This window comes from Mesorhizobium onobrychidis (assembly GCF_024707545.1).
Classification (GTDB): Bacteria; Pseudomonadota; Alphaproteobacteria; order Rhizobiales; family Rhizobiaceae; genus Mesorhizobium; species Mesorhizobium onobrychidis.
Map to the genome: position 1 here is coordinate 1835033 of NZ_CP062229.1, position 112403 is coordinate 1947435.

The 112403-nt window shown below is 62.3% G+C and carries 109 protein-coding genes (2 of these 109 running past the window's edge); 51 read left to right on the forward strand and 58 right to left on the reverse strand.

What is annotated here, in order from left to right; all coding sequences use genetic code 11:
* The 5 genes from IHQ72_RS09035 to IHQ72_RS09055 all read right to left on the reverse strand — a co-directional run.
* Positions 1 to 238, reverse strand: the 5' portion of a protein-coding gene (locus IHQ72_RS09035; RefSeq protein ID WP_258122102.1) for an ABC transporter ATP-binding protein. 566 nt of this gene lie to the left of the window's left edge; only the first 238 of its 804 coding nucleotides appear in the window; the start codon lies at positions 236 to 238; its stop codon lies off the left edge, out of view.
* The gene (locus IHQ72_RS09040) at positions 235 to 1089 is read right to left on the reverse strand and encodes an ABC transporter ATP-binding protein (protein WP_258122103.1); all 855 of its coding nucleotides are present in this window, start codon (positions 1087 to 1089) and stop codon (positions 235 to 237) included. Before IHQ72_RS09040 ends, IHQ72_RS09035 begins: the two co-directional genes overlap by 4 nt.
* Positions 1086 to 1916, reverse strand: a complete 831-nt coding sequence (locus IHQ72_RS09045) for an ABC transporter permease (protein WP_258122104.1) — start codon at positions 1914 to 1916, stop codon at positions 1086 to 1088. The genes IHQ72_RS09040 and IHQ72_RS09045 overlap by 4 nt, the downstream gene beginning before the upstream one ends.
* Positions 1913 to 2899, reverse strand: a complete 987-nt coding sequence (locus IHQ72_RS09050; RefSeq protein ID WP_258122105.1) for an ABC transporter permease — start codon at positions 2897 to 2899, stop codon at positions 1913 to 1915. Before IHQ72_RS09050 ends, IHQ72_RS09045 begins: the two co-directional genes overlap by 4 nt.
* A gap of 275 nt (positions 2900 to 3174) precedes the next feature.
* A complete protein-coding gene (locus IHQ72_RS09055; protein ID WP_258122106.1) occupies positions 3175 to 4785 on the reverse strand; it encodes an ABC transporter substrate-binding protein in 1611 nt (536 codons plus the stop codon).
* 270 nt (positions 4786 to 5055) lie between these two features.
* Between IHQ72_RS09055 and IHQ72_RS09060 the strand changes: the two genes are divergently transcribed.
* Positions 5056 to 6246: a M24 family metallopeptidase gene (locus IHQ72_RS09060; protein ID WP_258122107.1), complete on the forward strand. Its 1191-nt coding sequence runs from the start codon at positions 5056 to 5058 to the stop codon at positions 6244 to 6246.
* Between the two features lie 101 nt (positions 6247 to 6347).
* On the opposite strand, the gene IHQ72_RS09065 is transcribed toward IHQ72_RS09060, so the two are convergent.
* The 3 genes from IHQ72_RS09065 to IHQ72_RS09075 are packed head-to-tail and all read right to left on the reverse strand — an operon-like array spanning position 6348 to position 8843.
* Complete coding sequence (locus IHQ72_RS09065; protein WP_258122108.1) at positions 6348 to 6767, reverse strand: cupin domain-containing protein; 420 nt, start codon at positions 6765 to 6767, stop codon at positions 6348 to 6350.
* A 4-nt stretch (positions 6768 to 6771) separates the two neighbouring features.
* Complete coding sequence (locus tag IHQ72_RS09070; RefSeq protein WP_258122109.1) at positions 6772 to 7635, reverse strand: phosphoenolpyruvate hydrolase family protein; 864 nt, start codon at positions 7633 to 7635, stop codon at positions 6772 to 6774.
* Between the two features lie 11 nt (positions 7636 to 7646).
* Positions 7647 to 8843 carry a Tm-1-like ATP-binding domain-containing protein gene (locus tag IHQ72_RS09075; RefSeq protein ID WP_258122110.1) on the reverse strand — a complete coding sequence of 399 codons (1197 nt, stop codon included), beginning with the start codon at positions 8841 to 8843 and terminating at the stop codon, positions 7647 to 7649.
* 113 nt (positions 8844 to 8956) lie between these two features.
* On the opposite strand from IHQ72_RS09075, the gene IHQ72_RS09080 reads away from it, so the two are divergent.
* The 7 genes from IHQ72_RS09080 to IHQ72_RS09110 all read left to right on the forward strand — a co-directional run bounded on the left by IHQ72_RS09080 (position 8957) and on the right by IHQ72_RS09110 (position 15652).
* The gene (locus IHQ72_RS09080) at positions 8957 to 9640 is read left to right on the forward strand and encodes a TetR/AcrR family transcriptional regulator (RefSeq protein WP_258122111.1); all 684 of its coding nucleotides are present in this window, start codon (positions 8957 to 8959) and stop codon (positions 9638 to 9640) included.
* Positions 9641 to 9998: 358 nt separating this feature from the next.
* Positions 9999 to 11315, forward strand: coding sequence for an extracellular solute-binding protein (locus IHQ72_RS09085; RefSeq protein ID WP_258122112.1), 1317 nt, complete (start codon positions 9999 to 10001; stop codon positions 11313 to 11315).
* A gap of 73 nt (positions 11316 to 11388) precedes the next feature.
* Positions 11389 to 12294 carry a carbohydrate ABC transporter permease gene (locus IHQ72_RS09090; protein WP_029348308.1) on the forward strand — a complete coding sequence of 302 codons (906 nt, stop codon included), beginning with the start codon at positions 11389 to 11391 and terminating at the stop codon, positions 12292 to 12294.
* 1 nt (position 12295) lies between these two features.
* On the forward strand, positions 12296 to 13255 hold the full coding sequence (locus IHQ72_RS09095; RefSeq protein WP_095493279.1) for a carbohydrate ABC transporter permease: 960 nt from the start codon (positions 12296 to 12298) through the stop codon (positions 13253 to 13255).
* Positions 13252 to 13461: a hypothetical protein gene (locus IHQ72_RS09100; RefSeq protein ID WP_258122113.1), complete on the forward strand. Its 210-nt coding sequence runs from the start codon at positions 13252 to 13254 to the stop codon at positions 13459 to 13461. The genes IHQ72_RS09095 and IHQ72_RS09100 overlap by 4 nt, the downstream gene beginning before the upstream one ends.
* Entirely contained in the window at positions 13458 to 14567 is a 1110-nt protein-coding gene (locus IHQ72_RS09105; protein WP_258122114.1) for an ABC transporter ATP-binding protein, read from the forward strand. Before IHQ72_RS09100 ends, IHQ72_RS09105 begins: the two co-directional genes overlap by 4 nt.
* Entirely contained in the window at positions 14567 to 15652 is a 1086-nt protein-coding gene (locus tag IHQ72_RS09110; RefSeq protein ID WP_258122115.1) for an ABC transporter ATP-binding protein, read from the forward strand. Before IHQ72_RS09105 ends, IHQ72_RS09110 begins: the two co-directional genes overlap by 1 nt.
* Before the next feature lie 53 nt (positions 15653 to 15705).
* Here IHQ72_RS09110 and IHQ72_RS09115 read toward each other — a convergent pair whose 3' ends face one another.
* Entirely contained in the window at positions 15706 to 16677 is a 972-nt protein-coding gene (locus tag IHQ72_RS09115) for an AraC family transcriptional regulator (protein WP_258122116.1), read from the reverse strand.
* Positions 16678 to 16769: 92 nt separating this feature from the next.
* On the opposite strand from IHQ72_RS09115, the gene IHQ72_RS09120 reads away from it, so the two are divergent.
* Entirely contained in the window at positions 16770 to 17984 is a 1215-nt protein-coding gene (locus IHQ72_RS09120) for an MFS transporter (protein ID WP_258122118.1), read from the forward strand.
* Positions 17985 to 17991: 7 nt separating this feature from the next.
* Here the strand turns inward: IHQ72_RS09120 and IHQ72_RS09125 are convergent, their stop codons facing one another.
* The gene (locus IHQ72_RS09125; protein WP_258122119.1) at positions 17992 to 18339 is read right to left on the reverse strand and encodes a GFA family protein; all 348 of its coding nucleotides are present in this window, start codon (positions 18337 to 18339) and stop codon (positions 17992 to 17994) included.
* Between the two features lie 118 nt (positions 18340 to 18457).
* On the opposite strand from IHQ72_RS09125, the gene IHQ72_RS09130 reads away from it, so the two are divergent.
* Positions 18458 to 19753, forward strand: a complete 1296-nt coding sequence (locus IHQ72_RS09130; protein ID WP_258122120.1) for an amidase — start codon at positions 18458 to 18460, stop codon at positions 19751 to 19753.
* A 5-nt stretch (positions 19754 to 19758) separates the two neighbouring features.
* Here IHQ72_RS09130 and IHQ72_RS09135 read toward each other — a convergent pair whose 3' ends face one another.
* Genes IHQ72_RS09135 through IHQ72_RS09150 form a run of 4 tightly spaced genes read right to left on the reverse strand, consistent with a single transcriptional unit; the run spans position 19759 to position 23573 of the window.
* A complete protein-coding gene (locus tag IHQ72_RS09135) occupies positions 19759 to 20739 on the reverse strand; it encodes an NAD(P)-dependent oxidoreductase (protein ID WP_258122121.1) in 981 nt (326 codons plus the stop codon).
* 1 nt (position 20740) lies between these two features.
* Positions 20741 to 21457 (reverse strand): FadR/GntR family transcriptional regulator, encoded by a 717-nt coding sequence (locus IHQ72_RS09140; RefSeq protein ID WP_258122122.1) that lies wholly within the window; start codon positions 21455 to 21457, stop codon positions 20741 to 20743.
* Positions 21458 to 21459: 2 nt separating this feature from the next.
* A complete protein-coding gene (locus tag IHQ72_RS09145) occupies positions 21460 to 22629 on the reverse strand; it encodes a mandelate racemase/muconate lactonizing enzyme family protein (protein ID WP_258122123.1) in 1170 nt (389 codons plus the stop codon).
* 56 nt (positions 22630 to 22685) lie between these two features.
* Entirely contained in the window at positions 22686 to 23573 is an 888-nt protein-coding gene (locus IHQ72_RS09150; protein WP_258122124.1) for a sugar phosphate isomerase/epimerase family protein, read from the reverse strand.
* A gap of 365 nt (positions 23574 to 23938) precedes the next feature.
* Here IHQ72_RS09150 and IHQ72_RS09155 point away from each other — a divergent pair, with 365 nt between their 5' ends.
* From IHQ72_RS09155 to IHQ72_RS09165, 3 genes are all read left to right on the forward strand, one after another.
* Positions 23939 to 24994 (forward strand): sugar phosphate isomerase/epimerase family protein, encoded by a 1056-nt coding sequence (locus tag IHQ72_RS09155; RefSeq protein ID WP_258122125.1) that lies wholly within the window; start codon positions 23939 to 23941, stop codon positions 24992 to 24994.
* A 151-nt stretch (positions 24995 to 25145) separates the two neighbouring features.
* Positions 25146 to 26333, forward strand: a complete 1188-nt coding sequence (locus tag IHQ72_RS09160) for a Gfo/Idh/MocA family protein (protein ID WP_258122126.1) — start codon at positions 25146 to 25148, stop codon at positions 26331 to 26333.
* Positions 26334 to 26366: 33 nt separating this feature from the next.
* Entirely contained in the window at positions 26367 to 27254 is an 888-nt protein-coding gene (locus IHQ72_RS09165) for a sugar phosphate isomerase/epimerase family protein (protein ID WP_258122127.1), read from the forward strand.
* Here the strand turns inward: IHQ72_RS09165 and phnE (IHQ72_RS09170) are convergent.
* The 11 genes from phnE (IHQ72_RS09170) to phnG all read right to left on the reverse strand — a co-directional run bounded on the left by phnE (IHQ72_RS09170) (position 27242) and on the right by phnG (position 37496).
* Positions 27242 to 28792, reverse strand: a complete 1551-nt coding sequence (gene phnE / locus IHQ72_RS09170; RefSeq protein ID WP_258122128.1) for a phosphonate ABC transporter, permease protein PhnE — start codon at positions 28790 to 28792, stop codon at positions 27242 to 27244. The two genes, IHQ72_RS09165 and phnE (IHQ72_RS09170), sit on opposite strands and share 13 nt — an antisense overlap.
* A gap of 4 nt (positions 28793 to 28796) precedes the next feature.
* Entirely contained in the window at positions 28797 to 29771 is a 975-nt protein-coding gene (gene phnE, locus IHQ72_RS09175; protein ID WP_258122129.1) for a phosphonate ABC transporter, permease protein PhnE, read from the reverse strand.
* Between the two features lie 74 nt (positions 29772 to 29845).
* On the reverse strand, positions 29846 to 30754 hold the full coding sequence (phnD, locus tag IHQ72_RS09180; RefSeq protein WP_258122130.1) for a phosphonate ABC transporter substrate-binding protein: 909 nt from the start codon (positions 30752 to 30754) through the stop codon (positions 29846 to 29848).
* A 146-nt stretch (positions 30755 to 30900) separates the two neighbouring features.
* Complete coding sequence (phnC, locus tag IHQ72_RS09185; RefSeq protein WP_258122131.1) at positions 30901 to 31758, reverse strand: phosphonate ABC transporter ATP-binding protein; 858 nt, start codon at positions 31756 to 31758, stop codon at positions 30901 to 30903.
* Positions 31759 to 32062: 304 nt separating this feature from the next.
* Positions 32063 to 32680: a DapH/DapD/GlmU-related protein gene (locus tag IHQ72_RS09190; protein WP_258122132.1), complete on the reverse strand. Its 618-nt coding sequence runs from the start codon at positions 32678 to 32680 to the stop codon at positions 32063 to 32065.
* Positions 32677 to 33384 (reverse strand): phosphonate C-P lyase system protein PhnL, encoded by a 708-nt coding sequence (phnL, locus tag IHQ72_RS09195; RefSeq protein WP_258122133.1) that lies wholly within the window; start codon positions 33382 to 33384, stop codon positions 32677 to 32679. Before phnL ends, IHQ72_RS09190 begins: the two co-directional genes overlap by 4 nt.
* Before the next feature lie 2 nt (positions 33385 to 33386).
* The gene (gene phnK / locus IHQ72_RS09200) at positions 33387 to 34163 is read right to left on the reverse strand and encodes a phosphonate C-P lyase system protein PhnK (protein WP_258122134.1); all 777 of its coding nucleotides are present in this window, start codon (positions 34161 to 34163) and stop codon (positions 33387 to 33389) included.
* On the reverse strand, positions 34160 to 35041 hold the full coding sequence (locus IHQ72_RS09205) for an alpha-D-ribose 1-methylphosphonate 5-phosphate C-P-lyase PhnJ (RefSeq protein ID WP_258122135.1): 882 nt from the start codon (positions 35039 to 35041) through the stop codon (positions 34160 to 34162). The genes phnK and IHQ72_RS09205 overlap by 4 nt, the downstream gene beginning before the upstream one ends.
* A gap of 268 nt (positions 35042 to 35309) precedes the next feature.
* Positions 35310 to 36422, reverse strand: a complete 1113-nt coding sequence (locus tag IHQ72_RS09210; protein ID WP_258122136.1) for a carbon-phosphorus lyase complex subunit — start codon at positions 36420 to 36422, stop codon at positions 35310 to 35312.
* 1 nt (position 36423) lies between these two features.
* Positions 36424 to 37035: a phosphonate C-P lyase system protein PhnH gene (gene phnH / locus IHQ72_RS09215; protein ID WP_258122137.1), complete on the reverse strand. Its 612-nt coding sequence runs from the start codon at positions 37033 to 37035 to the stop codon at positions 36424 to 36426.
* Positions 37035 to 37496, reverse strand: coding sequence for a phosphonate C-P lyase system protein PhnG (gene phnG / locus IHQ72_RS09220; RefSeq protein ID WP_258123785.1), 462 nt, complete (start codon positions 37494 to 37496; stop codon positions 37035 to 37037). The genes phnH and phnG overlap by 1 nt, the downstream gene beginning before the upstream one ends.
* A 123-nt stretch (positions 37497 to 37619) precedes the next feature.
* Between phnG and phnF the strand changes: the two genes are divergently transcribed.
* The gene (gene phnF / locus IHQ72_RS09225) at positions 37620 to 38369 is read left to right on the forward strand and encodes a phosphonate metabolism transcriptional regulator PhnF (protein WP_258122138.1); all 750 of its coding nucleotides are present in this window, start codon (positions 37620 to 37622) and stop codon (positions 38367 to 38369) included.
* A gap of 242 nt (positions 38370 to 38611) precedes the next feature.
* Here the strand turns inward: phnF and IHQ72_RS09230 are convergent, their stop codons facing one another.
* The 6 genes from IHQ72_RS09230 to IHQ72_RS09255 form a co-directional block, all read right to left on the reverse strand.
* Positions 38612 to 39628 carry a zinc-binding alcohol dehydrogenase family protein gene (locus tag IHQ72_RS09230; RefSeq protein WP_258122139.1) on the reverse strand — a complete coding sequence of 339 codons (1017 nt, stop codon included), beginning with the start codon at positions 39626 to 39628 and terminating at the stop codon, positions 38612 to 38614.
* A 70-nt stretch (positions 39629 to 39698) separates the two neighbouring features.
* On the reverse strand, positions 39699 to 40664 hold the full coding sequence (locus IHQ72_RS09235) for an ABC transporter permease (protein ID WP_258122140.1): 966 nt from the start codon (positions 40662 to 40664) through the stop codon (positions 39699 to 39701).
* Positions 40661 to 42214 carry a sugar ABC transporter ATP-binding protein gene (locus IHQ72_RS09240; protein WP_258122141.1) on the reverse strand — a complete coding sequence of 518 codons (1554 nt, stop codon included), beginning with the start codon at positions 42212 to 42214 and terminating at the stop codon, positions 40661 to 40663. The genes IHQ72_RS09235 and IHQ72_RS09240 overlap by 4 nt, the downstream gene beginning before the upstream one ends.
* A gap of 175 nt (positions 42215 to 42389) precedes the next feature.
* The gene (locus tag IHQ72_RS09245) at positions 42390 to 43385 is read right to left on the reverse strand and encodes an ABC transporter substrate-binding protein (protein ID WP_258122142.1); all 996 of its coding nucleotides are present in this window, start codon (positions 43383 to 43385) and stop codon (positions 42390 to 42392) included.
* Between the two features lie 354 nt (positions 43386 to 43739).
* Positions 43740 to 44738 carry an aldo/keto reductase gene (locus tag IHQ72_RS09250; RefSeq protein WP_258122143.1) on the reverse strand — a complete coding sequence of 333 codons (999 nt, stop codon included), beginning with the start codon at positions 44736 to 44738 and terminating at the stop codon, positions 43740 to 43742.
* Between the two features lie 59 nt (positions 44739 to 44797).
* Positions 44798 to 46303 (reverse strand): UxaA family hydrolase, encoded by a 1506-nt coding sequence (locus IHQ72_RS09255; RefSeq protein WP_258122144.1) that lies wholly within the window; start codon positions 46301 to 46303, stop codon positions 44798 to 44800.
* 272 nt (positions 46304 to 46575) lie between these two features.
* Between IHQ72_RS09255 and IHQ72_RS09260 the strand changes: the two genes are divergently transcribed.
* The 6 genes from IHQ72_RS09260 (at position 46576) to gnd (ending at position 52433) form a co-directional block, all read left to right on the forward strand.
* On the forward strand, positions 46576 to 47478 hold the full coding sequence (locus IHQ72_RS09260; protein ID WP_258122145.1) for a GntR family transcriptional regulator: 903 nt from the start codon (positions 46576 to 46578) through the stop codon (positions 47476 to 47478).
* A 119-nt stretch (positions 47479 to 47597) separates the two neighbouring features.
* The gene (locus IHQ72_RS09265) at positions 47598 to 47951 is read left to right on the forward strand and encodes a DUF2946 family protein (protein WP_258122146.1); all 354 of its coding nucleotides are present in this window, start codon (positions 47598 to 47600) and stop codon (positions 47949 to 47951) included.
* A gap of 104 nt (positions 47952 to 48055) precedes the next feature.
* On the forward strand, positions 48056 to 48595 hold the full coding sequence (locus tag IHQ72_RS09270) for a copper chaperone PCu(A)C (RefSeq protein ID WP_258122147.1): 540 nt from the start codon (positions 48056 to 48058) through the stop codon (positions 48593 to 48595).
* 57 nt (positions 48596 to 48652) lie between these two features.
* Complete coding sequence (locus tag IHQ72_RS09275) at positions 48653 to 49171, forward strand: YcnI family copper-binding membrane protein (protein ID WP_258122148.1); 519 nt, start codon at positions 48653 to 48655, stop codon at positions 49169 to 49171.
* A gap of 56 nt (positions 49172 to 49227) precedes the next feature.
* Positions 49228 to 50853 carry a copper resistance CopC/CopD family protein gene (locus IHQ72_RS09280; protein WP_258122149.1) on the forward strand — a complete coding sequence of 542 codons (1626 nt, stop codon included), beginning with the start codon at positions 49228 to 49230 and terminating at the stop codon, positions 50851 to 50853.
* 152 nt (positions 50854 to 51005) lie between these two features.
* Positions 51006 to 52433: an NADP-dependent phosphogluconate dehydrogenase gene (gene gnd, locus IHQ72_RS09285; RefSeq protein WP_258122150.1), complete on the forward strand. Its 1428-nt coding sequence runs from the start codon at positions 51006 to 51008 to the stop codon at positions 52431 to 52433.
* A gap of 152 nt (positions 52434 to 52585) precedes the next feature.
* Here the strand turns inward: gnd and IHQ72_RS09290 are convergent, their stop codons facing one another.
* From IHQ72_RS09290 to IHQ72_RS09310, 5 genes are all read right to left on the reverse strand, one after another.
* Positions 52586 to 54961, reverse strand: a complete 2376-nt coding sequence (locus tag IHQ72_RS09290) for a hypothetical protein (RefSeq protein ID WP_258122151.1) — start codon at positions 54959 to 54961, stop codon at positions 52586 to 52588.
* Between the two features lie 82 nt (positions 54962 to 55043).
* Complete coding sequence (locus IHQ72_RS09295) at positions 55044 to 55877, reverse strand: M23 family metallopeptidase (protein ID WP_258122152.1); 834 nt, start codon at positions 55875 to 55877, stop codon at positions 55044 to 55046.
* Positions 55874 to 56536 (reverse strand): hypothetical protein, encoded by a 663-nt coding sequence (locus IHQ72_RS09300; RefSeq protein ID WP_258122153.1) that lies wholly within the window; start codon positions 56534 to 56536, stop codon positions 55874 to 55876. The genes IHQ72_RS09295 and IHQ72_RS09300 overlap by 4 nt, the downstream gene beginning before the upstream one ends.
* Before the next feature lie 62 nt (positions 56537 to 56598).
* Positions 56599 to 59058, reverse strand: a complete 2460-nt coding sequence (locus IHQ72_RS09305) for an adenylate/guanylate cyclase domain-containing protein (protein ID WP_258122154.1) — start codon at positions 59056 to 59058, stop codon at positions 56599 to 56601.
* A 535-nt stretch (positions 59059 to 59593) separates the two neighbouring features.
* The gene (locus IHQ72_RS09310; RefSeq protein ID WP_258122155.1) at positions 59594 to 60643 is read right to left on the reverse strand and encodes a LacI family transcriptional regulator; all 1050 of its coding nucleotides are present in this window, start codon (positions 60641 to 60643) and stop codon (positions 59594 to 59596) included.
* Positions 60644 to 61053: 410 nt separating this feature from the next.
* On the opposite strand from IHQ72_RS09310, the gene IHQ72_RS09315 reads away from it, so the two are divergent.
* The 8 genes from IHQ72_RS09315 to IHQ72_RS09350 all read left to right on the forward strand — a co-directional run bounded on the left by IHQ72_RS09315 (position 61054) and on the right by IHQ72_RS09350 (position 69214).
* Positions 61054 to 62292, forward strand: a complete 1239-nt coding sequence (locus IHQ72_RS09315) for an ABC transporter substrate-binding protein (protein WP_258122156.1) — start codon at positions 61054 to 61056, stop codon at positions 62290 to 62292.
* A gap of 102 nt (positions 62293 to 62394) precedes the next feature.
* Positions 62395 to 63288: a carbohydrate ABC transporter permease gene (locus tag IHQ72_RS09320; protein WP_258122157.1), complete on the forward strand. Its 894-nt coding sequence runs from the start codon at positions 62395 to 62397 to the stop codon at positions 63286 to 63288.
* Entirely contained in the window at positions 63281 to 64216 is a 936-nt protein-coding gene (locus IHQ72_RS09325; protein WP_258122158.1) for a carbohydrate ABC transporter permease, read from the forward strand. The genes IHQ72_RS09320 and IHQ72_RS09325 overlap by 8 nt, the downstream gene beginning before the upstream one ends.
* 2 nt (positions 64217 to 64218) lie before the next feature.
* Positions 64219 to 65316 (forward strand): ABC transporter ATP-binding protein, encoded by a 1098-nt coding sequence (locus IHQ72_RS09330; RefSeq protein WP_258123786.1) that lies wholly within the window; start codon positions 64219 to 64221, stop codon positions 65314 to 65316.
* Positions 65317 to 65370: 54 nt separating this feature from the next.
* Positions 65371 to 66171, forward strand: a complete 801-nt coding sequence (locus tag IHQ72_RS09335) for a sugar phosphate isomerase/epimerase family protein (protein WP_258122159.1) — start codon at positions 65371 to 65373, stop codon at positions 66169 to 66171.
* A gap of 12 nt (positions 66172 to 66183) precedes the next feature.
* Entirely contained in the window at positions 66184 to 67347 is a 1164-nt protein-coding gene (locus tag IHQ72_RS09340) for a Gfo/Idh/MocA family protein (RefSeq protein ID WP_258122160.1), read from the forward strand.
* Positions 67348 to 67497: 150 nt separating this feature from the next.
* Positions 67498 to 68544 carry an L-glyceraldehyde 3-phosphate reductase gene (gene mgrA / locus IHQ72_RS09345; protein WP_258122161.1) on the forward strand — a complete coding sequence of 349 codons (1047 nt, stop codon included), beginning with the start codon at positions 67498 to 67500 and terminating at the stop codon, positions 68542 to 68544.
* A 265-nt stretch (positions 68545 to 68809) separates the two neighbouring features.
* Complete coding sequence (locus IHQ72_RS09350; RefSeq protein WP_023797411.1) at positions 68810 to 69214, forward strand: Fur family transcriptional regulator; 405 nt, start codon at positions 68810 to 68812, stop codon at positions 69212 to 69214.
* Positions 69215 to 69370: 156 nt separating this feature from the next.
* Here IHQ72_RS09350 and polA read toward each other — a convergent pair whose 3' ends face one another.
* Positions 69371 to 72337, reverse strand: a complete 2967-nt coding sequence (gene polA, locus IHQ72_RS09355; RefSeq protein ID WP_258122163.1) for a DNA polymerase I — start codon at positions 72335 to 72337, stop codon at positions 69371 to 69373.
* Between the two features lie 405 nt (positions 72338 to 72742).
* On the opposite strand from polA, the gene IHQ72_RS09360 reads away from it, so the two are divergent.
* From IHQ72_RS09360 to IHQ72_RS09395, 8 genes are all read left to right on the forward strand, one after another.
* Positions 72743 to 74128: a M20/M25/M40 family metallo-hydrolase gene (locus tag IHQ72_RS09360; RefSeq protein ID WP_258122164.1), complete on the forward strand. Its 1386-nt coding sequence runs from the start codon at positions 72743 to 72745 to the stop codon at positions 74126 to 74128.
* Between the two features lie 93 nt (positions 74129 to 74221).
* A complete protein-coding gene (locus IHQ72_RS09365) occupies positions 74222 to 74842 on the forward strand; it encodes a ribonuclease D (RefSeq protein WP_258122165.1) in 621 nt (206 codons plus the stop codon).
* A gap of 50 nt (positions 74843 to 74892) precedes the next feature.
* Positions 74893 to 75141, forward strand: a complete 249-nt coding sequence (locus tag IHQ72_RS09370) for a hypothetical protein (RefSeq protein WP_095496888.1) — start codon at positions 74893 to 74895, stop codon at positions 75139 to 75141.
* A gap of 106 nt (positions 75142 to 75247) precedes the next feature.
* A complete protein-coding gene (locus IHQ72_RS09375) occupies positions 75248 to 75502 on the forward strand; it encodes a GlsB/YeaQ/YmgE family stress response membrane protein (protein ID WP_095496887.1) in 255 nt (84 codons plus the stop codon).
* 26 nt (positions 75503 to 75528) lie between these two features.
* Positions 75529 to 75675, forward strand: coding sequence for a hypothetical protein (locus IHQ72_RS09380; RefSeq protein ID WP_123151715.1), 147 nt, complete (start codon positions 75529 to 75531; stop codon positions 75673 to 75675).
* Between the two features lie 207 nt (positions 75676 to 75882).
* Positions 75883 to 76272, forward strand: a complete 390-nt coding sequence (locus IHQ72_RS09385) for a hypothetical protein (RefSeq protein WP_258122166.1) — start codon at positions 75883 to 75885, stop codon at positions 76270 to 76272.
* A gap of 451 nt (positions 76273 to 76723) precedes the next feature.
* Positions 76724 to 78979, forward strand: a complete 2256-nt coding sequence (locus tag IHQ72_RS09390) for a transglycosylase domain-containing protein (protein WP_258122167.1) — start codon at positions 76724 to 76726, stop codon at positions 78977 to 78979.
* Positions 78980 to 79086: 107 nt separating this feature from the next.
* Positions 79087 to 79839 carry an SDR family NAD(P)-dependent oxidoreductase gene (locus IHQ72_RS09395; RefSeq protein WP_027153080.1) on the forward strand — a complete coding sequence of 251 codons (753 nt, stop codon included), beginning with the start codon at positions 79087 to 79089 and terminating at the stop codon, positions 79837 to 79839.
* 21 nt (positions 79840 to 79860) lie between these two features.
* Here IHQ72_RS09395 and IHQ72_RS09400 read toward each other — a convergent pair whose 3' ends face one another.
* On the reverse strand, positions 79861 to 81651 hold the full coding sequence (locus tag IHQ72_RS09400) for a cation:proton antiporter domain-containing protein (RefSeq protein WP_258122168.1): 1791 nt from the start codon (positions 81649 to 81651) through the stop codon (positions 79861 to 79863).
* A 178-nt stretch (positions 81652 to 81829) separates the two neighbouring features.
* Positions 81830 to 82279 carry a baeRF12 domain-containing protein gene (locus tag IHQ72_RS09405; RefSeq protein WP_258122169.1) on the reverse strand — a complete coding sequence of 150 codons (450 nt, stop codon included), beginning with the start codon at positions 82277 to 82279 and terminating at the stop codon, positions 81830 to 81832.
* A 392-nt stretch (positions 82280 to 82671) separates the two neighbouring features.
* Here IHQ72_RS09405 and cysG point away from each other — a divergent pair, with 392 nt between their 5' ends.
* From cysG to IHQ72_RS09435, 6 genes are all read left to right on the forward strand, one after another.
* A complete protein-coding gene (gene cysG, locus IHQ72_RS09410; RefSeq protein WP_258122170.1) occupies positions 82672 to 84123 on the forward strand; it encodes a siroheme synthase CysG in 1452 nt (483 codons plus the stop codon).
* Positions 84120 to 84425, forward strand: coding sequence for a DUF2849 domain-containing protein (locus IHQ72_RS09415; RefSeq protein ID WP_258122171.1), 306 nt, complete (start codon positions 84120 to 84122; stop codon positions 84423 to 84425). Before cysG ends, IHQ72_RS09415 begins: the two co-directional genes overlap by 4 nt.
* A gap of 46 nt (positions 84426 to 84471) precedes the next feature.
* Positions 84472 to 86142 (forward strand): nitrite/sulfite reductase, encoded by a 1671-nt coding sequence (locus IHQ72_RS09420; protein ID WP_258122172.1) that lies wholly within the window; start codon positions 84472 to 84474, stop codon positions 86140 to 86142.
* Positions 86117 to 86881 (forward strand): phosphoadenylyl-sulfate reductase, encoded by a 765-nt coding sequence (locus IHQ72_RS09425; protein ID WP_095496871.1) that lies wholly within the window; start codon positions 86117 to 86119, stop codon positions 86879 to 86881. Before IHQ72_RS09420 ends, IHQ72_RS09425 begins: the two co-directional genes overlap by 26 nt.
* A 28-nt stretch (positions 86882 to 86909) precedes the next feature.
* Positions 86910 to 87446, forward strand: coding sequence for a DUF934 domain-containing protein (locus tag IHQ72_RS09430; RefSeq protein ID WP_258122173.1), 537 nt, complete (start codon positions 86910 to 86912; stop codon positions 87444 to 87446).
* Positions 87447 to 87583: 137 nt separating this feature from the next.
* Positions 87584 to 88204, forward strand: a complete 621-nt coding sequence (locus tag IHQ72_RS09435; RefSeq protein ID WP_023797428.1) for a DJ-1/PfpI family protein — start codon at positions 87584 to 87586, stop codon at positions 88202 to 88204.
* A gap of 44 nt (positions 88205 to 88248) precedes the next feature.
* Here the strand turns inward: IHQ72_RS09435 and IHQ72_RS09440 are convergent, their stop codons facing one another.
* Both IHQ72_RS09440 and IHQ72_RS09445 read right to left on the reverse strand, forming a co-directional pair.
* Entirely contained in the window at positions 88249 to 89271 is a 1023-nt protein-coding gene (locus IHQ72_RS09440; protein WP_258122174.1) for a fatty acid desaturase, read from the reverse strand.
* A gap of 134 nt (positions 89272 to 89405) precedes the next feature.
* The gene (locus IHQ72_RS09445; RefSeq protein WP_258122175.1) at positions 89406 to 89642 is read right to left on the reverse strand and encodes a hypothetical protein; all 237 of its coding nucleotides are present in this window, start codon (positions 89640 to 89642) and stop codon (positions 89406 to 89408) included.
* Positions 89643 to 89881: 239 nt separating this feature from the next.
* Here IHQ72_RS09445 and grpE point away from each other — a divergent pair, with 239 nt between their 5' ends.
* Positions 89882 to 90517, forward strand: coding sequence for a nucleotide exchange factor GrpE (gene grpE, locus IHQ72_RS09450; protein ID WP_258122176.1), 636 nt, complete (start codon positions 89882 to 89884; stop codon positions 90515 to 90517).
* 133 nt (positions 90518 to 90650) lie between these two features.
* Here grpE and IHQ72_RS09455 read toward each other — a convergent pair whose 3' ends face one another.
* Both IHQ72_RS09455 and IHQ72_RS09460 read right to left on the reverse strand, forming a co-directional pair.
* Positions 90651 to 91430, reverse strand: a complete 780-nt coding sequence (locus tag IHQ72_RS09455; protein WP_258122178.1) for a cupin domain-containing protein — start codon at positions 91428 to 91430, stop codon at positions 90651 to 90653.
* Between the two features lie 52 nt (positions 91431 to 91482).
* Complete coding sequence (locus IHQ72_RS09460) at positions 91483 to 92073, reverse strand: TetR/AcrR family transcriptional regulator (RefSeq protein WP_258122180.1); 591 nt, start codon at positions 92071 to 92073, stop codon at positions 91483 to 91485.
* Between the two features lie 135 nt (positions 92074 to 92208).
* Between IHQ72_RS09460 and IHQ72_RS09465 the strand changes: the two genes are divergently transcribed.
* Positions 92209 to 92841 carry a trimeric intracellular cation channel family protein gene (locus IHQ72_RS09465; RefSeq protein ID WP_095520339.1) on the forward strand — a complete coding sequence of 211 codons (633 nt, stop codon included), beginning with the start codon at positions 92209 to 92211 and terminating at the stop codon, positions 92839 to 92841.
* A gap of 86 nt (positions 92842 to 92927) precedes the next feature.
* Here IHQ72_RS09465 and olsB read toward each other — a convergent pair whose 3' ends face one another.
* The 11 genes from olsB to sppA form a co-directional block, all read right to left on the reverse strand.
* A complete protein-coding gene (gene olsB / locus IHQ72_RS09470) occupies positions 92928 to 93803 on the reverse strand; it encodes a l-ornithine N(alpha)-acyltransferase (protein WP_258123787.1) in 876 nt (291 codons plus the stop codon).
* Between the two features lie 176 nt (positions 93804 to 93979).
* Positions 93980 to 96268 (reverse strand): hybrid sensor histidine kinase/response regulator, encoded by a 2289-nt coding sequence (locus IHQ72_RS09475; protein ID WP_258122184.1) that lies wholly within the window; start codon positions 96266 to 96268, stop codon positions 93980 to 93982.
* A gap of 111 nt (positions 96269 to 96379) precedes the next feature.
* Positions 96380 to 97369, reverse strand: a complete 990-nt coding sequence (gene acuI / locus IHQ72_RS09480; protein ID WP_258122185.1) for an acrylyl-CoA reductase (NADPH) — start codon at positions 97367 to 97369, stop codon at positions 96380 to 96382.
* A gap of 52 nt (positions 97370 to 97421) precedes the next feature.
* Positions 97422 to 97922: a signal peptidase II gene (gene lspA, locus IHQ72_RS09485; RefSeq protein ID WP_258122186.1), complete on the reverse strand. Its 501-nt coding sequence runs from the start codon at positions 97920 to 97922 to the stop codon at positions 97422 to 97424.
* Between the two features lie 8 nt (positions 97923 to 97930).
* Positions 97931 to 98788 (reverse strand): TrmH family RNA methyltransferase, encoded by an 858-nt coding sequence (locus tag IHQ72_RS09490; RefSeq protein ID WP_258122187.1) that lies wholly within the window; start codon positions 98786 to 98788, stop codon positions 97931 to 97933.
* A complete protein-coding gene (locus tag IHQ72_RS09495) occupies positions 98789 to 99835 on the reverse strand; it encodes an RsmD family RNA methyltransferase (RefSeq protein ID WP_258122188.1) in 1047 nt (348 codons plus the stop codon).
* Positions 99836 to 99924: 89 nt separating this feature from the next.
* Complete coding sequence (locus IHQ72_RS09500; protein ID WP_258122189.1) at positions 99925 to 100410, reverse strand: DUF1772 domain-containing protein; 486 nt, start codon at positions 100408 to 100410, stop codon at positions 99925 to 99927.
* Between the two features lie 102 nt (positions 100411 to 100512).
* Positions 100513 to 101493 carry a bifunctional Delta(1)-pyrroline-2-carboxylate/Delta(1)-piperideine-2-carboxylate reductase gene (gene lhpI, locus IHQ72_RS09505; protein WP_258122191.1) on the reverse strand — a complete coding sequence of 327 codons (981 nt, stop codon included), beginning with the start codon at positions 101491 to 101493 and terminating at the stop codon, positions 100513 to 100515.
* Positions 101494 to 101586: 93 nt separating this feature from the next.
* Positions 101587 to 101919 (reverse strand): DUF1049 domain-containing protein, encoded by a 333-nt coding sequence (locus tag IHQ72_RS09510; protein ID WP_258122192.1) that lies wholly within the window; start codon positions 101917 to 101919, stop codon positions 101587 to 101589.
* A gap of 76 nt (positions 101920 to 101995) precedes the next feature.
* Positions 101996 to 102280 (reverse strand): integration host factor subunit beta, encoded by a 285-nt coding sequence (locus tag IHQ72_RS09515; RefSeq protein WP_006200394.1) that lies wholly within the window; start codon positions 102278 to 102280, stop codon positions 101996 to 101998.
* Between the two features lie 70 nt (positions 102281 to 102350).
* Positions 102351 to 103304, reverse strand: coding sequence for a signal peptide peptidase SppA (sppA, locus tag IHQ72_RS09520; RefSeq protein ID WP_258122193.1), 954 nt, complete (start codon positions 103302 to 103304; stop codon positions 102351 to 102353).
* 320 nt (positions 103305 to 103624) lie between these two features.
* On the opposite strand from sppA, the gene lptC reads away from it, so the two are divergent.
* The 6 genes from lptC (at position 103625) to ptsN (ending at position 108871) form a co-directional block, all read left to right on the forward strand.
* Positions 103625 to 104338, forward strand: coding sequence for an LPS export ABC transporter periplasmic protein LptC (gene lptC, locus IHQ72_RS09525; RefSeq protein WP_258122194.1), 714 nt, complete (start codon positions 103625 to 103627; stop codon positions 104336 to 104338).
* A complete protein-coding gene (locus tag IHQ72_RS09530) occupies positions 104325 to 104936 on the forward strand; it encodes an LptA/OstA family protein (protein ID WP_258122195.1) in 612 nt (203 codons plus the stop codon). Before lptC ends, IHQ72_RS09530 begins: the two co-directional genes overlap by 14 nt.
* Positions 104936 to 105754: an LPS export ABC transporter ATP-binding protein gene (gene lptB / locus IHQ72_RS09535; RefSeq protein ID WP_258122197.1), complete on the forward strand. Its 819-nt coding sequence runs from the start codon at positions 104936 to 104938 to the stop codon at positions 105752 to 105754. The genes IHQ72_RS09530 and lptB overlap by 1 nt, the downstream gene beginning before the upstream one ends.
* A gap of 190 nt (positions 105755 to 105944) precedes the next feature.
* The gene (gene rpoN, locus IHQ72_RS09540; protein WP_258122199.1) at positions 105945 to 107471 is read left to right on the forward strand and encodes an RNA polymerase factor sigma-54; all 1527 of its coding nucleotides are present in this window, start codon (positions 105945 to 105947) and stop codon (positions 107469 to 107471) included.
* A gap of 267 nt (positions 107472 to 107738) precedes the next feature.
* Positions 107739 to 108323 carry a ribosome hibernation-promoting factor, HPF/YfiA family gene (hpf, locus tag IHQ72_RS09545; protein WP_258122201.1) on the forward strand — a complete coding sequence of 195 codons (585 nt, stop codon included), beginning with the start codon at positions 107739 to 107741 and terminating at the stop codon, positions 108321 to 108323.
* 83 nt (positions 108324 to 108406) lie between these two features.
* Entirely contained in the window at positions 108407 to 108871 is a 465-nt protein-coding gene (gene ptsN / locus IHQ72_RS09550; protein ID WP_258122202.1) for a PTS IIA-like nitrogen regulatory protein PtsN, read from the forward strand.
* 77 nt (positions 108872 to 108948) lie between these two features.
* Here the strand turns inward: ptsN and IHQ72_RS09555 are convergent, their stop codons facing one another.
* Together IHQ72_RS09555 and IHQ72_RS09560 are read right to left on the reverse strand one after the other, a co-directional pair.
* The gene (locus IHQ72_RS09555; protein WP_258122204.1) at positions 108949 to 109206 is read right to left on the reverse strand and encodes a BQ00720 family protein; all 258 of its coding nucleotides are present in this window, start codon (positions 109204 to 109206) and stop codon (positions 108949 to 108951) included.
* A gap of 63 nt (positions 109207 to 109269) precedes the next feature.
* Positions 109270 to 109695, reverse strand: a complete 426-nt coding sequence (locus IHQ72_RS09560; protein WP_258122205.1) for an Hsp20 family protein — start codon at positions 109693 to 109695, stop codon at positions 109270 to 109272.
* 143 nt (positions 109696 to 109838) lie between these two features.
* Between IHQ72_RS09560 and IHQ72_RS09565 the strand changes: the two genes are divergently transcribed.
* Positions 109839 to 110780 carry a nucleoside hydrolase gene (locus IHQ72_RS09565; RefSeq protein WP_258122206.1) on the forward strand — a complete coding sequence of 314 codons (942 nt, stop codon included), beginning with the start codon at positions 109839 to 109841 and terminating at the stop codon, positions 110778 to 110780.
* Positions 110781 to 110944: 164 nt separating this feature from the next.
* Here IHQ72_RS09565 and IHQ72_RS09570 read toward each other — a convergent pair whose 3' ends face one another.
* Together IHQ72_RS09570 and IHQ72_RS09575 are read right to left on the reverse strand one after the other, a co-directional pair.
* Complete coding sequence (locus IHQ72_RS09570) at positions 110945 to 111559, reverse strand: LysE family translocator (protein ID WP_258122207.1); 615 nt, start codon at positions 111557 to 111559, stop codon at positions 110945 to 110947.
* 110 nt (positions 111560 to 111669) lie between these two features.
* Positions 111670 to 112403, reverse strand: the 3' portion of a protein-coding gene (locus IHQ72_RS09575; RefSeq protein WP_258122209.1) for an amidase. Its footprint extends 715 nt past the window's final position; 734 of the gene's 1449 nt are visible here — the last part of the coding sequence; its start codon lies beyond the right edge, outside the window; its stop codon occupies positions 111670 to 111672.

Here is a 112403-nt window from a genome sequence, read left to right on the forward strand (position 1 = left end):
CGGCGCCGTTCAGGGACAGGAAATCGCCGCCTTCGAAGTCGATACGGCCGGCGTCCGGTTCGACCAGCCGCAGCACCAGTCGCGCGATCGTCGACTTGCCGCTGCCGGAAGGCCCGGCCAGCGCCAGCGTCTCGCCGGGCTCGATGTGAAAGGAGACATTATCGACGGCGGCGAGGGTCTTGCCGCCGGGACGATATCGTTTGGTCAGGCCGGAAACGGCCAGCAATGGACTGCTCACCGCGATGCTCCTGCCTGCTGCAGCAGCGGTTCGGCGTCGAGGCCGAGATGAGCGTCGAGCAGCGCTCTTGTGTAGGCGTGGCGCGGGGTAGCGACGATCTGCGCCGTCGCGCCGAATTCGACCAACTCGCCGTGCCGGAATACGGCGATGCGCTCGGCCAGCTCGGCGGCCAGCGCGATGTCATGGCTGACGAACAGCAGCGTCATGCCGTCCTCGGCTACCAATTGCCGGATCAGCGCGACGATCTCGGCCTGCACGATGGTGTCCAGAGCGCTGGTCGCCTCGTCGGCGATCAGCAGCTTCGGACCGGCCGCGATCGCTGCGGCGATCGCCACGCGCTGTTTTTGGCCACCGGAAAGCTGGTGCGGGTAGGCGTGCAAAGCGGCGTCCGGGTCGGGCAGGCGGACGCGTTCAAGCAGAGTTTTTGCCTTGGCATAGGATTGCGACCAAGTAAGGCCGAGATGCGTGTGCGCGACTTCCGCGACCTGCTCGCCGACCGCCATTACCGGATCGAGGCTGGCCGAGGGGTCCTGGAAGACGAAGCCGATGTCGCGGCCACCGAGTGGACTGTGGCTGGGTTTGGCGGCGGATTTTAGAGGCCTGTGTTCTGTGGCACCCGAAGATGGCGGCGACTGCAAAAACCAATCGATACGGCCGTCAATCCTGGCGGAAGCCGGCAGCAGCCCGGCAACGGCCAGCGCCAGCGTGCTCTTGCCCGAACCGCTCTCGCCGATGACGGCGAAGCATTCGCCGGTGGCGATATCGAGGCTGAGCTGTTTCAGCGCCGCCACCTCGCTGCCGTCGCGGCGGTAGGTCACCGTCAAATCGTGGATCGAAAGCAGCGCCGTCACGACAGGCTCCTTCTCACCGCCGTCGTCTCGACGACGCCTTCGCCGGCGAGGTAGACGCCGAGCACTGTCAGCACGAGTGCTACGCCTGGAATGATCGACAGGAAGGGCGCGGTGCGCAGCACGGCGCGACCTTCGGCGATCATGCCGCCCCAGGTCACGCGGTTGGGGTCGCCGAGGCCGAGAAACGAAAGTGCCGCCTCGGTGAGGATTGCCGCGGCGACGATCACCGACGACAATGCCAGCACCGGCGGCAATGCGTTGGGCAGTACTTCGCGAAAGGCGATCTCCAGCGGAGGCATGCCGATGACGCGGGCGCCGGCAACAAAATCGCGCTCGCGGATCGACAGCACTTCAGCGCGGGCAACACGCGCCGGCCCCGTCCAGGCGCCGAGCGCGATCGCCGTGACGACGACGCCGAGCGATGGCCCGACGACGCTGACGAAGGCCAGCGCCAACAGGAAGCTCGGCACGGTCTGGAAGGCGTCGGTGATGCGCATCAGCACCTCGTCGACGAGGCCGACGGCAAAGCCCGCCAGCGTGCCGACTATTGCGCCGACGGCAAGGGCTGCGGCTGCCGCCGCCAGCCCGACCGCCAAGGAGGTACGGGCGCCGTGGAGAAGCTCGGCCAGCACGTCACGGCCGAGCCGGTCGGTGCCGAGCGGCAGCGACCAGTCCTGAAATGGCGGCAGCAGCGCCGGCCCGGCAATAGCCTGCGGATCGCCGGGAAAGAATAGCGACGCCGATAGCGCCATGGCGAACAGCGCTACCAGAATGATCGCGCCGGCGATCGCTTCCGGCGTGCGAAGAAAGCGGCGAAGCGGGCTCACGCGCTGGTCTCGCTGGCGCCGACGCGCGGATCGAGGAAAGCGTAGGCGATATCGACGAGAAGGTTGATGATGATAACCAGAACGGCGCTGACGAGAATGATGCCGAGCAGCAGCGGCGTGTCGCGCGCCGCCACCGCCTCCTGCGCCAGCCGGCCAAGGCCGGGCACCGAAAAGACGCTTTCGATGACGACGCTGCCGCCGAGCATCTGCGCCGATTGCAGGCCGAGCATGGTGACCAACGGCAACAGCGCGTTGCGGGCGACGTGGGCGAGCACGATGCGGCGGCGGGAAAGCCCCTTGGCGCGGGCGGCGAGCACAAAATCCTGCCGCCAGACCTCGGCCATGCCGGCGCGCATCATGCGCAGATAGAGTGCCAGATAGATGAAGCCGAGTGCGGACACCGGCAGGATGAGATGGCGGGCGATATCGGCCGCGCGCTCGAGGCCGGTCTTGCCCGACGCGATGCTCTCGATGCCGCCGATCGGAAACCAGCGCAGGTCGACCGCAAAGATGATGATCAGCACCAACGCGAGCCAGAAGCCCGGTACCGCATAGAGCGCCAGCGAACCGATCGACAGGAAGCGGTCGCGAAAACTGCCGGGCCTGGCGCCGGCATAGATGCCGAGTGCCGAGCCGAGCCCGAAGGAGAGCGCGGTGGCGCTGCCCATCAACAGCAACGTGTTGGGCAGGCGTTCGAGGATGACGTCGCGGATCGGCCCCGAGAAGGTGACCGACTGGCCGAGGTCGAGATGCAGCAGCGCCCAGAGGTAGTTCGCCAGCCGCGTCAACGCCGACTGGTCGAGGCCCCAACGATGGCGCAGCAATTCGATCATGCCGGCGTCGCCGCCGGTCGAGACGATATAGGCGTCGACCGCGTCGCCGGGGGCGGCTTCCAGCAAAAGGAAAGTGCCGATCACGACAATCAGCAGCACGAAGACGCTGCCGACGAGGCGACGGCGAAGGAGGATGAGGGCGCGATTCATGGCGCAGGTTGCTTGTTGCTGTGGCCATAGAGAGATGCGCTGCGCCTAGGCACCCCCCTCTGTCCTGCCGGACATCTCCCCCTCAAGGGGGGAGATTGGCCGTCACATGCCGTGGTGCCAATCGCAAACATTGCTGAGGGAAATGCCGGCGCCAAGGCAAGCCAATCTCCCCCCTTGAGGGGGAGATGTCCGGCAGGACAGAGGGGGGTATCGTCGAGCACGGACATTACCAACTTCACCTATTGGCGAAGGTCAATCGCTATTCACCCACGGCTTCACCCCTCAAGCCAAGTGTCCGCCCAGTTCGACACCGCCCAGCGCGGGTTGTTGGCGACATTCCCCACCGTGTCTCTGATAACGCTGATGAAGCTCCATTCGGCGATATTGATCAGCGGCAGGTCGGCCGCGACCTTTTTCTGAAACTCCTTGTAAAGTTCCGTCCGCGCGGCGGGGTCGAGCGTCTCGGACGCCTTGGCGATGAGGGCATCGAGTTCATCGTTCTTGTAGCCACCCTGGTTGGAGAAAGGCACGCCGTCGGGAATGCCGCTCTGCACCAGGATGGTGGTCGAAATCGCCGGATCGCCGCGGAACACCGGCGGCCCGACCGCAAGGTCGAAGGCGTGGTCGGTGTAGACCGCCTTGATATGCGCGGCCGAATCGTTGTTGACCAGCTGGGCGTCGATACCGATGGCGGCCAGCGCTTGGCGCAGATAGTCGCCGAACTGCTTGGTTTCGTTGAAGTAGGGCGCCGGCAGCAGCTTCAGCGAAAAGCGCTTGCCGTCGTCTCCCTTGCTGTAGCCGGCTTCGTCGAGCAAGGCGTTGGCCTTGGCCACGTCGAAGGCGTAGGTCGGCACATCGGCCGTATAGAATTGCGGATCGTTCTTCGGCACCGGGCCGGTGGCTGTCGCGGCGTAGCCGAGGAACACCGTCTTGACGACGAAATCCTTGTCGATGGCGTGGGCGATCGCCTGGCGCACCTTCAGGTCGGCCAGCTCCTTGCGGCGATGGTTGATCTCGACGACGAGCTGATAGGTCAGCCCCTCATAGCCCTTGGTGATCACCTTGAGGCCAGGCGCCTTGGAGATGCGGTCGAGATCGGCCAGCGGCACCGCGGAAAACGCGGCGAGCTGGATCTCTTCGGCCTCGAGCGCGCTTGCCGCCGAAGTGCGGTCGGGCAGCACCTGGTAGATGATCTCGTCGAGGTAAGGTTGGTCCTTACCCCAATAGTCCCCATTCTTCTCCAGCCGGTAATATTCGCCTGACTTGTGTTCGGCGAATTTGAACGGGCCGGTGCCGATCGGTGCGTTGTTGGCTGGGTTCTCTTCGATCTTTCCTGTCTCGTAGATGTGCTTCGGCATCACGCTGCTCAGCGCCGGCAAGGCGTTGCGGATCAGCTGGAACGGTGTCGGCTTGGCGAATTTGAAAACCGCCGTCAGTTCGTCCGGCGTGTCGACCGCCTCCAGTTCCTTGAAGACGGTGCGGCCGAGATTCTGCAGCGGCTTCCAGATTTGCAGCGCCGAGAATGCGACGTCGGCGGAGGTGAAGGGTTTGCCGTCATGCCATTTGACGCCCTCGCGCAATTTGAACGTCACCGACAGGCCATCGGCGGCGCCCTCCCAGCCTATCGCCAGGCGCGGGTCGAGCCCGTCCTTGCCGTCGAAGGACGCCTCGGCCAGCGTTTCCACGATCTTGCTCGAAATGAAGAACACGCCGTTGGAAGCGACGATCGCCGGGTTGAGGTTGCGCGGCTCGGAATCGGCGGCGACGACCAGCCGCCCGCCTTTCTTCGGTGTCTGTGCCCAGCCGATCGTTGGCAGCGCCGTCGAAGCCAGAAGCAAAGCCGACCCGGCAAGCACGGTGCGTCTGGAAATCGTGACATTTGACATGATCGAACTCCGTCCCTCTCAGCCACCCGGGCCAATACCCTCGGACGCCGGACGGCATCCTTGCAAGGGTGATTATGAGCCTTGCCGAGGGTTTCGCCAGAGACGGATTTGGCGCATCCTCATGTGGCTTTGAAAATTTCGTCCGCTGGACCAGTTACAGGGAAGCGGTTCAATCCGACCTTATCTGGTAGGACCAGACTTATCTAGTAGAACCAGACTGGGCACCGCCGGCGATCCGACCGGCCGGCCAGGGAATTCAGGGAGAGAAAGATGAACGTCGCCCCCGGTAAGAATGCCGTCAGCACCATCCCGTTCGACCACGCCAGGGTCGATCGGCTGATGGAGGAGGCCGGTATCGATGTGCTGCTCGCCACCTCCAAGCACAACACGCAATATCTGCTTGGCGGCTACAAGTTCATCTTCTTCGCCGCCATGGATGCGATCGGCCACAGCCGCTATTTGCCTGTTGTAGTTTACGAGAAGGGTGGGCCTGAGCATGCCGCCTATATCGGCAACCGCATGGAGGGCGCCGAGCACCAGAACAACCCGTTCTGGACGCCGACCTTGCACGCCGCCTGCTGGGGCACGCTCGACGCCGCCAATCTCGCGGTTGAGCACCTGACCAAAATCGGCAAGGGCAACGCCCGCATCGGCATCGAGCCGGCTTTCCTGCCGTCGGATGCCTACACGCTGATCCGCAAGGCGCTGCCGGACGCCAAGCTGATCGACGCGACTGATATGCTGGAGCGGATGCGAGCGATCAAGACGGATGCGGAACTGGAGAAGCTGCGCATCGCTTCCGAACTGATCACCGATTCCATGCTGGCGACCGTTCGCTGGGCGCGTGAAGGCACGACCAAGACCGAGATCATCGAGCAACTCAGGCGCGAGGAGACCAATCGCGGCGCGCATTTCGAATATTGCCTGCTGACGCTCGGCGCCAGCCACAACCGCGCCGCCTCGCCGCAGGCATGGAAGAAGGGCGAGGTGATGTCGATCGATTCCGGCGGCAATTATCACGGCTATATCGGCGACCTCTGTCGCATGGGCATTCTGGGCGAGCCGGATGCCGAACTCGAGGATCTATTGGCCGAAGTCGAGGCGGTGCAGCAGGCGGCCTTTTCCAAGGTACGCGCCGGCACGCTGGGTGGTGACATGATTTCCTACGCGGAAGGCGTGCTGAAGAAATCCAAGGTCGCGCCCTATACCGATTTCTTTGCCCACGGCATGGGGCTGATCACACATGAAGCGCCGTTCCTGATGACCAACCATCCGGTGACCTATGAAGGCACCTATGCCGAAAAGCCGCTGGAGAAAAACATGGTGCTCTCGGTCGAGACGACGATGCTTCACCCGACGCGCGGCTTCATCAAGCTGGAGGACACGGTGGCGGTCACCGAGACCGGTTACGCTATGTTCGGCGATCGGGGCAGGGGCTGGAACAGGGGCGGGGTGGCCTAAAGCGCGTCGCGTTTGAATGGATTCAATGCGACGCGATTTAAATTCTTGTCTTTATGCATGTCGTTATCGCAAAACCGCTGCGCACTTTTGCGCGACATGCATTAGCTGCCGCCCGGCGGCAGCAGCCTGAAATCCGGCAGGTCGCGCAGCGCCAGTTCCGGCCCGGCCGGCGAATAGACGACGAAGAGCTGCATGGGCGCATCGCCGGTGTTCAGCGTCGAATGGAAGCGGCTTTCCGGCACATAGATGGTGCAGCCGGGCCCGACCTTTGCAACGACCGGATTGCCGTCCTCGTCTTCGACCATCTGCTCGCCATTGCCTGATATGACGAAGATGATCTCTTCCGCACCCGGATGATTATGCCGCGTGTGGCCCTTGCCGGAGGGCAGGTCGACGACGCCGCCGGAAAAACGCGTTGCGCCGTTCACTTCGGGTGCCACCGTCAGCGACAGCCTGCCCCAGTCGAAGCCGAAGGCGCTGACATCCTTCGGATAGACAAACACCTTGCTTTTGTCGGTCATCGTCTCATCCCTTCTTTTTCTTCGCAGTCGTTTTGGCACCAAGCGTCACGGCCTTGAAATCGGCGGTCTGCCTGGCGATCGCCGCTTCCGCCGGCAGCCGCTCCATCGAACTGGCGCCGTAGAAACCGTGCAGGCCCTTGCAGCGTTCGAGGATGTACTGGGCATCGTCCGGCATCGAGATCGGGCCGCCATGGCAAAGCAAAATGATATCCTTGCGCACGATACGCGCCGCTTCAGCGATGGCGTCGATCTCCTTGACGCAGTCGTCCAGTGACTTGGCCGACGTCGCGCCGATCGAGCCGCCGGTGGTCACCCCCATATGGGCGACGACGATGTCGGCGCCGGCCTTGGTCATGGCGCGCGCCTCATCGGGGCTGAACACATAGGGCGTAGTCAGGAGGTCGAGCTCGTGTGCCGCGGCGATCATGTCGACTTCGAGCCCGAAGCCCATGCCGGTTTCTTCAAAACTCTGCCGCATCTGGCCGTCGAACAGGCCGATCGTCGGAAAGTTCTGCACGCCGGAAAAGCCCATCGTTTTCAGCTCGGCCAGCAGCAGCGGCATGATGACGAAGGGATCGGTGCCGTTGACGCCGGCCAGCACCGGCGTCTTCTTCACCACCGGCAGCACCTCATAGGCCATTTCCTTGACGATCTCGTTGGCGTTGCCATAGGCGAGCAGGCCGGCGGCCGAGCCGCGCCCGGCCATGCGGTAGCGGCCGGAATTGTAGATGATGATCAGGTCGATCCCGCCGGCCTCCTCGGCCTTGGCCGAAAGGCCGGTGCCGGCACCACCGCCGACGATCGGCACGCCGCCGGCAATCATCTTGCGGAACTTTTCCAGAACCTTCTTGCGTGGTATCGCGGCCATGGCTTCGTCTCTCACTTTCTGGTGATGTCGAGGAAAGCCGCAACCGCAGCCTTGGCGAATTCGGGGTCGTTGATGTGCAGTGGCAGGCGCGTCACTCGGCGCGTGTTATCCGGCATGATCGTACGTTCGATAGCCTCGAAGAGTGCTGCATCGGCTTCAGGGTCGAAGAAGGCGCCGCCTTCGATGTCGAGCGCCGAGACGCCCTTTTCGGGAATGAGAAACCGGACCGGTCCCTCGCAAAGGCTCAGTCTTGCACCGATCCATTCGCCGATCTTGCGGCTTTCGTCAGGGGTCGTGCGCATCAGCGTCACATTCGGATTGTGCTCGTAAAACAGCCGCCCGCTATAGCGTTGTGGAACGGTCGGTGGCGCCCAGAAATTCACCATATCGAGCGCGCCGACCGAGCCGACATAGGGCAGTTTCGTGCGGGCGATCGCGCCGAAGCGGTCTTCGGTCGCCGGCAGAACGCCGCCAAACAGGAGGTCGCAGACTTCTGTTGTCGTGATGTCGATGACGCCGGACAGCAAGCCGCTGTCGGCCAGCTTCTCCATGCTGCGGCCGCCGGTCCCGGTGGCGTGGAAGACTATGCAGTCATAGGTCGAACGAAGCTGCTCGGCGATGGAAGTCACGCATGGCGTTGTGACGCCGAACATGGTGAGGCCGATCGACGGTCTGCCGTCGGGTGGCGGCGGCGGTTTTGCAGCCATGCCTGCTATCGCCTGGGCGGCATTGTGCAGCACGACACGAGACAGCCGGTTCAGGCCGGCCATATCGGTCACCGACGGCATCATGACGATGTCGGAGACATCGACGTAAGGTGCGGTGTCGCCCGAGGCGAGCGTCGAGACCATGATCTTGGGCAGGCCGAGCGGCAGCGCGCGCATGCCTGATGTGATGATCGAAGTGCCGCCACCACCGCCGATGCCGATCACACCTGAAATATCGGTGCGCGATTGGACAAACCGGGTGAAGGCGATGGCCATTGCCGCCACCGCGGTGCCGCGATCGTCGCTGCCCAGCACGGCACTGCTGCCATCGGGATGATGGCCGGCGACCTCTTCGGCCGAGACATCGACCGGCACGGTCGCGTTGCGCGTTCCAACATCGACGCGGGCGACAGCAGCACCGGTGGCGGCGACCGCATCGGCAAGAAAGGCGAGTTCTTCACCCTTGGTGTCGGCGGTGCCCACCACATAGACGCGCTTCATTGCGTTTCCCCGGTTCTTGGCGCGCTCGGCGTCGCCGCCTGCCGCTCTTTGCCCGGCCGTTCGGCAGATCGAAAGGCCATTGCAATTTTTTGAGACGTGCGTATCATATTGACATGAATGTCTCACGTCAACCAGCGGCAGTGCCTGACGACGCCGGTTCTGGAGCAGCGCGCGGACCGCGCGCGCGCACAAGGCGGCTGATGCTGGAGACGGCAACAAGGCTGATGCAGGCGGGCGCCACGCCTTCGGTCAGCGAGGTCGCCGAAGCGGCGGAAGTCTCCCGCGCCACCGCCTATCGGTATTTTCCAAGCCAGGCGGCGCTGGTGCAGGCGGTGGTCGACGAAGGGCTGGGGCCGATCCTCACCTGGAAATCAGCCTCGGCCGATCCCGAGCGCCGCGTCGCCGAACTGTTCGACACGGCCATGCCACGCATCGAGGCCTTCGAGGCGACCTTCAAGGCGGCGCTGAAGCTGTCGCTCGACCAGTGGGCGCGACGGCAGGCCGGCACGCTGGGCGGCGAGCCGGCCTTTACGCGCGGCCATCGCGTCGATCTGCTCAAGGACGCGATCGCACCGCTCAAGAGCCGGCTGCCGCCACGCGAATTCAAGCGCCTGGCACAGGCCCTGTCGTTGACCTTCGGCGTCGAAGTGCTCATCGTACTGAAGGATATATGGGGGCTGGACAGCCGCAAGATGATGTCGGTAGCGCAATGGGCAGCCGGCGCCCTGGTACGGGCTGCAGTGATGGAATCGATGACCAGAGGAGATAGAAGCGCGCCGGCGACAGCTACGGAATAGCATCGATCTGGTTCGACCAGATGGGCATGTCGGCTACCGACAATGGTCGACGTGCCGTAGCGCGAAGAAGGCCTTGGCGTATCAAGGAGTAGGAAAATTTAAGAAAAACAGACAGATGTTGCTGGAATCTGCTTGTCTGAGGGCCTGCCATCGTCCAAGAAAGAGCTTGACGTGCGTCCGAAATTGGTAATACCAGATCAGGACAATATAGCAGGTTAAAAGTGAGGGCTGCGATCCATTTTCCGGCTGGGCGAGGAGGCTCAAAAACCGGAACGGCGCCATCACGAGGAACTACCAGGGCCGGCCTCGCCGCCGGCTCGCATGATACGGTAGAATGCGCACAAGGGAGGAAATCATCATGCGCAAGACAATGACCAGCATGCTTGCTGGTATCGGCTTAGTGCTCGCCTGCGGAACGTCCGTCTACGCGCAGGATAAGGAACTCACCATATTCTGGGCTGAATGGGATCCGGCGAACTATTTGCAGGAACTCGTCAACCTTTACGAGGCCGAGAGCGGCGTGAAGGTCACGGTCGAGACGACGCCGTGGGGGGATTTCCAGACCAAGGCGTTCACCGAATTCAACGCCAAGGGCAGCGCCTACGACATGGTGGTCGGCGATTCCCAGTGGATCGGCGCCGCCTCCGAGGCCGGTCACTATGTCGACCTCACCGACTTCTTCAACAAGCACAATCTGAAGGAAGTGATGGCGCCGGCGACGGTGAAATACTACGCCGAATATCCATCCAACTCCGGCAAATACTGGTCGATTCCGGCCGAGGGCGACGCGGTCGGCTGGTCCTATCGCAAGGACTGGTTCGAAGATCCGAAGGAGATGGAGGCCTTCAAAGCCAAGTACGGCTACGATCTCGGCGTGCCGAAGGACTGGAAGCAGCTGCGCGACATCGCCGAATTCTTCCACCGTCCCGACGAGAAGCGCTACGGCGTCGCCATCTATACCGATAACTCCTACGACGCTCTGGTGATGGGCGTCGAGAACGCCATCTTCTCCTTCGGCGGCGAACTTGGCGACTATGCCACTTACAAGGTCGACGGGATCGTCAACTCCGAGCAGAACGTCAAGGCGCTCGAGGCCTACAAGGAACTCTATTCCTTCACCCCTCCTGGTTGGGCCAAGAGCTTCTTCATCGAGGACAACCAGGCGATCACCGAGAACCTGGCGGCGATGAGCATGAACTACTTCGCTTTCTTCCCGGCGCTCATCAACGAAGCCTCCAACCCGAATGCCAAGGTCACCGGCTTCTTCGCCAACCCTCCTGGACCGAGCGGCGACCAGTTCGCCGCGCTCGGGGGCCAGGGCATCTCCGTCGTCTCCTATTCCCAGAATCAGGAAGAGGCGATGAAGTTCCTGGAATGGTTCATCAAGGACGAGACGCAGAAGAAATGGGCGGAACTCGGCGGTTACACGGCAAGCGCCAAAGTGCTTGAGTCGCCTGAATTCCAGAACGCCACGCCATACAACAAGGCCTTCTACGAAACCATGTTCAAGGTGAAGGACTTCTGGGCGACGCCGGAATATGCCGAGCTGCTCATCCAGATGAACCAACGCGTCTATCCGTACATCACCGGCAATCAAGGCACGGCCAAGGAAGTGCTCGATTCGCTCGCCGCGGATTGGAACGCAACGTTCAAGAAATACAACCGCGTGAAGTAAACGGCATTAACTCTCGGAGGGGGCGGGAGCCCGCCCCTTCCGTTTTCTTTTCCGGACAAGGAAGGAACGGGCCTTGGCCACTGCAGTCATGACCACCCTGGATCCCAACTCGCGCTCCGCCGCCCGCGGCATGAGCGACCTCACGATCCGCAATCTCTTCATCATTCCGACGATCGTTTTCCTGATCGTCTTCAACATCTTTCCACTGATCTATTCGCTCGGCTATTCGTTCACCGACTTCCGCGCGTCGAGCCCCGCGGCGGCCAATTTCGTCGGACTGCAGAATTACCGCGAGCTGCTCAACGACCCGTTCATCTGGTCGAATTTCGCCATCACCGCCAAATATGTCATCGTCTCCGTAGTCGGCCAGGTCATCGTCGGCTTCGGCGTGGCGTTGCTGCTCAACCGCGATATCCCGTTGAAGGGCCTGCTGACGACACTGCTGCTGTTGCCAATGATGCTGTCGATGGCCGTCGTCGGCCTGTTCTGGAAACTGCTCTACGATCCGTCCTTCGGCATCATCAACTATACGCTCGGCCTTGGCTCCTTCGAGTGGCTGTCCAACCCCGACATGGCGCTCTACGCGGTTGCCATCACCGACATCTGGATGTGGTCGCCCTTCGTGATGCTGCTGTCGCTTGCCGGCCTGTCGGCGGTGCCGAAGCACCTCTACGAAGCAGCCGCGATCGACCGCGCCGGCTCGTTCTATACCTTCTTTCGCATTACGCTGCCCCTGGTCGCGCCGATCCTGATGATCGCGATCATCTTTCGCACCATGGAGGCGTTCAAGACCTTCGATCTCGCCTACATCCTGACCAGCCAGCCAACCACCGAGGTGATCTCGATCCGGCTCTACAAGATGGCGTTCCAGGAATGGCAGACCGGGCGCTCCTGCGCGCTAGCTTACATCGTGCTGATCATGATCCTGGCGATCACCAACATCTACGTCAAATACCTGAACAAGGTGAAGGAGCGCTAGAATGGCCGCTGTCACCACCTCTGCCGAGCGTTCGCTCAACAAGCTCGCCATCGTCGGCGTGCTGATCGTCACGATGATCTTCCTGGCGCCGATCTACTGGATAGCCTCGACGGCGTTCAAGCCGCGCAATCTCGCCACCACCATCCCGCCGACGGTGGTCTTCCAGCCGGAGATATCGCCCTTCGTAAAGCTGTTCACCAAGCGGTCGCAGTTGCGCACTGCGCCGACGCCGGAACAATACGCCGCCGCCCCGTGGTGGGAGCGGCTGGTGTTTGACGGCGGCGAGAAGGTGGTGCGCTCGGGCAGGGGCGAGGTGCAGTGGTCCGGTTATCCGAGCCGCTTCATGAACTCGCTGATCGTCGCCATCACCTCGACGATCCTCGCGGTCGGCATGGGCACCTTCACGGCTTACGGGTTCTCGCGCTTCAAGATAAAGGGGGAACAGGACCTGCTCTTCTTCATCCTGTCGACGCGCATGCTGCCGCCGGTGGTGGTGGCGATCCCGATGTTCCTGATGTACCGGGTCGTCGGCCTCAACGACACGCATTGGGGCCTGATCATTCTCTACACCGCCTTCAACCTCAGCTTCTCTGTATGGCTGATGAAGGGGTTCATGGACGAAATTCCGAAGGAGTACGAGGAGGCGGCGCTCGTCGACGGCTACACGCGCATGGAAGCCTTCTTCAAGATCGTGCTGCCTGAGGCCGCCACCGGCATCGCCGCCACCGCGGTGTTCTGCTTCATCACCGCATGGAACGAATATGCCTTCGCGCTGATCATGACCAACCGACGCGCCCAGACGGCGCCACCGTTCATTCCAAGCCAGGTCGGTTCCGGGTTGCCCGACTGGACGGTCATCGCGGCCGGCACCTTCCTGTTCCTGCTGCCTGTCGCCATCTTCACCTTCCTGTTGCGCAACCACCTCCTGCGCGGCATGTCCTTCGGAGCGATCCGTAAATGATCCGCCATGCTACAATCCAGCGCACGGCCGAGATCGTGATGGTGTGCGGCATCATCGCGCTCTGCCAGCCGTGGAGTCTCTTCCTGCACCGCTACGGCCTGACGATCATCATCGTCGGGCTGCTGACGTTCATGATCACCGGCTGGGTCGGTCCAAGGCAGAAGCCGCAGGCGACCGGCACGCCGGAAAAAGAAGGTCACGCATGACCCAGATCGAGCTTCGTGGCATCCAGAAATTCTTTGGCGCCGTTCAGGTCATCAAGGACCTCAATCTCAAGATCGACGACAACGAGTTCATCGTGCTGCTCGGCCAGTCGGGCTGCGGCAAGACGACGACGCTTCGCGCCATCGCCGGGCTGGAGACGATCGACGGCGGCGATGTGCTCATCGACGGCAAGCCGGTCCAGCATCTCAAGGCTGCCGACCGCGACATCGCCATGGTCTTCCAATCGTTCTCGCTCTATCCGCATATGAGCGTCTACGAGAACATCGCTTTTCCGTTGCGCGCCATGCGCAAGAGCAAGGCGGAGATCGACGGCGAGGTGCGCTCGGTCGCCAAAGTGCTGCAGATCACCGACCTGCTCGGCAAGAAGCCGTCGGCGCTGTCGGGCGGCGACATGCAGCGCGTGGCGATCGGCCGGGCGCTGGTGCGGCGGCCGAAGGCGATGCTGATGGACGAGCCGATCGGCGCGCTCGACGCCAAGCTGCGCGAGGAGATGCGCGCGGAGATCAAGCGGCTGCACATCAAGCAGGGCTCGACCACCATCTACGTCACCCACGACCAGATCGAGGCGATGAGCCTTGCTGACCGCATCGTCATCATGCATGAGGGCGTTCTGCAACAGGTAGGCAGCCCATCGGAAGTGTATACGCACCCGGCCAATTTGTTCGTCGCGCAATTCGTTGGCTCGCCTGTGATGAACGTCGCCAACGCGGCGGTGACGATGAACGGCTCCGGCGCCAGGGTCACCCTCGACGGGGCCGCGGAAGGGTTCCTTTTCCCGGCCGAACTGGTCGGCCAACTCGACGCTGCGAACGTCGGGCAGGACCGCCTTGCGCTCGGCATCCGCCCCGAAGGCGTGATGGTCTCGCGCGAGCCGGCGGATGGTTATCTGCCGGTCGAGGCGCACATCATCGAACCGCTTGGCTCCTACGATATCGTCGACCTCAAGGTCGGGGCACAGATGTTGCGCGCCCGGACCCGTTCCGGTTTCGTCGGCAAGCCGGGGGTTCAGGTCTTCGCCAAGCTCGACCCGGCGCAGGCGCATTTCTTCGACACGGCAAGCGGCAATTCGCTGGGGGTGAGACTCTGATGGCCCATATCCAGCTCAAGAATATCTCGAAGACATTCGGCAATCACACCGCATTGACCGGGCTCAATCTCGACATTGCCGACGGCGAGTTCTTCGTGCTGCTCGGTGAGACCGGCGCCGGCAAGACGACGACGCTGCGCATGATCGCCGGCCTGGAAAAGCCGGACGAGGGTCAGATATTCATCGACGGCGCTGATGTCGCTGACTGGGGTGCGGCCGAGCGCGACGTGGCACTGGTTCTGCAGCAATACTCGCTTTATCCGCGCTACACGGTGCGCGAAAACCTCGAATTTCCGCTGAAGCCAAAAATCCGCCGCATCGAGCCCGACGAGATCAAGACGCGCGTCGATCGCGTTGCCAGGACCTTGCGTATCGAGCATCTGCTCGACCGCAAGACGGATCGCCTCTCTGGCGGCGAGATGCAGCGCGTCTCGATTGGTCGCGCCATCGTGCGTAAGCCGCGCGTATTCCTGATGGATGAGCCCCTCTCCGCACTCGATGCCAAGCTGCGCGAGGCGCTGCGCACCGAACTGAAGAACATCCAAATGAACCTTAGTCAGACCTTCCTGTTCGTCACGCACGATCAGATCGAGGCGATGTCGATGGGCGACAAGGTTGGCGTGCTCAACCATGGCCGCATCGTCCAGACCGGCACGCCGTATGAGATCTATAACAATCCGCGCGACACCTACGTGGCGAGCTTCGTCGGCTCGCCGCCGATGAACCTCATCGACGGCAAACTCGTCAACGGTCGCGCGGTGATGGCACCGCTGAATTTCGAACTGCCTTTTGCGGGGGGGGCCAAGACGAGCGCTGCGACCGACGGTCGCCCGCTCGTCTTCGGTATTCGTCCAGAGGATGTCTATCTCGAGAGCGGAGCGCCGGTGGAAGCGCGCGTCCACGATGTCGAGAACCATGGCGTCGAGAAGATCCTTACACTGCGGGTCGGCGACGCCATGCTGCGGGCCACGGTGCCGGCCAGAACCGATGTCGAAATCGAGCAGCCGGTGCGCTTTGCCTGGGATCCGGACAAGGTGGTGCTGTTCGACAAGGCTAGCGGAATAAGCCTCCGTCACGCGGGCTAAAGCGCGTCTATTCGGCGGGGAGATGCTAAGCGGCTTGAAGCCTCTGGCCAGGCTTAGCCGGCTTGACGGGTCTCAGCCTGTTCCTCGGCCCGGAAATGGCTGGGGGCCGATCCGATGACGCGCTTGAACGCCCGACTGAACGACGCGTCGGATTCATAACCGAGGCGAGCGGCGACGACGGAAATCTTCAGCCGGTCGCGGACCAGCCATTGCCGTGCCTGGTGCATTCTCACCTGGGTGACATATCTCGCCGGCGTTTCGCCGACGATCGTCGCGAAGCGTTCCGCGAAGCCTGATCGCGAGGCGCCCATCATCCTGGCCAGCGTTTCCACCGTCCAGTCGCGGTCCGGTTCGAGATGGATCGCGGCCAGCACGCGCCCAATCTCCCGATCCCTCACTGCCGCAATCCAGCCGGACGCGTCGCCGCAGCCGCGCTCGACCCATGACCGGATGACGGTGGCGGCCAGCACATCGGCAAGCCGTGCCAGAATGCCGCCGGAGCCGACGCGCTCCATCGTCACTTCGCGCGCCATGGCCTCCAGCAGATGCGGGATGCCCGGTTCATAGGCTTCCAGTTCGTGCGCGCGCATCACGTCCGGCATCATGCCGAGCAATGGGTGCAAGCCGTCGAGATTGAAATACATGCTGCCGAAAAACAGCAGCGTCCCCGGCCGGCAACCTTCGTTGGACATGCAGTAAACGCCCTTGCAGACCTCGGCGACCTCGTAGCCCTGGATCGGCGAAGCTTCAGTGCCCGGCTCGCTCGCCAGGACGTGTGCCGCACCGCGCGGCAGCAGCACCGCGTCGCCCGCCTTGAGCTCCACCCATTCGCCGGACGGCTGCAGCAGCCAGCATCCCTTGCGGCCGATGAAATGAAACCGCGCCGCCGTCTGGGCCGGAAACTGGAGGCCCCAGGGCTCCTGCATTTCACAGCGGCCGTATTCGACGCCGTCGAGCCTTAACCCGCGCAATATGTCTGTCAGCGGATCGCCGGTGATCGGAACTTTGGACGAATGGTCAAGCATGATGGTGTTTCTAGCATGGAAACTCCAGATAGTCACTCCCTATGTTGCACTGCAGCCAGATGCTGCGCTGCAACCAGATCGGAGATCCCATCATGACTGAACCCGCGACAGGCGTCATGGACGCCGTTCTCGATCCCGCGGAAACCGACGAACGAGCCGAACCTGCGTGGGGGGCGGTCGTATCCCTCGCGCTCGGTGTCTTTGGGCTGGTGACCGCAGAATTCCTGCCTGCCAGCCTGCTGACGCCGCTGGCGCAGGACCTCGGTGTGACGGAAGGCACTGCCGGCCAAGCGGTGACGGCGACGGCCGTCGTCGGCGCGATAGCCGCCCCGACCATGGCCATCGTCACCAGACGGCTGGACCGCAGGCTGGTGATGTGGGCGCTGACGGTGCTGCTGATCCTGTCGAACCTGCTAGCAGCGTTTGCGTCCTCGCTTCCCGTTCTTCTGATCGCCCGCATCATGCTCGGGATCAGCCTCGGCGGCTTCTGGTCGATGTCGGCGGCCATGGCGATGCGGCTTGTCCCGATGCGGCTGATGCCGCGCGCCATGTCGATCATTCTCACCGGCGTTTCGGTGGCGACGGTCTGTGCGGCCCCGGTCGGTGCCTATGTCGGCGACATCTGGGGATGGCGAACGGCCTTCATGATCGCAGCGATTGTCGGCGCCCTGGCGCTGCTCGTGCAGATCGCCACCCTTCCGAAGCTGCCGCCGGCGGGCGTGGCAAGCTTTCGGACCTTGCTGGAGGTAATAAAGCGGCCGATGATCAGGGTTGCGCTTCTGGTGGTCCTGCTGGTCGCCTCGGGACACTTTGCCGGCTTCACCTATGTCCGCCCGTTTCTTGAGAAGGTGCCCGCGCTGGACATCGAGACGATCTCGCTTGTGCTGCTCGCCTACGGCATCGGTGGCTTCTTCGGCAATTTTGCCGGCGGGTTCATGGCCGAACGCAGCCTCAAGACCGCCGTCGGCCTGGCGCCTCTGCTGATTGCTGTGGCAGCTGCCTTGCTGCTTACTCTCGGAGCCTCGCCAGTCGTTGCGGCGATAGCGGTTGCCGCCTGGGGCTTTGCCTTCGGCGCGGTGCCGGTCGGGCTGCAAACCTGGCTGGTGCGAGCCGCTCCCGACCAGGCAGAAAGTGCCGGCGGACTGATGGTCGCCACGTTCCAGGTGGCCATCGCGCTGGGCGCCGTTTTCGGCGGCCTGCTGGTCGACAATGCCGGCGTTGCCAGCGCTTTCGCCTATTGCGGGATCGCAACGTTGCTGGCGGCCTTGGCGGCGTTCTTGCTTGGCCCGAGGACAGCCGAGCGTTGAGTGTCCGTCAAACCGCACGGCCGTCGAAGTCGAAAATCGGCACAGCGTCCAGATCGAGATCGTCAATGCAATGGACATTGACGTAGGCGCTTCGTTCGATCCCTTCGCTGACGTCCTCGGCGAAGGGATGGATGCCGCAGGTCCGGCAGAACCGGTGGGCGATGAGATGGTTGCCGAAGGTGTATTTGCCAAGATCGTCGCCCCAGGCAAGCAGCCGCAATGTCTCGTGCGGCACGGCCCATAGCAGCGCGCCCTTGCGTGGGCAGATCGAGCAATTGCATCGCACGGCTGCGGCAAGATCGCCTTCGACCTCGAAGGCGATCTTGCCGCAGTGGCAGTTGCCTTTGTAGAGCATCAGGTCTCCTCCCGTTCGACAGGGGTGCAAATGTGCTTTTGCCGGGTTATGTCTCTGCAGGCCACGCACCAGCTGTTGCCTGTAAGACGCTGCAAGCGTCCGGAGTCCGACACCGAAAATGCAATCAGCCCGCGACCGCCTTGAAGCCGTCCTTTCGCGTCTCGCCGCCCGCGTGGGCGACGAAAGCGTATTCGTAAAACTCTATCCGGAAGCCGCACGAGCAGCGGCCGACGCCGCCGATACCAGGCGCAGAGCCGGCGTGACGCTTGGACCGCTCGATGGAGCGATCATATCGATCAAGGATCTGTTCGACGTCGCCGGCGAGCCGACCACAGCCGGTTCGTTGTTGCTCAGCACCGCGGCGCCGGCGCAGCGGGATGCCGTCATCGTGCAACGGTTGCGGCAGGCGGGCGCCGTCATCTTCGGCAAGACCAATATGACCGAATTCGCCTTCACCGCGATCGGCGTCAACCCGCATTACGGCACGCCCGGCAATGCGACCGACGCCAGCCGGATTGCGGGCGGCTCATCCTCCGGCGCCGGTGTTTCCATTGCCGAAGGCACCAGCGAGATCTCGATCGGTTCCGACACCGGCGGTTCGGTGCGCATTCCGGCATCGCTGAATGGTGTCGTCGGCTTCAAGCCGACGGCGCGGCGGGTGCCGCGCGGTGGCGTTTTCCCGCTGTCGGCCACGCTGGATTCCATTGGCCCGCTCGCGCGCACCGTCGCCGAATGTGCCGCCGCCGACGCGGTGATAGCGGGCGAGGAGCCTGTGGCTCTGGTTCCGCTTTCGCTTGCCGGACTGCGCATCGGGGTTCCGCGCGGCGTGCTCTTCGAGGATACGGAAGAAGAGGTCGCGGCGGCGTTCGACCGATGTGTTCGCAAGCTAGAGCTCGCGGGTGCACGCCTCGCTGATCTGTCCATCGATGACCTCCTTGCCGATTTGCGCGCGGTAACCAGGCGGGCTTCGATCGCGGCAATGGAGGGTGCCGAGGTCCATGCAGATTGGCTCGCGACAAGTGCGACGACGCCAGTCGATCCGCGGGTGAGCGAGCCGTTGTCGCGCGCCGCCGCCGTTCCGGCCACGGCCTATATAAGGGCAATCCGCCGCCGCACGGCGCTTGTCGCCGCCATGGACGAGCGGCTGGCGTCGATCGATGTGCTGGCCCTGCCGACCACGCCGGTCACGGCGCCGACCATCGTGTCGATGAGCAGCGACGAAGCTCTATGTGAGCGTACGGAAGGCCTTCTGCTGCGCAACACGCAGGTCGCCAACCAGTTCGACCTCTGCGCGATCTCGCTGCCGATGCCGGCAACGACGCGCCCGGCCGGGCTGATGCTGGTGGCGCGCCACGGCGACGACCACCGTCTCTTGCGTATCGCCGCGGAAGTCGAGGCACTGCTTGGCCGTTGAGGTGCTCAGACGTCGGCCGGAAACCGCCGCCGGTAGTGCTCGACCACCTCGGGATTGCGCAGATTGACCGGCAATTTGTTGGCCAGCACCAGCAAGGCTTCATCAGCCGAACCGACGCCCATGCGCATCATCGACTGCTCGGTGATGCCGGCCATGTGCGGCGTGACGATGACATTGTCGAAGCCGAAATAGGGGTGACTGGGCGGCAGCGGCTGCGTCGCAAAGACATCGAGCGCGGCGCCGCCGATACGGTCCTTTTGCAGGGCTTCGATCAGCGCATCGTCGTCGATCACCGGCCCGCGCGAAATATTGATCAGCACCGCATGCGGCTTCATTCGACCGATGCGCTCGCGGTTGATCAGGCCGCGCGTCTCCGGTGTCAGCGGGCAGCACAGAACGATGATGTCGCTCTGCTCGACCAGTGCGTCGATCGACAGGAAGCCGACCCTGTCCAGCGCCGGCCTCATGCTGCGCGTCGTCGCCACCACGTTCAGGTCGAAACCATGCGCCGCGATATGGCCGACTGCCTGTCCGATGGCGCCGAAGCCGATAATGCCGATCGTCTTGCCGGCGAGCTCGCTGGCGAGAATGGTGTGGTCGCGACCGGCCAGCCAGCCCTTCGCCCGCAAGTCGCGGTCTACTACGCGGAAACGCCGAAGCAGGGCCAGGGCTGCAAACATCACGTATTCGGCGACCGACCGTGCATTGACCGCCGGCACGTTCGCGACCAGGACGCCGGCTGCAGTGGCCGCTTCCATGGGGACCATGTCGAGCCCGGCGCCGTGGCGGATTGCGGCCCGGAGCTTCGCAGCACCTTCGAAAAGCGCCGACGGCAGCGGGGCGCGAACGATGATGATGTCGGCGTTCCTCGCCTCAGTCGCCAGCGTGTCCGCATCGAGGGCGGAGGCGACGACGAGTTCACCGGCCCCAGTCAGCATGGCGGAGGCGCGCGGGTGAAGCGTGTGTGTCGTCAGGATTTTAGCCATGTCAGACCTGTTCGAGCGCTGGACTGTGAGGTTCTGCCCCACCACCCTCGATCAGGCCTTTCCAGTAGCTTTCCGCGCCTTGCAGATGGGCGCTCATCAGCGCCTGCGCGAGGTTGCCGTCGCGGCGCAATAGCGCCTCGTAGATCTGGATGTGCTCGGCATGCGAGCGCACGCTGCGTTCGGGATCGTTGAAATAGATCGGCAGCCGTTGTTCGCCCATCATGTAATAGACGCTGCATATGTTGTGAAAAACGCTGTTCTTGGTCGCCCGCACGATCTCAAGGTGAAATTCGCGGTCCTCCTTGGCGAGGCCCTCGCCTGCCGCAATGCGCTCTTCCGAAGCCTTCAGGATTTCGCGCAGCCGCTCGAAATTTTCTTCAGTAGCGCGCGAACAGGCAAGCTCGGCGGCCTTGATCTCATGGATCTTGCGCAACTCGACCGTCTCGTAGATCTGGATCGGATCGAGCGGCAGGCCGGCCCGCGCAAACAGTGCCATCGCTTCGACGCTGGCCTGCTTGGTGTCGATGTAGATGCCGGACTTGGCCCGGCGCTCCACGATGCGCATGGCTTCGAGGATGGCCAGCGCCTCGCGGATCTGGCCGCGGCTGACGCCGAAATGCTCCGCCAGTTCCCGCTCCGACGGCGTTCGGCCGGTCGCCTTGTCGGAGTGGGAGAACAGATAGGCGGCGAGTTCCGCGAGGAGGTTCTTTTCTTTCATGATCAGCCGCGTAGCGCGTGCGCCTCCAGGAACCGTTCCGAAAGGGTGAATCCCAGTCCGGGCTGCTCGGGGATCGCTATCATACCGTCCTTTGCTTCGACAGTCTCCTCGATCAGATCGTGGATCATCGGGTTGGCGCCAAGCGAATATTCGACGGTAAAGCTAGCCGGCGAAGCAGCGCAGACATGCAGCCCGGCAAAGAAGCAAGGCGCGCCGGCCCACAGATGCGGCGCAAAGCGCAGATTGAAGGCGCTGGCGATGGTACCGATCTTCATCGCCTCGCTGATGCCGCCGCAGAAGGCGGGGTCCGGCTGGAAGATGTCGGCCGCCTTGAGCGTGGCGAGGTCGCGGAAAGCATAGCGCGTCGCTTCGCTTTCGCCGGTGGCGATCGGGATGGAGCCGGACGCCCGCACTTCGGCCATGCCGGGCTTATCGTCGGCGATGACCGGCTCCTCGAACCAGGCCAGATCAAGATCGCCGGCGAGATGGATGAAGCGTTTGGCTTCCGCCACCGTATAGGTGCCATGCGCATCGACCATCAGGTCGACTTCGGGGCCGAGCGCCTGTCTGGCGGCGCGGACGCGGGCGGCCGAATTGTGCGGAGCGCCGTCCATCGCGCCGATCCGCATCTTCAGCGCCTTGAAGCCGCCCTTGGCGATATAGGATTTCAACTGATCACCGATCGCCTCGGCGGAAGCCCAGCCACCGGAAGCATAGGCCGGCATGCGGTCAAGCTTGCGGCCGCCGAGCAGCCGCCAGACCGGAACTCCCAGCGACTTGCCCAGAATATCCCACAACGCGATATCGACGGCGCTGATCGCGGCGACACTGATGCCGCGCCGCGCCAGTTGCGGCATGGCGTGGCCGTTCTGCGCGGCACTGTCGTGGCGCACGCCATTGTAGAGCATCTCCCAGATTACCCCGATGTCGGCCGGATCGCAGCCGATCAGCTGCGGGCCAACCTCATGGTTCAGCATGTGGACGAGAGCGCCATAGCTGCCGGTGCTGCCGGCGGCATTCTTGCCTTCGCCCCAGCCGACCAACCCATCGTCGGTCTCGATGCGCAGGATGGCGGCGTCGAACGTCGTCACCTGACCGAAGTCGCTGCGGTGCTGCCGCGCCGCTTCGATCGGTATGCGGACCCACCAGGCTTGGACCGTCTTGATGCGCATGTTCATCCCCGGCCCTGCCGCCGGTCAGGGCGGAAGAGCTCATTCCCAGACGTCGACTACTTGATCAGCGGCAGCAGCGTTTCGGCGTTGATTCGCATCTGATCGGTGTAGAACTTTTCCGTGAGTACGCTGGAACCGTGGTCCTGGATGAATTTGAGCTGCTCCGGCGAGATGTCGACCGGGTTGCGTTCGACCATGTCGGGGTAGGGAGCAGCCGGCGTGCGGTCGACAGGGGCGACGAACTCGTTGGTCAGCGCGCCGTCGTAACCGACTTCCTTCAGCGTGCCGACGATCTTCGGCCAGTCGATCTGTCCGAGACCGGCGGCGAAGCGGTTGTTGTCAGCGACGTGGAAATCGAACAGGCGATTGCCGACCTGCCGGATGGCATCGTAGACGTTAAACTCCTCCATATGGAGGTGATAGGCATCGAGGCAGACACCGCATTCGGGGCTGACCGCATCGGCCAGCGCCAGTGCCTGTGCGCCACGGTTGAACAGATAGGTCTCGAAGCGGTTGAGCGGCTCGATCGCGATCTTGACGCCGACCTTCTTGGCATGGGTGAAGCATTCCCTGGTGGCGTCGACCACCCATTTCCATTCTTCTTCCTCGGTGCCGTCCGGCACCACCTTGCCGACGGTGGCGGGAACGAGGGTGATGATCTCGCCATCGAGTTCGCTCACCATCGTCAGCACGTCCTTGACATACTGCACCGAGCGCTCGCGCTGGCCCTGGTCCTTGGCGGCGAGATTGCGCTCGCCCAGCATCAGCGTCACCGCCCCCCAGCAGCGAATGCCGTGCTCCTTCAGGAGCGCACGTGTCTCATTGGTCTTGTATTGCTCGGGCTCGCCGGAAATCTCGATCGACTCATAGCCGAATTTCTTGATGCGTTTGAGCGTCGTCTCCAACGGTTCCGCCCGCATCCAGTTGTGCGTCGAAAGATGCATGGTCTGTCCTCCCAGAATTCGCCTTTAACAATTCGCCTGCGACGCCAAGGCGCTCCAGCATTTTTCGTAAACTGGTTCGACCAATTGGGCGTGAAACGAGGTCTACAGCAATTTTATCTGGACGGCAAGAAATCCTGCAAGGCAGCCCAAGCCAACGATTATTCCATTGATTAAGCTGGCGTATTTCCCCGCCGTCCGGCAATTTTCGCGGCGCTGGTTGCGAGTGGCGGCGCTTGACCAAAAGACCATATTTGGTAATACCAGAATGGCGGTGCGTGCTAGCGCCTGTCGAGAAAAGACCAAAGAGGCTGGCCCTGCTTTCAATCGGCGCTATGCTTGGTCGTGGATAACTAGGGAGGATGCCGATGCCGTCGACAATGAAGGGTCCTGGGCTGTTTCTGGCGCAGTTCGCGGGCGATGCCGCACCGTTTAATTCGCTGCCGTCGATCACCAGATGGGCGGCCGGACTGGGCTACAAGGGCGTGCAGATCCCGACCTGGGACAGCCGGCTGTTCGACCTCGAGAAAGCGGCGTCTTCCCAGGCCTATTGCGACGAAGTGAAGGGCATCTGCACCGAGGCCGGCGTCGAGATCACCGAGCTGTCGACGCATTTGCAGGGGCAGTTGGTGGCGGTGCATCCGGCCTATGACGCGCAGTTCGACGGCTTCGCGCCGCCTGCGGTGCACAACAATCCGAAGGCCAGGCAGCAATGGGCGGTCGAACAGATGAAGTTCGGCGCCAAGGCTTCGAAGAACCTCGGGCTCAAGGCGTCAGTGTCGTTTTGTGGAGCGTTGGCTTTTCCCTACCTTTATCCGTGGCCGCAACGGCCGGCGGGATTGATCGAGGAAGCGTTTTCCGAACTGGGAAGACGCTGGAAACCGATCCTCGACGTCTATGAGGACAATGGCGTCGATGTTGGTTACGAGATCCATCCGGGCGAGGACGTCTTCGACGGCGCGACCTTCGAGATGTTCCTCGACGCGGTGGGTGGCCACAAGCGCTGCAACATCAATTACGACCCGTCGCATTTCCTGCTGCAGCAACTCGACTATCTCGAATTCATCGACATCTATCACGAGCGGATCAAGGCGTTCCACGCCAAGGATGCCGAGTTCAATCCGACCGGCCGGCAAGGCGTCTATTCCGGTTATCAGAGCTGGACAAACCGGGCCGGGCGTTTCCGCTCGCTCGGCGACGGACAGGTGGATTTCGGCGGCATCTTTTCCAAACTCGCCCAATATGACTACGATTCATGGGCGGTGCTGGAATGGGAGTGCTGCCTGAAGCATCCGGAGGACGGTGCGGCCGAAGGCGCGCCCTTCATCCAGCATCACATCATCAGGGTGACGGAAAAAGCATTCGACGATTTCGCCGGCGGCGCGACCGACAAAAAGGTGCTGCGCGCCATGATGGGAATCTAGCGCCGCTTCCCTCCCCCTTGAGGGGAGGGTGGCCCGAAGGGCCGGGTGGGGTCGGTTCATGCCGAGCTCCACGCCCGGCGACCCCACCCCGACGCTACGCGTCGACCCTCCCCGCAAGGGGGAGGGTAAGAAAACAACGAGGGAGAAAATCATGGTCGGCGCATCGAAGTCGGAAACGGGAGGCGGCCCGATCCGCTACGGCATGGTCGGCGGCGGGCAAGGCGCTTTCATCGGCGCGGTGCACCGGATCGCGGCGCGCATGGACAACGAGTTCGTGCTGGTCGCCGGTGCCCTGTCATCCGACCCGGCGCGTGCCAAGGCATCGGCCGCGGAGCTCGGGCTCGACCCGGCGCGCAGCTACGGCTCTTTCGCCGAGATGGCCAAGGCCGAGGCCAAGCGGCCGGACGGCATCGAGGCGGTAGCCATCGTCACGCCCAACAATGTGCATGTGCCGGCGGCGAAGGCGTTTCTCGAAGCCGGCATCCACGTCATTTGCGACAAACCGCTGGCGACGACATTGGCGGAAGCAAAGAAGCTGGCGACATTGGTTGAAAAGACCGGCAAGGTCTTTGTGCTCACCCATAATTACACCGCCTATCCGATGGTGCGGCAGGCGCGCGAGATGGTGGCCAAGGGACAGCTCGGCGACATCCGCATCGTGCAGTCGGAATACCCGCAGGACTGGCTGACCGAGGACCTTGCCGCCACCGGCCAGAAGCAGGCGGCCTGGCGCTCCGACCCAAAACAGGCCGGCGCCGGCGGTGCGCTGGGCGACATCGGCACGCATGCCTATAATCTCGCACGCTTCGTCTGCGGGCTGGAGCTCGATGCGCTTTCCGCCGATCTCGACGCCTTCGTGCCGGGGCGGCAGCTCGATGACAATGTCAATGTGATGCTGCGCTTCAAGCCGGTCGGCAAGTCGCATCCGGCCAAAGGCATGTTGTGGGCGAGCCAGGTGGCGCCCGGCCATGAGAACGGGCTGAAGCTGCGCATATACGGCTCGAAAGGCGGGCTCGAATGGGTGCAGGCCGACCCGAACTATCTCTGGTACACGCCGTTCGGCCAGCCGAAGCAGTTGATCACCCGAAATGGCGCCGGCGCGCTGCCCGTCGCCGGGCGCGTCAGCCGCGTTCCGTCAGGCCATCCGGAAGGCTATCTCGAAGGCTTCGCCAACATCTATCAGGAGGCGGCCCGCGCCATCCGCGCAGCGCGCCGCAAAGGCGGCAAGCCGGCTAAGGATGTCATCTTCCCGACCATCCAGGACGGTGTCGAAGGCATGGCCTTCATTGAAGCCTGCGTGAAGTCGTCGAAGAAGAACGGAACCTGGACGAAGCTTTAGAAAACAACCGGAAATCATGAGGAGGGGGCGTCGATGAAAATCGGCATGTGCATGTTTTTGTGGACGACGGCCGTGTCGAAGAAACACGAGCCGCTGCTCAGGGATATCAAGGCGACCGGCTTCGATGGCGTCGAGATACCGGTCTTCTCTGGCACGCCGGACGATTACAAAAAGCTCGGCGAACTGCTCGACCGCATCGGACTGGAGCGCACCGCCGTTTCGGCCATGGGCGATCCGGCGATGAATTTGATCTCAGCCGATGGTTCAACGCGCAAGGCCGGCATCAACTATATGAAATGGGCGATCGACTGCACACAAGCGCTTGGCGCTAGAACGTTGAGCGGCCCGCTGCATTCGACGCTCGGCGCGTTTTCCGGCAGTGGGCCGACGGCGGCCGAGAAAAAGCGCTCCGTCGCCTCGCAACGCGCCATCGGTGACCATGCCGGCAAGAAGAATGTCACCATCGGGCTGGAGGCACTCAACCGCTTCGAATGCTACCTGCTCAATACGATGAACGATCTGTCGGAGCATGTCGACGCAATCGACCGGCCGCACATCAAGGCGATGTACGACACTTTCCACGCCAATATCGAGGAGGCCGACCCGATCGGCGCCTATACGCGCAACCGCAAAAATGTCGTCCATATCCATATTTCGGAGAATGATCGCGGCGTGCCTGGGCGCGGCCACATTCCGTGGCATGAGACGTTTTCGGCGATCCGCAAGAGCGGCTATGACGACTGGCTGACGATCGAGGCCTTCGGCCGCTCGCTGAAAGATTTGGCGGCGGCCACCAAGGTGTGGCGCGATTTTTCGGAAAGCCCGGAAGCCGTCTATCGCGACGGCTACAAGCACATCAAGAGCGGCTGGAAAAAGGCTGCTGCGCTAGATGCAGCCGGGCCTTCCTCTCAGGCGATCTGAGCTGCCGGCGGACGGACGGAAACGCGCCGTTCATCGTTGCCGTTTGCGACGGTCCCCATCAGTTTGCGGCGCAGATAGCTGGAGATGTTGTCGAAGATAAAGACGACGAGCAGAATCAGCAGAACCATGTAGAAAACATTGGCCCAGTTGGTGTTGGTGCGCATGGCCTCCCACAATTTCAGACCGATGCCGCCAGCGCCGACAGCACCTATGATCGTCGCTGACCGGGTGTTCGATTCCCAGAAATAGAGGGATTGGCTGAGGAATACCGGCAGAACCTGGGGCAGCACGCCGTAGCGCTGCACCATTGCCGGCGTGGCGCCAACGGAGCGGATGCCCTCGCGCTGCTTGTCGTCGATGTTTTCCAGCGCCTCGGAATAGAGTTTGCCTAGGGTTCCGGTGTCGGTGAAGAAGATCGCCGACATGCCGGCCAGCGGCCCCGGACCGAAGCCGCGCGTGAAGAACAGCGCCCAGATCAGCATGTCGACCGAGCGCTGGAAATCGAAAAAGCGCTTTGTTAGCTGGTTGGCTATCCGGCTCGGCGTGACGTTGCGCGCAGCCAGGAAGGCGAGCGGAAAGGCGACGATCGAGGCCAGCACCGTGCCGACAAAAGCCATGACGATGGTTTGCAAAAGTTTCAGCCAGACGTCACCGTGCTGCCACTCGGCGTTGTTGAGGACGTTATCCCAGGCGAGCGCTGCGTTTGACCGCGACGGGTCGATGCGTGCCCCGGAAACGATCAGTGAAGCGACCTCGCCGAACGGCTTTCCCCAGAATGGCGAGTTCGTGTCGAACACGAAATTGGCCCAACCGAAGAAACGCCTCCAGGCGACCACTTCGTCATTTTGCACCTCAGCGCGACCGAGAAATCCGAACGAGACATAGGCTGTCGAGCCTGGCCTGCGTTGCTCGATCCAGTCGGGCAGCGGTGTGCGTGGCGCCACAGTACTGTCCTTGGCGATGTCGAAAATGACGCTTTCGGCGCCGCGCGTCACGGTGACGAGGTTTGGCGTGATGGCGATCCGGCCATTGCCAAGGGTGACGGTCGCCGCCACAACGGCGTTTTCGCGCACCGTTTCAGGTGCAGCCGGAGCGGATTGGCCCGACGGGGCGGCCGGATTCTCGGCGGTCGGCGCACCAGGCGCCATGAACGAATCCTGCGACGATTTGTTGGTCGCGATTGCCGGTGTCGGCGCTGCGTCGACCCGCCGCTCGATCACGGCCATCTGCTTGGCCACCCAGTCGGGATCTGGATTGGATCCCAGTTTGGAAAAGCGGGAGTAGTCGATCGTCAGATAGTTATCTTTGAACTCGACCTCGGGCCGGATTTCGTAAGACACCCAGTCGGCGAGATAAGCGCCGGCAAGATTCCAGTTCGCCTTTTCGAGAACGCTTGCGATCGAGAAGAACCACGCGCAATAGAAGGTATAGAGAATGCAGAGAAGGATGCCGATCGGGACGGCGTAGCGCTTCCATAGGGATCGCCGGAACGCGTCTGGATGGCGAGTGGCGATGTCGTTGATGGCGTCGGCATTCATTGCACTACTCTCCGCGCCCGTATGCGAACGCTTGCCGGCCGACAAGACGGTGTCTCAGCCACGCCGAAAACTGGTCGACGGCGACAATCGTACAGAGCAGCAGAAAGACGATGGCGATGGTCTTGGCCTCATGGCCTCGGCCGATCGAAAGGCGCAGCGATTCGCCGATGCCGCCCGCGCCGACGGCGCCAAGTATGGTCGAAGCGCGCACATTGATCTCGAAGCGGAGCAGGAAATAGCTCATGAAGTTGGGCAGGACCTGAGGCACGATGCCGAACCACACCCGTTCGACCCAGTTGGCGCCAACAGCTCGCAAGCCTTCTTCAGGCTTCATGTCGGCGTTCTCGACCACTTCGAAGAACATTTTTCCGAGCGCGCCGACGGTGTGGATGCTGACTGCGAGGATCGCCGGGATGGGTCCAAGCGAGAAGATCGCCAGAAAGAAGCCGGCAATGACAATTTCCGGAAAGGCGCGGACGATTTCAAGGAAGCGACGCGTGGCGAAACGGAGCCAGCGGCTGGCCGTGATATTGCCGGCAGCGAGGAAACAGAGCAGGAAACCGAATGTGGAGCCCACCAAGGTCGAAAACAGGGCGATGTTCAGCGTTTCGATCATCCGGTGGAAATACTCCGGAATGTAGATGCTCTGGGTCAGGTAGACCCGGCCTTCGGGGTAGTCGAACTTGAGGCTGCCATCGTCATAGGGGGACGGCAGGTCGAACAGCGCGCGCACCGGGTCGAACCAGTCGCGCGGCTTCAGCTCGGTGAAAAAATCGGCGACGTAGGGAAGGCGGTCGAAGAACTTTCCGGCGTTGGTTTCGTTGGCGAACCAGAGCGAGCCAGAGAGTGCAAGAAACAGGAAAACCAGGCCTCCGATCGTGTAAAGGCGCCGGCGAGCGGCGAGGTCGCGCCAGTGCCGCTCGACGGTGGCTCCCTCCGGTGAAAGCGCAGGCGCGCGGTAAACGTCGGTCGCACTCATCGATAGATTCCCGGCCCCTGATGCGGCAACGCCGCCGGCGGCACATGGCCCCGGCGGCGTTTTAGCAGTTTGCTTTACGAGCCGATCTTCGCCTTACGGGCGTCGATGATCGGCTGGTAGAATTCCGGGGTAACCGGCGAATAGCCCTTGTAATCGCCGCCTTGAATTGCCGAGAAACAGGCCGGATCGGTTTCCGGGAGCTTGGTCAGAAAGTCGGTGATCTTCTGCTTGGTGTCGGCGTCGATCGACGTACGCACGACCAGCGGGCCGTTCGGGATCAGCGGCGACTGCCACAATTCGACGAGGTCATCCATCTTGAGGACGCCCTTGTCGACCATCTTGCGCAGATTGCCGGAGCTGTAGCCGTCGTTGAAGTCGCCGACGCCCGAAGCCCAGGTGGTGCCGGCATCGAACGTACCTTTCAGGACTTCAAGGACAAGCTGTTCATGGCCGCCGCCGAAACCGGTCGACGCGAAGTAGCTCTTCACATCCATGCCGATGTCCTTGGGCAGTGAAGTCACCGGGATCAGGTAACCGGAGGTCGAATCGGGATCGGCGAAACCGAGTTTCTTGCCCTTCATGTCGGCGAGCGTCTTGATGCCGGAATCGGCACGGGCGACCATGACCGCACGGTAGCCGGTCGAACCGTCGGTCTGGATCGTGGTCAGGACCGGTTGAACCGCGTCCTTGTTTTCGAGATAGACTTTGGCGTAAGCGGAAGCGCCGAGCTCGGCAAAGTCGAGCGTGCCGCCGAGCAGGCCCTGGATGACGCCGTCATAGTCGGCGGCCGGGAACAAGGAAACTTTCTCGACGCCAAGGACTTCCTTGATGTGGTCGGCGAAGCACTGGTAGTTGCGCAGACGGTCGGCCTCGTTCTCGCCGCCCAGAATGCCGACGCGGAATTCCTTCAGGCCCTGTGCCTGAACCGCGCCCATCGCCATGGCGAGGATGGAAACGGCCCCGAAAAGTATCTTTTTAAACATTTCGCGTCTCTCCTGTTGGTTCCGGCATCGCGCCGGCAGCGTTCGAATTTTGACAGCGCCCTTGACGCGGGCTGGCGATCCAGGCGCTCTTTCGGTTGTCCATGATCTTTTCCGGATACCGGTATCCAGTTGTCGGGATCACGGAATTAGTAGCCAGGAAAAGCGGGCTCGAGCGGTCCGGCGGATGCGGCGATTTTTTGCTTCATGGTCACGCTGGTCGAGGTGATGGCCTCGGAGATTTCGCCGCCATTGCTGTCGGCGCCATAGACCATACGCACGGCCTCCCGGTTGAGCTCTTCGGGCGGGCCGTCGAACACCACCTTGCCGGCGGCCATGCCGATGATGCGGTTGCAATAGGTGCGCGCGGTATCCAGCGTGTGCAGATTGGTGACGACGGTGAGGCCCTCGCGCAGATTGATGTCCTGCAGCGAATCCATCACCACCTTGGCGTTGAGCGGGTCGAGCGAGGCGATTGGCTCGTCGGCAAGGATGACTTTCGGTTGCTGCATCATGGCGCGAGCAATCGCAACGCGCTGCTGCTGGCCGCCGGACAACGTGCCGGCCGGCTGCAGCGCCGTGCGGGCGATGTCGAGACGCTCGAGCGCCGCGATCGCCTCGGCCCGTTCCTCACGGGAGAAGACACCGAGCAGATTGACAATGGTCGAGCGGTGATTGAGCCGGCCGAGCAGCACATTGGTCAGCACGTCAAGACGCGGCACCAGGTTGAATTGCTGAAAGATCATGGCGCAGTCGCGCTGCCAGCGCCTGAGCAGCGAACCGCGCAGGCTGGAGACTTCGGCGCCGTCAAAGAAAATCGACCCTTGGCTCGGATCGATGAGGCGGTTGATCATGCGCAAAAGCGTCGACTTGCCGGCGCCCGAGCGGCCGATGATGCCGACCATCTGACCGTGCGGGATCAAGATGTCGACATTGCTGACGGCGGTGTTCTTGCCAAACCGGCGGGTGACGCCGCGGATTTCCAGCGTGGCTGAGGTTGCTGACATAGGCAAGTTCCAGTCCAGTCGCGTTTCGAAGGTCTGTTAACCTTCGCTAGCGCAGCCGCATGAAACTGCGGTGTCGGATTGATGTCAGTTTTGTTACCGCCCACAGCCTGAAGGGGCGCGCGATCAACCGAGCACAAGAAGCTCCTCGAAATGCGTCATGTCGCTGAAGCTGCAGAAGGCCAGCGGCCGCCGTTCGATCAGCGGTACCTGATGCGCAAGAAATGGTGAATGGTGACAAGAAAGGCTTCCCTGAGCCTCGAAGTCGATTCGCTGCCGCCATTCACTATTCACTATTCACAATTCACTAACCGCCATGCTTCTCCAAAAACGCCTCTGCCGACAATCCGCGAAAATCGTCGAGCGCGGCGCGCAGGCGGGCATGGTCCCAATCCCACCAGGCAAGTGCCTGATAGCGTTCCGCCGTGCGGCGGTCGAAACGTTCGCGGATCGGCTTCGCCGGCACGCCGCCGACGATGGCGTAGGGCGCGACGTCCTTCGATACCACGGCGCCGGCGCCGACCGCCGCGCCATCGCCGACGGTGACGCCGGGCAGGATGGTAGAGCCGTGGCCAAGCCAGCTGTCGTGGCCGATGGTGACGCGCCTGGCGCGGCGCTGGGCGAAGAATTCGCTCTCGTGCTCAGCGTCGTCCCAATAGTCCGAGGCGCGATAGGTGAAATGGTGGAGCGTCGGCCGCCAGGTCGGATGGTTGGTGGCATTGATGCGCACGCTGGCGGCGATGTTGGCGAATTTGCCGATCGTCGCGCACCAGACACCGCAGTCCTGCATCATGTAGGAATAGTCCCCGAGCGTGCTCTCCGAAACCCGGCAGCGTTCGGCGATCTCGGTCCAGCGGCCGAGCGTTGAGTTCTCGACCTCCGCCGTCTCGTGGACCAGCGGCGTTTCCGACAGTTTTCTGGTCATGCGGCGATTTTTGCGGCGGCGAAGGCGGTCACGTCGATTATGCGGTCGGCGACCGCCTCGCGTACGTCATGATCGTGGAAGATGCCGAGCAGAGCAACGCCGGCCGCCTTCTTGGCCGCGATCAGCGCAATCACCACGTCGCGGTTCCTGGGGTCGAGCGAGGCGGTGGGTTCGTCGAGCAGCAGGATCGGGTGCTCGGTGATGAAGCCGCGCGCGATGTTGACGCGTTGCTGCTCGCCGCCGGAAAAGGTCGCCGGCGGCAGTGCCCAGAGTTTTTCCGGCAGGTTGAGCTGCGCCAGCAAGGCACCTGCCTTGCTGCGCGCAACGTCACGGTCCTCGCCGCGCTCGACCAGCGGTTCGGCGACGACATCCAGCGCCGAGACGCGCGGCACGGTGCGCAGGAACTGGCTGACATAGCCGATCGTGAGCCGGCGCACGGCAAGCACGGTGCGTGGGCTGGCCGTCGCGAGATCGATGAGCCCGTCCTCGTGCTGGACGATGATCTGGCCTGCGTCGGCGGCATAGTTGCCGTAGAGCATCTTCAGGATCGAGCTCTTGCCAGCGCCGGAGGGGCCGCCGAGCACTGCACATTCGCCGCTCCTGATCGAGAACGACACGCCGGCGACGACAGGCAGTTTGATGCCGTCGCGCAGGTGCATGGTGAAGCTCTTGGCGACATCGGAGACGACGAGCGGGGTTGCCATGGTTACACCTGAAGTATCGAGGAAACGAGAAGCTGGGTGTAGGGCGCGCGCGGGTCGTCGAGCACGCGGTCGGTGAGGCCGCTTTCGACGACGCGGCCGTCCTTCATCACCATCATGCGTTGCGACAGCAGACGTGCCACTGCGAGGTCGTGGGTGACGACGATGGCAGCCAGTCCGAGATCGGTGACCAGCCCGCGCAACAGGTCGAGCAGGCGCGCCTGCACGGAGACGTCGAGACCGCCGGTCGGCTCGTCCATGAACACCAGCCGCGGCCCAGTGACGAGATTGCGGGCGATCTGCAGGCGCTGGCGCATGCCACCGGAAAAGGCGCGCGGTTCGTCGTCGATGCGATCCTCGTCGATCTCGACGCGCGACAGCCAGTCGACGGCGGCAGCGCGGATTTTCCCATAGTGGCGATCACCCACCGCCATCAGTCGCTCGCCGACATTGGCGCCGGCCGACACCGTCATGCGCAGCCCGTCGGCAGGGTTCTGGTGGACGAAACCCCAGTCGGTGCGCATCAGGAAGCGGCGCTCGGCCTCGCTCATGCGGTAGAGTTCGCGAAACTGGCCGTCGCGCATGCGGTAGCTGGCGGTGCCGGAGCTCGGCAGTAGTCTGGTCGACAGGCAGTTGAGCAGCGTCGTCTTGCCGGAACCGGATTCGCCGACCACCGCCAGCACCTCGCCCGGCCACAGGTCGAAGGTGACGTTCTCGCAGCCGACGCGCGAGCCATAGAACTTGGACAGCGCGCTGACGCGCAGCAACGGTTCGTCGGTCATTGCGCCGGCTCCATTGTTTCAGGCGCAAGGTGGCCGCGATGGCCCTCTTCGCGCCGCTTCTCGCAATGATCGGTGTCGGAGCAGACGAACATGTGGCCGCCGTGGTCGTCGAGGATGACCTCGTCGAGATAGACGTTCTCGGCCGCGCATAGCGCGCAGGGTTGGTCGAAGGTCTGCACCTCGAACGGATGGTCCTCGAAGTCGAGGCTGACCACATCGGTGAAGGGCGGCAGCGCATAGATGCGCTTTTCGCGGCCGGCGCCGAATAGCTGCAAAGCCGGCGAACGATGCATCTTTGGATTGTCGAATTTCGGCGTCGGCGAAGGGTCCATCACGTAACGACCCTCGACCTTGACCGGATAGGCGTAGGTGGTGGCGATGCGGCCGTGCCTGGCAATGTCCTCGTAGAGCTTCACATGCATGAGGCCGTATTCTTCCAGTGCATGCATTTTTCGCGTTTCCGTCTCGCGCGGCTCGAGGAAGCGCAGCGGCTCCGGGATCGGCACCTGATAGACCAGCACCTGGCCCGATGACAGCGGATGTTCGGGGATGCGGTGGCGGGTCTGGATGATGGTCGCCTTCGCCGTCTCAGTGGTGACGGCGACATTTGCAACCTTCTTGAAGAAGGCGCGGATCGAAACCGCATTGGTGGTATCGTCGGCGCCCTGGTCGATGACCTTCAGCACATCGTCCGGACCGATGATCGAAGCCGTTACCTGGACGCCTCCGGTACCCCAGCCATAAGGCATCGGCATCTCGCGCGAGGCGAACGGCACCTGATAGCCGGGAATGGCGATACCCTTGAGGATCGCGCGGCGGATCATCCGCTTGGTCTGCTCGTCGAGATAGGCGAAGTTGTAGGTGGCGATGTCGGTCATGGTGATCGCTTCCGCTTTGTGCTACCGAATTGACTTCCAAGACGAGGAGAAAGGGCCAGACTCAGATGACCCCAACCGGATGGATGCACATCGGAATCCTGTTGCTGGTGTTCGTCGGCGTGGTTGCCTTTGTCCTTCGAAGGATGGTTCGTCCCGCGCCGAAGGAAGCCGCCGATGGCGAGACCGTTGGCGGCAGTAGCGGCTACGGCGGATCTGGAGGGGTATAGCGGCCATTCCCACGAGATCATGGTGGTGGAGCTAACTGAAGTCATTCCGCGGCCTGCCTCTTCTCCTCGGCCTTGCCGGCATTCTCGCGGGCGTCGTGCTCGGCGCGCATGCGGCGCACCAGGTCGAGCTCGGCCTGGAAGTCGACATAGTGCGGCAGCTTGAGGTGCTCGACGAAGCCGGTCGCCTGGACGTTGTCGGAATGCGAGATGACGAACTCCTCGTCCTGGGCGGCGGCGACAACGTCTTCGCCGAATTCCGAGGCGCGCAACGCCCGGTCGCACAGCGCCATGGCCATCGCCTTGCGCTCGCTCTGGCCGAAGACGAGGCCGTAGCCGCGGGTGAACTGCGGCGGCGCCTTGGCCGAGCCTTTGAACTGATTGACCATCTGGCACTCGGTGACACGCACGGGGCCGAGCGGTACTGGGAATGGCAGCTCCGGCACGTCCAGTTCCAGCTCGACCTCGCCGATGCGAACCTCGCCGACAAAGGGATGGTTGCGCGCATAGCCGCGCTGGGTGGAGTAGCCGAGCGCCAGCAAAAAACCCTCATCGCCGCGTGACAGCGCCTGCAGGCGGATGTCGCGCGCCATCGGAAATTCCAGCGGCTCGCGGGTGATGTCGCCCGGGATATGGTCCTGCGGCATGTCGCCATCAGGCTCGATCAGGCCTTCGCGGGCGAGGATGGCGGAGACACGCGGCATGGCGTCCGCGTCGCTGGCACGCTGCAGCGGCTCGGCGACGTCGCCGCCCGCGGCAAGCGCGGGATCGAGCAGCCGGTGGGTGTAGTCGAAGGTCGGGCCGAGCAGCTGGCCGCCGGGAAGATCCTTGTAGGTCGCCGACACGCGCCGCTCGACCAGCATCGCGCCGGTGTCGATCGCCTTGGTGTAGCCGAAGCGTGGCAGCGTCGTGCGATAGGCGCGAACCAGGAAGATCGCCTCGATCATGTCGCCGCGCGCCTGAACGATGGCCAGCGCCGCCAATTCACGATCGTAGAGCGAGCCTTCGCTCATCACCCGGTCGACGCCGAGCGCCAGTTGCTCGACGATCTGGTCGAGGCGAAGCGCCGGCACCGAACGGTCGCCGCGGCGGCGGTCGGCGAGCAGGGCGTGGGCGTTGGCAATTGCGGCTTCGCCGCCTTTTACCGCGACATACATATCACGCCTCCATCGTCTTGATGCGCGTCGTGCGCGGCAGGCAGGCAACGCCGTCAGGGGTGGCGAGGACGATGTCGATGCCACGGGGAAAACGCTGGTTGTTCTGCTTCCACTGCTCGACGAAGTGGCGCGGCATCTGCGCCGGCGCGATTGTCGCGGTTCTTTCGATGCCAGGACCTTCGAGCAACAGAGGGGCGCCTGAAACGAGATCGCCGACCTGCAGGATCAGCGTCGTGGAGCGGTCGGGATAGTCCTGGGTGCCTTGCGAAAAGCCGTCGAGCGCCATCATCTCGGCCGGCGTGGCGATCAGCGCGAAATGCGCGTCGGCCGGCGTATTGGCCAGCGGCGCGCCGGTGTGGAAGCCAAGCCAGGATCTCACCGCTGCTGGGGCCTGCAAAGCGAGATCGAGCCAGAGCGGCGTGTCGTTGTCGCACAGCGCCAGCGCGATGGCGCCCGCGGTGGCCGACAGTGGTGCCGGCGGGCGGGCAAAGATCGGCAGGGGCTGCAGGGTGCCTGGCCGCGCCATCGCATCCATCACGGCGCGGAACACCGTCTGGGCGTCGAACACCGGATCGGAAAAGCCGCCCTCGATCGCTTGCGTTGCGATATCCATCAGTCTTCTCCGCGTACCATGGTGAAGAAATCGACCTTCGTTGCCGCCGTCTCGGCGCGCCGCCGTTCACGTGCGCTGGCCAGTTCGGCCTGCAGCGGCGCAATGAGTTTGGTCTCGACCTCGTTACGGCGGGCGGGATCCTGCCAGAGCGCGTCCGCTATCGCCGCCAGTTTTGCTTTCTGCTTGTCACGGCCCATCGTATAGCAGTGGCCGACCTGCCCGGATGTGAGCCGGACGGCGGCGCGGGTGACCGTCGCCTCGCCGACATTGAACGGCGCGCCGCCACCGCCGATGCGGCCACGCACGGTGACCAGGCCGGTTTCGGGACCGCGCAGGAGTTCCGCTTCCGAAGGCAGGCCGGCTTCGTTCCAGAGGCGGACGATATCGTCGCCGGTCGATTGCGCCAGCGTCGCCATGACGGCCTTGCGCTCAGCCTGTTCGCGCGCTTCCTGTCCTCGCATGGCGGCCATTCCTTCTCGTTGCAAATTTGTATAATGATGTAGACAATTATACAAATTATACCTATTCTCTAGAGCGTGTCCATGACGGATGGATGACAGGGCGAAAAAGATCGGGGCAAAGAGATGATCGGTCAGCAGATGGCCAGCAGCTTAGAGCGGCGCACCGGCATCTCACTGTGGCGGCAGATAGCCGACCAGATCCTGCATTCGATCGCCGTCGGCGAGTTTGCCGAGAATGCCGCGCTGCCACCGGAAGTCGCACTGGCCGAGCGCTATGGCGTCAACCGCCATACGGTGCGCAGCGCCATCGCAGCACTTGTGCAGGATGGCGTGCTCAGGGCCGAGCAGGGGCGCGGCACTTTCGTGCTGTCGCGCAAGCGGCTGTCCTATCCGATCGGCGCGCGCACCCGCTTTTCGGCGGGCCTGCAAGGGCAGGCGTTGGAGCGCCGCAGCGTGCTGCTCGAAGCGGCGGTCGAGCCGGCCAGCCGGCGCGTCGCCGAAGGGCTGGGGCTTGCCAAGGGTTCGAGTGTTATACGCCTTGAGACACGCGGCGAAGCCGATGGGCAGCCGGTCTCGCGGGCCACCGGCTGGTTCGACGCAGAACGCTTCGCGGGCATCGATGCAGCCATGGCCGAAACCGGATCTATCACCGCCTCGCTCGAGCGTTTCGGCATTGGCGACTATCTCAGGCAATCGACGGTGTTGTCGGCCCGCCACGCCGACGCCGCCGACCTTGCCGATCTCGATCTGCAGCCCGGCGCCATCGTGCTGGTCACGGTCGCTGTCAACGTCACGCCGGACGGTCAGCCGATCCAGTTCGCCGAAACGCGGTTTCCGGCCGAGCGGGTCGAGCTCAAATTATCGGCGCTTTAAGGTGTGTTGATATTCAGGTGAGGCCAGCCTGCAAATGGCGGTTTCCTGCGCTTCCGGTACTTGCGTACCCAAAAGTACGCTGGGTTCCGGTTCTCGGAACCCACCTGTTTGGTCGCTTCGCGCCCGTCTTCGACTCCGACTCGGCCTGACCTGAATCTCAACACACCTTGGTGCATCTTTGCAGCCAAGTGGAATAATAACAAACCGGATGCCCTGTTTTGACGCATCTCGCGTTAGGGCGTTCATCCGACCTGGATGACGGCCTTGATCAGGCCGGATTTCTCGTGCGCCCAACGGGCAAGATCACGCGGTGTGTCGCCAAGCGTCGTGCGATGGGTGACGAGCTTTGTCAGCGGCACCGCGCCGTTGCGGATCGAAGCGGCGACATGGTCGAAATCGGCGCGCAGCGCGTTGCGGCTGCCGATGAGCGTCATCTCGCGCTTGTGGAATTCGGGGTCGGAAAAGACTATGTCGTCCTTGACGACGCTGACCAGGACCAGCGTCCCGCCATGCGCGACATGGGCGAAGGCCGACTGGACGGACTGGGTGTTGCCGGTGGCATCGAAAATCACGTCAAAACCTTCGCCGCCGGTCGCCTCGCGCACCAGATCGGTCGCAGACTGCCGCGAACCGTCGAGGGTGGCGAAGCCGAGTTCGCTTGCGGCGAAGCCCAGCCTTTCCGCGCTCATGTCGAGCAGCGTCGCGTCGAGACCGGCGATACGGGCAAACAGCGCCGTGCCGAGCCCGATCGGCCCGGCGCCGATGACCAGCGTGCGCGCGCCGGGATTAGCCAGCGAGCGGCGCACGGCATGCGCCCCGATCGCCAGGAATTCGACGGCGGCGGCGTCGGCCAGCGACAGGCCGTTTGCCGGATAGAGATTTTGCGCCGGCACCAGGATCCGCTCGCGCATGGCGCCGTCGCGGTGGACGCCGAGCACCTCGATCCTGACGCAGCAATTCGGCTTTCCCTGCCGGCAGGCGATGCATTTGCCGCAGGCGAGATAGGGGTTGATGATCACCGGTTCGCCGACGGCCAGATCGACGCCTTCTCCGACCTCGATCACGGTTCCCGACACTTCATGGCCCATGATGCGGGGATAGGCGAGGAACGGATGCTTGCCCTCGAAGATGTGATAATCGGTGCCGCAGATGCCGACATGACTGACCGCGACCAGCGCCCAGCCCGGCGGTGGTGTGCTCGGCGTTGGGCGCTCTTCCAGAACAAGCTCACCGGGCGAACGGCAGACGACGGCTTTCATGCTTTGATCCAGTCGATTCATTGCACCGCAGCCCGTCGGCTATCGCCGGGCCAGCGGTTGTTAAGATGATCTACTTGCCGCGGCGGCGCAGGCCGTCGAAATAGACGATGACGATGATCAGCACGCCGGTAATGATGCGCTGCCAGAAGGCATTGACGTTCAAAAGATTAGCGCCGTTGTTGATGGTGGCGAGGATGAAGGCGCCGAGCAGCGGTCCGTGCACCGAGCCGACGGCGCCGAACAGCGAGGTGCCGCCGATCACCGACGAGGCGATCGCCTGCAATTCCCACCCCTCCGCCTGCGTCGGATTGCCGATGCCGATGCGCGACGCGAGCAGCACACCGACGAAAGCCGCGCACAGGCCCGACAGCGTATAGGCCATGTAGATGGTGCGCTGGACGTTGACACCGGAAAGCCGCGATGCCTCGGCGTTGGAGCCGACCGAGAATAGATACCGGCCCCAGCGGCTGTGATGCAGGAAGATGTAGGCGGGGATGCCGACGAGGATCACCATCCAGAACAGATTGGGGACGCCGAGGAACGAGCCGCGCGAAAACAGCTGGAACGCGTCGTTGTTGATCGAGATCGAGTTGCCGTTGGTCATCAAAAGGCCGATGCCGCGCAGCGAGGTCAGTGTCGCCAGCGTGATGATGAAGGGCGGCAGGCCCATCTTGACGATGCCGAAACCGTGGAACAGGCCGATGGCGACGCCGACCAGCAAGGTGATCAGGATGGCGAGGAACATCGGCACGCCGGCATTGATCAGCATCGCTGCGATGACGGTTGCGAAGCCAACGACGGCGCCGACGGAAAGGTCGATACCTCCGGTGATGATGACGAAGGTCTGGCCGACCGCCAGGATGGCGATCATCGAACCTTGCCGCAGCAGGTTCGAGATGTTGTTGGCGGAGGCGAAGCTCGGCGTCGCCACCGACAGGATGACCCACAACAATACCAGCAGCGCCAGCAGTGTCAGCCCGAACAGGGCGTTGTAGTTGCGTTTCGGCCTTTCGGCCGGTATCGCCTCGGTGCTCATATCTGTCCTCCCGGTTTTTCTTGTTTCTCGGCCAGCGCTTGGGTGAGGATCTCCTCATGGTTGGCAGTGTGGAAACCATGAGTGGCCACCAGTTTGCCGCGCCGGAACACATGCAGTGTGTCGGCCAGTTCATAGACCTCGGGCAGATAGGACGAGATGAGGATGATGCCGGCGCCATTGGACAAAAGCGCACTGAACAGGCGGTAGATCTCTGCCTTGGTGCCGACATCGACGCCAACTGTCGGCTCGTCGAAGATGAACAGCTTGGCGCCGTGAGCCAGCCATTTGCCGATGACGATCTTCTGCTGGTTGCCGCCGGACAGGCTGGAGGCGAGCGCGTTGCGCGTCGGCGTCTTAATCCTGAGATTGGCGATCTGACGATCCGCCTCGGTCTTCTCCTGCGCGCTGGAAATCAGCAGATTGCTGGAGATGCGCTTGTAGATCGGCAGATTGAGATTGAGGCCGACCGGCAGGTTGAGGCAGAGGCCCTGGTCGCGGCGGCTTTCCGGCGCCAGCGCCATGCCGAGCCTGATAGCGTCATGTTCGGAGTTGACCTGAACCTCCTTGCCCTCCCAGAGGATCTGGCCGGCCGACTTGCGATGACGGCCGTAGAGCGTGGTGACGAACTCGCTGCGCCCGGCACCGATCAGGCCGTAGAGCCCGACGATTTCGCCGGCACGAACCGTCATCGAGACATTTTCAAAGCCCTTGCCGGAGAGATTTCTGGCTTCGAGGAGCGTCGCGCCCGGGGTAAAATGCTCCTTGTGATAGACTTGCTCGATCGAGCGGTTGATCATCATCTTGACCAGCTCGGCGTCGTTGGTCTCGGCGATGTTCCTAGTGCCGACAAGCGTGCCGTCGCGCAGCACCGAGACGCGGTCGGCGAGCTCGAACACCTCTTCCATGCGGTGGCTGATATAGATGATGGTGACGCCTTCGCCCTTCAGCCGGCGGATCAGCGTGAACAGCTGGTCGGCTTCCTTCCGGGTAAGATAGGCGGTCGGTTCGTCGAAGATCAGGAATTTGGTGCCGCGCACGGTGGCGCGGGCGGCGGCGATCAGTTGCTGCTGGCCTATGGTCAGGTCACCCAGCACGACATGCGCCGGCAGATCGAAGCCGAGATCGTCGATGATCTTCTGCGCTTCCCTGACCATGGCACGCTGCTGCAGGATGCCGAAACGGGAATCCTCCTCGCCGAGGAACATGTTGGCCGCGACAGTGAGATGGCGGCACAGAACGACCTCCTGATGCACAGCATTGATGCCCAGCGCCATCGCCTCATGCGGCGTTGCTAGCGCTGCCGGCTTGCCCTCCCAGATGACGTCGCCGGAGGTGCGCGGCATGACGCCGGTCAGCAGCTTGATCAGGGTGGATTTGCCGGCACCGTTCTCACCGACAATGGCGTGGATTTCGCTGGCCTTGAAGGCGAGGTTAACCGGCTTCAGCGCGTGCGTGCCAGGATATCGCTTTTCCAGTCCCTTGAGTTCGAGGATCGTCCTGCCCGGTTCCAGCCTTGGGGCCGGATGCAGTTCTTGCGCCGTCGATGTCATGACAATCCTCCCAGATTGGCCTCCCAGATTGGCCTCCCAGATTGGCCTCACGATTGGCACGTAGCGATGCTGGCCGGGTCGCATCGTCAAGGTAATTGAAGCCGGCTGTTTCGAAGCACTTTCAGGGTGTTTCCGGGGCAACGAGGCCCCGGAAACGGTGCGCCAATGCCGATGCTCAGTCGAGCTTCGGATTGAGCAGCGCGTCGATCTTCGGATCTTTCATGTTAGCTTTGGTGACGAGGTTGGCGCCGGTGTCGACATTGGCCTCGACCTTCTCGCCCTTCGAGGCAGCGAGCGCCGTCTTGATGCCGTCATAACCCATCCGGTACGGATCCTGGACGACGAGGCCGGAAATGACACCGTCATTGAGGAACTTGACCAGCTTCTCGTCGCTGTCGAAGCCGATCAGCCCGACCTTGCCGGCCAGGCTGTTCTCGGCGATCGCCTGACCGACGCCCTGCGCCATGATCAGGTTGGAGGCGAAGATGCCCTTGAGGTTCGGATTGGCGGTGATCAGGTCGGTCGCGATGTTGAGGCCGGTGGTGGCCTGGCCGTCGGCATATTTGTCGGCGACGAGCTTGAGGCCGGGATATTTGGCGGCAAGCTGCTCCTTGAAGCCCTGGGCGCGCTGTTCGAGCGAACCGGCACCCGGAAGCGCGGTGATCAGGGCGACGTCGCCCTCGACTTTGCCGCCATTGGCCTCGGCGATGGCTGCCGCCAGGCCGTCGGCGGCGACGCGACCTCCCTGGATGTTGTCTGTGGTCAGGAACGAGGTGAAGGCCTTGGAGTCGGCGCCGGAGTCGATGCCGATGATTTTGACATTGGTGGCAGCCTCGTCGATCGGCTTGCCGAGCGCCTTGGCTTCGGTCGGTGCGATGACGACGGCAGCCGGGTTGCCGGCGACGGCGTTTTCAAGGATCGAGATCTGGCCGTTGACGTCGGTCTCCGCCTGGGCGCCGAGTTCCGGCACATTGACGCCGAGGTCCTTGCCGGCCTTGCGGGCGCCCGCCAGAACGATCTGCCAGTAGAAAGAGGTGGTGTCCTTGACGATGATCGGAATGGTCACGTCCGCCGCCGAAGCCGGCGCCGAATGCATCACGCCGGCAAGCATCGAGGCGGCGGCGAGCGCCACGAATGCGCGGCGGTTGAGAATGCTGGTCACGAATTTCATTAGACTTCCTCCCTAAGTCGCCCAGTGAACGTTGCGGAAGCTCGGTTTGGATAGGCGTTGCCCCAAACAGAACTTTATCAATAAAAAACATTTACCCCGTTTTGATAGTATATCGGTCCGGCCGACGCAAGCGGTGTTTCGTATCGCTCTCCGTATGGCTCGACTGGAAGGAAGCCTCTTGCCGATCCTCATTGCCGCATGTCTCCGATCCTCCTCGCCTGACGGTTATGGAATATTAATTCCAATCTTTAGTCAATGTGGAACATTCGTTCTTTTTTGGGATCGTGCGATTTCATGCCTCCGGACCAAATCGTTGACGCTTAGTTATCGGCGAACAGGGAAGGCCGAAGCGCATCAGCCGAGCTGCTGAACGACCGTGTAGGGATCATATTTGGCGAAGTCGGTTTCCGGCACCTGGATGTCGAGCAGTTGGAGATTTCGCGTCAGGTTGGTGGGCTTGGCCGTGCCCGTCAGCACGGAGGCTACCACAGGCTCGTGCAATGGGAACTGGAACGCCGCCGCTGCAAGCGGGTAGCCGCCCTCGGCTGCGATTTTTTCCATCGCCCGGACGCGGCCGAGAATGTCCGCGGTGGCCGGCAGATAATCGAAATGGGCGCCCGGCACCGGGCCCGTTGCCAGGATGCCGGAATTGAAGACGCCGCCGATGATCAGCGAGGTCTGGCGTTGTCGGGAAAGCGGCAGCAATTCGGCTTCGGCGGTGCGGTCGAGCAGTGAGTAGCGGCTGGCCAGCAGGATGCAGTCGAGCGGCGCTCGATGCAGCACATCGAGGCAGATCTGAACCTCGTTGACGCCAAGACCGTAGGCGGAAATGACCTTGGACGACTTCAGCTCTTCCAGCGCCTTCAGCCCGCCATCCATAAACTGGCGGAAATGCAGCTTCGTTTTCTCGACGCAATGCGTGTAGACGCCGATGTCGTGGACGAACAGGATGTCGATTCGATTGAGGCCAAGCCGCGCATAGCTGAACTCGACCGAGCGCATGATGCCGTCGTAGGAATAGTCGTAGTCGAGCGCAAAGGGCAGCGGATCGACATAGGAATGGTCCGGAATCTGATCTTCCGGCACCGGCCGCAACAGGCGCCCGACCTTGGTCGACAGCACGTAGGAGTCCCGCGGCTTGTCGCGCAGGAAATCGCCGAAGCGGCGTTCCGAGAGGCCGAAGCCGTAGAAGGGCGCGGTATCGAAATAGCGCAAGCCGGCATCCCAGGCGACCTGCAGCGTCTGCATCGCCGCGTCGCGCGGGCAAGCTCGGTAGAGGCCGCCGACCGCCGCGCCGCCGAAGCTGACCTCGGTTATTTCCAGCGCGGTGCTGCCCACACGGCGTTTCTTCATACAAAGCCTCCCACCGGCCATTGCCGGGCCCGTCGTCTTGAGTCAGTTAGTGGCTGTTTCTAGAGGGTCGCGCCGAGGTGCCAGGGCACGAACTCGTTGTCGCCGTAGCCGAACTCCTCGCTCTTGGTCTTCCGGCCGGAAGCCGTCTCGACGATCAGTTCGAAGATCTCGCGGCCCATGCCGGCGATGGTCTTTTCGCCCGAGGCGATGACGCCGCAATTCACGTCCATGTCCTCTTCCATCACGTGGTACATGGTCGAGTTGCTGGCGACCTTGATCGACGGTGTCGGCCGGCAGCCGAAGCAGGAACCGCGGCCAGTGGTGAAGACGATGACGTTGGCGCCGCCCGCCACCTGGCCGGTGGCGGAGACCGGGTCGTAGCCGGGCGTGTCCATGAACAGCAAGCCGTGCCCGGTGACCTTCTCGGCATAGCCGAATACACCGTTGAGCGGCGTCTGGCCGCCCTTGGCGACCGCGCCCAGCGACTTCTCCAAAATGGTGGTCAGGCCGCCGCGCTTGTTGCCGGGTGACGGATTGTTGTCGATGGAAGCGCCGTGCTTGGCGACATGGTCTTCCCACCACTTCACATAGCCGTCCAGCTTGGCGGCGATCTCCGGGCTCGCCGCACGGTAGGCCAGCAGATGCTCGGCGCCGTAGATTTCCGTCGTCTCGGAGAGGATGCCGATGCCGCCGACGCCGGCCAGGATATCGACGGCGGCGCCCAGTGCCGGATTGGCGGTGATGCCGGACATGCCGTCCGAGCCGCCGCATTGCAGGCCGACGACGATCTCGCTGACCGGGATCGGCTCACGCTCAAGCTTACCGACCTCCTCGGCGATCTCGGCCAGCACCAGCATCGCCTTTTCGACCGATTTGCGCGAGCCGCCGGCTTCCTGGATGTTGAAATGGCGTTTCCCCGCGGCGACGCCCTTCTGGCCATAGAGGGTGAGTTGGTTGACCTCGCAGCCGAGGCCGACCATCAGCACGCCGCCGAAATTCGGATGGCGGGCATAGCCGGCCAGCGTGCGGTGCAGCACCATCATGCCGTCGCCGGTGGCGCTCATGCCGCAGCCCTGGCCGTGAACGATGGGGACGAAGCCGTCGATCCCCGGATATCTGGGAAGCAGCGTGCGGTTCGCCTCGTCGGCGATGGCGTGGCAAACGGTGGCCGAGCAATTGACGCTGGCGAGAATGCCGATGAAGTTGCGCGTGCCGGCACGGCCGTCGGCGCGACGGTAGCCCATGAAGGTGCGGGCGCGGTCGGCCTCGGTCGCGTGCACGGCTTCGCTCGGCGGCACCACCGGCAAACGCCCGGACTCGAAGACCAGATTATGCGAATGAACATGCTCGCCGGGCGCAATGGCTTCAGTGGCGCGGCCGATCGCCTGAGCGTATTTGACCACGGCCTCGCCGGCGGCGATCGGCTTGATCGCTACCTTGTGGCCGGGTTCGATCAACGCCGTGGCGATGGCGCCGCCCGGCAGGACCGCGCCGATCTCGATGCGGCCATTGGCGACCGCGACATTGTCGGCGGGAGACAGAAGAATGCTGTTTGCGGCGTTCACGGGCAGTTTCCTGGGTGTTCCTGGGATGCGCTAGCGGATTGACACGCGCCTGTTAACAGTTAATGTCTTTTATCGTGAAAAAACAGTTTTGCGTCAATTGTTTTTTCGTGACAGCGCCGCGCGCATCCTATGGATGCGCAGACGACCGGACACTGAAACCAGGCTGACTTCTGAAAAGCGATTCCGCTTTTTTGGGCGCCTGCGATAGGAACATTTGTCATATCGCGCTTCAAGCCGACCGCCGCAAGCGCCGGCGCGCAACGGGGCAGGGGATGTCGAAGAGCAACAACGTCTACAAGGACGCCTACAATCGCGGTCTGCGGCTGCTCGATGAAACGAAAAGCCTGCCGTCGGAGCCCGAACTGGGCACGCTGCTCGGCGTCAGCCGCACGACGATCCGCACCATCCTTGCGCGGATGGAAGAAACGGGGCTGATCGCCTGGAACAAGCGCAGCAAGACGGTCTTGCGCGTGCCGCGGCCGGACGACTTTTTCCCCGAGGAAGAGACTGACACGCTGTCGCAGATCATCGAGCGCTCTTTCATGCGACGGCTGCTTGCCGGCGGCGCCGAGCCCGGCATGCAGATCAACGAGCTCGAGCTAGCGCGCGAGATCGGCGTCGGCACCACCAGCGTGCGCGAGTTCCTGATCCGCTTCTCCCGCTTCGGGCTGATCGAGAAGCGCCGCAACAGCCATTGGGTCCTGAAAGGTTTTACCCGCGCTTTCGCGCTGGAATTGACCGAAATCCGCGAGATGTTCGAACTGCGCTCGGCCGCCGCCTTTGCCGCCCTGCCGGAAGACGGCCCGGTCTGGGCCGACCTCGACCTCCTGGAAGACGAGCATCGCCTGCTGGCGCGTGAGATCGCCACGCGCTTCAACGAATTCTCGGAGCTCGACGAGCGCTTTCACCGGCTGATCCACCGCGCGTCGCACAATCGCTTCATCGTCGATTTCTACGACGTCATCGCCATGATCTTCCACTACCACTACCAGTGGAACAAGGCGCAGGAGCGCGAGCGCAACGAAGTGGCGGTCGCGGAGCATCTGGCCTATATCGCAGCGCTCAAATCGCGCGATCCCGACAAGGTCGACGCCGCCTGCCGCAAGCATCTGAAGTCGGCGCGGCACACGCTGCTGACGTCGATTCCGGAAGGCCAGCAGCCGCAACGGGCTTAAAGCGCCGCGTTGCCGCAGCAGTGATTTGGCGATTTTCCACCTGCTGAGCCCGTGCTAGATATCTGGCCGTTGCTGCGTGAAGAGGCAGGTCTTTGAATATCCGGCGGAGACGATGGAGCATGCCGGCCGCGTTCGCTGCGGCCTATTTGCTCGTGCTCCAGTCGGTGCTTGGCGCATTCGCCTTCGGCTTAAGCCCGAATGCTTCGCAACTCGACGCTTTCGGCAATGTCATCTGCACCCAGGAGGGCGCGGCCCAGCTTCCAGGCGGCGATCCGCAGCAGCACATGCCGGCTTGCTGCATGCTTGGCTGCGGTGTGGCCGCGGCTGCCTATGCGCCGCCACCCGCTGCCGCCACGGTGGCCGGCAACTTTTCCGTCGAAACCGTCGCCTTTGTGCTGCCGGCGTTCAGGCATCTCGACTTTGCCCGCGACCGCTCTCCGTGGAATCCGCGCGCGCCGCCGGCGTCGGCCTGATCGCTTTCGGTTAGACTCGCGGAACCTTCCGCGGGCGCGTCCGTCCACAATCGAAACTGTTCGCGACCGGCCACCGGCGCTATCTCTCAATTCTTGGAGCTACCATGTCTCATTCTTTCCGCGCGCGGTTCGGCCGCAACAGCCTCTTCCTGCACAGCTTCGAGGAGCGGCTCGGCATCACCGTGTTCCTCCTCGCCCTCCTGTTCGTCAGCGCCCAAGCCGTTTTCGCGCATGAGTTCAGGATTGGCGACCTCGAGATCGGGCATCCCTGGTCGCGCGCCACGCCGCTCGGCGCCAAGGTGGCCGGCGGCTATTTTACCGTCACCAACACCGGCAGTTCGCCGGATCGGCTGCTGTCGATTTCCTCCGATGTGTCGGACAGGACCGAACTGCACGAAATGGGCGTCAAGGACGGCGTCATGACCATGCGGCCGGTCAGCGGCGGCCTCGAAATCCCGGCCGGCGCCAAGGTCGCGCTGTCACCCGGCGGCTATCATCTGATGTTCGTCGGGCTGAAACGGCAACCGAAGCAAGGCGAGACCTTTCCAGCCACGCTGACCTTCGAGAAGGCCGGCAGCGTCACTGTCGACTTCGCCGTGGAAGGCATCGGCGAAACCGGCGGCATGGACAATCATGATAACTGATCCGGCACGCCAACTGACCCGGCCAGATCCGGACAATTCGAAATTTGAGGAACCATCATGAACACGTATCTTTTGTCGGCCTGCGCGCTTCTCGCTCTCGGGACGGGCACGGCTTTCGCTCACGTCACGCTCGAAACCCAGGAAGCAGCGGTCGGCTCGACCTACAAGGCGATCCTGCGCGTGCCGCATGGCTGCGCGGGCAAGGCGACGACCGCCGTGCGCGTGCAAATCCCGGAAGGGGTGATTTCGGTAAAGCCGATGCCGAAGGCGGGCTGGACGCTGCAGGTCAAGAAGGGCAAGTACGAGAAATCCTACCAGCTCTATGATGAGACGGTGACGTCAGGCGCTAGGGAAGTCGACTGGAGCGGCGGCAGCCTGCCGGACGAATTCTACGACGAATTCGACTTCCGCGGCACACTGGCGGTGGACCTGCCTGCCGGTCAAACGCTCTACTTCCCGGTGGTGCAGGAATGCGACGGCGCCGCCGAACGCTGGATCGAGATTCCAGCGGCCGGGCAGGATGAGGACGCGCTGGAATATCCGGCGCCCGGCCTCAAGCTTGCGCCGAAGAAATGATTTTTTGGCGGCGGGCCTTGTTCGAAAGAGCGCGCCGCTGTCTTTGTGGTCGTGACATGAGTGCTGCATCCCTGCTGCGAACGGTCTGCACAACCGGCCGACCTGCGATCTGCCTGCTGGCTGCGATCGTGCTATTTGCCGCCATTGCCGCGCCAAGTCCGGCCTTCGCCCACGCGGCGCTGATCACAACCGAGCCGGCGGACGGCGCCGTGCTTGCGCAGAACCCGGCGCAGTTCTCGCTGACCTTCAGCGAGCCGGCCTCGCCGCTGGTGCTGACCTTGGTGCAGCCTGACGGGACGCCGGTTCCGCTGACGTCCTTTCGGCTCAATGGCCAGACGATCGAGATCGACAATCCGCAAACGCTCGGATCCGGCACGCATGTGCTGAGCTGGCGAGTGATTTCCGCCGATGGCCATCCGGTCGGCGGCTCGGTGCTGTTTTCCATCGGCGCGCCGAGTGCTGCGCCGGCCGTCTCCGAAGCTGTCGACCGGGGCCTGAGGTCGGCAATCTGGATCGGCAAGGTCTTTCTCTATATCGGCCTCTTTATCGGCGTCGGCGGCGCCTTTGCCATCGCCTGGTTGGCGAAGGGCGGGCATTCTGGCCGACGCATCGTCATCGCCGCGATCCTGTGCGGCCTCGTCGCGGCGCCGTTGTCGCTCGGCTTGCAGGGACTGGACGCGCTCGGTGCACCGTTCGCCCGGCTGGCACAGCCGGGCGTCTGGCAGGCAGGGCTCGGCACCAGCTTTGGCTGGACGGTGCTGGTCGCGCTGGTGGCGCTCGGGCTGGGCCTGCTGTCGCTGGTCGGGCCGCGCGGCGGCGCAAAACTGTTTGCCCTTGCCGGCTTGGCCGGTGTCGGTGCCGCCCTCGCCGCCAGCGGGCATGCAAGTGCCGCCGAACCGCAATGGCTGACAAGGCCGATGGTGTTTCTGCACGGCGCCGGTATCGCGTTCTGGGCCGGGGCGCTGGCGCCGCTCGGTCTCGCCATGAGGCGGAAACCGGTCGAGGCCGCGCCTTTCCTGCGCCGGTTTTCCCAAGCGATCCTGCCCGTCGTGGCCGTGCTTGCCGCCACCGGCATCGTGCTGGCTGTCATCCAGGTGCAGGCGCCCGCAGCTTTGCTCGAGAGTACCTATGGCCGGCTGCTGCTGATCAAGCTGGCGCTGCTGTTCTTTCTGTTCACGCTCGCCGTCATCAATCGCTGGAAGCTGACCGGTCCGGCCGAAGCGGGAGAGACCGAAGTCCAGAGGAGATTGTGCCGCTCGATCGGCATTGAAATGCTGATCGTTCTGGCGATCTTCGGCGTTGCCGCCGGCTGGCGCTTCACGCCGCCGCCACGCGCCCTGGCGATCGCAGCAGTGCAGCCGGCGTCCGTGCATATCCACACGCCGAAGGCGATGGCCGACCTTAGCATCACGCCCGGCCATGTTGGACCGGTTGCCGCCTCGATCGTCATCATGACCGGCGATTTCGGCCCGCTCGATGCAAGCCAAGTGACGCTGGTGCTGTCAAAACCCGACTCCGGCATCGAGCCGATCAAACGCGCGGCGACAAAGCGCGGCGACGGCACCTGGCGCGTCGACGATCTCGTCGTCCCGGTCCCCGGCCGATGGACGGCGCGGCTCGATATCCTCATCTCGGATTTCGAGATCGTGAAGATCGAGGCGCCGATCGACATCAGGCCGTGAGGACAAGCTGGCGGTCTGCACACAATTCGACGAGGCGGTTGACGCGGCCTTGAAGGCCCGTCAAACATCCCGGGAAGAATGGCATCTGGGGGAAGAATGGGCAGCGCCACAAATCGCTGCCTCAACAACAGATCCGAAGCAGGGAAGAAACGATGGAAAAAGCCGAAATCGGCCTGATCGGCCTTGGCACGATGGGCTCCAACCTGGCGCTCAATATCGCCGAGAAGGGGCACCGCATAGCCGTCTTCAACCGCACCGCGGCACGCACCGACGCCTTCGTCGAGAATGCCGGGGCGCTGAAGAACATGGTGGTGCCCTGCTACAGCCTGGAGGAACTCGCCGCCGCCATCCGGCCGCCGCGGCCGATCATCATCATGGTACTGGCCGGCAAGCCGGTCGACGAGCAGATCGCGGCGCTGCGCGGCGTGCTGTCGGCCAACGACATCGTCATCGATGCCGGCAACGCCAATTTCCGTGACACGATGCGGCGCTTTTCCGAGCTTTCCGATTCGGGTCTCACCTTCATCGGCATGGGCGTGTCCGGTGGCGAGGAAGGCGCGCGCCATGGACCGTCGATCATGGTCGGCGGCACGGAAGAGTCCTGGAAACGCGTCGAAAAGGTGCTGACCGCCATTTCGGCCAAGTTCAGGGATGAGCCCTGTGCGGCGTGGCTTGGCACCGATGGCGCGGGGCATTTCGTCAAGACCATCCATAACGGCATCGAATATGCCGACATGCAGATGATCGCCGAGATCTACGGCATCTTGCGCGACGGGTTAAGCATGGGGCCGAAGGAGATCGCACAGGTGTTTGCCGGCTGGAACAAGGGCCGGCTCAACTCCTATCTGATCGAGATCACCGCCAAGGTGCTGGCGGCCGACGATCCGAAGACAGGCAAGCCGGTGGTCGACATCATCCTCGACCGTGCCGGCCAGAAGGGCACCGGCAAATGGTCGGTGATCGAGGCGCAGCAGCTCGGCATTCCGGCCACCGCGATCGAGGCCGCAGTGGCGGCGCGCGTCCTGTCGTCGATCAAGGACGAGCGCCTGGCCGCCGAAAACGCCTATGGCAAAGGCGGCGTGACCAGGATTTCCGGAGACAAGGACGCGCTTCTTAGCGATCTCGAACTGGCGCTGTTCGCCGGCAAGATATCAGCCTATGCGCAAGGCTTCGCGCTGATGAGCGGCGCGTCGAAGGAATTCAACTGGAACCTGCCGATGCCGACCATCGCCAAGATCTGGCGGGCAGGCTGCATCATCCGCTCGCAATTGCTGGACACGATGGCGGACGCCTTCGGCACCGGCGGAGCGGCCACCAATCTCCTGATGGCGCCGGCTTTCATTGCGATGATGCAGGAAGCGCATCCTTCGCTGCGACGCATCGTGGCAAGGGCGTCGGAAGCCGGCTCACCGGTGCCGGCGCTGTCGTCGGCGCTTGCCTATTTCGACAGCTACCGCCAGGGCCGCGGCACCTCGAACCTGATCCAGGCGCAACGCGATTTCTTCGGCGCGCACGGCTTCGAACGCATCGACGGGCCGGGCGCGTTCCATGGCCCTTGGGGGAGCGGAGCGGCAGGTTAGCGCCTAATCTCGGACGTTGATTGGCGGTCCCATGTCTTCCAGAAGCGGCCATCGCTGGTGTCAAAGCCTCGGGCGAGGTTGCGCCAACAGCCAACCTCAAGGATCCCATCTGATGATCAGCTATTCGATGCCCCAGATGCAGACGGCAAGGTTCATTTCTCCTCAGGCGTCGGATGACGGTCAGAGCGAAACTGGAACACGAAATAGGGTGGGATGCAGATGCCGCGCTGATCATTCCGAGCAACCCAATTGTTGTCCGGCCGCTTCTGGCCGTAGTCGTGGGGATCGTAGGGTCGGTCGAGGACTTCACGAAAATATGGGAAGAAAGTTAATTTAAACCAACGTTTTATAAAGTCATAGTGGGTATACTTCATGGGGCGAGTGCAGATGTAGTCGTCACGACACGGATTAGCGATGTCGCACGCACGAATTCCGCTGTAGGACGTGAAATAGTCGAAGCACAGCTTGACATCGTAAGACTGATCTTCGGCAATCCGTGCTAGGCAGGCGTTGAAGCCGCTAGATGCAGTTAGGCCGCATGTGGCTTCTTGCGGCAGACCAATGCACTCGGACAAGCTCAACGCACCGCTAGGAAATCCACCTGTGCGGTGATCACGCCGAATATCGTAACATTTCGGATCTGGCGGCGTACTCTCACAGGGTTCCGCTTCCGCGGGAGCTTGCCCCTCATAATATTCTTGATGGTGACCATAGTAGCTATTTTCGGGCGGCGGGTTGGCCGGCAGGGCTGAGGCCGGAATCCGGGTGTCGCCATCCTTCACTGGTTCAGGCATCGTACGCTGGTACACGTCGAGTCCGAATGCCGCCGTAGTGATATCTCCACGCTGCAGGGCATCACCAATCTCCTGCCTGCCATCTGGCACACAGGTGCCCACACCCGGATCATTCTCTGACCAGAATACCTGTTCGCATTTGAGACCAGGTTTGCATCCCCAATCTCGAGCACTTTTGCTTCGAGCTTCCGGCATTAGGCACGTCCCGCCCCATCCACCGATGAAGGCGGTTGACTTGAATTCCTGGCTGAACCTTGCCTCGGGGCGCGCGCTGTAACCTGTTGCCAGTTCGTCAGCCGGAATACGGCCGTCCTTGCTCTGAGCAATACGTCGGACAATTTCAAGGCGTCGGGGTTGGTCGCCGTAGAAATGGGGTGACCCCGCCAGCAGGACCGCGTTTGAGCGGGGCGTGTCGAGCCGGTCGGCGCCCGGAAAATGGAACCCGGCGATGGCCCTGGTCTGGTGACAACCCGTACAGGTGCTATCGTTAAGGCGGGATCGGAAATCTTCGACATTGCGAATGTACGAGAGCGGGATTCCGGCCGACTTGGCTCGATCGATCGCGTTGGAAATTTCCGCGTCTGAGATAACCTGCTGATCGTCTCGTATCGAATTCCAATATGGCTGGTTGGCGGAACGATGCGACCCGCCAGGTGAAATGGAAACAGCTCGCCGCGATAGGATTCCCAGCGAGCTCGGAACATTCAACAGCCCCTTGTCGACTTCGGAGACGGTATAGGGCTGCTGCAAATAGGCGATGAGTTGGGCTCGGTTCGACCGTTTGGTCCGGCAAATCGCTTCGGAATCTGAGGGCGCGCAAAGCAATGAGTTGCGATCTACCTGATTTGGCAACTCTGTTGGCTCAAACCGGGAGGAGGCAGCGTTCCAGCGAAATACGCGAATTACATACGCCGCTTCGCTGCCGAAATCCTCGGCATAAAATGCAGGCTTTCGATAAACCTGCATGTTCAACTCAAGACGTGCAATCCTGCCACCTACGAGTGTGGACAATGCACCAGATGCCGGGTCCACAAGATCCTTTGCTATCTCTTCGGGCGTTCGGTTCGGTGAGTGTGCGATGGCCGCAAGCCAGCGTTTGGCCGCCATCTGGCAAGTCACGTTGCCTGCCGAGGCAGGAAACACGATGTTCATGGTAATCGGCAGGCGCGACTCAGCGCGCCCCTTACGGATTGAATAGGAAAATCGATAGATAGCGCTTATCTCTCCGCAGATACTCTCTGTATGGTCCCGGAGGAATTGCCGATCCATCCGGTTGATCACTCCAACAAGCTCAATCCGCGACCCCGGATCAGTAAGCACGTCCTTGCTGATTTGAAACCCCGTGGCGCCTGCTTCGATGCCCAGCTCCTGAAGGTCAGACTCGATTGTTGAAACGATTAAGGCCGCTTCAGGAGCATGAAATGGATTGCTCCCTGGACGGTCCTTGGTCTGCAATGACTTGAACTGCCCGCGAATGAGAGTTTCAAAATTCAGAGGGCCATCGCAGGAAGAATCGACCTCCGACGGACTGGGACAATCGAGTTCGGAGACAACGCGAGGATCCGCAACAAAGGGGCCAACGAGTTCGCTCGAAACGTATCCTGTCGCTTGGTTTGTTTCCGCGGCAACCTTCCCATCCATACACGTCAGCCAAAGCGAAAGTGCCAATACAACAGGTAAGGCAGGCACACGCATTTTGGATTTCCATCCCTTGCGTAGTATCTGGTCAGACACGGGAACCCCCCCACTGTGTGATGAAGCAAATTAGTGTCGGGACAAGGCCTAGGTATGCAACTCAAAGACCATCCCGTCCGGGTTATTGCACAAGCTGACATGTGGCGTTTAGTGTACGCTCCTTGGAACGGATAAATGCCATATAGGGCGGAAGAAAAACCTCTTCGCCGTTCATAGGGAACCTGATCTCCCAGTGAAGATGAAATGTCGTCCAATATCCTTCACTTTTATTGTAATCATCATACATATAACCAAGAATCTTTCCCTTGTTGACGGAGTCGCCAAGTTTTACCTGTATTGTTTTCATGTTGATATGCATGTAACGGTAAAGGCGACCCATCGATACTAAGTCGACTGAAAACGTTCCAATAGTGGTAATAACTCCGTCTTGCACGGCCTGCACCGCCACAAGATCAGCAATTTTGGGATCTTCGCCGTTATTCAAAATCCTCTCCTGAGCAATCCTCATGAGAAGGCAGTCGTCTCGAGTTCCGGCCTTGATGTCGAGCCCCGCATGCGTGGGACCGGGTTTGCAACCTATGGCCCACCTGTCTTTTCCAATACGCAACTCGCAATAGTTGTCCCTATCAGGACCAGAAAAATTGGACGCATCACATTCATCGCCCGGCGTATTATAGCCGCCTGGATTGTATACCTGGGACTGAGCGATACCTCTTGCTCCAGGGATCGGATTGAGTCCGTGCGGCTCGCCCCAGTCGAGCTCATTTAGCTTGGTCCCGTCTCCCAACCTCTCGTCAGACGGCTTTCCCGTGTCAGGGATCAGATTGCCGGGTGCGTAATACCAGCAAGCATGCTTCGTCGCCGAGGCAACGTCCGTTGAAAGAGGAATTGTCGCCGTTGTTAACAGCACCAGTGAAAGCGCTGCGGCCAACGGCAATTCGTTCCTGCTCGTCATCTGACTGGTCCGATCGCCACCAGACTCTTGACGAGGGATAGGAGTGTACTTTCGTCTACACATGATTCCTGCGCGTCCCACATTGCCTCTCTACAGATTGTCTCACACGCGTAGGATGCCCCGTACCTCATAAACGTCGCTATGTGCCCACCGAGACTGTTTCCGTGTATCTTGGGCTCGGTCTCCTTTCCCAGTGCCTCGACGGTATAGCCTTCCGTCAGCAATGTCTTGCTGTATCCGCGGCAAACGAAATCAAACTCCTTGCCTTTGAAAACAGCCGCAAAACCGCTGTCAGTAGGGATGTACTCGAATTGGGCTCCCAGGCTCCCCACTTCTTCTCCATCCTGTAATGAATTTGCGTATCTCGAAAACAAATCCGCTGGCACCAAAACCGGCACTTGCGACTTGTCAATTTCCTTAAGTACAGGTGCAAGCAGCAACTCAGCTGGGCCGCCGTCGAATAGCGTGCTGCGCCTCTGTTGAAGGTCCGCGTCCGTCGCAAAATCCGGCCAATCGATCTTGAGATCGTGGAGCGTTTGGTAGTCGGCACGAGGGTGATAAAAGTCGCTCGCAATAATGAGTAGCAGAAGCGCCAATATCGACGCTCGCAGCGAGATCCTCGATGATCTTACCCATCTTTTTTCTACGATGTTCTTCATTGCAGGACTGCCCAGTACACAATGAGACATTGCATGCGCTCGCATAGATCACCTCATTGACGTCAATCTATACCTCTAACCAACCTGTTATCTGTCCCAATCTTGTACCGGGCCAGGGGAATGAAGACTTCCTGTCTGTTGTGAAGAAAGGTGGTATTTACGATCTTTCGCTGCCTGGGAGGAGTACGCCTAAGGTGTTCGGCAACCAGGCGACCATTTACATATCCCAGACAGGAATTGTTTACGGCTTCTTGTATAGCATCCAAAACGATGCTCGTCGCGTCATACGCGTAGGCGGCCACAACATCATAATCAAGGTTGGGAGGCTTCTTACTGTCGTTGTCATACTCGACCTTGAAATCTGCCATCTGCGTGGCATATCCTTCTTCTGATACAACGTCGGAAACGACATGCACTTTATCAGCATAGGGAAAGCCGGCTTCGGCGATTTTCTTGTTGTAGGTCCCAGTCAGATAGATGTCGTTCGTGACCCCTCTTTTGTGCAGGTTCGCAATTATGTAGACGATGTCGTCCGTGTATCCGAAGATCGCGATCGGTCTGCCAGCATCGTTGAATACGCGCTGGACCGCCTCTTCCATCGAACGTTTGTCACCCCTCGTGTATCTGATGGTCGTCGTCTCAAGCGCCGTTTCGGGCATATGCCTGATGGCCACCGAAGCTTGTTGCATGCCGTAGCTCTCAGGCTCGTCCGCTGAGGAACCCAAAGCCTTCCATTCGTGAATGATATACGGGCTCAGGTCTCGCTTATTGCCGACCATCCAATCTACCAGCGCCTCGACCCTTGCAGCATCGGACATTGAAACGCGGAAGAAATAGTCGGCCACCCCTTCTTGCGTAAGGTATGCGGCCGATGCGTTCGCCGTAATGACGGGCGTCTTATGCACGTTGCCCCACTTTTTCGCATAGTATGCCAATTCCGAAGTCATTGGTCCCACAACTGCAACGACGTTGGAGGCGCGGAATTCGTTCAGGGCCTCTTCAACAGCTTCCCGTGTCCCCTTGTAGTCCCTCAGGAGAACGTTCGGTTCGAATGTATACCGCTCGCTGCTTTTAGCATGATCAACAGAACGTTGGATCGCCCATTTTGATAGCGCGCCTGAGTCCTTCTCGAACCACGCCAATGCCCCGATATCCACGTCGTTCGGTGGCGTGGCGACCACTCTCAGGCAGCGGCAAATGATATTGTTACTGTTGAAACTGAAGTCGTTCGCCAGGAATTGTGCTATTCCCCCGGCAAGCAATAGCGTAATTCCCACAAAAGTCCCGAGCGCGACCTTAAGCGGTGCGCCGAGCCACCAGAAATATGCGGGAAAATCGATCTTTCGGTCGCTATCTGGAGGTTGAACGATTTCTGAATCGTAAAAGAATGGCGCCCAGAATGTCTTGACGAATTTCTTGGTCAGGAGCTGGTTGTATTGGACGGGGTGAAAACGGTCTTTTACCCTCGGCGAATGAAATCCGAATACGCCTGTAGCTCCGAAGCGCCAATTGAACGACCGAACGGCGAGCGGCCAGGCATCACGCGTCGCACATTCGTTCAAGACCAATCCCTTGATTTGAGAACTCACTTGATCCCAGTTGAACTTGGGATGCACGACTGATCTGGAAAGCAGCAGATTATCGATCGCGAGGTGAGGGTTCTCTTGCAATATCTTCGTGACGGCAGATGTCGCGTAGCCGTGTGCGAGAATTGACAGCTTGTACGCACTTTCCGGATGAGTTGCGCGAACCGCCGATATTACCTGACGGATTTCCCCGAGCTGCTTGCTTGGTGATAGTCCCGGAATTAGGAATTTCAGTCTACCGATGAAGTTGATGCTGGTCGATTGAATGTCGGCAGTTCCCTCGCCGCGTAACTCCTCTGGTATCCACGTCTGCCACTCGGCCTGCGATCGAGAACCGTGAAAGATTAGAATTATATCATGCAGCGCTTTCCGTCGCTGTGCGCCAAGAGACTCAACCGGGGTGATGAAAGCGCGCGCTTTATCGTTCAACAATATCGAATAAGTGTGCATAGGTCGCGCGATATTCTTGAGTTCAAGCCGTCCCATATCCTCGACGTCAAGGGCCAATTTGTCCGATACTTGATCATAGGCCGATTGTGAAAGACAAATACCGCCGGGCGTTGCCACACTCTCCATCCGCGCAGCCAGATTCACGCCGTCGCCGTATATGTCGTCAGGCTCGATCATTACATCGCCGATATTGATTCCGATGCGAAACTGAATTTGATCCTGTTCTTGTTTGCTCTCGTTCAGTTGCCGCATGTGCATTTGTATTTCGACGGCAAATATCACGGCGTCAACCACGGAGGGAAATTCCATCAGTTGACCGTCGCCAATAAATTTTATGATGCGGCCGCGATACTGAGACGTCTTGGGAGCTATCAGTTCCGAGAAAATTTCCTTCAACAACTTGTGAGTGCCGACCTCATCGGTCCCCATGAGCTTGGAATAGCCAACAACATCGGAAAAGAGCACAGCTGCTAGTCGACGTTCCATAGTTGCTTCTCTCAGACCATGATGACGACGCTCTTGGTCATGGAACAATAGCACACTAAGAACGTGGACTCATAAAGCGCGCGCGGATTTTGGATGGCAGCGAGTTTTGTCCTCGAGAATCGCAGCAGCGACGTGATGCATCACTGGGCGCGTTTGTCCGACGTGGCGTCACTGGGCGCCGTGGTCCGGCGTGATGGCGAGCTGAGCGGTAGCCGGCCGCTATCGATCACCGCATGATTTTTCTAGCAGGACCGTCCTCGGCTGCGGCAGCACTTCGATCTGAGTGGCTTTCCTAGAGGCCGGTGGCGTTTGGTGGCGCACGCTGGTTCTGCTGCCGATGACCGCTTTGAGGTCGACAGCCGAACGACGGCTTACTGAGTTTTCCGGCCAGAACCGGACAGGCGGCAAACGGCCCCAAGGCTGCCAGTCAGCAGCGCGCATTTTGCAGCCAAGTGGAATCACTTGGCTTCGCAGAAATGCGGCTAAGATAAATAGATGGAGCGGGATGCCCAGTTCAATTTGAACGTATCCCGCTCTAGTCGGGACGGCGATAGGCCAGAACCTCGGTCGGCTCGCTCAGGCTCTGCAAGGAGCCAGGTGCTGCGCCGCCGATCCAGCCCAGCACTGAGCGGGCGAGTTCCGCGCCGGCCAGCCGGAAGTTCTCGTTGACGACCAGCAATTCCCTGCGGAACAGATGCAGCAGGTCCGACGACTGCTTGGATACCACGTCGACATCCCGGCCGAGCTTGAGGCCGGCGTCCTCGATGCCGGCGACGATCGCGAGTGTCGCGGCAGCGGCGCTGCTGACGAAACCGTCCGGCCTGACGTCCCGGCGCATCAGTTGCGCGGTCCTCATTCTGATTTGCTCGATCGAATGGTCGATCGAAACGGTGTTGAACGGGATTTCACTGGCGCCGACCTCGCTCAGCGCATCGGTGAAGCCGTTCAGCGTATGACTGTGGTAGGTCAGTTCGACTGGCGGTGCCAGCAGAGCCAGCCTGCGGCGGCCGATGCCGGCCAGGTGGCGCACAGCCTCGGTCGCGAACGCGTAGTTGTCGAAATCATGGTAGGGGTGGATCAGCCCCATATCGGTGCGGCCATGCGTGGCAAAGGGGATACCACGCTCCAGCATGTAACGGGCCCTGGGGTCATTCGGCTGGGTGCGCGAAATGATGACGCCGTCGGCGGAGCCGGTTTCCACCAGATAGCGTATCGGGTCCAGGGGGTCCTGCGAACGTGAGTAGGGCGTCACGATCAAATGATAGGGCGTATCAGCGATGACTTCCGAGACGCCGTAGATGATGTCCGAGACAAAGCTCATGATCTCGCGCTCGGTGTTGAGCACGAGGCTGATGACGTTGGTCTTGCCGGTCCGCAGGCGCACACCGGCACGGTTGGGGCGGTAACCGATCTGCTTGGCGACGAGCTGGACGCGCCGTCTTGTTTCGGCGCCGATCTCGGGCGCGTCCTTCAGCGCCCGCGACACGGTGGTGACGCCTAGCCCGGTCATGAAGGCAAGCGTCTTCAGCGTCGGCCGGCCCAGTCCCGACGCCTCGTCGTCCTTTTCCGTCTGATCTCTGTCCATTCATCCCGCCCGTCAGGCGCATAGCAGTTGCCGTGCAGGCCGGCAATCGGCGGATCGCGGCTCGCCCGCCTGATGAAACACCCTATATACTGAAACGTTACAGATTGTCACTTGCCATCGCATAGCGGTTGGTGACAGGTATCCTGCACGAGCGACGCTCCATTCGACGCAAAGTCGTTGGGACGTCGGCAAGGGATTGCCTGCGGAGCAGGATTTTGCCGGATTTCGTTAATTGCAACCGTCATTTTTTGCGGTGCAACCTACCTTGCTGCGTGCAATGGAAGGCAATTGCACGGGCAGATTTGTTCGCAGCTCGAAAAAATGTTGAACCGCTGCTATTCGGGGTTGCGCGCCTCCCGCAATTGCCTTATCGAAAATCTGTAACGTTTCAGATTCTGGGAGGAGCCGAAATGCGATACCAATTCATGACCGCTGCGTTGGCGGTGACAACCGCGCTGTCATTCGCCGGCCCGGCGGCAGCGACGGATCTGGAAGTCACCCATTGGTGGACTTCGGGCGGCGAGGCGGCGGCGGTCGCCGAATTCGCCAAGGCGTTCGACGCGACAGGTAATCATTGGGTCGACGGCGCTATCGCCGGCTCCGGCGGCACGGCGCGGCCGATCATGATCAGCCGCATCACTGGCGGCGACCCCATGGGCGCCACCCAGTTCAACCACGGCCGGCAAGCGGAAGAATTGGTGCAGGCCGGTCTGATGCGCGATTTGACCGATCTCGCCACCAGGGACAAGTGGGCGGAAATCGTACAGCCGAAGAGCCTGCTCGACGGCTGTACCCTCGACGGCAAGATCTATTGCGTGCCGGTCAACATTCACTCCTGGCAGTGGCTGTGGCTGTCGAACGCGGCCTTCGAAAAGGCCGGTGTGCCGGTGCCGAAGAATTGGAATGAATATGTCGCAGCCGCCCCTGCGCTGGAGAAGGCAGGCATCATACCGCTCGCGGTCGGCGGGCAGCCCTGGCAATCCTCGGGCGCCTTCGACGTACTGCTTACGGCGGTCGGCGGCACGGACGCTTTCTTGAAGGTCTATCGCGACAAGGACGCGGAATTCGCCGCCGGACCCGAGGTCGCCAAGGTGTTCAAGGCCGCGGACGATGCCCGCAAGATGGCGAAGAACACCAATGTGCAGGACTGGAACCAGGCCACCAATCTCGTCATCTCCGGCAAGGCCGGCGGCCAGATCATGGGCGACTGGGCGCAGGGCGAGTTCCAGGTTGCCGGGCAGACCGCCGGCAAGGACTATACGTGCCTTCCCGGCCTTGGCCTGAACGAGGTCATCGCCACCGGCGGCGATGCCTTCTACTTCCCGCTGCTGCAGGACGCTGAAAAGTCCAAGGCGCAGGAAGCGCTGGCCGAAACGCTGCTCGATCCCAAGACGCAGGTCGCCTTCAACCTCAAGAAGGGCTCGCTGCCGGTGCGCGGCGATATCGACCTCAAGGCGGCGAACGACTGCATGAAGAAAGGGCTCGACATCCTGGCCAAGGGCAGCGTCATGCCCTGGACGGACCAGTTGCTGTCGCAGGACACCCAAAAGCAGAAAGAGGACCTTTTCTCCGAGTTCTTCGCCAAGCCGGACATGACCGTGGAAGAGGCGCAAAAGCGCTTCGCCGACATCGTCGCCTCAGCGGACTGACGATCGACGAACCGCTCGCTCCCGGCCCGCGACCGCGGGGCCGGGAGCTCCGGGTCAAGTCTTGACCCTCCCGCCCTTACCCGATCCAGCCCGGCTGTGCAGATGAGCAAGAGCGAACGCCCCAACCAACTCTTCCGCAACCTTAACGCCAAGGTCGCCTCTATTCCGATGGTCCTCACCGCACTGGTGATCTTCGTCGGCGGCAGCGCGTGGACGGTGCTCTATTCCTTCACCAATTCGAAGCTCCTGCCGCGGCTGAACTTCGTCGGGCTCGATCAGTACTATCGGCTGTGGTCGACGCCGCGTTGGCTGGTCTCGATTGAGAACCTCCTGGTCTACGGCGTGCTGTCGCTGGTGTTCTCTCTGGTCATCGGCTTCATGCTGGCGGCGTTGCTCGACCAGAAGATCCGCTTCGAAGACACGTTCCGCACTATCTTCCTCTACCCCTTCGCGCTTTCCTTCATCGTCACCGGTCTTGTCTGGCAATGGCTGCTCAACCCGGAGTTCGGAATCCAGGGGGTGGTGCGCGGCCTGGGCTGGGAAAGCTTCAATTTCGATCCGCTCTACAATTCCAACATCGTCATCTACGGCATATTGATCGCCGCGCTCTGGCAAGGCACCGGGCTCATCATGTGCCTGATGCTGGCGGGCCTGCGCGGCATCGACGAGGATATCTGGAAGGCCGCGCGGGTGGATGGGATACCCACCCTAAAGACCTATCTCTTCATCATCATCCCGATGATGCGGCCGGTCTTCATCACCGCGCTGGTCATCATCGCTGCCGGTATCGTCAAGGTCTATGACCTGGTTGTCGCCCAGACCAGCGGCGGTCCCGGCATCGCCTCGGAAGTGCCGGCCAAATATGTCTATGACTACATGTTCTTCGCCCAGAACCTCGGCCAGGGCTTCGCCGCCTCGACCATGATGCTGCTGTCGGTGGTGGTCGTCATCGTGCCGTGGGCCTATCTCGAATTCGGAGGCAAGAAGCGTGTCTGACCATGCCGTTTCCCTGCCTGCCGGTACGGACTCTATCAGGATTGAGGCATCCGGGCCGAGCGGGCCAAAGCCGCGGCATGTGTTCTCGCGCCGCAACATCTTCCTCTATGGCACGCTCATCGTGGTAGCGCTGTATTATCTGCTGCCGCTCTATGTGATGGTGGTGACGTCGCTCAAGGGCATGCCGGAGATACGCCTCGGCAACATCTTTTCACCGCCGCTGGAGATCACCTTTGAGCCTTGGGTGAAGGCCTGGTCCAGCGCCTGCACCGGCCTCAACTGCGACGGGCTCTCGCGCGGCTTCTGGAATTCGGTGCGCATCACCGTTCCGTCGGTCATCCTGTCGATCGCGATCGCTTCGGTGAACGGCTACGCGCTTGCCAACTGGCGCTTCAAGGGCGCCGACACTTTCTTCGTCATCCTGATCGTCGGCGCCTTCATCCCCTATCAGGTGATGATCTATCCGATCGTCATCATACTGCGCGAAATCGGCCTCTACGGCAGCCTGAGCGGTCTGGTGATCGTCCATTCCATCTTCGGCATGCCGATCCTGACTCTGTTGTTCCGCAACTATTTTTCTTCCATGCCGGATGAACTATTCCGGGCGGCGCGCGTCGACGGCGCCGGCTTCTGGGGCATCTATTTCCGTATCATGCTGCCGATGTCGCTGCCGATCTTCGTCGTCGCCATCATCCTGCAGGTGACCGGCATCTGGAACGACTTCCTGTTCGGCGTCGTCTACACCCGCCCCGACACCTATCCGATGACGGTGCAGCTCAACAACATCGTCAACTCGGTGCAAGGCGTGAAGGAATACAACGTCAACATGGCTGCCACCATCCTGACCGGCCTCGTACCGCTCGTCGTCTACTTCGTTTCCGGCAAGCTTTTCGTGCGTGGCATCGCCGCCGGCGCGGTGAAAGGATGATGATGACAAGAATCGAAAATCCCAGTGTCTCAATCCAGGACCTATCGCTGAATTTCGGCGCAGTGTCGGTGCTGGAGACGCTCAGCATCGATGTCGCCGAGGGCGAGTTCATCGTGCTGCTCGGGCCGTCCGGCTGCGGCAAGTCGACCTTGCTCAACTGCATCGCCGGCCTGCTCGACGTTTCGGACGGCCGCATCTTCATCAAGGGCAAGAACGTCACCTGGGAGGAACCCAAGGACCGTGGCATCGGCATGGTGTTCCAGTCCTATGCACTCTATCCGCAGATGACTGTCGAGAAGAACCTGTCCTTCGGGCTGCGCGTTGCCGGCATCCCCAGGGACGAGATCGCCAAGCGCATCGCGCGGGCTGCAGAAATCCTGCAGATCGAGCCACTGCTGCAACGCAAGCCGTCGGCGCTTTCGGGCGGCCAGCGCCAGCGTGTCGCAATCGGGCGGGCGCTGGTGCGCGACGTCGACGTCTTCCTGTTCGATGAGCCGCTTTCCAATCTCGACGCCAAGCTGCGCGCGGAGCTGCGTGTCGAAATCAAACTGCTGCACAGCAAGCTGCAGAACACGATGATCTATGTCACCCACGACCAGATCGAGGCGATGACGCTGGCCGACCGCATCGCGGTGATGAAGGGCGGCGTCATCCAGCAGCTCGACGCACCGCAGACCATCTACAACCGCCCGGTCAACCGTTTCGTCGCCGGCTTCCTCGGCTCGCCGGCGATGAATTTCCTCGACGGCCGGCTGGAGAAAAATGATGGCAACTGGCACTTCGTCGCCGAGGATGTGCGGATCCCGCTCGCCACTTACGCTTTCGAAAAGGAGCCCGTGCCGGGAGCGGCCGTGTTCGGTATCCGGCCCGAGCATGTCGCGTTCAACAGCGGCGCTGGATGGCCATTCACAGCCGCGGCAAATGTCGTGGTCGTCGAACCCATGGGGTCCGACACGCTGGTCTGGCTGAAGCTCGGAAATCAGAACTTCACCGTGCGGGTGACATCTGAGCGCACGCCAAACAACGCCGACACAGTGAGCATCGGTTTTGACCCGATGCGCGCTTCGCTGTTCGACGCCGCCACCGGCACCCGCCTGTAATTCCAAAGAACTTCACCTCAAGCACATCCATCCCCCATAGAACGGACAGAGACGATGAACTGGTCATTCCAACTTTACAGCGCCCGCAATTTCCAACCTTGGGAAGGGGTGCTCAAGATGCTGGGCGAGCTCGGCTACGCGCAAGTCGAAGGGTTCGGCGGCGTCTATGACGACCCCAAGGCATTTCGTGCCGAACTCGACAAGAACGGGCTCGCCATGCCGACCGGCCATTTCTCGATCGACGCGCTCGAGAACGATTTCGACTGCGTGCGCAAAATCGCCGACACGCTCGGCATCACTCTGCTCATCTGCCCCTATCTGGTCGCCGAGAGCAGGCCGACCGACGTGGCCGGCTGGCGCGGCTTCGGCGCACGCCTGGCCAAGGTCGGCGAGACGGCTGAGAAAGCCGGCTACGGCTTTGCCTGGCACAATCATGACTTCGAGTTCAAGAAGCTTGCCGACGGCTCGGTGCCGCAAGACCATATCTTGGCGGCAGCGCCCAACATCGGCTGGGAGATGGACGTCGCCTGGGTGGTGCGCGGCGGTGACGATCCGCTGCCCTGGATCGAGAAGTATGGCAAACGCATCGCCGCCGTCCATGTCAAGGACATCGCCAGGCCAGGCGAGGGCCTCGACGAGGACGGCTGGTCGGATGTCGGCCACGGCACGATCGACTGGGCCGGCCTCGACGAGGACGGCTGGTCGGATGTCGGCCACGGCACGATCGACTGGGCCGGCCTGATCAAGGCGCTGCGCGCCAAGAGCGCCGCCAAGTACTTCGTCATGGAACAGGACAACCCCAACGATATCGAGCGCTTCGCCCGCCGCTCGATCGCAGCCGCCAAGACCTATTAGGAGCAAACCAGCATGGCAAAAAAACTTGGGGTCGGCGTCATCGGCTGCGGCAACATCTCGAAGGCGTATTTCTCGTTTGCGCCGCTGTTTCGCGGCATCGAGATGCGCGCCTGTGCGGATATCAACATGGATGCAGCCAAGGCGCGGGCGAAGGAGTTCAAGCTGCGCGCCGAGACAGTCGAAGGGCTGCTCAAGGCTGACGATATCGACATCATCGTCAACCTCACCGTTCCGGCGGTGCACTATGAGGTGTCGAAACAGATCCTCGATGCCGGCAAGCACGTCTATTCGGAAAAGCCATTCGTGCTATCGGTCAAGGAAGGGCTCGACCTGAAGAAACTGGCGGAGAGAGAGGGACTGCGCATCGGCTCAGCGCCCGATACTTTCCTCGGTGGCGCGCACCAGCTTGTCCGCAACCTGATCGACAGTGGCAAGCTCGGCAAGATCACCAGCGGCACATGCCACGTGATGAACCATGGGATGGAGCATTGGCACCCCAATCCGGACTTCTTCTTCCAGCCTGGCGCTGGGCCCGTGCTCGATATCGGACCCTACTACATCACCAACTTGATCCAATTGATCGGGCCGGTGAAGCAGGTGGCGGCCGTCGCTTCTATCCCGAAGACAGAACGCACCATCAGTTCGAAGCCGCGCGCCGGCGAAAAAGTCCTGGTCGCCACGCCGACGACGATCCACGGCGTGATGGAGTTCGAGAATGGCGCCGTGGTGACGCTCAATACCAGCTGGGACGTGTGGAGCCATGGCCATGCGCCGATGGAACTCTACGGCGAGTTGGGCACGGTGTTTTTGCCGGATCCGAATTTCTTCGGCGGCGACGTTCGCATCACCGATGCCGCCAAGCCGGTCAAGAAGCTGCCGAAGTGGAAGCATCCGTTCGGCGTGGCCAACCAGATGCATTCGCACGGCATGATGGCCAACTACCGCACCGCCGGTCTCGCCGACATGGCGCTGGCTATCGCGGAAGGCCGGCCGCATCGGTGCTCGATGGAACTTGCGCTGCATGCCGTGGATGTGATGACCGGCATGTTGCGGTCGGGCGCGAGCGGAAAGTTCGTTGCCATGCAGACCACCTGCGAACGGCCTGCGGCCCTGGGCGTCAAGGATGCGGAAGGGCTGTTGGCGAAGAAGAAACAGCTCTTGGCAAAGAAGAAGTAGCATAAGCGCTTCAGTGATTGCGACACGTGCTGTTTTCCGTCGACCCCTCTCCCCATGAAAATGGGGAGAGGCTAAGGGTGAGGGCAGGGCCGATTCACCCTTTTTTCGCGGTGGCAACTGCCGGGCTCACTTTTGCTTTGAGGATCTCCCATGCCCTATGTGCCCGCCGAAAACCGCTACGAGAAAATGGTCTACAATCGCTGCGGGCGATCCGGCCTGAAATTGCCGGCGATCTCGCTCGGGCTCTGGCACAATTTCGGTGACGACACGCCGCACCGGACCAAGCAGGCGATCGCGCGCAAGGCCTTCGATCTCGGCATCACGCATTTCGACCTCGCCAACAATTACGGCCCGCCGCCCGGTTCGGCGGAGACGGCTTTTGGCGAAATCCTGCGGACAGATTTCTCCTCCTATCGCGACGAGCTGATCATCTCGACCAAGGCCGGCTATGAAATGTGGGCCGGGCCCTATGGCGAGTGGGGCGGGCGTAAATATGTGCTGGCCAGTCTCGACCAGAGCCTGAAGCGGATGGGGCTCGACCATGTCGACATCTTCTATTCGCACCGCTTCGACCCTGATACTCCGCTGGAAGAAACGATGGGTGCGCTCGATCACGCGGTGCGCTCGGGCAAGGCGCTTTATGCCGGCATCTCCTCCTACAATTCGCAGCGCACGCGCGAGGCCGCCGACATTTTGAAGCAGCTCGGCACGCCATGCATCATCCATCAGCCGAGCTATTCGATGCTCAACCGCTGGGTCGAGGACGATGGTTTGCTCGACACGCTGGAGGGGCTCGGCGTTGGCTCGATCGTGTTCACACCGCTGGCGCAAGGTATGCTGACCGACAAATATCTCGGCGGCATCCCTGAGGGCAGCCGCGCCAGCCAAGGCAAGTCGCTGAGGCCGGCCTTTATCAACGACAAGACCATCGCCAACATCAAGGCGCTGAACGCGATTGCCGGACGCCGCGGGCAGACGCTGGCGCAGATGGCGCTGGCCTGGGTGCTGCGCAAGGGCCGGGTGACCTCGGCGCTGATCGGCGCCAGCCGGCCGGAACAGGTCGAGGATTGCGTTGGCGCGCTGAAGGCGCTCGACTTCAGCGATGCCGAGCTCGCCGAAATCGACACGTACGCGCGCGAAGCCGACATCAATCTGTGGGCCGCCTCCGCCGAGCGCAAGGGTCCGCCACGGAAGTGATCCACTACGGAAGTGATCCGCCACGGAAGTGATTGGCAACGCATTAGCCGAACAGGTACGGCGGGAACTGCTCCCGCCGTTTTTTTACTCGGCCCGCCAATATCTGCTTCGAAATTTGAGCCTGCCCGGAGTTGGCCGGCTTCTGGGCCATGCCGGCACAGAAACAGTAGCAAAAAGGCCCGTTCGTCGCTATCTGGATAGAACTGAAGCCGCTTGCATGCGGAAATCACGTGCAACCGGCGCAAAACGGGTTGGAAACAGGATCATGGCGGCAAGGGATGTGCTGACGAAAAACCAGCTGTGCGTGCTTGAGAAACTCGAGGCCGCCAGCGGGCCGCTCAGCGCCTATACATTGCTCGACCAGCTTCGCGATCGGGGTTTTCGAGCACCGCTGCAAGTCTATCGCGCGCTCGACACGCTGGTGAAGTCCGGCTTCGTGCACAGGCTCGAAAGCCTCAATTCCTTTGTCGCCTGCGCCGAGCCGCACGACCACAGTCATTCGATGACCGCCTTTGCCATCTGCGACACATGCGGGCAGGTGACCGAATTTTCCGACCATGATGTCGGACACCGGCTCGACGAGTGGGTGCGCTCGACCGGTTTTGCCGCCAAGAAGGCGGTGATCGAGTTCCGCGGTACGTGTGCGAAATGCCTGGCAGAGGCGGCTTAAGGTGTATTGATATTCAGGTGATGCCGGCCTGCAAATGGTGACTTCCTGCGCTTCCGGTGCTCACGTACCCAAAAGTACGCTCCGCGCCGGTTCTCGGAAGCCACCATTTTCGACTCGGCCTGACCTGAATCTCAACAACACCTTGGTTTGGGCGCATCAATGAGCCTCTTCCCAATTGTCGGCGGCGCGGGCGTCGACGTGCAGCGGCACCGACATCGACACCGCCGGCATCGCGGCGTTCTCCATCACATGGCGCACGACGGGGATCGTCGCCTCGACCTCTGCTTCGGCCGTCTCGAAGACCAACTCGTCGTGCACTTGCAGCAGCATACGGGCCGAAAGCTTCGCCTTTTCCAGCGCATCGTCCATGCGTATCATGGCGCGGCGGATGATGTCGGCCGCGGTGCCCTGCAGCCGGGCGTTGATCGAGGCGCGCTCGTTGAAGGCACGGACTGAAGGATTGGACGACCGAATCTCCGGATAGTGGATGCGGCGGCCGAAGATGGTTTCGACGAAGCCGTGCTCGCGGGCATAGGCCTTGGTCGCGTCGATATAGTCGCGGATGCCCGGGAAGCGTTCGAAATATTTCTTGATATAGGCGCCGGCCTCTTCGCGCGGGATCGACAGCTGGTTGGCTAGGCCAAAGGCGGAAATGCCGTAGATGATGCCAAAATTGATCGCCTTGGCGCGGCGGCGTATCTCCGCGGGCATGCCCTCGACCGGCACGTTGAACATCTCCGACGCGGTGATGGCGTGGATGTCGGCGCCGTCGGCAAACGCCTGCTTGAGCTGCGGGATCTCGGCGACATGGGCGAGCACGCGTAGCTCGATCTGGCTGTAGTCGGCGGAAACCAGCTTGTTGCCCTTGTCGGCGATGAAGGCCGTCCTGATCTTCCGCCCCTCGATGGTGCGTACCGGAATGTTCTGCAGATTGGGATCGGAGGACGACAGCCGTCCCGTCGTCGTCGCGGCAAGGGCGTAGGAGGTGTGGACGCGCTTCGTATCGGGATGGACGAAACCGGGCAGCGCATCGGTATAGGTCGATTTCAATTTGGTCAGCTGGCGCCAGTCGACGATCTTGCGCGGCAGTTCGTGGCCTTCTGCGGCGAGGTCTTCCAGGAGCTGCGCCGAGGTCGACCATTGGCCGGTCTTGGTCTTGGAGCCGCCGGGCAGGCCCATCCTGCCGAACAAGATGTCGCCGAGCTGTTTTGGCGAGCCGATATTGATGCGCTCGCCGACGAGCTGGTAGATTTCATCTTCCAGCCGCGCGGCGCCCTGTGCCAGTTCGCCGGAGAGCCGTGACAGGATCTGCCGGTCGACGGAGATGCCGCGCTGCTCCATCCTTGCCAGAACCGGCACCAGCGGCCGTTCCAGCCGCTCGTAGACCGAGACCAGGCCCTTGGCGGCAAGCCGTGGCTTCAGCACCCGCCAGAGCCTGAGCGTCACATCTGCGTGCTCGGCGCCATAGGCTGTTGCCTTGACGATATCGACCTGGTCGAAGCCGACCAAGCTTCTTCCCGAGCCGGCCAGCTCCTTAAGGGCAATGGTCGAGTGGCCGAGCCACTTTTCCGATAGAGCCGCCATGCTGTGGCCGCCGGACGTGCCTGCGTCGAGCACGTAGGAAATCAGCATGGTGTCGTCGAAGGGGGCGACATCGATGCCGTGGCGGCTCATGACGACGAGGTCGTATTTCAGCTCCTGAACGATCTTGAGAACCGACTTGTCCTCCAGCAACGGCTTCAGAATGCCAAGCGCCTCACGGATCGGGATCTGGTTTTCGACCACTCCGCCGCCGAGCAGGTCGCCGTTGCCGCTTTTGTGGGCGAGAGGCACATAGGCGGCGCGACCGGGCGCGGTGGCTATGGACAGGCCGATCAGCTCGGCCTGCATCGGATCGGCTGACGTGGTCTCGGTGTCGAAGGCGACGATGCCGGTCTCCATCGCCTCGGCCACCCATGCGTTCAGCACTGCTGTGTCGCGGATGGAGACGTAGGCGCTGGTGTCGATCTTGCTGGCGGTGGCGTCCTCGAAGCGAAGCGCCGAGAGAAGCGAAGGGGTGTCGCCTTCCTTGGGTTCCACCTTGACGGTGGCCGGCACTGCTTCTCCGGCTTCGTCTGTCACTGTGCCTGCCGCTCTTTCGGCGGCTGCCGGCCCTCCAAACCCGACATCGGGACCATGCGCGGTGTCGGCGCGCTCGATAATGACGGGAACGGCCTTGACATCAGCCGCTTCCGTTCCGGTCGCTTCCGCCACGCGGCGGGTCAGCGAGGAGAATTCCATCGTCTTGAGAAAGCCGATCAGCTTTGGTCCGTCGGGCGGATGCAATACGAAATCGTCGAGTCCGCTGATCCCCGGCACGTCGTTCTTCAGCGTCACCAGTTCACGCGAAATGCGCGCCTTGTCGGTGTTGGCAATGATCGATTCGCGCCGTTTGTCCTGCTTGATCTCGGCGGCGCGGGCGAGCAGTGTATCGAGATCGCCGAACTGTTCCAGCAATTGCGCCGCGGTCTTCGGCCCGATGCCGGGCACGCCCGGCACATTGTCGACCGAATCGCCGGTCAGCGCCTGCAGGTCGATCATTTTTTCCGGCGGCACGCCCCATTTCTCGATCACCTCGGGAACGCCGATCTGGCGGTCCTTCATCGGGTCGTACATGGCGACCGAAGGGCCGACCAGTTGCATCAGATCCTTGTCGGAGGAAATGATGGTGGTGTCGCCGCCGGATTCGCAGGCAAGCCGGCAATAGGTGGCGATCAGGTCGTCGGCCTCGTAGCCTTCTGTCTCGAGGCAGGGCAGGTTGAAGGCCCTGGTCGCCTGGCGGATCAGGCCGAACTGCGGGATCAGATCTTCCGGCGGTGCCGAGCGGTTGGCCTTGTATTCGGGGTAGAGGTCGTTGCGGAAGGTTTTCGACGAATAGTCGAAGATGACGGCGAAATGCGTCGGCACGATGCCGACATCGGTGTTGCGGGCGTCCTGCGTCAGCTTCCACACCATGTTGCAGAAGCCGAGCACGGCACTGGTCGGCAGCCCGTCGGATTTGCGGGTCAGCGGCGGTAGAGCGTGATAGGCACGGAAGATGTAGCCGGAGCCGTCGACAAGGAAGAGATGATCGCCTTTTTTCATGGGACGAAGGGATAGCGCGGCGCGGCGTCGTGGTCCATGCCAAAGGCGGCCTCAACCACCGGTTCCGGCAACATCCCTGACAAGTCGATCCGATCACGGGTATGTTACGAAAGTGTAATCTTCGTGCCCTTGAATCGCCACGTTCGGAGACACAGATAAACGCCATCGGCATTTTTCGCCGAGGTCCGGAGCAAGGCCCGTCCCCCGCCTATCCCGGACACTTGCGGCAGCCTATCCCCCCTCTCCGGGCTGCCGCATCGTTTCGAGTAAAGGCCGCCGTGGTTCCCCCTCCACCACGGCGGCATTTTTTTTGCCCTTTGAAGCCCGTGGTCCAACGACCGTCGGCTTTTCGTTTCTGCCTCGCAGCTTTAGGGTTGCCGCTCAGAATCGAAAGGCCTGATAAAAATGTCCAGAATTTCTCCCGTCCTCGACCGGCTCGACAACAACCTCGACGAGAGCCTGGAGCGCCTGTTCGGCCTGCTCAGGATCAAGTCGATCTCGACCGATCCGACCTATGCCGCAGACTGCCGCAAGGCGGCGGAATGGCTGGTGGCGGAGCTCAGACTGATCGGCTTCGACGCCAGCGTGCGTGACACGCCAGGCCATCCGATGGTGGTGGCGCACCATGACGGGCCGGCGGGCGCACCGCATGTCCTGTTCTATGGCCATTACGACGTGCAGCCGGTCGACCCGATCGAGCTTTGGGAAAGCGATCCGTTCGCACCTTCGGTGAAGGAGATCGAGCCCGGCCATCAGGTGATCACGGGACGTGGTTCGGCCGACGACAAGGGGCAGCTGATGACCTTCGTCGAGGCTTGCCGCGCCTGGAAGCAGGTGCATGGCGGGCTGCCGTGCCGCATCACAATCCTGTTCGAAGGCGAGGAGGAGTCCGGCTCGCCATCGCTGAAGCCGTTCCTCGAGGCAAATGCGGCCGAGCTCAAGGCCGACTTTGCGCTTGTCTGCGACACCGGCATGTGGGACCGCGATACGCCGTCCATCTGCGTCGCGCTGCGCGGGCTGGTCGGCGAGGAGATCACGGTGAAGGCCGCCGACCGCGACTTGCATTCCGGTCTCTATGGCGGTGCTGCCGCCAATCCAATCCGCATCCTGGCCAGGATACTGGCCGACATCCACGACCAGAACGGCCATGTCACCATTCCGGGGTTCTATGACGGCGTCGAGGAGACGCCTTCGCAGATCCTGAAGTCATGGGAGGCGCTCGGCGAGACCGCCGAGACGTTCCTTGGGCCTGTCGGCCTGTCGATCCCATCCGGCGAAAAGGGCCGCTCGGTGCTCGAACTCACATGGGCGCGGCCGACGGCCGAGTTCAACGGCATTACCGGCGGCTATACCGGCAAGGGGTTCAAGACGGTGATCGCGGCGGAAGCCTCGGCAAAAGTGTCCTTCCGCCTCGTCCACAAGCAGAATCCCCAGAAGATCCGAGCCGCTTTCCAGGCCTTCGTCAGGGAGCGCATCCCGGCCGACTGCTCAGTCGATTTCCACCCACATGGCGGCTCGCCGGCGATCCAGCTTTCCTACGACTCGCCGTTTCTCGCCAAGGCCAAGGACGCGCTGTCCGACGAATGGCCGAAGCCGGCGGTGACGACGGGAAGCGGCGGCTCGATCCCGGTGGTCGGCGATTTCCAGACCTATCTCGGCATCGAATCCTTGCTGGTCGGTTTCGGGCTCGACGATGACCGCATCCATTCGCCGAACGAGAAATACGAGATGAGTTCCTTCCACAAGGGACAACGCTCCTGGGCGCGCATTCTCGATGCGCTGACACGCTGACAGGGCAAGAATCCAACTTTCTGTTGATTTTTCATCGGATCGCGGCAAGGACGGGCTAGAGCGACGTGCGTCCAGTCGCGACCGGAGAAGACGATGAGCGATATCCGCTTCCATAAGAACGACCTACCGGGGCTCTTGCACTACGACGTCGGGGCGGTTGCCATCGACACGGAGACGCTGGGACTCAATCCGCATCGCGACCGGCTCTGCGTGGTGCAGATCTCGCCGGGCGACGGTTCCGCCGACGTCATCCAGATCGCGCCCGGCCAGAAGAAGGCGCCGAACCTCGTCAGCCTGCTCAAGAACCCCAGCATAACCAAGCTGTTCCATTTCGGCCGTTTCGATCTCGCCGTGCTCTACAACGCCTTCGGCGTCATGCCGGAGCCGGTGTTCTGCACTAAGATCGCCTCGCGGCTTACGCGAACCTATACCGACCGGCACGGGCTGAAGGACATCTGCTTTGAGCTTCTCGGCGTCAGCCTGTCGAAGGCGCAGCAATCGTCGGACTGGGCGGCGGAAACGCTGTCGCCCGAACAACTCGAATACGCCGCCTCCGACGTGCTCTATCTTCACCAGCTGCGCGATGTGCTGACAGCGCGGCTGGTGCGCGACAACCGGAGCAAGGAGGCCGAGGCCTGCTTCCGCTTCCTGCCGACGCGTGCGAAACTCGACCTGATGGGCTGGGATGAGGCAGACATCTTCGCCCACAGCTAAGGTGAACCAGGTGTTCGCCGCGACGTTCTGTCGGTCCATGGAGGGATGAAATGGCTGCCAGAAAACCAATCGAAACAGCGCCCAAGGATGGCTCCAAGGTCACCGTCTACTGGAAGGACAGCGACGGCGTGATGAACGAATCCATCGCGCAGTACCGGTCGCTCGACCGCCTGAAGGCGGCCGGCGGCGACTGGGACGAGAACGACACCGGCTGGTGGGCGTATACGGACGGCCATACGCAAAGGAAGATCGAACCGATCAGCTGGCGGCCTGCATCCGGGGATGACGACGACGAATGACGCCGCTGGCGGCGCCGGCTCCTTTCCAATAGTTTGGCCCCTGTTGCAATCGGAGGTCGATTCGGAGCTTGCTGCTCCGCGGCCATTCGCTCAGGAGAGATCTGCAATGGGTACTGAGAGCCTGCTTGTCTTCATCATCATCGGCGCCATCGCCGGTTGGCTCGCCGGCCTGATGGTCAAGGGTTTCGGCCTCGGCCTTGTCGGCAATATCGCCGTCGGCATTGTCGGTGCCTTCATCGCCGGTTGGCTCTTCCCAAGGCTGGGGTTCGCCATAGGCGGTGGCATATTTGCCTCCATCATCCACGCCACGATCGGCGCGGTCATCCTGCTCGTGCTGATCAAGCTGGTGAAGCAGGCCTGATCCTCGAAGCACATCAAGGGCGCGCCATGAAACAGAACATGCTCTATCTCGTCATCGGCGCGCTCGTCGTCGTAGTCATCGCGCTCGGCGTCTATGTCTATCGCGAGCAAACCAGGCCGAAGGGCGTGGAACTCAAGATCGACGACAAAGGTATTTCGATCCAGCAGAACTGAGCGGCGTTGGGTTGGCACGGCAAAGGTGCCGATGACCTACCCCCCATCGGGTCGAAAATTGAGCGCCAAGGCAGGCCGCTCCATCCTTCGATGCACCCGGAGAGAAGCCAACCTGGATACGGAATGAGAGTGACGTATCGACACATCCGCGGTATGATCTTGGTACAGGGAGTTTGGGGCCAACCCACCTACTATTAGGAGGTTGCCATGAGGCACCAAACACTGGACCAACTGCATACGGTGGCAAAGGTACACAGAGACCCAACACCTCCTAGAATGGACCGAACCCAGCGTCTCGAACGTTGGTCAAAACTTCTAGAACGGCAGCCCAGCCGACTCCTTACCGCACTTATCGGGACCGAATATCGTTCGTCGCCGGAGCGCGAAATCATGCGTGGCGAAGGCTCGCCAATATCGGTTGCCTTCGAGGATCCGATTCTGCGCGATGAGGGGCTGAAAGACGACACTTATGGCGGAGCAAAGCGTTTCTTCGAATTGACTGACGATGAGCTCCACGAAATTGTCTGCTACTGCCATGTGGGCGAGACGATGCAATCATCCTGGGCAGCGCTTTCCGTTCGTGCTGCGATTGGCTAACGCATGATCCACCAAGGTGAATGATTTCGGCGACAAGGTCATGCGCAGATCCAATGGTTTAGAGCGCGATCGAACGCACTTTACCGATCGCGCTCTAATGACGAGCATAGATTGCGGTTACCTTGCTATGGGCGGTCCGCGCCGAACGACTGCGGCTGGGCAGTTGATGCCGAAATGCGAGAACGCTCCGCCGTCTCGCGATAGACGCCATTGTTGCCGACCGCCAGGAGCAAGGAACGGAGCGGTGACGTGCCGTAACGCATTGAATTAACTTTGAACCATTTAACCCGCCCTTAAATCGCCGCAACTACTCTTCACCCCGAACGCCATGGAGCGACGTGCGTCCGTTCGGACGCACAGAGTGCGCTCTACGACTTTGAAGCTTCGCATCGGCCCGAAAATTGCGAGTTTCGGGCCGATGCGATAGGCATCGGGACAGACAGCACAGCGCATGGCGAACCGCAGAGACAGCCGCATCGAACCGAGCTTCGAGGGACCGCCACGGGCGAAATCCTCGGCCGGTTTTTCGGTGAGCGAGGAGGATCGCGTCGTGCCGAGCAACCGGAAAACCTCTGCAAAGCGCCAATCGGCCAAGACAAAATCGTCGCGTCGAGGACGCGGCAAAAGCCGGCGCGGCCTGTTCGGCGTGCTCGGCCGGTTGGCCTACTGGTGCTTCGTTCTGGCCATCTGGGGCGGCATCGCCACCGCCGGCATCGTTGTCTATTACGGTGCGAAAATGCCGGCGGCCACCACCTGGGCCATTCCCGACCGCGCACCCAATATCAGGATCGTCTCCGTCGACGGAAAGCTGCTTGCCAATCGCGGCATGAGCGGCGGCGAAGCCGTCGGCCTGCATGAAATGTCGACCTATATTCCCGAGGCCGTCATCGCCATCGAAGATCGCCGCTTCTATTCGCATTTGGGCATCGACCCGATCGGTCTGTCCAGAGCCATGGTGGCCAACGTTCTCGGCGGGCGTTTTTCGCAGGGCGGCTCGACGCTGACCCAGCAATTGGCGAAAAACCTGTTCCTGACACCCGATCGCACGCTGGAACGCAAGGTGCAGGAAGTGCTTTTGGCGCTGTGGCTCGAGCACAAGCACACCAAGGACCAGATCCTCGAAATGTATCTCAACCGGGTCTATTTCGGCTCCGGCGCCTATGGTGTCGAAGCGGCCTCCCGCCGCTATTTCGGCAAGGGCGCGCGTGATGTCACATTGCCCGAAGCCGCACTCCTCGCCGGCCTGTTGAAGGCGCCGTCGCGACTGTCTCCGGCGCGTGACCCGAAGGCGGCCGAGCAGCGCGCGCAGCTCGTTCTCGCCGCCATGCGCGACGAAGGCAAGATCAGCGCCAAGGAACTGACCACGGCGATGACCGCGCCGGCGTCGCGGGTGGCATCCTACTGGACGGGCTCGGAAAACTATGTCGCCGACACCATCGTGGAAGAACTGCCCGACCTGATCGGCGACGTGCGCGGCGACATCATCGTCGACACCACCGTCGACCTCACGCTGCAGAAGCTCGCCGAACAATCGATCCGCCGGCTGATCGACGGGAGCGGCAAAAAGCTCAATGCCAGCCAGGGCGTGCTGGTGTCGATAGACAATTCCGGCGCGGTACGTGCCATGGTCGGCGGCTATGATTATTCGACCAGCCAGTTCGACCGCGCCTCGGAGGCGCGCCGCCAGCCGGGCTCGGCGTTTAAGCCCTTTGTTTACATGGCGGCGCTGGAGGCCGGCCGTACGCCCGACAGCGTGCGCAATGACGCGCCGATCAGAATAGGCAAATGGACGCCAACCAATTACGGCGGCAAGTATTTCGGCAAGGTGACGCTGGCGACGGCGCTGGCGAAATCGCTGAACTCGGTCGCCGCCCAGCTGACGATGGAAGTCGGACCTGACGCCGTCGTCGAGGCGGCGCATCGCATGGGCATCCAGTCCGACCTCACGGCCAACACCTCGATCGCGCTCGGCACCTCTGAAGTGACGCCGCTTGAATTGACGTCGGCCTATGTCCCCTTCGCCAATGGCGGCCACCGGCCGGACGTCCATTTTATCCGCCGCGTGACGACAGCCGGCGGCAAGGTGCTCTACGACAACAATGGCGGCGGCGCCCCGCGCGTCGTCAAGCCCGAGATCGTCGGTATGATGAACTCGATGATGACCGGCACTGTCGAAATCGGCACTGCCAGGAAGGCGGCCTTTGCCTGGCCGGCCGCCGGCAAGACCGGCACCAGCCAGAATTCGCGCGACGCCTGGTTCATCGGCTATACCGCCAATCTCACCACCGGCGTCTGGTTCGGCAATGACGATGGCAGTCCGATGAAGAAGGTCACCGGCGGCGCGCTGCCGGCGCAGGCCTGGCATGAATTCATGGTCGCCGCGCATGAAGGCGTGCCGGTGCGGCCGCTGCCTGGAACATGGAGGTCGACGCCTGCGGATACGATCGTGCAGGACGAAATACCGTCCAACACGCCGCAACCGGCGCCGGTACCGTCCGCTTCGGTCAGCCAATCCGCGCCGTCCGCCCAAAAAGCGTCATCGCCTCGCGCTGTGCGTCCAGCCGAAACGGTCGATGGCGGCGGCTTCGGCATGCCGGGCGGTGACAGCAACACCGCATCGATCAAGCGCCCGGTGCCGCCCGGTGATGTCGGCGGCCCGGTCAAGAAGCGGCAGACCTCCATCCTCGACATCCTCACCGGCGGCTGACCCCCCCTCGTCATCGATGCCGTGTTCCGCTACATCTCCGGGTTAAAAGTGCTAGAGCGTACTTTGTGCGTCCAAAAGGGACGCACGTCGCCCTAGAGAGACCGCGAATGGCTGAGACCGACACCAGAAAGACCATCGTGCTGACCGGCGCCAGCCGCGGCATCGGCCATGCCACGGTCAAGCGCTTTTCGCGCGAAGGCTGGCGCGTCATCACCTGCTCGCGCCAGGCCTTTGCCGAGGACTGCCCGTGGCCGGCCGGTCCGGAAGACCACATCAAGGTCGATCTGGCCGACCAGGAGGATGTCGGCATCGCGATCTCGGAAATCCGCCATCGGCTGGAAGCGCATGGCGGCCAGCTTCATGCGCTGGTCAACAATGCCGGCATCTCGCCGAAGCTCAAGGACGGCAACAGCCGCATGAATTCGATCGACACGCCGATGCACGTCTGGCGCGACGTGTTCCAGGTCAATTTCTTCGCACCGATCATGCTGGCGCGGGGATTATTTAGGGAATTGGCGTCGGCCAAAGGCTCGATCGTCAATGTCACCTCGATCGCCGGCACCCGCGTGCACCCCTTCGCCGGCACCGCCTATGCGACGTCGAAGGCCGCGCTCGGCTCGCTGACGCGCGAAATGGCGCATGATTTCGGCCCGCACGGCATCCGCGTCAACGCCATCGCACCCGGCGAGATCGACACGGCGATCCTGTCGCCCGGCACGGAAAAGATCGTCGAGACGATTCCGCTGCGGCGGCTGGGAACCACGGCCGAAGTCGCCGACATCATCTTCTTCCTGTGCTCGCAGCAGGCGTCCTATGTGACGGGCTCGGAAATCCACATCAATGGCGGCCAGCACGTGTGAGCGAACGCCGGCGACCGAGGGCTAAGTAATCGGTGCTTTCGGGTCTTCGGCCCCCTCTGCCTTGCCTTCCATCACCTCTTCCACAATCCCCCGCGCGATCTCGCGCTCACCCATGATGACGGTGTCGGCTCCGAGCCCCTTGAGATGCTCGACCTCGGCATCGGAATGGGCGCGGGCAATGACGTTGATCTTCGGGTTGGCGGCGCGGGCGCGCAGCACGATCTGTCCCGCCTCGAAGGCGTTGGGGATGGCGAGGATCAGCCGCTTCGCGCCCTCGGGATTGGCTGCGGCGAACACCTCGCTATTCGCCGCATTGCCGGATACGGTTTCGATGCCGTCGTCCTTGAGCTTCGCCAGCGTCTTGTCGGCATCCTCGATGACGAGGAAGGGCAGGGCGGCCTCCTTCAATGACGCGCCGACGAGGCTGCCGACACGGCCATAGCCGACCAGGATGGAGTGGCCGGTAAGCGCTGTGCTGGGCGGCGGGCCGTCCTCTTTCACCGGTGCCGCAACCGAAGCCAGTCGGCCTGGCTCCGTGGCGGGGCCGATCGGCTTTGCCTCATCGAGCGGCGCCATCTTGCCGGGGCGCCTTTCCAGCCAGGGTTTCATCCAGTCGACGGCAAGGAACATCAGCGGGTTGAGGACGATCGACAGGATAGCACCCGCGAGGATCAGGTCGCGTCCTTGTTCGGGCAGCAGCTTCAGCCCGACGCCGAGCTCGGCCAGAATGAACGAGAATTCGCCGATCTGGGCAAGGCTTGCCGAAATCATCAACGCGGTCGCGATCGGATAGCGGAAGGCGACGACGATGACGAAGGCAGCCAGCGATTTGCCGATGACGATGATAGCCAGTGTCGCCAAGATCGGCCAGCCATTGCTGACCAGGCTGAACGGGTCGAACAGCATGCCGACCGAAACGAAGAACAGCACGGAAAAGGCGTCGCGCAGCGGCAGCGATTCCTCGGCCGCCCGATGGCTGAGTTCGGATTCGCTCATGATCATGCCGGCGAAGAAAGCGCCCAGCGCCAGCGAGACGCCGAATAGCTTGGCCGCGCCGAAGGCGACCCCGAGAGCGATGGCCAGCACCGCCAGCCGGAACAATTCACGCGACCCGGTATGGGCGACGTAGTGCAGGATCCAAGGGATGACACGGCGGCCGACCACCAGCATGACGACGACAAAGGCGGCGACCTTGGCCAGCGTGATGCCGACGATACCCCAAACGCCGTAGCTCGCCGGCAGCAACAGCAGGCCGCCGCTGTGGATCTCCACCTGCTCCTGACCGCCCAGCACACCGGCCAGCGCCGGCAAAAGCACCAGCGCCAGCACCATGGCCAAATCCTCGACGATCAGCCAGCCGACGGCTATGCGGCCACGCTCGGTCTCGATCAGCCGCCGTTCCTGCAAGGCACGCAACAGCACCACGGTCGAGGCGACGGATAGCGCCAGCCCGAACACCAGCCCCGCGCCCATCGACCAGCCGAGCATCCAGGCAAGGACGGCGCCGAGCGCTGTCGCGAAGCCGATCTGCACGATGGCGCCGGGCACGGCGATGGCGCGGACCGACAACAAATCCTTCAACGAGAAATGCAGGCCGACGCCGAACATCAACAGGATCACGCCGATTTCGGCGAGTTCGTTCGCGAGGCCGGCATCGGCGACGAAGCCCGGCGTGTTCGGCCCGACCAGCACGCCGGCGATGAGGTAGCCGACCAGCGGCGGGATACGGAAGCGATTGGCAAGCGCGCCGAAGACGAAAGCCAGCCCCAAACCGGCGACGATGGTGGCGATAAGGGGCGTGTCATGCGGCATGGTCTATGGAGCGCCTTTCAAAAATCACGATGTCGGATATGCGCCGCCAAAAAGCAGCCGCCTTTGCAATATGGCGGCTCGGATGGCCGCGAGGCAACCCGCAAATGCCATGAATCGACGACAAGGGTGGCAGAAGGCGAGCCGCCTCGGGGCTGGCTAGCGCGCCTGATGCCAGCGATCAGGCCGCCTGCAGCAGGTTCTCGATGTCGACGATGGTGTGGTTGGTCAACGTCTTCGGAATTTCCACTGTGATTTTCTCGGTGACTTCCTTGTGCAGTTTTCGACGCATGTCGCCCAGCACCTGCGGCGGGGCGATCAGCACCATCTCCTTGAAGGCGCCGCGATGCGCGAGCTTGTACAGCCGCTCGGCAATTTCGTCGGCAAAACGCTCCTTACCGAGACGGTGCCAGTCAGTGTCCTCGACTGCGCTGCGGTGGACGGACGGGCCGTCGCTGTAGCGGCCGGGGCGGTCCGAACCTTGCTCTCGCGTCGCCGGATTCGCCTGTTCCATCTCCTGCACGACCTGAAGGTCGGGATATTGGGTGTCGCCACGGTTCTCGAGGAACAGCGCCTTCTCGCCGTCGGCCACCACGATCCACAGTCCGCGTTTCAGCTTGAGGTTGTTCACGGAGCGCTCCTTTTTCCTGTTTTTCATGGTTTTTAGGCCCGTCTCTGGAGCCATTGCGGCAGCTGAACAGCCAGGCTCGGATTCGCAGGGCAAACGCGCGCCGAGGCAGGAATGTTCCGGTGTTCTGCGCATCGCAGCTTTAGTCTACTTAATTAGTAGAATTTAGAAAAAAGTGTTTTGTAATACATCTCGCTTGTCGCTAAAACGGCCGCAGATCAAGGCTCGCAACAGCGGCTTGGATCCGCTCCACTCGTGGGTGTGGAATTTTTTTCTCCTGCCTTTGGTGCTTGCGGAAAAGCGATTGCTTCGCACGAAGCGATGCGCGAGTGCGTTCCTTCTGCTTTTTCGCGCCCGCGCGTAAAACCGACAGCGTATTCAGGATTCCACTCGCCATGCCGCAGGCCACCCCCAAGCTTAACGCCTTTCCCGTCTTCATACGGGTCGAGGGCGAAGCCGTGGCCATCGTCGGCGGCGGCGAGGAGGCTCTGGCCAAGGCACGGCTGATCGGCCAGTCGAGCGCCGCGCTGCGCATCGTCAGCGATGCCGCCGAGGCCGAGTTGCTGGCCTTCATCGCCGCGAATGGCGCCATCCACATTGCTGCCGCCTATGATGCCGCGCATCTCGAAGGCGCGGTGATGGTGTTTGCCGCCAGCGGCAATGAGGCGCTCGACCGACGCGTTGCCGAAGATGCGCGCCGGCTGGGCATTCCGGTCAATGCAGTCGATCGGCCGGAGCTGTGCGATTTCTTCACCCCGGCGCTGGTCAACCGCGCGCCGGTCGCCATTGCCATCGGCACGGAAGGGGCGGGCCCGGTGCTTGCCCAGATGCTGCGCAGCCGCATCGACCGCATGCTGTCGCCGTCGCTCGGGCCGCTTGCTTCGCTTGCTGCCTCGTTGCGCGGCACCGCTGAGAGATTGCTGCCGAAAGGCAATGCCCGCCGGCGCTTCTGGAGCGACTTTTTCGGCGGCGCACCGGCTCGCGCCATGGACGCCGGCCAGCTTTCGCAGGCGCATGACGCCGCCGTCGACCTGTTGCTTTCGAACGCGCCGGCATCGGGTCACATTGCCCTGGTTGGCGCGGGTCCCGGCGCCGAAGACCTGCTGACGCTGCGCGCCCACCGCCTGCTGATGGAAGCCGATGTCATCGTCCATGATGCGCTGGTGCCGGAGGCGATCGTCGCCATGGGCCGTCGCGACGCCGAGCGTCTGCCGGTGGGCAAACGCAAGGGCTGCCATACCAAGAGCCAGGCCGAAATCAACGCGCTGCTGATCGAACTCGGCCGCGACGGCAAGCGCGTCGTGCGGCTGAAATCCGGTGATCCGCTGGTGTTCGGGCGGGCGGGCGAGGAAATGGCAGCGCTGCGCGATGCCGGCATCGCCTACGAGGTGGTTCCGGGCGTCACCGCGGCCTTCGCCGCCGCCGCCGATTTCGAGCTGCCGCTGACGCTGCGCGGCGTGTCGTCGTCGATGGTGTTCACCACCGGCCACGACCTCAAGGGAAATTCGCTGCCCGACTGGGCCAAGCTCGCCATTTCCGGCGCCACGGTCGCCGTCTATATGGGCCGCTCGGTCGCCGCCGAAGTTGCCGGCCGGCTGATCGAGGCCGGCCTGTCGCCGGATACGGCGGTCGCCGTGGTCGAGAATGCCAGCCTTGCCAACCGCCGCCGGTTCCACGGCACGCTCGCCGACCTGCCGTCGCTGGAGGTCCGCGCCGACCTTACCGGCCCGGTCATGACGATCATCGGCGATGCGGTTGCCGGCGCCAACTTTGAACGTTCCGAGCCGCTCGCGGCACACAGGCATGAAGGCGCGGCCCAAACAGCCGCCGAAGGAGCTGAACGATGAAAGTTCTGACCGCAAACCGCCTGACCAATGGCGAAGCCGTCTGGTACGCCAATGGCGGCTGGGCCGAGATCATCGACAATGCCGATCTCGCCCATGACAAGGCGGCTGAAGACCGGCTGGAGGCAATCGGTGCCATGGCCTACGCCAACAACGAAGTGGTCGACGTCAATCTGATCGACGTGACCGTCGCCAATGGTGTGGTCGAGCCGGTGCGGCTGCGCGAAAAGATCCGCGCCGCCGGCCCAACCAACCGCAACGATCTGGGCAAGCAGGCCCGCCCGGAAGCCGCCCGGGTGGCGTAAACGACCACATTGATGAAACGGGCGGACGCGCCCGGAGAGGCCAGACATGTACCGTTACGATGAGTTCGATCACGATTTCGTCCAGGCCCGCGTCGCCGAGTTCAGCGATCAGGTCACGCGGCGGCTTGCCGGCGAGATCACCGAGGATCAGTTCCGGCCGCTGAGGCTGATGAACGGCGTCTACCTGCAGTTGCACGCCTACATGCTGCGCATCGCGGTGCCTTACGGCACGCTGAACAGCAAGCAGTTGCGCATGCTCGGCCACATCGCACGCAAATACGACAAGGGCTACGGCCACTTCACGACGCGCCAGAACATCCAGTTCAACTGGCCGGCGCTGTCGGACATTCCGGCGATCCTGGCCGATCTGGCGAGTGTGGAAATGCACGCCATCCAGACCAGCGGCAACTGCATCCGCAACGTCACCGCCGACCACTTCGCCGGTGCCGCGGCCGACGAGGTGGCCGATCCGCGTCCTTATGCGGAAATCCTGCGCCAATGGTCGTCGGTGCATCCGGAGTTCTCGTTCCTGCCGAGAAAATTCAAGATCGCGGTGACCGGCGCCGAGCGCGACCGCGCCGCCATCCAGACGCATGACATCGGCCTGCATTTGAAGAAGAACGCTGGCGGCGAACTCGGTTTTGCCGTCTATGTCGGCGGCGGTCAGGGCCGTACACCGATGATCGCCAAGAAGATCCGCGACTTCCTGCCCGAGGCGGACCTTCTGTCCTACTGCACGGCGATCCTGCGCGTTTACAACCTCTACGGCCGCCGCGACAACAAATACAAGGCACGCATCAAGATCCTCGTCCACGAGACCGGCGTCGAGGAGATCACCCGTCAGGTCGAGGCCGAATGGCAGGAGCTGAAGGATGCGGATCTAAAGCTGCCGGAAGCCGACATCCGCGCCATCGATACCTATTTCGCGCCACCGGCTTTGACCGACCGGCCGGAAGGCGACGAGGCGGTCAAGCTTGCTCGTCTCGATTCGAAGAGCTTTTCGGAATGGCTCGACCAGAACGTGGTGACCCACCGCCATCCCGATTATGCCGCCGTGACGATCTCGCTCAAGGGCATCGGCGAAGCGCCGGGCGACGCCTCCGACAGCCAGATGGAAGCGGTCGCCGACCTTGCCGAAAAATATGCCTTCGACGAGTTGCGCGTCAGCCATGAGCAGAACCTGATCCTGCCGCATGTCGCGCGCGCCGACCTCAAGGCGGTCTATGACGCGCTGGTCGACATCGGACTGGCGACTGCCAATTCCAACCTGATATCAGACATCATCTCGTGCCCTGGCCTCGATTATTGCGCGCTGGCCACGGCGCGTTCCATTCCGGTGGCGCAGGAAATCTCGCTTCGTTTCGCCTCGCTCGAGCGGCAGCGCGAGATCGGCGAATTGAAGCTGAAGATTTCCGGCTGCATCAACGCCTGCGGCCATCACCATGTCGGCCATATCGGCATCCTCGGCGTCGAAAAGAAGGGCGCCGAACTCTATCAGGTCACGCTCGGCGGTTCGGCCGACGAGAACACCTCGGTCGGCGAGATCATCGGCCGCGGCTTCAGCTCGGCAGAGATCACCGACGCCATCGAACAGATCGTCGAGACCTATCTAGGGCTTCGACTGGACAGAACCGAAAAATTCATCGACGCCTACCGCCGTGTCGGTCCCGCGCCGTTCAAGGAGGCGCTCTATGCTGGCGAAGCCAAGGCCGCTTGATCGTATCGTCGACGTCGAGGCCGGTATCGCCGCCGAAGCGGCGGGGCTCGATGCGCTCTATGGTCATCTGAAGCCGCTGGAGATCATCGAGCGGTCGGCCCAGGAATTCTTTCACGGTGAAATCGCCGCGGTTTCGTCGTTTGGCGCGGATTCGGCAGTGCTGCTGCACATGATCGCCAAGATCGACCGGACGCTGCCGGTGATCTTCCTCGACACCGGCAAGCACTTCGAGGAGACGCTCGGCTATCGCGACGCACTCGTTGCCGATTTCGGGCTGACCGACATCCGGGTGATCACGCCCGAAGAAGCGGCACTCGAACGGATCGATCCGACCGGCAATCTGAACGAGACCGACACCGACGCCTGCTGCGGTGTTCGCAAGGTTGAGCCATTGGCGCGCGGCGTCGAGCCGTTCCGCGCCTGGTTCACCGGGCGCAAGCGTTTTCAGGCGACGACGCGGGCGTCCCTTCCGGTGTTCGAGGCGGTCGGCTCGCGCATCCGCATCAATCCGCTGGCGCATTGGACGACCGCCGACCAGGCCAACTATATGCGCGCGCATGCGCTGCGTGAGAATCCGCTGGTCGCCTATGGCTATCTGTCGATAGGTTGCTTCCCGTGCACGCAGCCGGTGCAGCCGGGCGATGACGCGCGCAGCGGCCGCTGGGCAGGGCACGCCAAGACCGAGTGCGGCATCCATTTGTCGGGGCTGGAGAAGTCGCTGACCGACGCATCGCTTTAGGATCTTTTTTGAGCTTTAGGAATTTTCGATGACCGAACTGACGCCAGAGACTGTTACCCGCCTCTGGACCCCGACGGGTTTTAGCGAGGACGAGTGGAGCCATGCCGAGAGTGCCGACGCACTGTCCGGCAATGGCCGCTTCATCCTGCCATTGCAGGCGTTTCTCGACCTCGATTCGGCGGTGCGCCGGTCGGCGAAGGAGCGCCTCGGCGTGCTGCTTCAGCCCGGCGATCAGCTCGAAAAGATCGCGGAGCTGCTCGACCAGATATCGCTGGTGGCGCTGGCCTTCCCGGCTTTCAGTGACGGCCGATCCTTCTCCAAGGGCGAACTGCTGCGCAGCCGCTATCGTTTCGAGGGCGCGGTCCGCGCCACGGGACAGGTCCTGGTCGACCAGCTTCCGCATATGCTGCGCCTCGGCTTCGACGAGTTCGAAGTGTCGCACCCGGTGCTTTTGAAACGGCTCGAGGAAGGCCGCACCGGCGGCCTGCCGCTGTATTATCAGCCGACCGAGAAGCCGGAGGCCAAAGGCCCTAAATATTCCTGGCGGCGGGTGCGCGCCGGCTGATCGCCTGCGAGAGCAGATCGCCGCATCTGGTCGGACCACCTTGCAGATTCAGTCTTTTATTTTCGGTGCCCTGCCCTTAGGATAGGCTTATTATTTCGTGCTCCGAAATAAATATCGCCGCTAAGGGAGGAACCGGAATGGCTGGTAAGAAAATATTGATGCTCGTTGGCGAGTTCAGCGAGGAATACGAGATTTTCGTCTTTGAACAGGCCATGCATGCGGTTGGCCACACTGTCCATGTCGTCTGCCCTGACAAGAAGGCGGGCGATATCTTGAAGACGTCGCTGCACGACTTCGAGGGCCACCAGACCTATACGGAAAAGCTCGGCCACGACTACATCCTCAACAAGACCTTTTCCGAGGTGAATCCGGCCGAATACGACGCCGTCTATGCGGCGGGCGGGCGCGGCCCGGAGTATATCCGCATCGACAAGCGCGTGCAGGCGCTGGTGCGGCATTTCCACGAGACCGGCAAGCCGATCTTCACCATCTGCCATGGCGCGCAGATCCTGATGGCGGTCGACGGCGTGCTGCGTGGCAGGGAAGTCGCGGCGCTGCAGTATTGCGAGCCGGAAGTCACGCTCGCCGGCGGCACCTACATCGATGTCGCGCCGACCGGCGCTCATGTCGACGGCAATCTGGTTTCGGCCAAGGGCTGGCCGGGGCTCGCCGCCTTCATGCGCGAATGCCTGAAGGTGCTCGGCACCGAAATCCGCCACGGCGAGATCCTGATGCGCGACGAACGCAAGGCGGCTTGAGCCAGGTCTTCGAAAACCGCCGCACCTGTGGTGCGGCGGTGCGTTTACGCAGTCATCCGCGCTTCGCGAAACGACACCAGCTTGCTGCGGCTCTCATCCCACAGCGCCAGCTTGACGCAGCGCAGGCTGTCGAGAAGCGTGACGCGACCGATTTCGCGCAGTTCCGGATAGTCCCTCAGGACCTCCTGCAGTCGATAGCACGGCACCTTGGCGGAGAGGTGGTGCACGTGATGGACGCCGATATTCCCGGTGAACCAGTTCAGTACCGGCGGCAGGTCATAATAGGACGAGCCGTGCAGGGCGGCGTGCTGAAACTCCCATTCGGAGTCCTTTGCCCACTCGGTCTCTTCGAACTGGTGCTGGACGTAAAACAGCCAGATGCCGGCGGAACCGGCCAGAACGACGATGGGTAAGTGGACAACCAGGAACGCTTCGAGGCCGACGAACCAGACGAGGGCGGCGGCGGCGACCGCGATGGCCACGTTGGTGGCCATTGAGGACACCCAGGGCGTGAGGCCGCCTCGCATCATGCCGACCGGCAGTCTCTGCTCAAAGATGAAAAGCCAAATGGGGCCGAGGCCGAACATGACGAGCGGATGGCGATAGAGACGATAGGCAAGGCGGCCCCGCCAGGACATTTGCCGATATTCCGCGACGGTCAGCGTCTTGATATCGCCCGTGCCGCGCTCATCGAGATTGCCGGCGCTGGCGTGATGGGTTGCGTGGGCACGCCGCCAGCAATCGTAGGGCGTCAAGGTCAGGATGCCCAGGCCGCGGCCGATCCAGTCGTCGGCGGTGCGGTTGGCGAAGAAGGAACCGTGGCCGCAATCGTGCTGGATCATGAAGATCCGCACCAGAAAGCCGGCGGCCGGAAGGATGAGGATCAGACCCCACCAATGGCCATGGGCATAGGCAGCCGAGGACAGCGCCCACAGCGTGGCAAAGGGAATGAGGGTGATGGCAAGTTCGACGGCGCTGCGCCGCCTGTCAGGTTTCTTGTAGCGCGCCAGGATTTTCAACCAAGCACGTTTGCTGTTCGCCACAGCTTCGGGGGAAATCATGTTCATCAGGAAGCATAGACGGACCATTCCGACGCCGCAAGGCAGGCATCACGCAGAGTTACTGCGCGTAATTGTCGCGCGACGCGCAAGGTGCTGCAAAGGCATGCCGGTGGCACGCAACGACAGGCTAATGTGTTGGTCTATCGCCCGCTGCCACCGGCGGCTACGCTGCTTTCGATGCCGTCCAGGCGGTCTAGCAATTCCTTGAAACGATCGGGAATGTCGTTCTCCGTCCGGAACGCCGGCAACGCGCGCAGAAAGTGCATCGTTGCCTCGGTGCCGAACTGGCGCCTGATGCCGGCCGCGAGCCTTTCACGTCTTTCGTCATTGTTGCGGGCGCCATTCTTGTTACGGTCGCCATCGTTGCGGGTCATCATCTCAAAATCCTGTGTCGGCTTCGAAACTCTTCCAGCAGACGAATGGTTCCCCCCATCGCAGCATCTTGGCAAGCAAAGCCGGCGGTTACAGTAAAATTTGAATTAATATCGAAAGGTCTTCATGATGCGTCGTCGAAGCGCGAGCGGCCGCTCCAGTATCGCTTGCCACTTGATTTTTGGCCGCCAAACCTCGATATCGGGCACAAAATCCACATCATTCGAAATGACGGGAAACGGCGATGAGCGACCAGGCAAAAGACGAACGCGCGCCCGAGGATATCGAAGCGGCTGAGGCCGCCGCCGAGCGCTCGGAAGGCAGCGTCGACGGCGACTATGAAGCGCTTGTGCGGCTGTTGAAGGAAAACGAAGAGCTGAAGGACCGCGCACTCCGTGTCGCGGCCGAGATGGAGAATCTGCGCCGCCGTACCGCCCGTGACGTGCACGACGCGCGTGCCTATGCGGTTGCCAATTTCGCCCGTGACATGCTGTCGGTGTCGGACAATCTGCGCCGCGCGCTGGATGCGATTCCGGCTGAGGCCAAGGCGTCGGGCGATGCCGGCTTCAAGGCGCTGATCGAGGGTGTCGAGCTCACCGAGCGCGCCATGCTATCGGCGCTCGAGCGGCACGGGGTGAAGAAGCTCGAGCCGGAAGGCGAGAAATTCGACCCGAATTTCCACCAGGCGATGTTCGAGGTGCCTAATCCGGGGGTGCCGGCAAATACGGTGGTCCAGGTCGTGCAGCCGGGCTATTCGATCGGCGAGCGGGTGCTGCGGCCGGCCATGGTCGGTGTTGCCAAAGGCGGTCCCAAGCATGTGGCTGGTGAAGCGCCGGTCGAGCCAGGGCCGGTGAATGAGCAAGCTGAGAAGGATGCGTGAACGGGGAATAGTGCGCCATTCGGTAGCAAGGGGCCACCAAAGGCTTAAGGCATGATCGTCCCCGAAACCTGTCCGGCGTCAGGGACGATCAACAGTCCGCCGCCACTTTTGCCGTGCAACGCTTGCCACGCCTTCAGCCAAGCAGTTCACACCCATAGCGCCTGACCACATCGGGAAATGTCTCCATGTCCGGCATTCCTACGCGGGCCGGAGGGATGCGCCAGTCATCGGCAGGCACACTGGTCGCCCTCACAAGCTCCTCGAAACCAGCGGGCGTGAAGAGGAACAGCATCCGTGCCGGCCCATGCTTGACCATATAGCGGTGCGGCACATCGCGTGGCGCAAAGAGAAACGAACCGGGCCTAGCCATGATCTTGCTGCCCCCGATCTCGAACTCGATCTCACCTTCCATCACCTGGAATGACTCGTCCTCGCGATGGTGGACATGCAGCGGCGCCTCGCCTTCGTTCTCGAGCACTTCGACCAGCGTGAACTGGCCCGCCGTCTGGGTTGCTGTCGCCTTGATCACCGCCAGCGAACCAAGCCACCAGCGCGCCTCTCCTTCCAAGGCGTGACTGCAAAAGGCGTGGGGGATCCTCCTGCCAGCTTCGCCGCCAGCCACGGCCGCCACAGAATGGTAGCCGACCTTGATCGAGGCGGAATTCACCATCGAGCAATAGTTTTTGATGCCGGGCAGGGTGGACCAGACCTCGCCAGCCGCCTTGCCGCTGTCCATGTCCGCCCATTCGAACATCTCCGTCCAGCCTCCCTCGGATTTGAGGAGGCGACGATTGATGAAACCCTTGAGCTTCCGCACCTCGTCATTCACTTCATCCCTGGTCTGCAGGAACATCTGCTCGGTGAATCCGGGCTTCAATGCAAATTCGGTGACTTCAACGACATTCGTGTTCATGACTTCCTCCTTCGCTATCTGGCCTTTGTGTCGCCCCCCGCATTCTGTTCGTTCAAGACGTGCTCGTTCGGCCTTTGCCCTTGAGCCAGCAGAGCGCCATTCCCGTTGCCGTTTCGGCGGCTAGATCCACCGTCGTGCCGCGTATCCGCATGGCGTTGAACGTCGGAAAGTCGAACAGGAAGCTGATTGCCTGAACGACGTCATCGCCGGGATCGACCTTCGCCAGCGCCTCTCGCACGAATCCGGCCACCATGTTCCGAAGGTATTCTTCCCATTCCCGCATGGCCGGAAGCTCGCGCTCGCGCAGGTCGCTTTCGAGATGCCGTCCGCCACGGTGGTAGAAGGCGAACAGCTCGTTGGCGACTCGGCGCAACCGTTCTTTAGGGTCCGTCGCCCCGCCGATTATCTCCGTCATCGATTCGGGCGACGGAGGACGCAGACGCTCCATCAGCACTTCGCCGCACGCCGGCACCAGGTCATTCAGGGTAGGAAAATGCTTGTAGACGGTGCCAACGGCGACATCGGCTTCCGTTGCGATGTCCTTCCAGGTCGTGCCGAAGATGCCGTTCTGGGTGTGCAGCTTGATTGTGGCGTCGAGAATGCGCTGCCTCGTCTTGGCGAAGGCGGCATTCCGGGATCTCATGCTGTAGCGGCGAGGGGACATAGACGTCCACACAAATAATTGAATGAACTATTCAATCATTTAATTCGTTTTGAGTCAATCCGGTTTCGCGGGAGCCACTCGCTATTCCCCACTCACTATTTCATTATTCGCCCCATGAACCCGATTGAGCTTCTCGACTATGCCGGTGTCGCCGTCTTCGCGGCGACCGGTGCGCTGGCCGCCTCGCGCAAGCAGCTCGACATTATCGGTTACCTGTTCTTGGCCAGCGTCGCCGGCATCGGTGGCGGCACGTTTCGCGACGTCATCCTCAACGTGCCGGTGTTCTGGGTCGGAAACCGCGACTATGTGCTGATCTGCGCGGCGGTGGCGGTCTTGGTCTTCTTCAGCGCACACCGTGTGGAATCCCGCTACAAATTGCTGCTCTGGCTCGACGCCATCGGCCTTGCCGCCTTTTCGGTGATGGGCGCGGCCAAGGGGCTGGCGATCACCGGCTCGCCGGCGGTTTCGATCGTTACCGGCATGCTCACCGCCACCCTTGGCGGCATTCTTCGCGATCTGTTGACCGGGGAGCCTTCAGTGCTGTTGAGACCGGAGATCTACGTTACCGCAGCACTTGCGGGCGCCGCTCTCTACACGCTTGGCGATTTCGCCGGGCTGCCCCCGCTCGCCTCGGGCCTGGCAGGCTTCATGGCTGCTTTCTGCGTGCGTGGCGGCGCGCTCAAATTCGGCTGGGCCTTTCCGTCCTACAAGAGCAGGCCTGGTCGGCGACCGGAAGATATTCCATGAAATGAGAGCGAGTAGCGAATAGGGATGACAATCTGCAGCGAATTGGCGGAACTCCCGCTACTCCCTATTCGCTACTCACTGGAGTCTCACGCGGCGAAACGCTGGGTTTCCCCGCCATAATAATTGACGTAGCGGGCGCCGATCTCCTGGACCGGCATCACCACAAACACGTCGACCGTCGAGAATTCGCGGTCGATGACGCAGCCGTCGCCGATGCGCGCGCCGACGCGCAGATAGCCCTTGACCAGCGGCGGCATTGCCGCGATCGCGGCCTTGGCATTGACCGCCTCGATCGGCATCAAATCCATGGAACAGTAGCGCCCGGCGACCGCACGCACGTCCCAGGCCGAATTCGTCCGGCAGTGATGGGCGAGATAGGTCAGCGCTTCGGCGTGCGCCGCCGGCACGGTGCCGTGGAACGAAGCGCAACCGGTCATCACGCCGATCCCGTAATGGTTGATATAGGCCCAAATACCTTGCCAGAGCGCCTCGATGGTGCGCTTCGAGCGGTATTCCGGCAAGACGCAGGAGCGGCCGAGCTCGAGGAAACGCTGGCCGGGGTGGCGGGCGATAAGATTGGTCAGTTCGAACTCGCCCTCGGAATAGAAGCCGCCGGCCGCTGCCGCGATTTCCTGCCGCAGCAGGCGGTAGGTACCGACAATGCGGCGATGCTCGGGACCGGACAGCGAGGTGTCGAAGACGAGCAAATGATCACAAAGCGGATCGAAATGGTCGGCGTCGCGGCGGTCCTGCACCTGGAACAGGTTCTTCCTGGCACCAAGCTCGTCATAGAACACCCGGTAGCGCACTTCCTGCGCGGCGGCGATCTCGGCCTCGTTGCGGGCGAGCCGCACTTCGAGGTTGCCGATTCGGCCGAGCGCTTCGCCTTTTATGACGGCATCGACGTTTCGCCCGGTGAGTAAAGCACCACTGGCGTTCGGCCGAGCGTCACGTTCCGGCATAACTGTATGCACGAGTGATTCTCCTTCGAGCCATCCCTCTTGGCACGGGGATACGGTGTAGGTGCAACAGGATTGTGACAGTACCGTGATACGGTGCTACGGGCAATACTTCGTCGGCTGGGTAATCCTTCAACCGGCTATGTTACGCAAGGAAGCCAGGAAGGACAGCCGGCGGATCAGGCGGCCACCTGGCCCTCGATCGCATGGACAAGCGCGTCGGGGTCGAGCGGCTTGGTGACGAAGCCGCTGGCGCCATGGGCAAGCACCGCGTGGCGCGTCGTTTCCTGGCTGTCCGCCGAAAGCACCATGATTGGAACCGGCGGCACGGCGGTTTCCTCCTCGTGCCGGCGGATGGCGGCGATGGCGTCCAGCCCGTCCATGACAGGCATGTGCAGGTCCATCAGCACCACGTCGAAGCGGTGCTTGTGACCGGTCCCAGTGACGGCCTCGACGGCGGCCTTGCCGTTGCCGACCACTTTCACGCGATGCCCGGCCTTCAGCAGAGTGGCACGGGCAAGCATGGCGTTGATGTCGTTATCCTCGGCGATCAGCACGGACAGCCCCTGCCTGCGGCCGCCAATGGCACGGACGGATGGTGCGCCGGGCTTTTCCGGCTGTGGCTGGGTGAGGGCGGGCACGCTGCTGGTCAAAAGCACGCGCAGCAACGTCTCGCCGCGCACCGGCCTTGCCAGGAAGGTGGCGTAGCCGCTGGCGCGGAACTCGCCCAGCATCCCGCGGTCGGTGGGCGCGATCAGCGTGATCGCCTCGCAGGCGGCAAAGCCGCTCTGGCGAAGGCGTTTGAGCAACCTGCCGTCGCCCTCCTCCATGGCCGCATCGACCAGAAGCACGTCGCAGCCTTCTGCGAAGGACGCTGCCTGGGCGGCGGTCGCGGCCAGATCGACCATGCCGCCATTGGCACGGATGGTGCGGGCGATGGCGTCGGCCTCGATGGCGTTCTTCGACAGGATCAACGCGCGCCGTCCTGACAGCGCATTCAGCCGGGTCTGCGGCGGCTCGGTGGCCGATATTGCAGGGATTTCGAAGACGAACTCGGAGCCTTGGCCGAGCCGGCTCGATACCGAAATCGTGCCGCCCATGGCGATCACCAGGCGCCTGGAGATGGCAAGACCGAGCCCGGCGCCGCCATGCGCGCGGGTCGACGTGCCATCAGCCTGTTCGAATTCCTCGAAGATGCGCTCCATGTCGTCCTCGTGCAGGCCGGGACCGGTGTCGGCGACGGTGAAGCATATGCGGTCGGTGGTTTCGGTGCGGGTACGAGCGATGCTCACCAAAACGCCGCCGCTGTCGGTGAACTTGATCGCGTTGCCGATCAGGTTGAGCAGCACCTGCCTGACCCTTCCCGGATCGGCGGTGATCATCTGCGGCACGTCGGGTTCGACATGGGCGCCAAGGCCGATATTCTTGGCGAAGGCGCGCGCAGCCAAGAGTTCGACGACGTTGTCGGCGATCTCGCGCACCGACATTGGCTGCGGTTCGGGATCGAAGCGGCCGGCCTCGATCTTGGAATAGTCGAGCAGATCCTCGATCAGCGCCAGCAGTGCGCTGGCCGAGGTCGAGACGGCGCCGACATAGGTCCGTTGTTCGGGCGAGAGATTGGTGTCCGCCAGCAGCCTGGCCATGCCCATGATGCCGTTCATCGGCGTGCGGATCTCGTGGCTGACAGTGGCGAGGAAGCGCGATTTGGCCTGGCTTGTATATTCGGCTCGCTCACGGGCGGTGATCAGCGACGATTCGGCGTGCTTGCGGGCGGTGATGTCGCGGGCGATGGCGCGATGCGAGGCGCCGCCGTTCTCCTTATCGCGCACGGACAGTTCGATCCATGAGAACCAGCGCGGGCCAGCCGGCGTGCGAATGGCGACGTCGGTGGAGCTCAGGCATTCGTGGTCGGAAAAAGCGGCATCGGGAACGATGCCGACGTCGATGCCGAGTTCGGCAAGGGTCCTGCCGGCAAGGTCGCGCTGATCGGCTCCGACAAGATCGGCGAAAACCTTGTTGGCATAGACGATGTGGCCGTCACGGTCGCGGTGGACGACGAGATCGCCAAGCGCGTCGATCAGCCCGCGAAAGCGTTCCTCGCTCTCCTGCATCTCCCACATGCGGTCGGCCAGGGTCTCGACCTCGGCGCGGCTGCGAGCTGCGGTCTCGCCAAGGAGGGCAACCGTACGACGCTCCTTGCGCCTGGCACGCAGATGCACGGCGAGACCGGCCATGCCAGTCGCCAAAAGGCCGAAAGTGATGAGGATCGGCGCTCCGGTCAGATGCGACAGACCTGCCAGCACGACTATGGCGACGAGCGTCAGGAACGGCAGGCCTTCGCGATTGGCGGCGGGCAGTTCGGGCGCCAGTGGCGGCGCTGCGATATGCTGCCGTCTTGGCGACTCCGGGCCGATCTCGTCGACGCTTTCGGCGCTCTCCGTTTCTCTGATGCCGGATTCCGTGACCATGCGGAAACCCTTGCCAGACAGAGATTATGGAAAATTGCGGCAGATCGTTCGAATTTTATCGGTCGCGCGGTTTTTTGCCTTCCTTTCGCGCAAAACGGCAGACGACAGAACTCACATATCCACCACCACGCGGCCACGGATCTTGCCCTCGACGATGTCGTGCGCGGCGTCGATGATGCCGTCAAAGCCAATGGTCGTGGATAGGCTGGCGAGCTTCTGGAGATCGAGGTCCGTGCCGATGCGGCGCCACGCCTCCAGACGGACCGCTTTTGGCGCCATCACCGAATCGATGCCGAGCAGACAAACGCCGCGCAAGATGAACGGGGCGACGCTCGCCGGCAGATCCATGCCGCCTGCCAGGCCGCAGGCGGCGACGGCGCCGCCATAGGAGGTCATCGAAAGGACGTTGGCCAGCGTGTGACTGCCGACCGCATCGACGCCGCCGGTCCAGCGTTCCTTGGCGAGCGGCTTTGCAGGCTGGGCAAGCTCGTCGCGCGAGATCACTTCCGCAGCACCCAGGTCGATCAGATAGGGGCTTTCAGCGCTGCGGCCGGTCGAGGCGATGACATGATAGCCGAGGCTGGACAGGATCGAGACCGCGACCGAGCCGACGCCGCCGGCCGCGCCCGTCACCACCACCGGGCCGCGATCGGGGACGATGCCGTGCCGTTCCAGCGCGATGACGCAAAGCATGGCGGTGTAGCCGGCGGTGCCGATCGCCATGGCATCATGCGGGCTCATCCCCTGAGGCAGCGGCACCAGCCAGTCGCCGTTGACACGGGCACGCTCGGCATAGGCGCCAAAATGCGTCTCGCCGACGCCCCAGCCGTTCAATATGACCTTGTCCCCCTTGCGCCAGTCGGCATGGGAAGACGAGACGACAGTGCCGGCGAAGTCAATGCCCGGCACCAATGGCCAGCGGCGGATAACCGGCGCCTTGCCTGATATGGCGAGGCCGTCCTTGTAGTTCACCGTCGTCGCCTCGACAGCGACGGTGACATCGCCTTCCATCAGGTCGGTCTCGGTGAGGTCGGTCACCGCGACCGACTGCTTCTTCTCGGCATCGCGCGAAACGAGAATGGCTTTGAAGGTTTCGGGCATGTCTTCTCCTCGGGCTTTTCGAATGGCCACTGTATGGCGGCAGAGGGCCAGGTCAATCGCTTGAGGGTTTGGCCTCGCGCCGCCAACCGATGAGTTCGTCGAAGACGACCACCACCGCGCCGATCGCGATGAAGGCGTCGGCGAGGTTGAAGATGGCAAACGACCATACCGGGGTGTGGAACAGGATGTAGTCGATCACGTGACCATAGGTAACGCGGTCGAACAGATTGCCGAGTGCGCCGCCGACGATCAGCGCAAAGCCGATGCGGGTAAGCACGTGGCCGGGCGGGGTGCGGGCCGCGAGATAGAGCACGAAAGCGACGACGAAAGCGGCGATGACCACCAGGCCGGTGTCGCCGAAGGAAGAAAACATCGAGAAGGCGATGCCGGTGTTGTAGGTGCGATACAGCGCCAGGAATGGCACAAGATCGACCTTTTCCTGGAAGGCGAGACCGGTCTCGACCAGGTATTTCACCCACTGGTCGAGCGCTATCGCGGCGGCGACCAGCAGGGCGTAGGGGAACCATGATTTTGCCGTTGGGGATTTGACCATTTGGGATGTCACGGTTTGGCGTCCTCCGGGGAAAGTTTCAGCGCGCCGCGCCGGATCTCGAACAGCATGATGCCGGTGGCCACCGCGAGATTGAGCGAATCGGCCCGGCCGGCCTGCGGAATCCGCAGCAATCTGTCACAGCTTTCGGCCATGCTTTCGGGCAGGCCCTGCTGTTCGTTGCCCATCATCAGCAGCACCGGGCCTTTGGAAAAGTCGACCGAGCGGTAATCGACCGCACCCTTCAGATGTGTCCCGGCAACGAGGCCAGGAAAGCCTTTTCGCCACGCAAGGAAGGTTTCCGGCGTCGCCTTGGCGACCGGCACCGCGAAGATCGAGCCCATCGTGGCGCGCACGGTCTCGACGGAAAAAGGATCGGTGGTCTCGCCGACCAGGATGATGCCCTTGGCGCCAACGGCATCGACGGTGCGGATGACGGTGCCGAGATTGCCGGGGTCGCGCACGCGGTCGAGCGCCACCCAGACGTCGCCGTCTCGAGCGCGGATGTCCTTCAGCGGCAGGAATTTCTGCGAAAAGATGCCGACCACCATTTGCGGGTTATCGCGGCGGGTGATGGCGACGAGCACTTTTTCCGAAACTTCGAGCACGGTGCCGCCGGCGGCAACCGTGCGCGCCGCGACCTTTTCGACTGCAGCGTTGCCGCGTCCGGACTTGGCGAAGACCAGCGTCCGGATCGACCAGCCGAGGTCGAGCGCGTCGATGACCAGCTTCAGCCCCTCGGCCATGAAGGCGTTCTGCTGGTCGCGGAATTTCTTCAGGGAGAGCGCCTTGATGTCCTTGATCAACGGATTGGCGAGGCTGGTCACTTCCTTCACCTGCCCTGGCGCGCCGGCGTGCCGCTCGCTCATTCAGGCCACCCAGCGTGAGAACAGCGACGTAGACAGCGCCCGGCCGGCGGATTTCTCGCGGATGATCAGTTCGCCGGATTCGACCGTGCCGCCCATGCCGGCAAATGTGTCGCGCATCAAGGCATGGATGGCGAAGAAGGAGGCGCGGATCGAATAGGCGGTCAGCACGACAGCAAGCGGCTTCGGCGTCAGGATCGAGCGGCAGAGGTCGGTCAGATCAGGCAGGTCCTCGAACAATTGCCAGACCTCGCCCTTGGGGCCACGGCCATAGGCGGGCGGATCGAACAGGATGATGTCGTAGCGGCTGGCGCGGCGCTCCTCGCGCTCGGCGAATTTCATGGCGTCGTCGATGATCCAGCGGATCGGCTTTTGCGACAGGCCCGCCATCTCCTGGTTCTCCCTGGCCCAGCCGATCGCCTTCTTGGACGCATCGACATGGGTGACCTCGGCGCCGGCGCGCGCCGCCACCAGCGAGGCAAGGCCGGTATAGCCGAACAGATTCAGCACCTTGACCGGTCGCTTCGCCGCCGCGATCAGCCCGGCCATGTGGTCCCAGTGCGAGGCCTGCTCGGGGAAGACGCCGACATGGCGAAACGAGGTGAAGCGGCCGAGATAATCGATTCCGTCATGCTTCATCGGCCAGGTCTCGCCGAGCGGCGTCTTGGGGAAGCGCCAGCGGCCGATGCCTTCCTCGTCGGTGTCGCCGGTGAAAATGGCGTCGGCGCGGTCCCAGTCTTTGGCCGGCAACGCTTTTTGCCAGATCGCATGGCCTTCGGGCCGGACGATGCGATAGGGCCCGTACTGCTCGAGCTTTTGACCGGCGCCGCTGTCGAGCAGCGCATAGTCGGCGTTGGGCGCCACTTCGAGGATCAGCGGCAGGTGTTCGGCGGGCAGGGCGCCGTCGCGGCGGGAAAGGACGCGCGGCGCGGCTTTCGGCTCGGTGCGGTTGCCCGATGCTGTGCCGGTCCCGCGCTGCGCCTGTTCCGCCCCGCCCTTTGCGAGCTGATGCGAGCGGCTGTCGCGGCGTTTGTCGCGAAAAGGTTTCAAGAAGAGCATCTCCGGGGCGACTTGGCCCGCTTCTGCCACAGCACATTCACCGGTGCAACAAACGCGGTCGCTGGACATTTCCGAAACGGTCAGCCGCGCCTGATCCAAAGCAGGGCGACAACCAGCGATACGAAACCGACGGCCTTGAAGCCGGCGACGATCATATGGCCGGTTTCCCAGCGCAGTCGGATCGCTTCGAAATTTTCCGGAATCGGTCCAGGCACCCAGGTGGCCAGAATATCGTTCGCCGGCTTGACGAGAGCAAACCACATCGCAAGAGACACCGCATAGAGCACGGCAGCCGCCAACGCATACCAGAACGCCGGACGGTCATTGCGCAGCATCCATGCGAGAAGTCCCGGACAGCCGATCGCGGCCACGTCCAGTGGCGCGCCAATGACGGCAAACACCTGGAACTGGGCGTTGAAGACAGTCGTCTCGCGCCAGAGCGAAGGCGACCACTTCGTCAGCCGAGGAGCCGATTCCAGGACATGGGCGAAGGACGGTCCAAGGCTGAGCGCCGCGACGACTGCGGCCAAGATGGACCAGAACGACAGCAACCCGCGTATCTCCATAACGCCCGAACAGCGGCGTGACGCCGGACACGTTCCCGTCCGAACGGAATAGCGAGTAGGGGAGTATGACTGGCACGAAGCCGCACGATTGGTACGGCTCCCCTACTCCCCTACTCCCCTAATCCTGAGCGCCTTGTACACCGCAATGCCGGCGGCGAGGTCTTCGAGGGCTGCGCCGACCGATTTGAAAAGCGTGATCTCACCGGGGCTCTGCCGGCCCTTCTTTTGGCCGCGTGCCAATTCATGCAGGTCGGCGACGATGGCTTGCGCCTCCAGCACGCCCGAGGCCAGCGGCTGGACGATGTCGCCCGCTTCCTTGGTGGCGCCGGCCCGGGTGTCGACGTAGACGCGGGCACGCGCAATCGCATCGTCGTCGCTTTCGCGCATGGCCGGCGTGAAACCGCCGACCAGATCGACATGGGTTCCCGGCTTCAACAGCGCGCCCTTGATCAGCGGCGTGGTCGTGATAGTCGCCGACGAAACGATGTCGGCCTGGCCGAGTTCGGCGTCGAGATCGCTCGCGGCGGTGGCCGCAAAGCCCTCGGCGCGCAATTCCGCCGCCACCTTTTCTGCATTGGCCGGCGTGCGGTTCCAGATGCGAATGGCGGTGATCGGCCGCACCGCTGAATGCGCCCTGGCGAGGAACGGCGACAGCGCGCCGGCGCCGACCACCAGCAGCCGCTCAGCGTCCTCGCGGGCCAGATAGGAGGCGGCCAGCGCCGAGGCGCAGGCCGTGCGCCACTGCGTCAACCGCTGGCCGTCGATCATGGCTTCAGGCTCGCCGGTCGCGCCGTCGAGCAGGAGGTAAAGCCCCATCACCGCGGATTTGCCTACGGTGTTGTTGTCGGGCGACACCGTGACGATCTTGACGCCGATATGGCCGCCAGCCGACGTGCCGGCCGCATTGAAGTCGGTCCAGGCCGGCATCAGGAGCAGCGTCGAGGCCGCGCCGTCGGGCCGTTCGACCGTATGGTGATGCCTGACTGGTTGTACCGCGCCATCGCGAAAGGCCACGCGCAGCGTCTCGACCAAGCCGGCAAAGGTCAGCGCCTGATCGACCTCGGCCGCCGAAATGGTCAGCATGGGAAACTCCGTGGAAAGAAATACGCTAACGCATAACCGAAAATGGTACAGCGTCCTTTGCGCGTCCAAAAGGACGTGCGGCGCTGTGTTGGCTCAGCTGGTCGGCTTCGGCAAGGCGGGGCCTTGTGGCGCAGCCGGTGCGCGGCTGACTGCCTGGCGCAGGCTCTCGGCCTCGACGCCGCGCTGGCGCGCCAGCTTGCGATAGCGGCCCTGCTTGATCCAGGTCGCCAGGCTGCCGACGATCATGCCGATGGCGAGAGCCAGGAACAGGAAGATGAAAAGCGGCAGCGTCATCGTCAGCGCCGGATTGCCGGGGTTGAACGGATCCAGGGTGAAGGCAACCGGATCGCGGTTGGCGACGGCCAGCGCGATCAGAATGACGGCCAGCGGCACGAAGACCACGATGAGCATGAAGCGATTGAACATGGAATTTCCTGTCGAAGGCGGGCTCTACCGCAGGCCTACTGAAAAGGCCGGCATGCTGCACGAGCTCGCGCGGCGCCTATTTGCCGCCGTTCAGCCTTTCACGCAATTCCTTGCCGGTCTTGAAGAACGGCACCCATTTCTCCTCGACCTCCACGGATTCGCCGGTGCGCGGGTTGCGGCCGGTGCGGGCGGGGCGGTTTTTCACCGAGAAAGCACCGAAACCGCGCAGCTCGACCCGGTTGCCTTCGGCAAGCGCGTCGGTGATCTCGTCGAAAATCGCGCCGACGATGTTTTCGACGTCGCGCAGAAAAAGGTGCGGGTTGCGTGTGGCGATGATCTGCACAAGTTCGGATTTGATCATGAGAAGGCTCCCCGTGAAAACACTGCGGTCAAAATTATGAGGATGATTTTATTTGCTTTTTTCACTCGTCTCAAGGGTGCCAGACGGAAACGAGACCGTCAAGAAACAAGCGGTCGGCACCAAGTTCGTGAATGATCTCGCCGCCATAGTCGGGCAGGCCGAGCGCACTGCCGATGGTTCGCGCCATCGCTTTCGAGAACAGGAAGCCGCCGCTTTCCGCGTCCTTCCACTCCACCACCTTGAGCTTGGCGTCGACGCCCTTGGTCGCGAGCCAGTCGATCGCTTCGGTCTCGCCGCCGACCGCGTCGATCAATTTGTTGGCAACAGCCTGCCGGCCGGTGAAGATCGATCCGTCGGCCAGGGCCAGCGCCTCCGGCTTGGTCATGTTGCGTCGTTCGGCGACGACGCCGACGAACCAGTCGTAGCTGTCCAGGATCAGCTTGCGGACCATGGTGCGCTCGTCGTCATTGGTCGGCTTGAAAGGCGATGGCGAGGCTTTCAACGGCGAGGATTTCACTTCCTCGAGCTTGATGCCGAGCTTGTCCATAAGGCCGCTGACGTCCGGATACTGGATCAGCACGCCTATCGAGCCGACGATCGACGATTTGCGCGCGACGATATGATCGGCCGCGGTGGCGATCATGTAGCCCGCCGATGCGGCCAGCGTGCCGACCTCGGCCACCACCGGCTTCTCGGTGGCCAGCTTGCGCACTGCCTCGTAGATCGATTCGCCCCCGACGGTGGTGCCGCCCGGTGAATCGATCGACAGGATCACAGCTTTCACCCTCGAGGATTGACGGATGGTATCCAGTTGTTTGATCAGGTCTTCGTCTTCGGTAATGGTGCCCTCGATCTTGACCTTGGCGATATGGTCGACCGCCGTGCCAGTGAAGTCGTCACCGTAAATCCAGCTCGAAAAGGCAATCAGCCCGACTGCCGCGACAACAAGCGCTGCAACGCGCCAGAATGTCAGCTTGCGGCGCAAGCGGCGGCGGTCGATCAGGTCGTCGGCTCTCAGTGCCATGGTCAGCCTCATAGTCGGTGGAAGCAGATGCTTTTAAAGCAACCATCCGCGCCCGGCTACCGATTCCTGACGAGCTTGCGCCAAAGACAGGGTTTCGACGTTCGCGAGCCGGCGTTTCAAGAGACATCAAGACCAATCCACAGGCCCCTAACGCTGTGCGCCTGTATCTGATATGAGATGCAAGTCGTGCCGGTTTCATTTTCGTTTGTGCAACAGCAACCGTCACACTTTTGCGGTTTTCCTCCGTTTGTGCTTGCTTGAGGGCGCCGGCATCCCACCTATAGGGGTGCTTGGCGGCAGGGGTTTAAAAGAAAGCAGTTATGTTAGCGCGACCGATCGAACCGACCAACACCGAGACGGAGTTGGCTCCCCCGGACGTAGGCCCGGCGCGGGTCGACGCCTTCGGCATTGCCCAGCGCCATTCGCGCCGCGTGCGGATCTTGAAGCTGGCGGTGCCGCTGGCCGCTGCCGCGATCGCGGTCGCCTTCCCGGTCTATTCCTATCTCGCGGCGCCTGGCTCAATTCAGGTCCAGGCCGACGGCAGCGCCTTCGCCAATGGCAAGCTGGTGATGGCCAACCCCAAGCTCAACGGGTTCACCAAGCAGAAACTGCCCTATTCCATGACGGCCTTGCGCGCCATACAGGACGTGACCAAGCAAGGCATCATCAATCTGGAGGGCATCGACGCCAAGCTGCCGATATCGACTGACAATGTGGCGGCCATCAATGCCTCGCACGGCACCTACAATCGTGACGGCAACACGATGAGCCTGACCAGCGATGTCACCATAACCACCACCGATGGCTTGGCGGCAAAGTTCAAATCGGTCTTTCTCGATATGGGCAAAGGCATTATGAAGACGAACGACCCGGTCGACGTCAGCCGCGGCGGGTCGCGGATCACCGCAGATTCGATGTCGATCCAGGACAACGGCAAGATCGTGGTTTTCGAGAACAGAGTGCGTGTCAACATCGATCCCGCCAGCTTGAAAGCGGCAGAGGCAATGAGCGGAGAATCCAATGCGGTTCAGTAGTTCGACACGGCTCGGGGCCGCAGCTTCGGCGTTGCCGGCCCTTGGGCTGGCTTTGGGGCTGAGCTTGGGGACGACGCCCGCTCTGGCGCAGTCCAAGGCCACCAGCCAGCTGTCGGGCCTCAAACTGTCCGGCGACAAGCCCATCCAGATCGAAAGCGATAAGCTCGAGGTCCGCCAGGCGGATAGCGTCGCCGTGTTCACAGGCAATGTAAGCGTCGTCCAGGGGCCGACTTTGCTTAAGGCCGGCAAGATGACGGTCTATTACGTCAAGGACGCCGACGCTGACGCCAAGGATGCGCAGGCCGCAGGTGCCGCGATGACCGGCTCGGCCAACATCGACCGTCTGGAGGTCGCCAACAAGGTCTATATCAAATCGGACGACCAGGTCGCCACCGGCGACAGCGGCACCTTCGACATGAAGACGGAAGTGCTGGTGCTTTCAGGCAGCAAGGTCGTGCTTTCGCAAGGTGACAATGTACTGGTCGGCTGCAAGCTCACCGTGCAGATGAAGAGCGGCCTGGCCCAGGTCGACGCCTGCGGGGGCCGCGTCATGATGTCGATCACGCCGCCGGCGAAGTCGGGAGCGGCGAACCCCTGATGGTCGACGTAGCATCGCTGATGGCGCGTCTTCCAGGACGCGCCGCCAGCAAACTTGCGGCACCGGCCACGGTCAGCGGCGACCAGGTAAAGTTCAAGGGAACCTTGATCGCCAAGGGCCTGACCAAGAGCTACAAGGGCCGCAAAGTTGTCAGCGGCGTCACGATCGGCGTGCGCGCCGGTGAGGCGGTCGGACTGCTCGGTCCCAACGGCGCCGGCAAGACGACCTGCTTCTACATGGTCACCGGCCTTGTGCCGGTCGACGAAGGCACAATCGAAATCGACGGCTTCGATGTCACCTCGATGCCGATGTACCGCCGCGCCCGCCTCGGCATCGGCTACCTTCCGCAGGAAGCGTCGATCTTTCGCGGCTTGAGCGTCGAGCAAAACATTCGTGCCGTGCTCGAAGTGGTCGAAAAGAACCGCAAAAAGCGCGAACACAGTCTCGACGAACTGCTCGATGAGTTTCACATCAGCCATCTGCGCAAAGCCCCGTCGCTGTCGCTTTCCGGCGGCGAGCGGCGCCGCCTTGAAATCGCGCGCGCACTGGCGACCCGCCCCGCATACATGCTGCTCGACGAACCTTTCGCCGGCATCGATCCGATCGCCGTCGCCGATATCCAGCAACTCGTGCGCCATCTGACGGCGCGGGGCATCGGCGTGCTCATCACCGATCACAATGTCCGCGAGACGCTCGGCCTGATCGACCGCGCCTACATCATCCATGCCGGCCAGGTGCTGACTCACGGCCGGGCCGATGAAGTGGTCGCAAACCCGGATGTGCGGCGGCTTTATCTCGGTGAGGGATTTACACTCTAAACGGGAAGGTTCCTCTCCAAGCGCGATTTTTGGCGCGAGACGAGCCTTTTTCTCCGATTTCTCGTCCAAATAACGCACCGACAGGCGAGTTTTGATCGCCGTCGCCTTGACAAGCAAAAGCCGGGCCAGTTTCTATGCCCAACTCGTTCCGGCAGTCCGGATGCGTAGACAGGGCGTTTGAAACCGAACCATGGCGTTGGCGGCAAAACTACAGCTACGACAGTCCCAGTCGCTGGTGATGACGCCGCAACTCATGCAGTCGATCCGGCTGCTGCAGTTCACCCACGTCGAGCTGGAACGCTTCATCGACGACGAGATCGAGCGCAATCCTCTACTCGATCGCGCCGAGCCGCAGGACGATGCCGTCAGCGATCAGGCGCAGAAGATCGATGCCGCGCCGGAAACGGCCACCGGCGGCGACTGGTTCGAGAAGGAAACGGCGTGGAGCGCCGAGGCGATCTCGGAAAAGCTCGATACTTCGCTGGAAAACCTGTTTCCCGACGACCCCGGCACCAGCGAGCGGCTCGGTCCCGACCTGACGGCCCAATGGAAATCGGCCTCCGGCAACGGTTCCGCGTCCTCGTCGGACGGCTTCGACGTCGGAGACATGGCGGCCGCCGCCATCACGCTGCGCGAGCATGTCGGCGAACAGGTCGCGCTTGCCTTCGCCGACCCGGCAGCACGCCTGATCGCCAGCGAACTGGCCGATGGCCTCGATGAGGCCGGCTACATGCGCGCCGACATGGCTGAGATCGCCGCTCGTCTCGGCACCGACAGAGCGGCGGTGACGAATGCACTCGCGGTCTGCCAGACATTCGAGCCCGCCGGCATCTTTGCCCGCGACCTCGCCGAATGCCTGTCGCTGCAGCTTGCCGTCCGCGATCGGCTCGACCCGGCGATGAAGGCTTTGATCGCCAATCTCGAGCTCCTGGCGCGGCGCGATTTCCAGACCCTGAAACGGATCTGTGGGGTCGACGAGGAGGATCTGCTCGACATGCTGGCCGAGATACGTGCGCTCGATCCGCGCCCGGGGATGGCGTTTTCGGGCGGTGCCAGCGATGCGATCGTCGCTGATGTCGAAGTGCGGGCGGCCAATGACGGGAGCTGGGTGATCGAACTCAATGCCGAAACGCTGCCGCGCGTGCTGGTCGACCATATCTATTTTGCCCAGGTTTCACCGCATGCGAAAAACCAGACGGAAAAGGATTTCCTGGCGGAATGCCTGCAAAACGCCAACTGGCTGACGCGCAGTCTCGACCAGCGGGCGAAGACCATCCTTAAGGTTGCCTCAGAAATCGTGCGCCAGCAGGACGCCTTCCTCGTCCATGGCGTACGTCACCTGAAGCCGCTCAACCTGCGCACGGTGGCCGACGCCATCGGCATGCACGAATCGACCGTCAGCCGGGTCACCGCCAACAAATACATGCTGACGCCGCGCGGCGTGTTCGAACTGCGCTATTTCTTCACCGCCTCGATCGCTTCGTCGGGTGGCGGCGACGCGCATTCGTCTGAAGCGGTGCGCGACCGCATCAAGCAGTTGATCGACGAGGAAAAACCTGCCGACGTGCTTTCCGACGACGCGATTGTGGATATGTTGCGGGAAAGTGGCGTCGATATCGCCAGGCGCACGGTCGCCAAGTATCGGGAGGGCATGAATATTCCCTCGTCGGTGCAGCGGCGGCGTGAAAAACGCGCTTTGGCCAGCGCCGGACGTTGACCTCCGACGGAATTTCCACAGCTTTCGCGCTTCATTGACAAGCCGCAATGAAGTGGCTAGAAGCCCGCCCGCATGGGACGGGCTACTGCCCGCATGCGGATGGTCCGTCACGACGTTGGCCACGGGACGGTCAAAGAAGGCGGCTTGTGATCAACCGGAAAGTTCGGATTAAAATCGGCGCAAGTGACGCCGCAAAGCTTGTGCGCACAGACCACGGGTATAAACTCGGGACAGTTTGAAGCCTGAGCAAGGAAGGTCAGTTTTCAGATGACACTGCGCATATCAGGAAAACACATGGATATCGGCGATGCGTTCCGTACGCGCATCAACGACCGTGTCGGAGAAGTGATCGGGAAATATTTCGATCGGGGCTTTTCAGGGCAAATTGTAGTCGTCAAATCGGGGTCGCGCTACACGGCCGATTGCATGATCCGGCTGGATTCCGGCGCTTCGCTGCAGGCGACCGGTGAAGCCCAGGACCCGACGCTCGCTTTCGAGGCCGCGGCGGATCGCCTCGAAACCCGCCTTCGGCGCTACAAGCGTCGGCTGAAGTCACATAATTCAGGCAATGCCAATGGCGAACTCACCGACATCGCCTATACGGTGATGGCGCCGCTTGCCGATGACGACGAGGAAATACCGGAGAATTTCGCGCCAGCCATCGTCGCCGAATCAACCATGACGCTGCGGACCATGTCGGTGGCGTCAGCCGTGATCGAGCTCGACACCAAGGACAGCCCGGTTCTCGTCTTCCGCAACGCCGGAAACGAGCATCTCAATATCGTCTATCGCCGGCCGGACGGAAATATCGGCTGGATCGACCCGTCTACGACCAAGGTCGCGCAGGGATGACGGCCAAGGTCGCGCAGGGATAAGGAACCAGCCGCACGCGAGAGTGAGGGCTGGCGACGGCAGGCGAACAAGGGATTTCAAGTATGGATCTGAGCGATCTTATCAACGTTCCGGCAATCTTGCCGGCGTTGAAGGCGAACTCCAAGAAGCAACTGCTGCAAATGCTGTCCGAAAGGGGGGCGGCGATTTCCGGCATTCCGGAACGGGAGGTGTTCGACACCATCCTGCAGCGTGAACGGCTGGGCTCGACCGGTGTCGGCAACGGCATTGCCATTCCGCATGGCAAGCTGGCGGGAGTGAAGCGGATCGCCGGGGTTTTCGCCCGGCTGGAGACGCCGGTCGATTTCGAGGCGCTGGACGACCAGCCGGTCGATCTGGTGTTCCTGCTTTTGGCGCCCGAAGGCGCCGGCGCCGACCACCTCAAGGCGCTGTCGCGCATCGCGCGGGTGCTGCGCGACGCCGACACGGTGGCCAAGATAAGGGGCACCCGCGACGCCGCAGCGATCCACGCGCTTTTGTCGGACACGCAGGCCTCGCATGCGGCCTGAGCTTTTTTGATCAGATCCGTTGAAGGGCCGCCGTGAGCGGCCCTGTCCGTTTCCAACCAGATCGCTGCGCCGTATTGTTAGTGGATCGCGACGGGGGTCAGGTCGTTTTCCAGGGCGCCAGCCAGCGCTCTGTCACGAGCGTCCGAAAGCAGGATCGGCTGGCCATTGGCGGCAAACAGGGCCCACAGTTCCAGCCCGGGTGCGATTTCGCCGAGGCCCGGGAAACGGCCGCGCAGATCGTCGCTCGACACTTTCCTGAGATAGGCGACCGAGCCTTCGCCGAGATGGGCGAATTCGCCGCTGGTCATGATAAGATTTTCGTCAGTTCTGGTCATTTAAGCCTCCTTGCCGCGAGGACGCCGTTCAAGGCCGCCTCGCATGAGAGCCACCGGTAAAGATCAGTCTTTCACCGATATGTTTATTTTCCGTACCAGCCGTTCGGACTCGGGCCGGTCGAGATCGATCGACAAAAGGCCGTTCTTCAGCTCCGCGGTGATCACCCGCATGCCGTCGGCCAGCACGAAACAGCGCTGGAACTGGCGCGCGGCAATGCCGCGATGAAGAAATTCGCGCTCGGTATCGTCGTTCTGACGGCCGCGCACGACCAACTGGTTCTCCTCCGTGGTGACATCGAGATCGTTCTCGGCGAAACCGGCGACAGCGAGCGTGATACGCAGCCTTTCGGCCTTGCCGTCGGCACCGCTGAGGCGCTCGATGTTATAGGGAGGGTAGCTATCACCCGACTTCGCCAGACGCTCCACGGTCTTTTCCATGGCGTCGAAACCCAGGAGAAGCGGGCTGGAAAAAGGCGTCATTCGGCTCATGTTACATTGTCCTCTCAAGAGCGACATAAAGTGGAAAAACCCAGATGGCATTTTTCCCGATGGTCTTGATATGGTCCGCCCCGCGGTCAAGTTCAAGCCGTCAAAAGCCCCGCCCAAAAAGACTCCCCAAACAAGGAATTGAAATGCCCCAATCCCGCAAGATCATCATCGACACGGATCCCGGCCAGGATGATGCCGTCGCCATATTGCTGGCACTCGGCAGTGCCGAGCTGGAGATCGTCGGTATGACCGCCGTTGCCGGCAACGTGCCGCTGAGGCTCACCGAAAAGAACGCACGCAAGATCTGCGAACTGGCCGGCAGGCCAGACATCAAAGTCTATGCCGGCGCCATCCGGCCGCTGGCGCGTGAACTGGTCACCGCCGAGGAGGTGCATGGCGAGACCGGTCTCAACGGACCGCAATTGCCCGAACCGACAATGAAGCTGCAGGACCAGTATGCCGTCGATTTCATTGTCGAGACACTGATGAAGGAAGAGAGCGGCACGATCACGGTCTGCGCGCTCGGACCGCTCACCAACATCGCGCTGGCGCTGATCCGTGAGCCAAAGATCGCGCCGCGCATCAAGGAAATCGTGCTGATGGGCGGCGGCTTCTTCGAAGGCGGCAACGTCACGCCGACCGCCGAATTCAACATCTATGTCGACCCGCATGCCGCCGACGTCGTGCTCAAATCCGGCATCCCGATCGTCATGATGCCGCTCGACGTCACCCACAAGGCGCTGACCACCGCCAAGCGGACCCAGGCCTTCCGAAAGCTCGGCACCAGGGTCGGCACGGCTACGACGGAGATGCTGGAATTCTTCGAGCGCTTCGACGAGGAGAAATACGGCACCGATGGCGGTCCGCTGCACGACCCTTGCGTCATCGCCTATCTGTTGAAGCCGGAGCTATTCAGGGGCCGCAACTGCAACGTCACCGTGGAAACCGCCTCGGAGCTCACCATGGGCATGACCGTGATCGACTGGTGGGGCGTGACCAAGCGACCGAAAAACGCCATGGTGATGCGCGATATCGACCATGATGCGTTTTTCGCGCTGCTGCTGGAAAGGCTGGAGCGGCTTTAGGGCTTCTTCCTTCTCCCCTTGTGGGAGAAGGTGGCCGAGCGAAGCTCGGCCGGATGAGGGGTGCTGGACGGATCGCGGCGCTGGTGTTTCTCCCAACACCCTCATCCGGCTCGGCGCTGCGCGCCGAGCCATCTTCCCCCACAAGGGGGAAGGAAAGGTGCCGCTCACTTCGCCTTTGAAAACGCCAGCCACAGACCTCCGCCGATCAGGAAACTGCCGCTGATTCTGGACATGAGCTTGATGCGGCCGGCCGAGAGCAGGTGTCCGGCGCGGCCGGCGGCCAGCGCGAAGGTCGAATCCGACACGGCGGCGAAGATCAGAGCGGTGAGACCCATGACGACGATCTGCAACGCGTAGTTGCCTTCAGGGGCGATGAACTGCGGAAAGAAGGCGCCGAAGAACACCAGCGTCTTGGGATTGCTGATCGCCACCAGCAGGCCTTGCAGGAAGAAGCCGCCGCGCGGTGTCTTCGCCGATCCGTCGGCGTTCAGCTTGCCCTTGGAGCGGAACATCTGCACACCCATCCAGATCAGATAGGCAGCGCCGATCAGCCTGACCCATTCGAACCAATGGCCCATTCCCGCGATCAGCGAGGTCAATCCGATGCCGACAATGGCGATCATGATGGCCAGCCCGGCCTGCGTGCCGGCGACATTGGCGAGGCCGGCACGGGAGCCATGGCGGATGCTGTTGGCGATGATCAGCGTGACGGTCGGTCCAGGCACCAGGACAATGACGATACAGGCAACGACATAGGTAGCGTAGAGTTCCAGCGACATGGTTTTTCCTCGACAATATGCGGCTTGCGACGCGGCCAATCGTGATCAATGCATGACAGCAACGCCGGTGCAAGCCGGCAGGATATGTCGCTGGCGGCCTTGACCTGGATTTAGGCTCCGGCCTGCCACGGCAGCGTCGTCTCGTAGGCTGCCGCTGCTCTCAACACGGCCATGTCGCTGCGCGGCCGCCCGATCAGTTGCATGCCCATCGGCCTGCCTCTGGCATCGAAGCCCGCCGGTACGTTGACCGCCGGGCACCCGCCCAGCGTGGCGAGCGCTGAAACCTGCATCCAGCGGTGATAGCTGTCCATGGCACGCCCGGCCACTTGCGTCGGCCAATGGGTGGAAACCTCGAAGGGGAAGACCTGTGCGGTCGGCAGTGCGACGAGGTCGAAGCGGTCGAAGAGCGACAGCAGGGTTTTGTGCCAGGACGAGCGCCTCACCGTGGCGGCGTGGATCTGCGGCGCCGTGAGTTGCAGCGCATGTTCCACCTCCCACACGGCCTCCGGCTTCAGAAGACTGCGTTTCAAGGGATCGTCGTAATGCGCCTTGAGCGCGCAACCGCTGCTCGCCTGGCGCAGCGTCACAAAGGCCTGCCACAGCGCCTCGAAGTCGAAATCCGGCACCAGCGCTTCGGTCTGAAAGGATACATCGGCGAATCGGCCGAGAGCGGCCTCGCAAAGATCAAGGATGCCGGGTTCGAGCGGCAGATGGCCGCCGAGATCGCCGAACCAGGCGATGCGGCCGCCGGCGGCTGCCGTTTGCAGTCCCTGTAGGAAGCAGCCCAGCTTGTGATGCGAGAGCGGCGCGCGAGGGTCGTAGCCGGCCTGCTCGTCGAGCAGCA

Excerpts from the sequence above, each read along its gene's own strand:
- IHQ72_RS09510 (WP_258122192.1), bottom strand. The coding sequence starts at position 101,919 with ATGTTCAATCGCTTCATGCTCATCGTGGTCTTCGTGCCGCTGGCCGTC.
- IHQ72_RS09380 (WP_123151715.1), top strand. The coding sequence starts at position 75,529 with ATGAAACAGAACATGCTCTATCTCGTCATCGGCGCGCTCGTCGTCGTA.
- phnF (WP_258122138.1), top strand. The coding sequence starts at position 37,620 with ATGATCGGTCAGCAGATGGCCAGCAGCTTAGAGCGGCGCACCGGCATC.
- hpf (WP_258122201.1), top strand. The coding sequence starts at position 107,739 with ATGACACTGCGCATATCAGGAAAACACATGGATATCGGCGATGCGTTC.
- IHQ72_RS09270 (WP_258122147.1), top strand. The coding sequence starts at position 48,056 with ATGTCTCATTCTTTCCGCGCGCGGTTCGGCCGCAACAGCCTCTTCCTG.
- IHQ72_RS09230 (WP_258122139.1), bottom strand. The coding sequence starts at position 39,628 with ATGAAAGCCGTCGTCTGCCGTTCGCCCGGTGAGCTTGTTCTGGAAGAG.
- IHQ72_RS09115 (WP_258122116.1), bottom strand. The coding sequence starts at position 16,677 with ATGCTTGACCATTCGTCCAAAGTTCCGATCACCGGCGATCCGCTGACA.
- IHQ72_RS09055 (WP_258122106.1), bottom strand. The coding sequence starts at position 4,785 with ATGTCAAATGTCACGATTTCCAGACGCACCGTGCTTGCCGGGTCGGCT.
- IHQ72_RS09420 (WP_258122172.1), top strand. The coding sequence starts at position 84,472 with ATGTACCGTTACGATGAGTTCGATCACGATTTCGTCCAGGCCCGCGTC.
- acuI (WP_258122185.1), bottom strand. The coding sequence starts at position 97,369 with ATGCCCGAAACCTTCAAAGCCATTCTCGTTTCGCGCGATGCCGAGAAG.
- IHQ72_RS09080 (WP_258122111.1), top strand. The coding sequence starts at position 8,957 with ATGAATGTCTCACGTCAACCAGCGGCAGTGCCTGACGACGCCGGTTCT.
- IHQ72_RS09160 (WP_258122126.1), top strand. The coding sequence starts at position 25,146 with ATGGTCGGCGCATCGAAGTCGGAAACGGGAGGCGGCCCGATCCGCTAC.
- IHQ72_RS09275 (WP_258122148.1), top strand. The coding sequence starts at position 48,653 with ATGAACACGTATCTTTTGTCGGCCTGCGCGCTTCTCGCTCTCGGGACG.
- IHQ72_RS09205 (WP_258122135.1), bottom strand. The coding sequence starts at position 35,041 with ATGACCGACATCGCCACCTACAACTTCGCCTATCTCGACGAGCAGACC.
- IHQ72_RS09110 (WP_258122115.1), top strand. The coding sequence starts at position 14,567 with ATGGCCCATATCCAGCTCAAGAATATCTCGAAGACATTCGGCAATCAC.
- IHQ72_RS09440 (WP_258122174.1), bottom strand. The coding sequence starts at position 89,271 with ATGAACATGATTTCCCCCGAAGCTGTGGCGAACAGCAAACGTGCTTGG.
- IHQ72_RS09095 (WP_095493279.1), top strand. The coding sequence starts at position 12,296 with ATGGCCGCTGTCACCACCTCTGCCGAGCGTTCGCTCAACAAGCTCGCC.
- lptC (WP_258122194.1), top strand. The coding sequence starts at position 103,625 with ATGTTAGCGCGACCGATCGAACCGACCAACACCGAGACGGAGTTGGCT.
- IHQ72_RS09555 (WP_258122204.1), bottom strand. The coding sequence starts at position 109,206 with ATGACCAGAACTGACGAAAATCTTATCATGACCAGCGGCGAATTCGCC.
- IHQ72_RS09370 (WP_095496888.1), top strand. The coding sequence starts at position 74,893 with ATGGCTGCCAGAAAACCAATCGAAACAGCGCCCAAGGATGGCTCCAAG.
- IHQ72_RS09050 (WP_258122105.1), bottom strand. The coding sequence starts at position 2,899 with ATGAATCGCGCCCTCATCCTCCTTCGCCGTCGCCTCGTCGGCAGCGTC.
- IHQ72_RS09340 (WP_258122160.1), top strand. The coding sequence starts at position 66,184 with ATGGCAAAAAAACTTGGGGTCGGCGTCATCGGCTGCGGCAACATCTCG.
- IHQ72_RS09430 (WP_258122173.1), top strand. The coding sequence starts at position 86,910 with ATGACCGAACTGACGCCAGAGACTGTTACCCGCCTCTGGACCCCGACG.
- IHQ72_RS09125 (WP_258122119.1), bottom strand. The coding sequence starts at position 18,339 with ATGCTCTACAAAGGCAACTGCCACTGCGGCAAGATCGCCTTCGAGGTC.
- IHQ72_RS09085 (WP_258122112.1), top strand. The coding sequence starts at position 9,999 with ATGCGCAAGACAATGACCAGCATGCTTGCTGGTATCGGCTTAGTGCTC.
- lspA (WP_258122186.1), bottom strand. The coding sequence starts at position 97,922 with ATGGTCAAATCCCCAACGGCAAAATCATGGTTCCCCTACGCCCTGCTG.
- IHQ72_RS09300 (WP_258122153.1), bottom strand. The coding sequence starts at position 56,536 with ATGAAGAACATCGTAGAAAAAAGATGGGTAAGATCATCGAGGATCTCG.
- IHQ72_RS09130 (WP_258122120.1), top strand. The coding sequence starts at position 18,458 with ATGCAATCAGCCCGCGACCGCCTTGAAGCCGTCCTTTCGCGTCTCGCC.
- phnH (WP_258122137.1), bottom strand. The coding sequence starts at position 37,035 with ATGGATATCGCAACGCAAGCGATCGAGGGCGGCTTTTCCGATCCGGTG.
- IHQ72_RS09105 (WP_258122114.1), top strand. The coding sequence starts at position 13,458 with ATGACCCAGATCGAGCTTCGTGGCATCCAGAAATTCTTTGGCGCCGTT.
- IHQ72_RS09155 (WP_258122125.1), top strand. The coding sequence starts at position 23,939 with ATGCCGTCGACAATGAAGGGTCCTGGGCTGTTTCTGGCGCAGTTCGCG.
- IHQ72_RS09455 (WP_258122178.1), bottom strand. The coding sequence starts at position 91,430 with ATGAACACGAATGTCGTTGAAGTCACCGAATTTGCATTGAAGCCCGGA.
- IHQ72_RS09565 (WP_258122206.1), top strand. The coding sequence starts at position 109,839 with ATGCCCCAATCCCGCAAGATCATCATCGACACGGATCCCGGCCAGGAT.
- IHQ72_RS09365 (WP_258122165.1), top strand. The coding sequence starts at position 74,222 with ATGAGCGATATCCGCTTCCATAAGAACGACCTACCGGGGCTCTTGCAC.
- rpoN (WP_258122199.1), top strand. The coding sequence starts at position 105,945 with ATGGCGTTGGCGGCAAAACTACAGCTACGACAGTCCCAGTCGCTGGTG.
- olsB (WP_258123787.1), bottom strand. The coding sequence starts at position 93,803 with ATGCCGGAACGTGACGCTCGGCCGAACGCCAGTGGTGCTTTACTCACC.
- ptsN (WP_258122202.1), top strand. The coding sequence starts at position 108,407 with ATGGATCTGAGCGATCTTATCAACGTTCCGGCAATCTTGCCGGCGTTG.
- IHQ72_RS09425 (WP_095496871.1), top strand. The coding sequence starts at position 86,117 with ATGCTGGCGAAGCCAAGGCCGCTTGATCGTATCGTCGACGTCGAGGCC.
- IHQ72_RS09530 (WP_258122195.1), top strand. The coding sequence starts at position 104,325 with ATGCGGTTCAGTAGTTCGACACGGCTCGGGGCCGCAGCTTCGGCGTTG.
- IHQ72_RS09375 (WP_095496887.1), top strand. The coding sequence starts at position 75,248 with ATGGGTACTGAGAGCCTGCTTGTCTTCATCATCATCGGCGCCATCGCC.
- IHQ72_RS09500 (WP_258122189.1), bottom strand. The coding sequence starts at position 100,410 with ATGGAGATACGCGGGTTGCTGTCGTTCTGGTCCATCTTGGCCGCAGTC.
- phnE (WP_258122129.1), bottom strand. The coding sequence starts at position 29,771 with ATGAGTGCGACCGACGTTTACCGCGCGCCTGCGCTTTCACCGGAGGGA.
- phnE (WP_258122128.1), bottom strand. The coding sequence starts at position 28,792 with ATGAATGCCGACGCCATCAACGACATCGCCACTCGCCATCCAGACGCG.
- IHQ72_RS09140 (WP_258122122.1), bottom strand. The coding sequence starts at position 21,457 with ATGAAAGAAAAGAACCTCCTCGCGGAACTCGCCGCCTATCTGTTCTCC.
- IHQ72_RS09295 (WP_258122152.1), bottom strand. The coding sequence starts at position 55,877 with ATGACGAGCAGGAACGAATTGCCGTTGGCCGCAGCGCTTTCACTGGTG.
- IHQ72_RS09515 (WP_006200394.1), bottom strand. The coding sequence starts at position 102,280 with ATGATCAAATCCGAACTTGTGCAGATCATCGCCACACGCAACCCGCAC.
- IHQ72_RS09075 (WP_258122110.1), bottom strand. The coding sequence starts at position 8,843 with ATGAAGCGCGTCTATGTGGTGGGCACCGCCGACACCAAGGGTGAAGAA.
- gnd (WP_258122150.1), top strand. The coding sequence starts at position 51,006 with ATGGAAAAAGCCGAAATCGGCCTGATCGGCCTTGGCACGATGGGCTCC.
- grpE (WP_258122176.1), top strand. The coding sequence starts at position 89,882 with ATGAGCGACCAGGCAAAAGACGAACGCGCGCCCGAGGATATCGAAGCG.
- IHQ72_RS09260 (WP_258122145.1), top strand. The coding sequence starts at position 46,576 with ATGTCGAAGAGCAACAACGTCTACAAGGACGCCTACAATCGCGGTCTG.
- phnG (WP_258123785.1), bottom strand. The coding sequence starts at position 37,496 with ATGCGAGGACAGGAAGCGCGCGAACAGGCTGAGCGCAAGGCCGTCATG.
- IHQ72_RS09190 (WP_258122132.1), bottom strand. The coding sequence starts at position 32,680 with ATGACCAGAAAACTGTCGGAAACGCCGCTGGTCCACGAGACGGCGGAG.
- IHQ72_RS09475 (WP_258122184.1), bottom strand. The coding sequence starts at position 96,268 with ATGGTCACGGAATCCGGCATCAGAGAAACGGAGAGCGCCGAAAGCGTC.
- phnD (WP_258122130.1), bottom strand. The coding sequence starts at position 30,754 with ATGTTTAAAAAGATACTTTTCGGGGCCGTTTCCATCCTCGCCATGGCG.
- mgrA (WP_258122161.1), top strand. The coding sequence starts at position 67,498 with ATGCCCTATGTGCCCGCCGAAAACCGCTACGAGAAAATGGTCTACAAT.
- cysG (WP_258122170.1), top strand. The coding sequence starts at position 82,672 with ATGCCGCAGGCCACCCCCAAGCTTAACGCCTTTCCCGTCTTCATACGG.
- lptB (WP_258122197.1), top strand. The coding sequence starts at position 104,936 with ATGGTCGACGTAGCATCGCTGATGGCGCGTCTTCCAGGACGCGCCGCC.
- IHQ72_RS09265 (WP_258122146.1), top strand. The coding sequence starts at position 47,598 with ATGCCGGCCGCGTTCGCTGCGGCCTATTTGCTCGTGCTCCAGTCGGTG.
- IHQ72_RS09135 (WP_258122121.1), bottom strand. The coding sequence starts at position 20,739 with ATGGCTAAAATCCTGACGACACACACGCTTCACCCGCGCGCCTCCGCC.
- IHQ72_RS09335 (WP_258122159.1), top strand. The coding sequence starts at position 65,371 with ATGAACTGGTCATTCCAACTTTACAGCGCCCGCAATTTCCAACCTTGG.
- IHQ72_RS09385 (WP_258122166.1), top strand. The coding sequence starts at position 75,883 with ATGAGGCACCAAACACTGGACCAACTGCATACGGTGGCAAAGGTACAC.
- IHQ72_RS09465 (WP_095520339.1), top strand. The coding sequence starts at position 92,209 with ATGAACCCGATTGAGCTTCTCGACTATGCCGGTGTCGCCGTCTTCGCG.
- IHQ72_RS09240 (WP_258122141.1), bottom strand. The coding sequence starts at position 42,214 with ATGACATCGACGGCGCAAGAACTGCATCCGGCCCCAAGGCTGGAACCG.
- IHQ72_RS09210 (WP_258122136.1), bottom strand. The coding sequence starts at position 36,422 with ATGTATGTCGCGGTAAAAGGCGGCGAAGCCGCAATTGCCAACGCCCAC.
- IHQ72_RS09250 (WP_258122143.1), bottom strand. The coding sequence starts at position 44,738 with ATGAAGAAACGCCGTGTGGGCAGCACCGCGCTGGAAATAACCGAGGTC.
- sppA (WP_258122193.1), bottom strand. The coding sequence starts at position 103,304 with ATGGCACTGAGAGCCGACGACCTGATCGACCGCCGCCGCTTGCGCCGC.
- phnC (WP_258122131.1), bottom strand. The coding sequence starts at position 31,758 with ATGTCAGCAACCTCAGCCACGCTGGAAATCCGCGGCGTCACCCGCCGG.
- phnK (WP_258122134.1), bottom strand. The coding sequence starts at position 34,163 with ATGACCGACGAACCGTTGCTGCGCGTCAGCGCGCTGTCCAAGTTCTAT.
- IHQ72_RS09570 (WP_258122207.1), bottom strand. The coding sequence starts at position 111,559 with ATGTCGCTGGAACTCTACGCTACCTATGTCGTTGCCTGTATCGTCATT.
- IHQ72_RS09320 (WP_258122157.1), top strand. The coding sequence starts at position 62,395 with ATGAGCAAGAGCGAACGCCCCAACCAACTCTTCCGCAACCTTAACGCC.
- IHQ72_RS09560 (WP_258122205.1), bottom strand. The coding sequence starts at position 109,695 with ATGAGCCGAATGACGCCTTTTTCCAGCCCGCTTCTCCTGGGTTTCGAC.
- IHQ72_RS09165 (WP_258122127.1), top strand. The coding sequence starts at position 26,367 with ATGAAAATCGGCATGTGCATGTTTTTGTGGACGACGGCCGTGTCGAAG.
- IHQ72_RS09060 (WP_258122107.1), top strand. The coding sequence starts at position 5,056 with ATGAACGTCGCCCCCGGTAAGAATGCCGTCAGCACCATCCCGTTCGAC.
- IHQ72_RS09235 (WP_258122140.1), bottom strand. The coding sequence starts at position 40,664 with ATGAGCACCGAGGCGATACCGGCCGAAAGGCCGAAACGCAACTACAAC.
- IHQ72_RS09390 (WP_258122167.1), top strand. The coding sequence starts at position 76,724 with ATGGCGAACCGCAGAGACAGCCGCATCGAACCGAGCTTCGAGGGACCG.
- IHQ72_RS09445 (WP_258122175.1), bottom strand. The coding sequence starts at position 89,642 with ATGATGACCCGCAACGATGGCGACCGTAACAAGAATGGCGCCCGCAAC.
- IHQ72_RS09070 (WP_258122109.1), bottom strand. The coding sequence starts at position 7,635 with ATGGCCGCGATACCACGCAAGAAGGTTCTGGAAAAGTTCCGCAAGATG.
- IHQ72_RS09100 (WP_258122113.1), top strand. The coding sequence starts at position 13,252 with ATGATCCGCCATGCTACAATCCAGCGCACGGCCGAGATCGTGATGGTG.
- IHQ72_RS09150 (WP_258122124.1), bottom strand. The coding sequence starts at position 23,573 with ATGCATCTTTCGACGCACAACTGGATGCGGGCGGAACCGTTGGAGACG.
- IHQ72_RS09120 (WP_258122118.1), top strand. The coding sequence starts at position 16,770 with ATGACTGAACCCGCGACAGGCGTCATGGACGCCGTTCTCGATCCCGCG.
- IHQ72_RS09350 (WP_023797411.1), top strand. The coding sequence starts at position 68,810 with ATGGCGGCAAGGGATGTGCTGACGAAAAACCAGCTGTGCGTGCTTGAG.
- polA (WP_258122163.1), bottom strand. The coding sequence starts at position 72,337 with ATGAAAAAAGGCGATCATCTCTTCCTTGTCGACGGCTCCGGCTACATC.
- IHQ72_RS09280 (WP_258122149.1), top strand. The coding sequence starts at position 49,228 with ATGAGTGCTGCATCCCTGCTGCGAACGGTCTGCACAACCGGCCGACCT.
- phnL (WP_258122133.1), bottom strand. The coding sequence starts at position 33,384 with ATGGCAACCCCGCTCGTCGTCTCCGATGTCGCCAAGAGCTTCACCATG.
- IHQ72_RS09065 (WP_258122108.1), bottom strand. The coding sequence starts at position 6,767 with ATGACCGACAAAAGCAAGGTGTTTGTCTATCCGAAGGATGTCAGCGCC.
- IHQ72_RS09415 (WP_258122171.1), top strand. The coding sequence starts at position 84,120 with ATGAAAGTTCTGACCGCAAACCGCCTGACCAATGGCGAAGCCGTCTGG.
- IHQ72_RS09315 (WP_258122156.1), top strand. The coding sequence starts at position 61,054 with ATGCGATACCAATTCATGACCGCTGCGTTGGCGGTGACAACCGCGCTG.
- lhpI (WP_258122191.1), bottom strand. The coding sequence starts at position 101,493 with ATGCTGACCATTTCGGCGGCCGAGGTCGATCAGGCGCTGACCTTTGCC.
- IHQ72_RS09310 (WP_258122155.1), bottom strand. The coding sequence starts at position 60,643 with ATGGACAGAGATCAGACGGAAAAGGACGACGAGGCGTCGGGACTGGGC.
- IHQ72_RS09400 (WP_258122168.1), bottom strand. The coding sequence starts at position 81,651 with ATGCCGCATGACACGCCCCTTATCGCCACCATCGTCGCCGGTTTGGGG.
- IHQ72_RS09360 (WP_258122164.1), top strand. The coding sequence starts at position 72,743 with ATGTCCAGAATTTCTCCCGTCCTCGACCGGCTCGACAACAACCTCGAC.
- IHQ72_RS09490 (WP_258122187.1), bottom strand. The coding sequence starts at position 98,788 with ATGAGCGAGCGGCACGCCGGCGCGCCAGGGCAGGTGAAGGAAGTGACC.
- IHQ72_RS09145 (WP_258122123.1), bottom strand. The coding sequence starts at position 22,629 with ATGCGCATCAAGACGGTCCAAGCCTGGTGGGTCCGCATACCGATCGAA.
- IHQ72_RS09305 (WP_258122154.1), bottom strand. The coding sequence starts at position 59,058 with ATGGAACGTCGACTAGCAGCTGTGCTCTTTTCCGATGTTGTTGGCTAT.
- IHQ72_RS09395 (WP_027153080.1), top strand. The coding sequence starts at position 79,087 with ATGGCTGAGACCGACACCAGAAAGACCATCGTGCTGACCGGCGCCAGC.
- IHQ72_RS09460 (WP_258122180.1), bottom strand. The coding sequence starts at position 92,073 with ATGAGATCCCGGAATGCCGCCTTCGCCAAGACGAGGCAGCGCATTCTC.
- IHQ72_RS09435 (WP_023797428.1), top strand. The coding sequence starts at position 87,584 with ATGGCTGGTAAGAAAATATTGATGCTCGTTGGCGAGTTCAGCGAGGAA.
- IHQ72_RS09330 (WP_258123786.1), top strand. The coding sequence starts at position 64,219 with ATGACAAGAATCGAAAATCCCAGTGTCTCAATCCAGGACCTATCGCTG.
- IHQ72_RS09245 (WP_258122142.1), bottom strand. The coding sequence starts at position 43,385 with ATGAAATTCGTGACCAGCATTCTCAACCGCCGCGCATTCGTGGCGCTC.